At 74.6% G+C, this 88,023-nt stretch carries 83 protein-coding genes and 2 pseudogenes; 42 read left to right on the top strand and 43 right to left on the bottom strand.

Going from position 1 to position 88,023, the window contains the following annotated elements; translation table 11 throughout:
* Positions 1-484 (bottom strand): ABC transporter ATP-binding protein (locus ACZ6Y7_RS13340; RefSeq protein ID WP_465758014.1); only part of this gene is annotated, 484 nt, incomplete at its 3' end.
* A gap of 225 nt (positions 485-709) precedes the next feature.
* Positions 710-2,869 carry a restriction endonuclease gene (locus ACZ6Y7_RS13335; protein WP_465758013.1) on the bottom strand — a complete coding sequence of 720 codons (2,160 nt, stop codon included), beginning with the start codon at positions 2,867-2,869 and terminating at the stop codon, positions 710-712.
* A gap of 560 nt (positions 2,870-3,429) precedes the next feature.
* Between ACZ6Y7_RS13335 and ACZ6Y7_RS13330 the strand changes: the two genes are divergently transcribed.
* Complete coding sequence (locus tag ACZ6Y7_RS13330; RefSeq protein ID WP_465758012.1) at positions 3,430-4,368, top strand: DUF2797 domain-containing protein; 939 nt, start codon at positions 3,430-3,432, stop codon at positions 4,366-4,368.
* Between the two features lie 19 nt (positions 4,369-4,387).
* On the opposite strand, the gene ACZ6Y7_RS13325 is transcribed toward ACZ6Y7_RS13330, so the two are convergent.
* From ACZ6Y7_RS13325 to ACZ6Y7_RS13310, 4 genes are all read right to left on the bottom strand, one after another.
* The gene (locus ACZ6Y7_RS13325) at positions 4,388-4,702 is read right to left on the bottom strand and encodes a hypothetical protein (protein ID WP_465758011.1); all 315 of its coding nucleotides are present in this window, start codon (positions 4,700-4,702) and stop codon (positions 4,388-4,390) included.
* A gap of 358 nt (positions 4,703-5,060) precedes the next feature.
* Positions 5,061-5,798 (bottom strand): succinate dehydrogenase/fumarate reductase iron-sulfur subunit, encoded by a 738-nt coding sequence (locus tag ACZ6Y7_RS13320; protein ID WP_402215454.1) that lies wholly within the window; start codon positions 5,796-5,798, stop codon positions 5,061-5,063.
* Entirely contained in the window at positions 5,795-7,738 is a 1,944-nt protein-coding gene (locus tag ACZ6Y7_RS13315) for a fumarate reductase/succinate dehydrogenase flavoprotein subunit (RefSeq protein WP_465758010.1), read from the bottom strand. The genes ACZ6Y7_RS13320 and ACZ6Y7_RS13315 overlap by 4 nt, the downstream gene beginning before the upstream one ends.
* The gene (locus ACZ6Y7_RS13310; RefSeq protein WP_465758009.1) at positions 7,735-8,439 is read right to left on the bottom strand and encodes a succinate dehydrogenase cytochrome b subunit; all 705 of its coding nucleotides are present in this window, start codon (positions 8,437-8,439) and stop codon (positions 7,735-7,737) included. The genes ACZ6Y7_RS13315 and ACZ6Y7_RS13310 overlap by 4 nt, the downstream gene beginning before the upstream one ends.
* Before the next feature lie 96 nt (positions 8,440-8,535).
* Between ACZ6Y7_RS13310 and ACZ6Y7_RS13305 the strand changes: the two genes are divergently transcribed.
* Positions 8,536-9,459, top strand: coding sequence for a LysR family transcriptional regulator (locus tag ACZ6Y7_RS13305; protein ID WP_465758008.1), 924 nt, complete (start codon positions 8,536-8,538; stop codon positions 9,457-9,459).
* 259 nt (positions 9,460-9,718) lie between these two features.
* Here ACZ6Y7_RS13305 and ACZ6Y7_RS13300 read toward each other — a convergent pair whose 3' ends face one another.
* On the bottom strand, positions 9,719-10,207 hold the full coding sequence (locus ACZ6Y7_RS13300) for a glutathione peroxidase (protein WP_465758007.1): 489 nt from the start codon (positions 10,205-10,207) through the stop codon (positions 9,719-9,721).
* Positions 10,208-10,381: 174 nt separating this feature from the next.
* A complete protein-coding gene (gene gcl, locus ACZ6Y7_RS13295; RefSeq protein ID WP_465758006.1) occupies positions 10,382-12,163 on the bottom strand; it encodes a glyoxylate carboligase in 1,782 nt (593 codons plus the stop codon).
* A gap of 931 nt (positions 12,164-13,094) precedes the next feature.
* On the opposite strand from gcl, the gene ACZ6Y7_RS13290 reads away from it, so the two are divergent.
* The gene (locus tag ACZ6Y7_RS13290; protein WP_465758032.1) at positions 13,095-14,585 is read left to right on the top strand and encodes a SulP family inorganic anion transporter; all 1,491 of its coding nucleotides are present in this window, start codon (positions 13,095-13,097) and stop codon (positions 14,583-14,585) included.
* Positions 14,586-14,761: 176 nt separating this feature from the next.
* Here ACZ6Y7_RS13290 and ACZ6Y7_RS13285 read toward each other — a convergent pair whose 3' ends face one another.
* Positions 14,762-16,036: an acyltransferase family protein gene (locus ACZ6Y7_RS13285; protein WP_465758005.1), complete on the bottom strand. Its 1,275-nt coding sequence runs from the start codon at positions 16,034-16,036 to the stop codon at positions 14,762-14,764.
* Positions 16,037-16,161: 125 nt separating this feature from the next.
* Here ACZ6Y7_RS13285 and ACZ6Y7_RS13280 point away from each other — a divergent pair, with 125 nt between their 5' ends.
* Positions 16,162-16,476 carry an MTH1187 family thiamine-binding protein gene (locus ACZ6Y7_RS13280; RefSeq protein WP_465758004.1) on the top strand — a complete coding sequence of 105 codons (315 nt, stop codon included), beginning with the start codon at positions 16,162-16,164 and terminating at the stop codon, positions 16,474-16,476.
* A 30-nt stretch (positions 16,477-16,506) separates the two neighbouring features.
* Here the strand turns inward: ACZ6Y7_RS13280 and ACZ6Y7_RS13275 are convergent, their stop codons facing one another.
* Positions 16,507-16,992 (bottom strand): DoxX family protein, encoded by a 486-nt coding sequence (locus ACZ6Y7_RS13275; RefSeq protein WP_465758003.1) that lies wholly within the window; start codon positions 16,990-16,992, stop codon positions 16,507-16,509.
* Between the two features lie 169 nt (positions 16,993-17,161).
* On the opposite strand from ACZ6Y7_RS13275, the gene ACZ6Y7_RS13270 reads away from it, so the two are divergent.
* From ACZ6Y7_RS13270 to ACZ6Y7_RS13260, 3 genes are all read left to right on the top strand, one after another.
* Positions 17,162-17,743, top strand: coding sequence for a TetR/AcrR family transcriptional regulator (locus ACZ6Y7_RS13270; RefSeq protein WP_465758002.1), 582 nt, complete (start codon positions 17,162-17,164; stop codon positions 17,741-17,743).
* A gap of 101 nt (positions 17,744-17,844) precedes the next feature.
* Entirely contained in the window at positions 17,845-19,365 is a 1,521-nt protein-coding gene (locus ACZ6Y7_RS13265; RefSeq protein ID WP_465758001.1) for an MFS transporter, read from the top strand.
* A complete protein-coding gene (locus tag ACZ6Y7_RS13260; protein ID WP_465758000.1) occupies positions 19,362-20,123 on the top strand; it encodes an SDR family NAD(P)-dependent oxidoreductase in 762 nt (253 codons plus the stop codon). The genes ACZ6Y7_RS13265 and ACZ6Y7_RS13260 overlap by 4 nt, the downstream gene beginning before the upstream one ends.
* Before the next feature lie 154 nt (positions 20,124-20,277).
* Here ACZ6Y7_RS13260 and ACZ6Y7_RS13255 read toward each other — a convergent pair whose 3' ends face one another.
* On the bottom strand, positions 20,278-20,964 hold the full coding sequence (locus ACZ6Y7_RS13255) for an SMI1/KNR4 family protein (RefSeq protein WP_465757999.1): 687 nt from the start codon (positions 20,962-20,964) through the stop codon (positions 20,278-20,280).
* A gap of 205 nt (positions 20,965-21,169) precedes the next feature.
* Between ACZ6Y7_RS13255 and ACZ6Y7_RS13250 the strand changes: the two genes are divergently transcribed.
* The 3 genes from ACZ6Y7_RS13250 to ACZ6Y7_RS13240 all read left to right on the top strand — a co-directional run bounded on the left by ACZ6Y7_RS13250 (position 21,170) and on the right by ACZ6Y7_RS13240 (position 24,467).
* Positions 21,170-22,090 (top strand): carbohydrate ABC transporter permease, encoded by a 921-nt coding sequence (locus ACZ6Y7_RS13250; protein WP_465757998.1) that lies wholly within the window; start codon positions 21,170-21,172, stop codon positions 22,088-22,090.
* On the top strand, positions 22,087-22,989 hold the full coding sequence (locus tag ACZ6Y7_RS13245) for a carbohydrate ABC transporter permease (protein ID WP_465757997.1): 903 nt from the start codon (positions 22,087-22,089) through the stop codon (positions 22,987-22,989). Before ACZ6Y7_RS13250 ends, ACZ6Y7_RS13245 begins: the two co-directional genes overlap by 4 nt.
* Positions 22,990-23,069: 80 nt before the next feature.
* Positions 23,070-24,467, top strand: coding sequence for an ABC transporter substrate-binding protein (locus ACZ6Y7_RS13240; RefSeq protein ID WP_465757996.1), 1,398 nt, complete (start codon positions 23,070-23,072; stop codon positions 24,465-24,467).
* A gap of 89 nt (positions 24,468-24,556) precedes the next feature.
* On the opposite strand, the gene ACZ6Y7_RS13235 is transcribed toward ACZ6Y7_RS13240, so the two are convergent.
* Both ACZ6Y7_RS13235 and ACZ6Y7_RS13230 read right to left on the bottom strand, forming a co-directional pair.
* On the bottom strand, positions 24,557-24,835 hold the full coding sequence (locus ACZ6Y7_RS13235; protein ID WP_465757995.1) for a helix-turn-helix domain-containing protein: 279 nt from the start codon (positions 24,833-24,835) through the stop codon (positions 24,557-24,559).
* A gap of 50 nt (positions 24,836-24,885) precedes the next feature.
* Positions 24,886-25,389, bottom strand: a complete 504-nt coding sequence (locus ACZ6Y7_RS13230) for an LppU/SCO3897 family protein (protein ID WP_465757994.1) — start codon at positions 25,387-25,389, stop codon at positions 24,886-24,888.
* 228 nt (positions 25,390-25,617) lie between these two features.
* Here ACZ6Y7_RS13230 and map point away from each other — a divergent pair, with 228 nt between their 5' ends.
* From map to ACZ6Y7_RS13205, 5 genes are all read left to right on the top strand, one after another.
* Positions 25,618-26,385: a type I methionyl aminopeptidase gene (gene map / locus ACZ6Y7_RS13225; protein WP_465757993.1), complete on the top strand. Its 768-nt coding sequence runs from the start codon at positions 25,618-25,620 to the stop codon at positions 26,383-26,385.
* 150 nt (positions 26,386-26,535) lie between these two features.
* Positions 26,536-27,231: an HAD-IA family hydrolase gene (locus ACZ6Y7_RS13220; protein ID WP_465757992.1), complete on the top strand. Its 696-nt coding sequence runs from the start codon at positions 26,536-26,538 to the stop codon at positions 27,229-27,231.
* A 60-nt stretch (positions 27,232-27,291) separates the two neighbouring features.
* Positions 27,292-27,717, top strand: a complete 426-nt coding sequence (locus tag ACZ6Y7_RS13215) for an acyl-CoA thioesterase (RefSeq protein WP_465757991.1) — start codon at positions 27,292-27,294, stop codon at positions 27,715-27,717.
* Between the two features lie 286 nt (positions 27,718-28,003).
* Entirely contained in the window at positions 28,004-29,524 is a 1,521-nt protein-coding gene (locus ACZ6Y7_RS13210; RefSeq protein ID WP_465757990.1) for an alpha/beta hydrolase, read from the top strand.
* 179 nt (positions 29,525-29,703) lie between these two features.
* The gene (locus tag ACZ6Y7_RS13205; RefSeq protein ID WP_465757989.1) at positions 29,704-32,019 is read left to right on the top strand and encodes a transglycosylase domain-containing protein; all 2,316 of its coding nucleotides are present in this window, start codon (positions 29,704-29,706) and stop codon (positions 32,017-32,019) included.
* A 106-nt stretch (positions 32,020-32,125) separates the two neighbouring features.
* Here ACZ6Y7_RS13205 and ACZ6Y7_RS13200 read toward each other — a convergent pair whose 3' ends face one another.
* Together ACZ6Y7_RS13200 and ACZ6Y7_RS13195 are read right to left on the bottom strand one after the other, a co-directional pair.
* Positions 32,126-32,725 (bottom strand): hypothetical protein, encoded by a 600-nt coding sequence (locus ACZ6Y7_RS13200; RefSeq protein WP_465757988.1) that lies wholly within the window; start codon positions 32,723-32,725, stop codon positions 32,126-32,128.
* Between the two features lie 18 nt (positions 32,726-32,743).
* Complete coding sequence (locus tag ACZ6Y7_RS13195) at positions 32,744-33,292, bottom strand: RBBP9/YdeN family alpha/beta hydrolase (protein WP_465757987.1); 549 nt, start codon at positions 33,290-33,292, stop codon at positions 32,744-32,746.
* 257 nt (positions 33,293-33,549) lie between these two features.
* Here ACZ6Y7_RS13195 and ACZ6Y7_RS13190 point away from each other — a divergent pair, with 257 nt between their 5' ends.
* From ACZ6Y7_RS13190 to ACZ6Y7_RS13180, 3 genes are all read left to right on the top strand, one after another.
* The gene (locus tag ACZ6Y7_RS13190; protein WP_465757986.1) at positions 33,550-34,116 is read left to right on the top strand and encodes a DJ-1/PfpI family protein; all 567 of its coding nucleotides are present in this window, start codon (positions 33,550-33,552) and stop codon (positions 34,114-34,116) included.
* A 230-nt stretch (positions 34,117-34,346) separates the two neighbouring features.
* On the top strand, positions 34,347-35,699 hold the full coding sequence (locus tag ACZ6Y7_RS13185) for a serine hydrolase domain-containing protein (RefSeq protein ID WP_465757985.1): 1,353 nt from the start codon (positions 34,347-34,349) through the stop codon (positions 35,697-35,699).
* Positions 35,700-35,748: 49 nt separating this feature from the next.
* Entirely contained in the window at positions 35,749-36,285 is a 537-nt protein-coding gene (locus tag ACZ6Y7_RS13180; RefSeq protein ID WP_465757984.1) for a gamma carbonic anhydrase family protein, read from the top strand.
* Here the strand turns inward: ACZ6Y7_RS13180 and ACZ6Y7_RS13175 are convergent.
* On the bottom strand, positions 36,282-37,562 hold the full coding sequence (locus ACZ6Y7_RS13175) for an MFS transporter (protein ID WP_465757983.1): 1,281 nt from the start codon (positions 37,560-37,562) through the stop codon (positions 36,282-36,284). The two genes, ACZ6Y7_RS13180 and ACZ6Y7_RS13175, sit on opposite strands and share 4 nt — an antisense overlap.
* A gap of 154 nt (positions 37,563-37,716) precedes the next feature.
* Here ACZ6Y7_RS13175 and ACZ6Y7_RS13170 point away from each other — a divergent pair, with 154 nt between their 5' ends.
* The 4 genes from ACZ6Y7_RS13170 to ACZ6Y7_RS13155 all read left to right on the top strand — a co-directional run bounded on the left by ACZ6Y7_RS13170 (position 37,717) and on the right by ACZ6Y7_RS13155 (position 39,622).
* A complete protein-coding gene (locus ACZ6Y7_RS13170) occupies positions 37,717-37,953 on the top strand; it encodes a DUF2277 domain-containing protein (protein WP_465757982.1) in 237 nt (78 codons plus the stop codon).
* 124 nt (positions 37,954-38,077) lie between these two features.
* Entirely contained in the window at positions 38,078-38,317 is a 240-nt protein-coding gene (locus ACZ6Y7_RS13165) for a DUF6296 family protein (RefSeq protein WP_465757981.1), read from the top strand.
* Between the two features lie 37 nt (positions 38,318-38,354).
* Positions 38,355-38,693, top strand: a complete 339-nt coding sequence (locus ACZ6Y7_RS13160) for a DUF427 domain-containing protein (protein WP_465757980.1) — start codon at positions 38,355-38,357, stop codon at positions 38,691-38,693.
* A 29-nt stretch (positions 38,694-38,722) separates the two neighbouring features.
* On the top strand, positions 38,723-39,622 hold the full coding sequence (locus ACZ6Y7_RS13155) for a hypothetical protein (RefSeq protein ID WP_465757979.1): 900 nt from the start codon (positions 38,723-38,725) through the stop codon (positions 39,620-39,622).
* A gap of 65 nt (positions 39,623-39,687) precedes the next feature.
* On the opposite strand, the gene ACZ6Y7_RS13150 is transcribed toward ACZ6Y7_RS13155, so the two are convergent.
* The 5 genes from ACZ6Y7_RS13150 to ACZ6Y7_RS13130 form a co-directional block, all read right to left on the bottom strand.
* Positions 39,688-40,026: a hypothetical protein gene (locus tag ACZ6Y7_RS13150; protein WP_465757978.1), complete on the bottom strand. Its 339-nt coding sequence runs from the start codon at positions 40,024-40,026 to the stop codon at positions 39,688-39,690.
* Positions 40,027-40,131: 105 nt separating this feature from the next.
* A complete protein-coding gene (locus ACZ6Y7_RS13145) occupies positions 40,132-40,296 on the bottom strand; it encodes a hypothetical protein (RefSeq protein ID WP_465757977.1) in 165 nt (54 codons plus the stop codon).
* Between the two features lie 237 nt (positions 40,297-40,533).
* On the bottom strand, positions 40,534-41,748 hold the full coding sequence (locus tag ACZ6Y7_RS13140) for a cytochrome P450 (protein ID WP_465757976.1): 1,215 nt from the start codon (positions 41,746-41,748) through the stop codon (positions 40,534-40,536).
* A 183-nt stretch (positions 41,749-41,931) separates the two neighbouring features.
* Complete coding sequence (locus tag ACZ6Y7_RS13135) at positions 41,932-42,168, bottom strand: ferredoxin (protein ID WP_465757975.1); 237 nt, start codon at positions 42,166-42,168, stop codon at positions 41,932-41,934.
* Positions 42,169-42,391: 223 nt separating this feature from the next.
* The gene (locus tag ACZ6Y7_RS13130) at positions 42,392-43,942 is read right to left on the bottom strand and encodes an ATP-dependent DNA ligase (RefSeq protein ID WP_465757974.1); all 1,551 of its coding nucleotides are present in this window, start codon (positions 43,940-43,942) and stop codon (positions 42,392-42,394) included.
* Positions 43,943-44,721: 779 nt separating this feature from the next.
* Between ACZ6Y7_RS13130 and ACZ6Y7_RS13125 the strand changes: the two genes are divergently transcribed.
* The 3 genes from ACZ6Y7_RS13125 to ACZ6Y7_RS13115 all read left to right on the top strand — a co-directional run bounded on the left by ACZ6Y7_RS13125 (position 44,722) and on the right by ACZ6Y7_RS13115 (position 48,154).
* On the top strand, positions 44,722-45,210 hold the full coding sequence (locus ACZ6Y7_RS13125) for a GNAT family N-acetyltransferase (RefSeq protein WP_465757973.1): 489 nt from the start codon (positions 44,722-44,724) through the stop codon (positions 45,208-45,210).
* 107 nt (positions 45,211-45,317) lie between these two features.
* Positions 45,318-46,295, top strand: a complete 978-nt coding sequence (locus tag ACZ6Y7_RS13120; RefSeq protein ID WP_465757972.1) for a CAP domain-containing protein — start codon at positions 45,318-45,320, stop codon at positions 46,293-46,295.
* Between the two features lie 236 nt (positions 46,296-46,531).
* Positions 46,532-48,154, top strand: a complete 1,623-nt coding sequence (locus tag ACZ6Y7_RS13115; protein WP_465757971.1) for a sigma-70 family RNA polymerase sigma factor — start codon at positions 46,532-46,534, stop codon at positions 48,152-48,154.
* 74 nt (positions 48,155-48,228) lie between these two features.
* On the opposite strand, the gene ACZ6Y7_RS13110 is transcribed toward ACZ6Y7_RS13115, so the two are convergent.
* The 3 genes from ACZ6Y7_RS13110 to ACZ6Y7_RS13100 form a co-directional block, all read right to left on the bottom strand.
* Entirely contained in the window at positions 48,229-48,465 is a 237-nt protein-coding gene (locus tag ACZ6Y7_RS13110) for a hypothetical protein (protein WP_465757970.1), read from the bottom strand.
* A 180-nt stretch (positions 48,466-48,645) separates the two neighbouring features.
* The gene (locus tag ACZ6Y7_RS13105; protein WP_465757969.1) at positions 48,646-49,077 is read right to left on the bottom strand and encodes a nuclear transport factor 2 family protein; all 432 of its coding nucleotides are present in this window, start codon (positions 49,075-49,077) and stop codon (positions 48,646-48,648) included.
* A gap of 234 nt (positions 49,078-49,311) precedes the next feature.
* A complete protein-coding gene (locus tag ACZ6Y7_RS13100) occupies positions 49,312-50,715 on the bottom strand; it encodes a M1 family metallopeptidase (protein WP_465757968.1) in 1,404 nt (467 codons plus the stop codon).
* 534 nt (positions 50,716-51,249) lie between these two features.
* On the opposite strand from ACZ6Y7_RS13100, the gene ACZ6Y7_RS13095 reads away from it, so the two are divergent.
* The gene (locus tag ACZ6Y7_RS13095; RefSeq protein ID WP_465757967.1) at positions 51,250-52,197 is read left to right on the top strand and encodes a carbohydrate kinase family protein; all 948 of its coding nucleotides are present in this window, start codon (positions 51,250-51,252) and stop codon (positions 52,195-52,197) included.
* 301 nt (positions 52,198-52,498) lie between these two features.
* Here the strand turns inward: ACZ6Y7_RS13095 and ACZ6Y7_RS13090 are convergent, their stop codons facing one another.
* Positions 52,499-53,038, bottom strand: coding sequence for a GNAT family N-acetyltransferase (locus tag ACZ6Y7_RS13090; protein ID WP_465757966.1), 540 nt, complete (start codon positions 53,036-53,038; stop codon positions 52,499-52,501).
* A 157-nt stretch (positions 53,039-53,195) separates the two neighbouring features.
* On the opposite strand from ACZ6Y7_RS13090, the gene ACZ6Y7_RS13085 reads away from it, so the two are divergent.
* Entirely contained in the window at positions 53,196-53,570 is a 375-nt protein-coding gene (locus ACZ6Y7_RS13085; protein WP_465757965.1) for a hypothetical protein, read from the top strand.
* A 96-nt stretch (positions 53,571-53,666) separates the two neighbouring features.
* Entirely contained in the window at positions 53,667-54,695 is a 1,029-nt protein-coding gene (locus tag ACZ6Y7_RS13080) for a polysaccharide deacetylase family protein (RefSeq protein ID WP_465757964.1), read from the top strand.
* Positions 54,696-54,733: 38 nt separating this feature from the next.
* On the opposite strand, the gene ACZ6Y7_RS13075 is transcribed toward ACZ6Y7_RS13080, so the two are convergent.
* Together ACZ6Y7_RS13075 and ACZ6Y7_RS13070 are read right to left on the bottom strand one after the other, a co-directional pair.
* The gene (locus ACZ6Y7_RS13075) at positions 54,734-55,165 is read right to left on the bottom strand and encodes a YchJ family protein (protein WP_465757963.1); all 432 of its coding nucleotides are present in this window, start codon (positions 55,163-55,165) and stop codon (positions 54,734-54,736) included.
* A 127-nt stretch (positions 55,166-55,292) separates the two neighbouring features.
* The gene (locus tag ACZ6Y7_RS13070) at positions 55,293-55,949 is read right to left on the bottom strand and encodes an NADPH-dependent F420 reductase (RefSeq protein WP_465757962.1); all 657 of its coding nucleotides are present in this window, start codon (positions 55,947-55,949) and stop codon (positions 55,293-55,295) included.
* A 346-nt stretch (positions 55,950-56,295) separates the two neighbouring features.
* Between ACZ6Y7_RS13070 and ACZ6Y7_RS13065 the strand changes: the two genes are divergently transcribed.
* Positions 56,296-56,721, top strand: coding sequence for a hypothetical protein (locus ACZ6Y7_RS13065; RefSeq protein WP_465757961.1), 426 nt, complete (start codon positions 56,296-56,298; stop codon positions 56,719-56,721).
* Between the two features lie 86 nt (positions 56,722-56,807).
* On the opposite strand, the gene qcrB is transcribed toward ACZ6Y7_RS13065, so the two are convergent.
* Positions 56,808-58,430: a cytochrome bc1 complex cytochrome b subunit gene (gene qcrB / locus ACZ6Y7_RS13060; protein WP_465758031.1), complete on the bottom strand. Its 1,623-nt coding sequence runs from the start codon at positions 58,428-58,430 to the stop codon at positions 56,808-56,810.
* 408 nt (positions 58,431-58,838) lie between these two features.
* Between qcrB and ACZ6Y7_RS13055 the strand changes: the two genes are divergently transcribed.
* Together ACZ6Y7_RS13055 and ACZ6Y7_RS13050 are read left to right on the top strand one after the other, a co-directional pair.
* Positions 58,839-59,159, top strand: a complete 321-nt coding sequence (locus tag ACZ6Y7_RS13055) for a hypothetical protein (RefSeq protein ID WP_465757960.1) — start codon at positions 58,839-58,841, stop codon at positions 59,157-59,159.
* A gap of 275 nt (positions 59,160-59,434) precedes the next feature.
* A pseudogene (locus ACZ6Y7_RS13050) lies at positions 59,435-59,587 on the top strand (FTR1 family protein); the annotation flags it as partial.
* A 108-nt stretch (positions 59,588-59,695) separates the two neighbouring features.
* Here ACZ6Y7_RS13050 and ACZ6Y7_RS13045 read toward each other — a convergent pair.
* Entirely contained in the window at positions 59,696-61,102 is a 1,407-nt protein-coding gene (locus ACZ6Y7_RS13045; RefSeq protein ID WP_465757959.1) for a HAMP domain-containing sensor histidine kinase, read from the bottom strand.
* A complete protein-coding gene (locus tag ACZ6Y7_RS13040) occupies positions 61,099-61,779 on the bottom strand; it encodes a response regulator transcription factor (RefSeq protein ID WP_465757958.1) in 681 nt (226 codons plus the stop codon). The genes ACZ6Y7_RS13045 and ACZ6Y7_RS13040 overlap by 4 nt, the downstream gene beginning before the upstream one ends.
* Before the next feature lie 230 nt (positions 61,780-62,009).
* Here ACZ6Y7_RS13040 and ACZ6Y7_RS13035 point away from each other — a divergent pair, with 230 nt between their 5' ends.
* Positions 62,010-63,512, top strand: coding sequence for a glutamate synthase subunit beta (locus ACZ6Y7_RS13035; RefSeq protein WP_465757957.1), 1,503 nt, complete (start codon positions 62,010-62,012; stop codon positions 63,510-63,512).
* A 59-nt stretch (positions 63,513-63,571) separates the two neighbouring features.
* Here the strand turns inward: ACZ6Y7_RS13035 and ACZ6Y7_RS13030 are convergent, their stop codons facing one another.
* Both ACZ6Y7_RS13030 and ACZ6Y7_RS13025 read right to left on the bottom strand, forming a co-directional pair.
* Positions 63,572-65,029 (bottom strand): TolB family protein, encoded by a 1,458-nt coding sequence (locus tag ACZ6Y7_RS13030; RefSeq protein ID WP_465757956.1) that lies wholly within the window; start codon positions 65,027-65,029, stop codon positions 63,572-63,574.
* A gap of 134 nt (positions 65,030-65,163) precedes the next feature.
* A complete protein-coding gene (locus ACZ6Y7_RS13025; RefSeq protein WP_465757955.1) occupies positions 65,164-66,498 on the bottom strand; it encodes an MFS transporter in 1,335 nt (444 codons plus the stop codon).
* Between the two features lie 122 nt (positions 66,499-66,620).
* Here ACZ6Y7_RS13025 and ACZ6Y7_RS13020 point away from each other — a divergent pair, with 122 nt between their 5' ends.
* The 4 genes from ACZ6Y7_RS13020 (at position 66,621) to ACZ6Y7_RS13005 (ending at position 69,735) form a co-directional block, all read left to right on the top strand.
* Positions 66,621-67,355: a TetR/AcrR family transcriptional regulator C-terminal domain-containing protein gene (locus ACZ6Y7_RS13020; RefSeq protein ID WP_465757954.1), complete on the top strand. Its 735-nt coding sequence runs from the start codon at positions 66,621-66,623 to the stop codon at positions 67,353-67,355.
* Positions 67,342-67,854, top strand: a complete 513-nt coding sequence (locus ACZ6Y7_RS13015; RefSeq protein ID WP_465757953.1) for an isochorismatase family protein — start codon at positions 67,342-67,344, stop codon at positions 67,852-67,854. Before ACZ6Y7_RS13020 ends, ACZ6Y7_RS13015 begins: the two co-directional genes overlap by 14 nt.
* A 237-nt stretch (positions 67,855-68,091) precedes the next feature.
* The gene (locus tag ACZ6Y7_RS13010; protein ID WP_465758030.1) at positions 68,092-68,727 is read left to right on the top strand and encodes a HEAT repeat domain-containing protein; all 636 of its coding nucleotides are present in this window, start codon (positions 68,092-68,094) and stop codon (positions 68,725-68,727) included.
* Between the two features lie 3 nt (positions 68,728-68,730).
* Positions 68,731-69,735, top strand: a complete 1,005-nt coding sequence (locus ACZ6Y7_RS13005; RefSeq protein WP_465757952.1) for a HEAT repeat domain-containing protein — start codon at positions 68,731-68,733, stop codon at positions 69,733-69,735.
* A 62-nt stretch (positions 69,736-69,797) separates the two neighbouring features.
* On the opposite strand, the gene murQ is transcribed toward ACZ6Y7_RS13005, so the two are convergent.
* Positions 69,798-70,775 (bottom strand): N-acetylmuramic acid 6-phosphate etherase, encoded by a 978-nt coding sequence (gene murQ / locus ACZ6Y7_RS13000; protein WP_465757951.1) that lies wholly within the window; start codon positions 70,773-70,775, stop codon positions 69,798-69,800.
* Between the two features lie 74 nt (positions 70,776-70,849).
* Here murQ and ACZ6Y7_RS12995 point away from each other — a divergent pair, with 74 nt between their 5' ends.
* The gene (locus ACZ6Y7_RS12995) at positions 70,850-71,473 is read left to right on the top strand and encodes an endonuclease (protein ID WP_465757950.1); all 624 of its coding nucleotides are present in this window, start codon (positions 70,850-70,852) and stop codon (positions 71,471-71,473) included.
* A gap of 232 nt (positions 71,474-71,705) precedes the next feature.
* On the opposite strand, the gene ACZ6Y7_RS12990 is transcribed toward ACZ6Y7_RS12995, so the two are convergent.
* Complete coding sequence (locus ACZ6Y7_RS12990) at positions 71,706-73,490, bottom strand: amidase (protein WP_465757949.1); 1,785 nt, start codon at positions 73,488-73,490, stop codon at positions 71,706-71,708.
* Positions 73,491-73,627: 137 nt separating this feature from the next.
* Positions 73,628-75,124 carry an APC family permease gene (locus ACZ6Y7_RS12985; RefSeq protein WP_465757948.1) on the bottom strand — a complete coding sequence of 499 codons (1,497 nt, stop codon included), beginning with the start codon at positions 75,122-75,124 and terminating at the stop codon, positions 73,628-73,630.
* A 118-nt stretch (positions 75,125-75,242) separates the two neighbouring features.
* Between ACZ6Y7_RS12985 and ACZ6Y7_RS12980 the strand changes: the two genes are divergently transcribed.
* Together ACZ6Y7_RS12980 and ACZ6Y7_RS12975 are read left to right on the top strand one after the other, a co-directional pair.
* On the top strand, positions 75,243-75,875 hold the full coding sequence (locus ACZ6Y7_RS12980; protein ID WP_465757947.1) for a TetR/AcrR family transcriptional regulator: 633 nt from the start codon (positions 75,243-75,245) through the stop codon (positions 75,873-75,875).
* Positions 75,876-76,107: 232 nt separating this feature from the next.
* The gene (locus ACZ6Y7_RS12975) at positions 76,108-76,332 is read left to right on the top strand and encodes a hypothetical protein (protein ID WP_465757946.1); all 225 of its coding nucleotides are present in this window, start codon (positions 76,108-76,110) and stop codon (positions 76,330-76,332) included.
* 219 nt (positions 76,333-76,551) lie between these two features.
* Here ACZ6Y7_RS12975 and ACZ6Y7_RS12970 read toward each other — a convergent pair whose 3' ends face one another.
* Positions 76,552-77,232: a DUF6445 family protein gene (locus ACZ6Y7_RS12970; protein WP_465757945.1), complete on the bottom strand. Its 681-nt coding sequence runs from the start codon at positions 77,230-77,232 to the stop codon at positions 76,552-76,554.
* Positions 77,233-77,380: 148 nt separating this feature from the next.
* On the bottom strand, positions 77,381-78,040 hold the full coding sequence (locus ACZ6Y7_RS12965; RefSeq protein WP_465757944.1) for a TetR/AcrR family transcriptional regulator: 660 nt from the start codon (positions 78,038-78,040) through the stop codon (positions 77,381-77,383).
* A gap of 164 nt (positions 78,041-78,204) precedes the next feature.
* On the opposite strand from ACZ6Y7_RS12965, the gene ACZ6Y7_RS12960 reads away from it, so the two are divergent.
* Both ACZ6Y7_RS12960 and mca read left to right on the top strand, forming a co-directional pair.
* Positions 78,205-79,653, top strand: coding sequence for an MDR family MFS transporter (locus ACZ6Y7_RS12960; protein ID WP_465757943.1), 1,449 nt, complete (start codon positions 78,205-78,207; stop codon positions 79,651-79,653).
* 171 nt (positions 79,654-79,824) lie between these two features.
* A complete protein-coding gene (gene mca, locus ACZ6Y7_RS12955; protein WP_465757942.1) occupies positions 79,825-80,748 on the top strand; it encodes a mycothiol conjugate amidase Mca in 924 nt (307 codons plus the stop codon).
* Between the two features lie 116 nt (positions 80,749-80,864).
* On the opposite strand, the pseudogene ACZ6Y7_RS12950 reads toward mca, so the two are convergent.
* Positions 80,865-82,242 (bottom strand): annotated as a pseudogene (locus ACZ6Y7_RS12950) (extracellular catalytic domain type 1 short-chain-length polyhydroxyalkanoate depolymerase).
* Positions 82,243-82,654: 412 nt separating this feature from the next.
* On the opposite strand from ACZ6Y7_RS12950, the gene ACZ6Y7_RS12945 reads away from it, so the two are divergent.
* A complete protein-coding gene (locus tag ACZ6Y7_RS12945; RefSeq protein ID WP_465757941.1) occupies positions 82,655-83,203 on the top strand; it encodes a PaaI family thioesterase in 549 nt (182 codons plus the stop codon).
* A 169-nt stretch (positions 83,204-83,372) separates the two neighbouring features.
* Here ACZ6Y7_RS12945 and ACZ6Y7_RS12940 read toward each other — a convergent pair whose 3' ends face one another.
* From ACZ6Y7_RS12940 to ACZ6Y7_RS12920, 5 genes are all read right to left on the bottom strand, one after another.
* Positions 83,373-84,371, bottom strand: a complete 999-nt coding sequence (locus tag ACZ6Y7_RS12940; RefSeq protein WP_465757940.1) for a YdcF family protein — start codon at positions 84,369-84,371, stop codon at positions 83,373-83,375.
* A gap of 130 nt (positions 84,372-84,501) precedes the next feature.
* Positions 84,502-85,455 carry a prolyl aminopeptidase gene (gene pip / locus ACZ6Y7_RS12935; protein WP_465757939.1) on the bottom strand — a complete coding sequence of 318 codons (954 nt, stop codon included), beginning with the start codon at positions 85,453-85,455 and terminating at the stop codon, positions 84,502-84,504.
* 88 nt (positions 85,456-85,543) lie between these two features.
* Positions 85,544-85,969: a hypothetical protein gene (locus tag ACZ6Y7_RS12930; protein WP_465757938.1), complete on the bottom strand. Its 426-nt coding sequence runs from the start codon at positions 85,967-85,969 to the stop codon at positions 85,544-85,546.
* A gap of 294 nt (positions 85,970-86,263) precedes the next feature.
* The gene (locus tag ACZ6Y7_RS12925) at positions 86,264-87,079 is read right to left on the bottom strand and encodes a lysophospholipid acyltransferase family protein (protein WP_465757937.1); all 816 of its coding nucleotides are present in this window, start codon (positions 87,077-87,079) and stop codon (positions 86,264-86,266) included.
* On the bottom strand, positions 87,076-87,933 hold the full coding sequence (locus ACZ6Y7_RS12920) for a GNAT family N-acetyltransferase (RefSeq protein WP_465757936.1): 858 nt from the start codon (positions 87,931-87,933) through the stop codon (positions 87,076-87,078). The genes ACZ6Y7_RS12925 and ACZ6Y7_RS12920 overlap by 4 nt, the downstream gene beginning before the upstream one ends.
* Positions 87,934-88,023: the final 90 nt, after the last annotated feature.

Genomic DNA, 88,023 nt, shown 5'->3' with positions numbered 1-88,023 from the left:
CGACGCGCTGCTGCTGGCCGCCGGAGAGCTGGGAGGGGCGGTGGTTGAGGCGGCCGGAGAGGCCGACGGTGTCGACGACGCGGTCGAGCCAGGCCCGGTCGACCTTGCGGCCGGCGATGTCCATCGGGAGCGTGATGTTCTCCAGGGCGGTCAGGGTGGGGAGGAGGTTGAAGGCCTGGAAGACGAAGCCGATGTGGTCGCGGCGCAGCTGGGTGAGCTGCTTGTCCTTGAGGCCGACGAGTTCGGTGTCGCCGATGGTGGAGGAGCCGGAGGTGACGGTGTCGAGGCCGGCCATGCAGTGCATGAGGGTGGACTTGCCGGAGCCGGAGGGGCCCATGATCGCGGTGAACTCGCCCTGCGGGAAGGCCACGCTGACGTCGTCGAGGGCGACGACGCGGGTCTCGCCCTCCCCGTAGACCTTGTTCAGGCCGGTGGCGCGGGCGGCCGTCCGGCCGGTGCGGACGGCGGTGGCGGGGAACGTCACGTGGACTCCTGGGGACGGAATAAACGGAAAATCTGACTCCAGTCCATCCTCCCAAGGCGTTCCTCCGCGATGTGTATGCCGAGCGGACGGTCGGCCCCCGCCGACCCGGCGGTGCGGCGGGGAGCCTCTCCTCCTCAGGTATGACCCCGACCCCTGAGGGATCACGGTCCGAGGGCCACGGCGTGTCCGACGGTTCGCGCGCCCGGCGGGAACCGTCAGCACGCCTCACTCCACCGCGACGCCGAAGGCGGCCGCCAAACCGGCCAGACCGTTCGTCACCACCCGGCCGGAGGGGCTGAACTCCCAGGCCCCGCCCGCCCGCCGGAAGGCGCCCAGCAGCATCGCGCTGTCCGGCACCCCGCCCGTGCCGCCCGCCCAGTCGGCCGGACCGGACGCGCCCGGCCCGTACGCGGCGGTGACCGCCAGTCCGTGCACGTAGCCGAGCGGCAGGGCCGGGTGCTCCTCCTCCTCGGTCGAGACCGCGAGCACCACCTCCTCGACCGTGGCCGGCACCCGGTGCAGGTCCAAGGTCAGCCGGGCCGCCCGGACCGGCTCGCCCGGCACCGAACGGGTGGGGTGCAGCCGCACCGCGCCGTCCGGGTCCTGCGGGCTGTTGAAGAACACGAAGTGCTCGTCGCTCAGCACCCGGCCGCCGGCGCACAGGAAGGCGGTGACGTCCAGCTCCACCGCGTCCCCGCCGGCCGTCCGGCTCTGCCAGCTCACCGTGACGGCGGTCTCCCGGCCGGCCCTCCCGGCCTCCCCCTCGGCGGGGGCGGCGCGACCCGCGGCAGCCGGACCGCCGCCGTCGCCGAGCCGACCGCGCAGGCCCTGCTCGGCCAGCAGCTCGACCAGCTCCGGGCCGCTCACCAGGGTCAGCGGCTTGCCCTCGATGTAGCTGTACGAGCCGCGGCCGAAGCCCGCGGTGGTCACCAGGATGCCCTTGATCGCGCCGTGGTGGCGGACGGTGGACTCCAGGTCGCGCACGGCCGTCGGCGGGACGGTCTTCTTGTAGCGCTTCGCCTGGATCACGATCTTGCCGCCGGTCACCGGGTCCAGGTCCTCGGCGATCACGTCCACCCCGACGTCGCCGCTGCGGGCCGTGGTCATCACCCGGAAGCCGCGCAGCCGGAACAGCTCGGCGATCAGGTCCTCGAAGTCCAGCGGATCCATCGCGAAGAGGTCCGGCTCGTCCTCGCCGCCGTGCCCGGCCAGGCTCCCGCCCACCGTCTCCGGCCGCCGGTCCGGCCGCACCTCGTCCAGCCGCTCCGGGCGCGCCGACATGCGGCCGCCCAGGCCCTGGAAGCACTCCACCGGGTCCACCCGGTCCAGCGCCAGCCCGGCGAAACCGGCCCGGGTCGCCGTCAGCGTGGACACGAAGCGCTCGGCCTCCCGGCCGGTCGCCGGGTCGATGCCCAGCACGAAGCCGTTGAGCACCACCGAGTCCAGCAGCCCGTCCCGGTCCGCCCGGTACACCTCCGCCACCACCCGCAGCGCCGACTGCGCCAGGATCCGCCGGTACAGCGCCTTGCGCTCCGTCGCCGGGCGGGCCACCTCGGCCTCCCGGTCGTCCGACTTCACGTACCGCACCCGGGCGGCCGCCGGCACCACGTCCGGCCCCGGCAGCTCCCAGTTCACCACCAGCTGCCGGCCGGCCGCGTCGAAGGCCGCCGCCAGCCGGTGCGGGAAGCCCTCCGGCCAGCCCGCCGAGGCGTACAGGCCCGCCGTGAAGTACTCCTGCACCGCCTCCGGCTCACCCGCCCGCAGCCGCCGCAGCAACTCCTCCGTCCGGGCGCCGCGCTCCTCGTCCTGCCGGCGGCACCCCTCCGCCCAGGCCAGGTACTCCCGGTGGTACGCGGCCAGCCGCTGCTGCCGGTCCGCCTCCCGGGCCTGCGCGGCGTACCAGTCCTGCTCGAACCGGGCCCGGGCCTGCGCCAGGTACTGCTCGTACTGGCGCCGCACACCCGGGTTGCGGGCCTGCACCGGATCCGGCGGCGGCACGAAGTAGGCGCTGGAGGCCTGGTCCGGCATCTCCACCGGCACGCCCAGCGGCCCCGGATCGAACGGCGGCACCGCGCTCGGCGCCAGCAGCGCCTGCGGACCGAACGCCGGAGCGGCCAGCCCGGCGGCCAGCAGCGACGTCAACTCCTCCACGCGGGCGTCCAGTTCGGCCGTCCGCCGGGCCGCCTCCGCCTCCCGCGACTGCTGGTACGCGCGCTGCGCGTCCCGCTCGTTCCGGGCGGCCGCCCGCTGCGCCTCGCGCTGCTCCCGCTCCCGCCGGCGCGCCTCCGCCGCCTCGGCGCGCCACCGGGCCTCCTCCCGGCGCTGCTGCTGCCGCTGCGCCTCCGCCCAGACCGCCAGCACCCCGCTGTTCCGCCGCCCCGACACCGTCCGTCCACCCCATTCACCTCGTGCGGACCCTCGGCCCGTCCTCGAACTCCCGCCCGCGGGCGACGCTTCCCGGCCTCCGGCGGGCAGGCACCCCCGGGGGCGCGCACCTCGTCGCGTCCTCGCCGACGGGCCGGGTCGCGCGTCGTCGCCTCCGGGCCACGCCGCCGACCGCGCCCGCCACAATAGAACGTGGACACCCGGCCCGGCCAAGCCCCCACGACCTGCGGGGCTTCCCGGCGCGGGACGGACGCCGCGCGGGCGCGCTGACGGCGCGTCGGCATCCCGGGCGGCCGTGCCGGGACACCGACGCGCCGCGCCGGGCCGTTCCTCCGGGCCGGGGGCCGCCACGCCGTTCGCGCCGGCCAGGGCCCGCCCGCTCGCGGCGCCGTCGAAGGTGCCGCTCCCGACCCACGCGGTGCCGCCGTCCGGGGCGGCCGCAGGCCGGGGTGCACCGTGCGCCCCCGCAGCCTTCGAGGAGGGGCGCCGGCCGCCGGACGACCGCTGTCGGTGGTGCCGGGTAGCCTCGACTGGTCGCGTAGCCACAGGGAGGGATGCCCGTGACGATCCCCGCACCGCAGCGGCCGGACCGGCCCGGCGGCTGGGTCTCCACCGGTCTGAGCTGGCAGGACGGCCGCGCCGTGCTCGGTGCCGTCCGCGGCGCCCGGGTGCACGAGCGCGTCGTGGAGCCCGGCGCGGAGGTCGGCTGGCTGATCGGCGGGCCGCGGCGCTGCACCGGGGCCTGGCTGGTCGGGGCGGCGGAACGCACGCCCTGCCCGCACCACGCGGTGATCGATCCGGACGGGGGCGCGACGCAGTGCCCGGCCTGCCAGAGCGTGGACCGGGGCCTCGCCCTCGCGCGCGACCAGATCCTCGACGACGGCCGCACCTACCTGCTCTACCTCGCCTGGTTCGGCGAGGGCCTGCTGAAGGTCGGCCTGACCGCCGAGCAGCGCGGTGACAGCCGGCTCCTCGAACAGGGCGCGCCGGCCTACGCGTTCACCGCCCGCGGCGGACTGCCCGCGGTGCGCCGCGCCGAACTCACCGTCGCCGCCTCCGGCCTGGCCCGCGAGCGGTACACCTCCCGGCTGAAGGCCGAGCAGTGGTGGTCGCAGGGCGACGCCCCGTACCGCCGCGCGGTCCTCGGCGAGGCGCGGGCCCGGGCGCACCGGCTACTGGACGGCCACGCCGTGGAGCTGCTCGCCGACCGCCCGGTGGTGGACCACGTCGAGCGCTACGGCCTGGCCGGCGGCGCCCCGGAGTCCTACCGGGAGATCATCGGGCTGGCCGACGGCGCGGTGATCGCGGGCCGGTTGCGGCCGCCGATCGGCAAGCACCTGTTCCTCGACCAGGCGGACGGCTCCGGCCCGCTGCTGCTGGACACCCGCCGGCTCACCGGCTGGACGCTGGCCCCCGTCGCGGGCCGCCCGTCCGAGGGGCTGTCCCTGCAGGAGCGGGTCCGCCCGCCGGAGCCGGACACCCAGGAGGCGCTGTTCTGAGGCCGGGCGGGCCCGCCGGTCAGCCCAGCTTGCTGCGCACCCCGCCGGGGCCCGAGCGGGCGCGGCGGGACAGCGGGGGCCGGGACGGGCGGACGTCGGAGCGGGCGCCCCACTCGGCGGCGTCGGCCGTGTCGGCGGCGCGCCGGGCGAGCGCGGCCCGGGCGGCGGCCAGGGCGACGCGGGCGAGCTGCGGGTCCTCCCGGACCCCGGCCGCGTGCTGGGCGCTCTGGCAGCCGGCGCACCAGACCGGCGAGGCCGGCCCGTCCGGGTACCGCATGCTCTCCGGCGGCAGGTAGTGCCCGCCGCACTCGACGCACTCGAAGACCAACCTCATCCGACGATCACCGTCCCGGATCCGTGGCACCGACCACAGGGCGACCAGAACTCGTGGATCCTGGGCACCATGCTTCCTTCCTCGTCCAGTTCGACCGTTGCCTCGGTCTTCTGGGTCCCCCCGGACCCGCCGCAGCCGGAACAGGACTGAACCTCGGGCATATGCCGTCCCTCCCTCGCGGAGCACCACCGTAGCGCGATTTCCCGTGCGGGAGCACCGGTCATGACGATCCACCACCCGTACGGGGAGCGCGAAACGCCCCCGCACGCCCCGGGGGACGACGGCGGCCCCTCGCGTGAGCACCACGGCGAGGGGCCGACGGTCGGGGACCCGACCGGATCGAGGGGGAGGCGGAGCGTCAGCCGCGGGCGGCCCGCAGGAACTCCCGGTTCATCGCGGCGATGCTGGGCAGCGGGATGCCCTTGGGACAGGCGGTGGCGCACTCACCGGTGTTGGTGCAGCCGCCGAAGCCCTCGGCGTCCATCGCCGCGACCATGTTCCGCACCCGGGAGGCCCGTTCCGGCGCGCCCTGCGGCAGCACGTTGAGGTGGACGACCTTGGCGGAGGTGAAGAGCATCGCCGAGCCGTTCGGGCAGGCCGCCACGCAGGCGCCGCAGCCGATGCACTCGGCGTGCTCGAAGGCGGTGTCGGCGGCGTCCTTGGGGACGGGCGTGGCGTGCGCGTCGGGGGCGCTGCCGGTGGGGGCGGTGATGTAGCCACCGGAGCCGATGATCCGGTCGAAGGCCGAGCGGTCCACCACCAGGTCCTTGACCACCGGGAAGGCGGCCGCCCGCCAGGGCTCGACGTCGATGGTGTCGCCGTCGCGGAAGTGCCGCATGTGCAGCTGGCAGGTGGTGGTCCGCTCGGGGCCGTGCGCCTGGCCGTTGATGACCATGCCGCAGGCGCCGCAGATCCCCTCGCGGCAGTCGTGGTCGAAGGCGACGGGCTGGTCGCCGCGGGTGATCAGCTCCTCGTTGAGGGTGTCCAGCATCTCCAGGAAGGACATGTCCGGGCTGATGCCGCTGACCTGGTAGGTGGTCATCGACCCGGGTGCGTCCGGGCCCGCCTGGCGCCAGATGCGCAGGGTGAGGTTCATGCGTAGCTCCGCTGGGTGGGGTGGACGTACTCGAAGTCGAGCACCTCGCGGTGCAGGACGGGTGCCGCGCCGGTGCCGGTGAACTCCCAGGCGGCGGCGTAGGCGTACTCCTCGTCGTGCCGGGCGGCCTCGCCCTCGGGGGTCTGGCTCTCGGTGCGGAAGTGGCCGCCGCAGGACTCGGCGCGGTGCAGCGCGTCCAGGCACATCAGCTCGGCCAGCTCGAAGTAGTCGACGAGCCGGTTGGCCTTCTCCAGCGACTGGTTGAGCTCCTGCCCGGTGCCGGGTACCTTGATCCGGCGCCAGAACTCCTCGCGCAGTTCGGGGATCCGCCGCAGGGCCCGCTTCAGGCCGGCCTCGTCGCGGGCCATGCCGCACTCGTCCCAGAGCAGTTCGCCGAGTTCGCGGTGGAAGGAGTCCGGGGTGCGGTCGCCGTCCACGGCGAGGATCAGGTGGAGCCGGTCCTCGACCTCGGCCTCGGTCTCGGTGAGCACCGGGTGGTCGGCGGGGACGGCGGGCAGCGGGTTGCGGGCCAGGTAGTCGTTGAGGGTGGGCGGCAGCACGAAGTAGCCGTCGGCGAGGCCCTGCATCAGCGCGCTGGCGCCGAGCCGGTTGGCGCCGTGGTCGGAGAAGTTGGCCTCCCCGATCGCGAACAGGCCGGGCACGGTGGTCTGCAGGTCGTAGTCGACCCACAGTCCGCCCATGGTGTAGTGGATCGCCGGGTAGATCCGCATCGGCACCCGGTACGGGTCCTCGGCGGTGATCCGCTCGTACATCTCGAAGAGGTTGCCGTACTTGGCCTCGACGGCGTCCCGGCCCAGCCGGCGGATCGCGTCGGCGAAGTCCAGGTACACGCCCTGGCCGCCGGGGCCGACGCCGCGGCCCTCGTCGCAGACGTTCTTGGCGGCTCGGGACGCGATGTCGCGCGGCACCAGGTTCCCGAAGGACGGGTAGATCCGCTCCAGGTAGTAGTCCCGTTCGTCCTCGGGGATCTCGGCCGGCGGCCGGGTGTCGCCCTGGGCCTTGGGCACCCAGATCCGGCCGTCGTTGCGCAGTGACTCGCTCATCAGGGTGAGCTTGGACTGGTGGTCGCCCGAGCGCGGGATGCAGGTCGGGTGGATCTGGGTGAAGCACGGGTTGGCGAAGTACGCGCCGCGCCGGTGCGCCCGCCAGATCGCGGTGGCGTTGGAGTTCTTGGCGTTGGTGGAGAGGTAGAAGACGTTGCCGTAGCCGCCGCTGGCGAGGACGACGGCGTCCGCGGTGTACGAGCGGATCTCGCCGGTGACCAGGTCGCGGGCGACGATGCCGCGGGCCCGGCCGTCGACCACCAGGAGGTCCAGCATCTCGGTGCGCGGGTGCAGCTCCACGTTCCCGGCGGCGATCTGCCGGGAGAGCGCCTGGTAGGCGCCGAGCAGCAGCTGCTGGCCGGTCTGGCCGCGGGCGTAGAAGGTGCGGGAGACCTGTACGCCGCCGAAGGAGCGGGTGTCCAGCAGGCCGCCGTACTCCCGGGCGAACGGGACGCCCTGGGCCACGCACTGGTCGATGATCTCCACCGACACCTGGGCGAGCCGGTGGACGTTGGACTCGCGGGCGCGGAAGTCGCCGCCCTTGACGGTGTCGTAGAACAGCCGGCGCACGGAGTCGCCGTCGTTGCGGTAGTTCTTGGCCGCGTTGATGCCGCCCTGGGCGGCGATCGAGTGGGCGCGCCGGGGGGAGTCCTGGAAGCAGAACTGGACCACGTGGTAGCCCTGTTCGGCCAGGGTGGCGCCGGCCGCGCCGCCGGCCAGGCCGGTGCCGACCACGATCACGGTGTGCTTGCGCCGGTTCGCCGGGTTGACCAGCTTGGCGTCGAACCGCCGCTGGTCCCAGCGCTGTTCGATCGGCCCGGCGGGGGCCTTGGTGTCGGCGATCGGCGCGCCGAGGGTGTAGTCGAGGTAGCTCACTTCACGACTCCGGTCATCACGGCCACGGGGACGGACAGGAAGCCCACGGTCAGCAGCAGGGCCAGGCCGTCGGCGGTCAGCTTGAGCGCCTTGTCGCGGCGGGCGTTGTTGGCACCGAGGGTCTGGGCGGCGCTCCAGAAGCCGTGCCGGATGTGGAAGCCGAGGGCCACCACCGCGAGGATGTAGAACACGTCGCTGTACCAGCGGCCGAAGGTGCCCACGACGTTCTGGTAGACGTGGCCGTGCTCGGCGACCGGGTTCACGGTCAGCGTGGTCAGGTCGAGGATGTGCCAGACGATGAACAGACCGAGGATCACCCCGCCCCAGCGCATGGTCCGGGTCGCGTAGCTCGCCCGGCGGCGCTTGTGCGCGTACTTACTGGGGCGGGCGGCGAGGTCGCGGCGGCTGAGCTGGTACGCCGAGACGCCGTGCAGCACGACGGCCGCCACCAGACCGACCCTGGCGATCCACAGGAACCACTCGTGGCCGAGGAACGGCTGCCCGATGGTGCGCAGCCAGGCCGCGTAGCCGTTGATGTCGTCCGGGCCGAAGAACACCTTGAGGTTGCCCAGCATGTGCGCGACCAGGTACAGCAGCATGACCAGTCCGGTGACGGCCATGACCGCCTTCTTGCCGACGGTCGACCGCCACAGTGTCGCCAGGGTGGACGGATGCCGGCCCGTCCGAGTCGCGGTTGTCATGACGGCAACGGTAGGGACGGCTCCCAGGGTACGTCCAAGACATGATGCGCCTCGTGGCGATAGGCGCCGGCTATCGAAGCGGCCTATCCTGGGCGGGTGCAGCTCCAGCAACTCCGCTACTTCCTGGCCGTCGCCGAGACCCGCCACTTCACCCGGGCGGCCGAGGCCGCGCACGTGGCACAGCCGTCCCTCTCGCAACAGATCAGGGCACTGGAGCGGGAGTTGGGGGCCGAGCTGTTCCACCGCACCCGGGGCAACATCGCCCTGACCGACGCCGGGGACGCCCTGCTGCCGCTGGCCCGGCGCATCCTGGCGGACACCGAGAGCGCCCGGCTGGCCGTCCAGGAGACGGTGCAGCTGCGCCGCGGCCGGGTCCGGCTGGGGGCCCCGCCGAGCCTGTGCACCAGCCTGGTGCCGGACGTCCTGCGGGTGTTCCGGGACCGCTACCCGGGGGTGGCGCTGGTGGTCCGCGAGGGGGGCTCGCGCGACCTGGTCCGCTCGCTGGCCGCCGGGGAGCTGGACCTCGCGCTGATCATCACCCCGCCGAGCGGGGAGCAGGCGCCCGCCCTCGCCGTCACCGAGCTGCTGCACGAGGAGCTGGTGCTGGTCTCCGCGGAGCGGCGGGCCCGGCGCAGGGCCCGGGTGACGGAGCTCAGGGGGCGCCCGCTGGTGATGTTCCGGGAGGGCTACGACGTGCGCGAGGCGACCCTGGCGGCCTGCCGGGCGGCCGGCTTCGAGCCGGAGTTCGCGGTGGAGGGCGGCGAGATGGACGCGGTGCTGGGCTTCGTCCGGGCGGGCATCGGCCCGGCCGTCGTCCCCGGCATGGTCGCGGCCCGCTCCGGCCTCGCCGTCACCCCGTTCGCCGGTCCGGGCCTGGGCCGCACCATCGCCGTCGCCCACGGCCGCGAGGTGCCCCTCACCCGCGCTGCCGAGGCCCTGCGCGGCACCCTGCTGGCCCATCTGGACGACGCCGCCGGCGCGGGCGAACTCCCGCCCGGCACCCGGCTGTTGCTCTCCTGACCGAGAAGGACCGGCCACGCCGCCCGGCCCCGCTCCGGGGTGCCGCTCCGGGCCCCGCGCCGGCCCCGCTCCGGGGTGCCGCCCGCCGTGAGATGAAGGCCGCGGGCCGGACCTCGCCGGGAGAGCACGAAGGCCCGGAGCGCGGGCTGCGCTCCGGGCCATCCCTGGCCCGTCCTGCCCCGTCCGGGCCAGTTCCGGGCCGCTTCCGGGCGTCCTCCGGGTCCCTTCGCGGTCTCCGGGGCAGCGTGCGGCGTCGGCGTCAGGCCGGGAGGATCGCCTCCAGGGCGGCGACCAGCTCCTCCGACTCCGGCTCCACGCGCGGGCGGATGCGGGCGGCCACGGTGCCGTCCGGGGAGATCAGGAACTTCTCGAAGTTCCAGGAGACGTCCCCGGCCTGGCCCTCGGCGTCGGCGACCCGGGTCAGCTGCTGGTACAGCGGGTGCCGGTCCTCGCCGTTGACGTCGATCTTCTCGAACAGGGGGAAGGAGACGCCGTAGGTGGTGGAGCAGAAGGTCTGGATCTCCTCGGCGCTGCCCGGCTCCTGCCCGGCGAACTGGTTGCACGGGAAGCCCAGCACGGTGAAGCCGCGCTCGGCGTAGCGCTCCTGCAGGCGCTCCAGGCCGGCGTACTGCGGCGTCAGGCCGCACTTGGAGGCGACGTTGACGATCAGCAGCGCCTTGCCCTTGTGGTCGGCCAGCGAGGTGGGCTCGCCGGCGAGGGTGCGCAGCGGGATGTCGTACAGGCTCACGGGTGGTGGTCCTTTCGGCAGGTCGGCAGCGGGTTTCTGCCCGGGCACACGGTAGCGGCCCCGGAGGGGTCAACCGCGCGGGCGCCGCCGGTGTTCCGGGCGCGGGGGGGCGTACGGAGCGGCTCGTACGCCCCCTCGCGCCGGGGCCGGGGTGCTACCGGTGGCGCGCCGTCGTCAGAGCGCGAGCGGCTTGACGGCCGTCGGCGCGTGCTCGGGCAGGGTGGCGAGCTCCTCGAACTCGTTGACCTTGTCGATGTCGTTGCCGCTCATCGAGATGTTGGTGACCCGCTCCAGGATCGCCTCGACCACGACCGGGACGCGGAACTCGGCGGCCAGCTTCTTGGCCTCCTCGAACGCCGGCAGCAGGTCCTCGGGCCGGGTGACCCGGATCGCCTTGCAGCCCAGGCCTTCGGCGACCTTGACGTGGTCCACGCCGTAGACGCCCAGCTCCGGCGAGTTGAGGTTCTCGAACTCCAGCTTGACCTGGAAGTCGATGTCGAAGTTGCGCTGCGCCTGGCGGATCAGGCCCAGGTAGGAGTTGTTGACCAGCACGTGGACGTACGGGATGCGGTGCTGCGCGCCGACCGCCAGCTCCTCGATCATGAACTGGAAGTCGTAGTCGCCGGAGAGCGCGACGACCTGGCCCTCGGGGTCGGCGGTGGCGACGCCCAGCGCGGCCGGGATGGTCCAGCCGAGCGGGCCCGCCTGGCCGCAGTTGATCCAGTGCCGGGGCTTGTAGACGTGCAGCATCTGCGCCCCGGCGATCTGGGAGAGGCCGATGGTGGTGACGTAGCGGGTCTCCGGCCCGAACGCCCGGTTCATCTCCTCGTAGACGCGCTGCGGCTTGAGCGGCACGTTGTCGAAGTGGGTGCGGCGCTGCAGCGTGGCCTTGCGCTCCTGGGTGGAGGCGGCCCACGCGCTGCGGTCCTTGAGCTGCCCGGCGGCCTTGAGCTCCCCGGCGACCTGGACGAAGAGCTCCAGCGCGGCCTTGGCGTCGGAGGCGATGCCGAGGTCCGGGGCGAAGATCTTGCCGATCTGGGTCGGCTCGACGTCGACGTGGACGAACTTCCGGCCGGCGGTGTAGACGTCCAGGCCGCCGGTGTGGCGGTTGGCCCAGCGGTTGCCGATGCCGAGGACGAAGTCGGAGGCGAGGAAGTTCTCGTTGCCGTAGCGGTGGGAGGTCTGCAGGCCGACCATGCCGGCGTTCAGCTCGTGGTCGTCCGGGACGATGCCCCAGCCCATCAGGGTCGGGATCACCGGGACGCCGGTGAGCTCGGCGAACTCCAGCAGCAGCGCGGACGCGTCGGCGTTGATGACGCCGCCGCCGGCCACGATCAGCGGGCGCTCCGACTCCTGGAGCAGCGCGATGGCCTTCTCGATCTGGATCCGGTTGGCGGCCGGCTTGTAGACCGGGAGCGGCTGGTAGGCCTCCGGGTCGAAGTCGATCTCGGTCAGCTGGACGTCGATCGGCAGGTCGATCAGGACCGGGCCCGGACGGCCGGAGCGCATCAGGTGGAAGGCCTGCTGGAACACGCCGGGGACCTGCGCGGCCTCCAGGACGGTGGTCGCGGCCTTGGTGACCGGCTTGGCGATCGAGGCGATGTCGACGGCCTGGAAGTCCTCCTTGTGCAGCCGGGCGACGGGCGCCTGACCGGTGATGCACAGGATCGGGATGGAGTCGGCGATCGCCGAGTACAGGCCGGTGATCATGTCGGTGCCGGCCGGACCGGAGGTGCCGATGCAGACCCCGATGTTGCCGGCCTTGGCGCGGGTGTAGCCCTCGGCCATGTGCGAGGCGCCCTCGACGTGCCGGGCCAGTGTGTGCTTGATCCCGCCGGAGGCCTTGAGGGCGGCGTAGAACGGGTTGATCGCCGCGCCCGGCACGCCGAACGCGACCTCAACGCCTTCGAGCTTGAGGATCTCCACGGCCGCGCGGGCGGCTGTCATACGAGGCATCGGGTTTCTCCTGCGTCGGCCCGCAGTGGCTCGGAGGGCTCATCTCCTGAATTCCACCATACGGAAGAACGGTTTCTGTATGTGGAAACAAGGTAGGGCGGGCCTCCTCGGGGCGTCAAGGGGGGCTTCAACAGAATGTGTCAGTCCGCGCCTTAGTGGAATTGGCAGGTCAGCCAGGGGGATCCCGTACGAACGAGCGATGCTCGTGCGGGTGTACGGGAGGAGGCCGTCGTTCCGCGCCGGAAAGCGCGGCCCGTGTGCAGCCCGGGTGAAGGGACGGTGCCCGAGGGGGGCCCGCTCCGCCGCCCTGGGTACCGTCGGTGGCACGCCGGGCCCGCGCCGTCCGACCGAGGCCGCGGCAGGGGGTTCGACAGGGGGGTCGGCAGGGGGTTCGGGAGCGCCGGACGGCAGTGGGGGACTCCGCCGGCGGGCCCGTCCAGGACCGGCGCGCCCGGCGAGTCGCACCCGAGCCGGGACGCACCCCTGACCGCACCGCACCGCACCGCACCGACACCCGCCGCCGTCCGCCGCCGTCCGCCGGTCCGCCCGGACGCGGCCGCACCGCCGTCGCCGCCGCTGCCCCGGGCTTCCCGCTCCGCTCGTCCCGTCCCCTTCTCCCGCCCCTCCGCCCCCGCTTGGCTCCTCTGCCCGGTTTCCCTCCCGCGCCCCTGCCCGGTTGCCCTCCCGGCCCCTCTGCCCGGCTTTCCGCCCCGGTCCGGCCGTCGCCCCGTACGGCCCCCACCGCTCACGGCCCCTCCCGTCCTGCAACGGCGCGCCCGCAGCGGCGGGCGCGCGGAAGGAACGTACCCATGCGCTGCTGCACCCCTGCCCGACCCCCGGCGGTGACCGGGTGAGCCGCCCGCCGCACCGGAGCGCGAGCCCGCCGGGCCGCCCCCGGAAGGACTCCCCGCCGGGCCGCCCCCGGCCCCCGATCGCGGCGCTGCGCGCCGTGCCCTGGCGGCGGGACGTGCCCGCCTCGCTGGTGGTGTTCCTGGTCGCCCTGCCGCTCTGCGTCGGGGTGGCCGTGGCCTCCGGCGTCCCGGCCGAACTCGGACTGGTCACCGGCATCGTCGGAGGCCTGGTGGTCGGCGCCCTGCCCGGCAGCAGCCTCCAGGTCAGCGGTCCGGCCGCCGGGCTCACCGTCCTGGTGGCCGACGCGGTGCGGGAGTTCGGCGTCGGCGCGCTCGGCCTGCTGGTGCTGGCCACCGGTCTGCTCCAGCTGGCGATGGGCGCGCTGAAGCTCGGCCGCTGGTTCCGCGCCATGTCCGCCTCGGTGGTGCACGGCATGCTGGCCGGCATCGGACTGACCCTGGTCCTTGGCCAGCTGTACGCGCTCGCCGACCGCCGCGCCCCCGCCACCGGGCCGGAGAAGATCGCCGGACTGCCCGCCCTGCTGGGGGACGCCTTGAGCGCCGCGGCCAACCCGAGCGCGGTCGCCCTCGGCCTCGGCACGCTGCTCGTCCTGGTCGGCTGGACGTACCTGCCGGAACGGGCCGCCCGCGCCGTGCCCGCGCCGCTGGCCGCCGTCGGACTGGCCGCCGCCGTCACCGCCGCCGCCGACCTGCCGGTGGCCCGGATCCGGGTCGAGGGCCTGCTGGACGTGGTCCGGCTGCCCGGCCGCGACGCGCTCGGCGCACTGGCCGGCACCGCCGGGATCGGCACGGTCGTCGCCTTCACCCTGATCGCCTCCGCCGAGACGCTGTTCAGCGCCGCCGCCGTCGACCGGATGCACCACGGCCCGCGCACCGACTACGACCGCGAACTCACCGCCCAGGGCGTCGGCAACACCGTCTGCGGGCTGCTCGGCGCCCTGCCGATGACCGCGGTGATCGTCCGCAGCGCCACCAACGTGCAGGCCGGTGCCCGCACCAAGGCCTCCCGGGTCCTGCACGGCGGCTGGCTGCTGCTGTTCACCGCGCTGCTGCCCGGCGCGCTCGGACTCGTCCCGCTCACCGCGCTGGCCGCCGTCCTGGTGCACGCCGGCGCCAAGCTGGTGCCGCTGCGCCGGATCGCCGCCCTCTGCCGCGCCCACCGGGGCGAGGCGGTGGTCCTGGTGGTGACGGCGGTCGCGATCATCGCCACCGACCTGTTCGAGGGGGTGCTGATCGGCGTCGGCCTGGCGGTGGTCAAGTCCGCCTGGCAGACCTCGCACCTGCAGATCGCGGTGGAGGAACGGGTGCTGCCCACCGGCCAGGCGCTGCACCGGGTCCGGCTGAGCGGCAACGCCACCTTCCTGCGGCTGCCCCGGCTGCTGGACGCCCTGGAACGGCTGCCGGACGACCGGCCGGTCGAGCTGGACTGGTCCGGGCTGCGCCACCTGGACCACGCCTGCACCGTCGCCCTCGCCTCCTGGGCCGCCCAGCACCGCGCCCGCTCCACCGCCCCGCTGGCCGTCGAACCGCCGCTGCCTTCGGTGGCCTGACGGTCTGGTTAGCCTGGTCGCGGCCCGGCCCGGGCCGCGACCAGGAGCAGGGGCGTGGACGCGGCGGCCATCACACCCCGCAGTGGTCGCAACCTGAGCTGCGGGGCCCGGGGCACCCGCCCCGGGCGGATCGCCCCCCTGCTCGCGTTATCGGAGCGCCCACTACCGGCACACCGCTATCCGGCCACCGGCTGCGTGCTCGCGCTGGCCTGCGGTTCCGTCTGCGGTTCCGTCTGCCGCTGCCTGGGGAGGACGATCGCGTCGGCTACCGGCGCGGGACGCCTGCGGCGCAGCGGGATCCTGATGTCCTTCACCTTCAGCGCCGGGCGTTCGACCAGGTGCCAGGAGAGCCCGGCCAGCGCCGCACTCAGCGCGAGGGCCAGTACGACGTAGCCGACCCGGCCGTATTTCGTGGCGCCCATCACCAACAGGAGCTGCTCGATCGGAAAGCCGTAGATGTAGAGCCCGTAGGAGATGTCGTTCCTGGCCCCGACCTTCCGGAGGGGCTTCGGCAGGCGGATCGCCAGCCACAGCAGCAGGTAGGCGAAGGCCGGCAGCCCGATCATGAAGAACCAACCCTGGAAGAGCGTGGTGACGAAGACGGTCCCCGCCAGCACTCCCCAGACGTCGTTGATCCGGATCCGGTCCTTGTAGAGCTCGATCAGGGCACCGAGGCCGAAGGCGATGATCAGCGGGATCAGAAGGCTCGGGCTGACCCCTCCCATGTGCGGGATCCGGATCACCGTCCGCACGACGGTCGCCGGGTTGAGGTAGCGGCTTTCGAGGGCGTCGCCGAGCTGGATCAGGCCGAACCACACGGTGATCACCAGGACCACCCGGCGCGCCCGGCGCAGCGCGCCCGACCAGGCGAGCAGGGCCACGCCCGCGTAGCAGAGCATCTCGTACCGCAGCGACCAGAGCGAGCCGTTGAACTCCGGTACCAGGATTCGGCCGACCCGGGCTCCGCCCGTCATCACGCCGCCGACCTCGGACTGGTACTGGCCGGCCAGCAGGTTGTGCCGGAGGAATCCGAGCGGTGTCGCCCGGTGCTCCCAGAAGCCGCTCAGCCCGCCGTGCAGCCGGTGGTACATCAGCGGCGCGATCACGAAACCGGTCACCAGCAGGCAGACCCACAGGCCCGGCAGTAGCCGGAGGGCGCGGTGCCAGAGGAAACGGCCGACGCCGAGCCGGGCGCCGCTCCGCGTGACGAGGATGCCCGAGAGTACGAAGAAGCCGTACACCGCGAGGTTGCCGAGGTTCGTCTGCCCGTGGAACGCGGCGTTGAACAGGCTCTCCTTGCCGAAGGCGATGGGACCGGCGTGGGACACGATCACGGAGGACGCCATCACCAAGCGGATGAACCCCAGGCTGTTGTTCCGCCCGGAGAAAAGCTCGGCGACGGTGCCGCGTGATCTCCACACGCGTGCGGTCGCGGATATTCGGTTCGGCATCGGGTTCCCTGGCTCGTGATTGACGAGCGTGAACGATACCGGCTGGCCGCACCACCGCCGTCCGTGGCCCTGTCTAGGCTGTGGACCGGATGACCGGTGCCGTCGACACGAGGAGAGGTGGGAACGTGATCGCAGCATTTTCGGTGACCCCGCTGGGGATCGGCGAGGACGTGGGGGAGGCGGTGGCCGCCGCCGTCCGGGTGGTCCGCAGGAGCGGGTTGCCGAACCGTACGGACGCCATGTTCACCAGCATCGAGGGGGAGTGGGACGAGGTGATGCCGGTGATCAAGGAGGCGATCGAGGCGGTGAAGGCCCACAGCAACCGGGTGAGCACGGTCATCAAGATCGACGACCGGGCCGGGGTCACCGACGGCCTCACCGCCAAGGTCGCCTCGGTCGAGCGGCACCTGGCCGAGGACGGGGGCCCGGCGCGGGACTGACGGGGCCGGGCGCGTGACCGGGGACGGGCCTCAGACGGTGGACGACGGCCGGCCCGCGGGCTCGGCCCCCGCCCCCGCCGCCGGCCCGCGGGCGAGCAGCCGGTCCAGCGCGTACGGCCCGGAGCCGAGCACCGCGATGGCCAGGAACGCCCAGCAGAACATCACCGAGGCCTCGCCCCCGTTCTGCAGCGGCAGCAGCGCGTGCTCCTGGTGGACGGTGAAGTAGGCGTAGGCCATCGAGCCGGAGCAGAGCAGGGCGGCCGTCCTGGTGCCGGCGCCGACCAGGACCAGGACGCCGCCGACCAGCTGGATCAGTGCGGCGTACCAGCCCGGCCACTGGCCGAGCGGGATGGTGCCGCCGCCCTTGGCGCCGCCGAGGACGCCGAACAGCGAGGCGGCGCCGTGGCAGGCGAAGAGCAGGGCGACGACGATCCGAAAGGCTGTCAGGACCAGGGGGCGGGCCGCGTCGGCGGCCTTGACGGCCTGACGCCGCTCATGGGGGAAGGGTGTGGACATGCCGGAACGCCTCCTGTGCGTGGGGGGAAGGACGTGCGGGGCGGTAAGGCTAGGCTTGGTTTTGTTGAATTGTCAATGCACCGTCATAATGCTGGCCCAAGTCGTCAAGTTCTTCGATCCAGCCCCTTTTTCTTGACCGATCGATCTCGAAAGGGCTAGGGTTCTGGGCATGGCGCGAACGAAGGAATTCGACCCGGACGCGGTGCTGCAGGCGGCCCTGGAGCTGTTCTGGCGGCGCGGCTACGAGGCCACCTCGATGGCCGACCTGGTCGAAGGGCTCGGCATCGCCCGGGCCAGCATCTACGCGACCTTCGGCAGCAAGCACGAGCTCTACCTCCGCGCGCTGGAACGCTACGCCGAGCAGACCGACCCGGTGCTGCTCGCCGAACTCTCCCAGCCCGGACCGGTGCTGCCGGCCGTCCGCGCTCTGGTGCGCCGGTACGCGGAGGAGTCGGCCGAGGATCCGCTCAAGCGCGGCTGCTTCGTCGTCAACACCGTGGTCGAGCTGGTCCCGCACGACGCGGCGGCGGCCCGCCGGGTGGGGGCCAGCCTCGGTCACCTGGAGACGGTGCTGACCGCCGCCCTGGTCCGCGCCGGGGCGCAGGGCGAACTGCCCGCCGGGCGGGAGCCCCGGGCCCTCGCGCGGATGCTGATGGTGCTGATGCAGGGCATGCGGGTGATGGGCAGGACCGCCGACGGCGCGGCCCGGGTTCGGGACGCGGCCGAGCAGGCGCTGGCGCTGCTGGACTGACGTCCGGTTCGGGAGCCCGGTGCTCGTTGGCGGGGTGGTCGGGCGCCCTGTTGTGCCGTCATTGTGGATCGAACGGTCTTTATAGGGGAGGGGGGTTTCCCATGGGTACAGCCAGGTCCGCGCGCTCCGGCTTCGCCCTGCTCGGCGCGGTGCAGGCGGTGCTGGTCTTCACGATCATGATCCTCACCGTGCCGCTGCCGCTGGTGGCCCGGGAATTCGGGCTCGGCCCGTCCGGAGAGCTGCTGCTGAGCGCCTCCTACGGGCTCGCGTTCAGCTCGCTGTTGCTCCTCGGCGGGCGGCTGACCGACCGCCACGGCGGACGCCGGGTGCTCCGTTGGGGCCTGGCGCTGCTCGGCGCGGCCTCGGTCCTCTGCGCCCTCGCACCGGGCTACGCCGTCCTGGTGGCGAGCCGCTTCGTCCAGGGCGCGGGGGCGGCCCTCACCGCGCCGGCGGCGGTCGCGGTGGTCCGGGTGCTTTATCCCCGACCGGCCGACTACCGGCGGGCGATGGCCACCTGGGGCGGTCTCTCGGTACTCGGTGCGACCGTCGGCAGCGTGGTGTCGGGCGCCGTCGCCGCCGCGGTCTCCTGGCGCTGGCTGTTCGCGGTGCCCGTCCTGGTCGCCTTGGCCGGCCTCGCCCGCTCCGGCGCGCTGCCCACCGCCGACGGACCCGCCGGGCCCACCGCCGACGGACCCGCCGGGCCCACCGCATCGACCGCGTCCACCGCATCGACCGCGTCCACCGCACCCGCCGGGGGCCGCCCCGGGCTCGACCTGCGTGGCGCGGTGCTCTCCACCGCCGGTGTCTGCGCCCTGAGCCACGCGCTCGTCGGCTCCGCCGAACGCGGCTGGTCCAGCCCCGAGGTGTACGGTCCGCTGCTCGCCGGGACGGCTCTGCTGGTCGCCTTCGCGGCCGTCGAACGCCGCGCCGCCGACCCGCTGCTGCCGCCCGGCTTCCTGGCCGACCGGCGCCGTGGCACCGCCCTCGCCGCCGTCATGGCCACCGCCGCCGGCACCGCGCTGACCTTCGTCCTGCTCTCGCTCTACCTCCAGCAGCTGCGCGGCTGGAGCGCCGCCGCCACCTCCGCCGCCTTCCTCCCGTACGCGGCCGTGCTGATCCTGGCCGGTCGGGCGGCCGGAGCGCTGACCTCCCGGTACGGGCCGGTGCCGGTCACCGCGGGCGGCCTCGCCGTGGCGGGCGCCGGGCTCGGCCTGCTCGCCGGGCTCGCCCCCGACAGCGGGTACGCGACCGGGCTGCTGCCCGGACTGCTCCTGCTGCCCGCCGGAGCCGCCGCCGCCTTCGCCGGTGCGGCCGTCCTCGCCACCGGCGGGGTGGCGCCCGAGCGCACCGGTCTGGCCGCCGGAGTGTTCAACACGGCCATGGAACTCGGCCCCACCGCCGGACTGGCCGCCCTGATGGCGCTCGCCGCCACCCGTCCGACCGTCGTCGGCGGCTACGCGGCGGCCTTCGCGGCGGCCGCCGCCGGGCTGGCGCTCACCGCCGTCGCGGTCGCCACCCTGCCCCGGGCCGGCGGTCCGCCGGCACCCATGACCACCGCCGCACCCCTCCCGAGTACCACCGCAGCAGAACCCACCAACCCGATCGAGGAGTTCACACCATGACCACGCGTTTCGCCGACAAGTCCGTCCTGGTCACCGGCGGCGGCAGCGGCATCGGGCGGGCCATCGCGCTCGCCTTCGCCCGGGAGGGCGCCCGGGTCGCCGTCGCGGGCCGGACCGCCGCCCCGCTCACCGAGACCGTCGAGCTGATCGAGCGGGCCGGCGGGAAGGCGATCGCGCTGACCGGCGACGTGGCGCGCGCGGACGACGCCGCCCGGCTGGTCCGCGAGACGGTCGAGCGGTTCGGCGGGCTGGACGTCGCCGTCAACAACGCCGGGGTGCTCGGCGCGCTCGGCCCGGTCGCCGACATCGACGAGGCCGAGTGGCGGCGGCTGTTCGACATCAACGTCACCGGCACCCTGCTCGCCATGAAGCACCAGATCGGCCACATGCGGGCCCACGGCGGCGGCGCGATCGTCAACGTGTCCTCCAACGTCGGCGTCCACAAGCGGGTCCCGAACCTCGGGGCCTACGCCGCCAGCAAGGCCGCCGTGACCGCGGTCACCCGGGCCGCCGCCCTCGACCACATCGCCGACGGGGTGCGGATCAACACCGTCAGCCCGGGCGCGGTGGACACCCCGATGTCCGGCCGGCCGGGCGAGAGCGCCGAGGCCAAGGCGGAGCGGATGCGGTCCGACGTCCCGGTCGGCCGGGCCGGCGCGGTGACGGAGATCGCCGCCGCGGTGCTGTACCTGGCCTCGGACGAGGCGGGCTACGCCGTCGGCAGCGACCTCGTGCTGGACGGCGGCTCCACCGCGTGACTCAGCCCCCCGCCTGACCCTCCACCAGCCGGCCCCGGCCCACCCGCCGGCCTCGGCCCACCCGCCGACCCCGGCCCACCGGCCGGCCTCGGCCCACCCGCCGGCCTCGGCCCACCCGCCGACCCCGGCCCACCGGCCGACCCGGTTCGGGCCGCTACTCTCCCGACCAGTCCCCGGGCACCGCCTCGTAGAGCGCCTCCAGCGCCTGCGGGGTGCGTGCCCGGGCCGTCATCCAGGCTCCGTCGACCACCGAGACCAGCACGTCCGGTCCCCGGTACCAGCGGCAGCCGCGACCCAGCGCGGGCAACTCCTCGAAGCCGTCCGGCAGCACGTCCTCGGACGCGACGAAGTCGGTCAGCTCGTGGTCCTCCAGCAGCTTCTCCGTCATCGCCATCACCGCGGCCGCCGTCGAGAAGCGCTCCTCCCAGGGCTCCCAGCGCTCCTGCGCCTTGTCCGCGAGGTCCAGCCGCACGACCGTCGGCGGGTCCTCCTCCTCCAGCCCGCCGAGCGGCACGCCCCAGTGCGCGCAGCCCTGGTTCTCCGCGCGGTACACCAGCGCGCCGTCCAGCACGAACAGTTCGTCCGGCGTCAGCAGCACGTCGTGGTTGCTCGTCAGGTCCGCCCGGCGGCCGAACAGTCGGTACGCCTCGCGCAGCGCCGCCGGCAGCGGCAGGCCCAGACGCCGCTCGGCGGTGGCGAGTTCGGCCTCGGGGAAGCCGTCGTCCGGCCCCAGCGGCTCGCCCCAGTACGCGGCGAAGCCTTCGACGAGTGCCCAGGAGCCCGCGCGGTCACGCTCACTTTCGGCCATTGCGGCCCGTACGTCGAATTCCGTTTCGTCCACCCGCGCACCGTACGGCACCCCTCCGACAACGCCCCGGAGTGCCCGACGGCCGGGCCGGGAGCCCGTCCGGCCACGACCGGCCGAATCTGACGCGAACGCGTAATCCCCGGGACACCGGTTGATCACTGCGGGGTTCCCGCCGCGTCGTGTGGGCAGGACACGGTTTCGGCCGGAACCGACATCACGAAAGGCGGACGCGCACCGCATGCCGACCGCACCGCACACCGCGCCCCGGGCGGGCCGCCGAAGCCGCTGGGGCGAACACGGGCTCGCCTGGGCCTTCCTGTTGCCCTCCCTGGTGGTCTTCGTCCTCTTCATCGGCTACCCGCTGGGCCGGACCCTCTACCTGAGCGGGCATGCCAACGACCTCTTCGGCGCGCCCTCCCGCTACGTCGGGTTCAAGCACTACACCGACCTGCTGACCTCGCCGGACTTCCGCCGCACCCTCGTCACCACCGCGCTGTTCACGCTGCTCACCGTGGTGCCCGGGGTGCTCGGCGCGCTGGCGCTGGTGCTGCTCCTGGAGAACCGGATCCGGGGCGTGCGGCTGCTGCGCTCCGCCTTCGCGCTGCCCTTCGCCTTCTCGGTGGCCAGCGCCTCGGTGGTCTTCGCGGTGTTCTTCAACCCCGCCAGCGGCGTGCTCAACGGCCTGCTCTCGCACGTCGGCCTCGGCCCGATCGGCTGGCTGACCGACTCCCGCTACGCGCTGGTCTCGGTGGCCGCCACCACGGTCTGGATGAACCTCGGCTACAACGTCCTGGTGCTCTCGGCCGGCATCGGCTCGATCCCGGGCGAGGTCGTCGAGGCGGCCCGGATCGACGGCGCCTCCGGCCTGCGGCTGGCCCGCTCGATCACCGTCCCGATGCTCGGCCCGCACCTGTTCTTCCTGACCGTCGTCTCCACCGTCCACGCGCTGCAGAGCTTCGGCCAGATCCACATCCTCACCAAGGGCGGGCCGGACGGCTCCACCCGGACCCTCGTCTACTCCGTCTACGAGAAGGCCTTCGCCTACGGTTCCAGCGACTTCGGCACCGCGAGTGCCCAGGCCGTGGTGCTGCTCGTGGTCGTCCTCGCCTGTACGGCCGTCCAGTTCGGCGTCCTGGAGCGGAAGGTGCACTACGCATGACCGGCATCGCCACCGAAGCCGCCGCGCCCGAGGCGTCGAAGGCGCCCCGCCCGCGCACCGGCGTCCTCGCCGGGCGCTCCGCGCGCGACCTGCTCGGCCGCGCCGCCGTCCACCTGCTGCTCGCCGCCGCGGTCGTCACCGTGGCCTTCCCGGTGTACTACGCCGTCGCCGGTGCCTTCATGGGCCCGTCCGAACTGTCCTCCTACCCGCCCGCGCTGGTGCCGCACTCGGTCACCGGGCGGAACTTCTCCGGCGCGGTGGACGCGATCCCGCTGGCCCGCCAGTACGCCAACTCGGCGATCGTGGCGACCGCCATCACCCTCGCCCAGCTGTTCACCTCGGTCCTCGCCGCGTACGCCTTCGTCTTCCTGCCGCTGAAGGCGCGGGCGGCGGTGTTCGGGGTGTTCCTGGCGACGCTGATGGTCCCCTGGGAGGCCATCATCATCCCCAACTACCTGACGCTGTCGGGCTGGGGACTCGGCAACACCTACTTCGGCCTGGTGCTGCCCTTCCTCGCCTCCGGGTTCGGCACCTTCATGCTGCGCCAGGCCTTCCGCCAGCTGCCCGGCGAACTGCGCGACGCCGCCCGGATCGACGGCGCCGGCCATTGGCGCTTCCTGTGGCGGATCGTCGTCCCGCTCAACAAGCCCGCCCTGGCGGCCCTGTCGATCTACGTCTTCCTGTCCGCCTGGAACCAGTACTTCTGGCCGCTGATCATCACCCGCACGGCGAACATGCAGACCCTGCAGATCGGTCTCACCTCGCTGCGCGACGCCGAAATGGCCGATCCCGGGCTGATCCTGGCCGGCGTCGTGCTCTCCCTGCTGCCCACCCTCGCCCTGGTGGTCTTCGGCCAGCGGTTCATCGTCCGCGGCCTCACCGCGGGCGCGGTGCGCTGACCGCCCGTACCGTCCACGTCCGTCCAGTTCCGTCCATATCCGTCCATGTCCGTCCCCTTCCGACCAGAGAGAGAACCCCCGTGAAGAAGAGTGCACGCGCGCTCGCGGCCCTGCTGGTGGCCGGCCTGTCCCTGACCGCCTGCAGCTCCTCCGGTGACTCCGGCGCCGGTTCCGGCGGGTCCGGTGACGCCGCCGCGCCGGGCGCCCAGGCGCTCGACCAGGCCTCCGGCGTCACCGGCGTCGAGTTCTGGCACTCGATGACCGGCAAGAACGCCGAGGTGCTCACCGGGCTGGTCGACCAGTTCAATGCCGCGCACCAGGGCAAGATCCAGGTCAAGGCGCAGTTCCAGGGCAAGTACGACGAGCTGGTCACCAAGTACAAGGCCGCGGTGCAGCAGAAGGGCACCCCCGCCCTGGTGCAGGTCTACGACATCGGCACCCGGTTCATGATCGACTCCAAGCAGACCGTCCCCGCCCAGGCCTTCGCCGACAAGGACGGCTACGCGCTGGACGACCTGGACGCCAACATCCGCAACTACTACTCGGTCGGCGGCAAGCTGCAGTCGATGCCGTTCAACTCCTCGATGCCGCTGCTCTACCTGAACACCGACGCCTTCAAGGAGGCGGGCCTCGACCCGGCGCAGGCGCCCAAGGACCTCGACGAGCTGGGCGAGCTGGCGAAGAAGCTGACCAAGAAGGACGCCGACGGCAAGACCGTCCGCTACGGCTTCGGGGCCGCCATCTACGGCTGGTTCGTCGAACAGCTGCTGGCCGAGTCCGGCGCCATGTACTGCGACCACGACAACGGCCGCAGCGGCAAGGCCGGCAAGGTCGTGTTCGACTCCGCGCAGGGCGCGCGGATCGTCCAGTGGTGGGCCGACCTGGTCAAGGGCGGCTACGCGGCCAACACCGGGCGCACCACCGACGACGCCCAGGCGGCCTTCAAGGCCGGTACGGTCGCGATGCACCTGGAGTCCACGGGTGTGCTGCGCGGCTACACCGAGGCGGCGAAGTTCGGCGTCGGTACGGCGGCCTTCCCCAAGGTCACCGCCGCCGACCAGGGCGGCCCGGTGATCGGCGGCGCCTCGCTGTGGATCAGCGGCCCCGGCCACTCGGACGCCGAGAAGCGCGCCGCCTGGGAGTTCGAGAAGTTCGTGACGGCCCCCGAGCAGCAGGCCGCCTGGCACACCGGCACCGGCTACTTCCCGGTCAACACGAAGTCCCTGGACGATCCCAAGGACAAGGAGTGGGTGGCCAAGTACCCGCAGTTCCAGACCGCGATCGACCAGCTGAAGGCGACCAAGCCCACCGCGGCCACCGCTGGCTGCCTGCTCGGCGTGATGCCGCAGGCCCGCAAGGGCGTGGAGACCGCGATCGAGCAGACCGTCTCCGGCAGCAAGTCGGCGCAGCAGGCGCTCGCCGACGCGGCCAAGGAGCTCCAGCCGGCGATCGAGAGCTACAACAGCTCGGTCGGCTGAGCCTGCCCGCCCCCGCAGGAGCGAGGACGGCCCGCCCGGTGCGGCAGGCACCGGGCGGGCCGTCGCGCGTCAGACCGTGCCCGGCCGCGTCAGGCCGAGAGCGCCTCGGCCCGCTCGCCGCCCTCGGCCGGCGCGCAGGCGGCGGCCAGCTCGTCCAGCGAGAGGTCCAGCGCGAAGGCCAGTGCGGCGATGGTGAAGAAGGACGGCGTGGGCGCCCGTCCGGTCTCGATCTTGCGCAGCGTCTCCGCCGAGACTCCGGCCACCGCCGCCACCTCGACCATGCTGCGCTCGCCACGCGCCTCCCGCAGCAGCGCCCCGAAGCGCTCGCCGCGCTCGCGCTCCCACGGGGTCAGCGGAGTCCTCACCATGCCGCAGAGTCTACGGCCCCGCTGCGGCGGTGCCACGGCCGCGCTGCGGCCTACTGCTCGGGCCAGCTGGGGAGGGCGGCCGGGCCGCCGGGCCGCTGCTGGTTCAGGGCCAGGCAGAGGATGACGATGCTGCTCCGGCGCTCCTCGCTGTACGAGCCGAAGACCTCCTCCGGCTCCGTGTCGCAGGCGTGCTTGGCGTCGCCGCCGTGGACGACCTTGGTGACCTTGAAGTCGGCGTCGGGCTTGGCGCAGTCCACGAGTTCCATCTTCGGCTTGGAGCCGTGGCCGAGGTCGTGCACGCAGTTACCCGCCTCGGCGGCCGCCGGCTCGGACTTGCTCGCCTGCCCGGCGATGACCAGACCGCCGGTGATCAGCGCGACCAGGAGGAGCGGTCCTGCGACGCGGCGGGCGATCCTGCGGGACCGCGAGGGCTCGGTCGGGACGGGCTGCCCGGCGCCCCAGGCGTCCTGGGCGAGCGGTTCTGCGGGGTGCTCGGCCGGGTGCTCGGCGGGGTCCGGGGTCGCGTCGACGGGAGCGGTCGGCGGGGTTGTCACGTGTGTTCCTCATGGTCAGATCATCTGAGTGCGCCGCGAACACTAGCGGATCGCGGGACCGCCGAGCGCCACATATTCCCTGGTGAGCGGTCCGCGACGGGCGAACCGCCGCCGGCATGGCCCCCTTCGCGTGCGACCGGATGGTGTCCGATCCGCCAGCGACCGTGATACAAATACCGGTATAAGAATTGGATTCATGGGGAGTGGTCCCCGGGGGAGTGGTGCACCGTGGTCGAACTCAAGTCGGACGCCGCCCTCGACGCGATGCGCGAGGCCGGGCGGGTGGTGGCGGACGCACTCGCCGCCGTCCGGGAAGCAGCGGCGGTCGGCGTCCGCCTGACCGAGCTGGACGAGGTGGCGCGGGGCGTCCTGGACGCCGCCGGCGCGCGCTCGCCCTTCCTCGGCTACCGGCCGTCCTTCGCACCCGTCCCCTTCCCGGCCGTCATCTGCGCCTCCGTCAACGACGCCGTCGTGCACGGCATCCCGAACGGCTACCGGCTGCGCGACGGCGACCTGGTGAGCATCGACTGCGGCGCCGTGCTGGACGGTTGGGCCGGGGACGCCGCCGTGAGCTTCACCGTCGGCACCGCCCGGCCCGAGGACACCGCCCTGATCGACGCCACCCAGCGCGCCCTGGACGCCGGCATCGCCGCCGCCCTGACCGGCAACCGGACCGGCGACATCTCCCACGCCATCGGCCGGGTCGTCCGCTCCGCGCGGTACGGCACGCCGGAAGGCTTCGGCGGACACGGCATCGGCCGCCGGATGCACGAGGACCCGCACGTCTCCAACACCGGCCGCCCGGGCCGGGGTTACCCGCTGCGCCCGGGCCTGGTGCTGGCCATCGAGCCGATGCTCACCGCCGGCGGCCGGGACGACTACACCACCGACCCGGACGGTTGGACCCTGCGCACCGTCGACGGCACCCGCGCCGCCCACATCGAGCACACCGTCGCCATCACCGAGGACGGCCCGCGCGTCCTCACCTTGCGCTGAGCGCGACTGCGCCGGGTGCCGCCGCGCTGCGCGGCATCCGCGCCGCGCGGCATCCGCGCCGAGTGCCGCTGCGTCGCGCGGCCGCCGCGCCGAATGCCCGCCGCCGAGTGCCGCTCCACCGGGGGCGAACGCACGGCTAGGCTCGCTGCCATGACCAAGGGCGTGATGTTCGACTTCTCCGGCACCCTCTTCCGGGTGGTCTCCACCGCCGAGTGGCTGGCCTCCTTCGCCGCCGGTGCCGACCTCGGCCTGTCCAGCCGGGAGCAGGACGAACTGGTGGGCCGGCTGGAGGAGTTCGGCGCGCTGCCCGGCGGCGTGCCGCCGCGCCGGATCCCGGCCGCCGTCCAGCAGGCCTGGGACACCCGGGACTTGACCCCCCAGCTGCACCGCACCGCGTACACCGCGCTGGCCCGGGCCGCCGCCCCGCCCGCCGCCCTCGACGTGGACGCCCTCTACGACACCCACACGACGCCCGGGAGTTGGCGCCCCTACCCGGACGCCGCCCCCGTGCTGCGCGAGCTGCGCCGCCGGGGCGTCCCGGTGGCCGTGGTGAGCAACATCGGCTGGGACCTGCGGCCGGTCTTCCGCGCCCACGGCCTGGACGAGCTGGTCGACAGCTACGTCCTCTCCTTCGAGGTCGGCGCCCAGAAGCCGGACCCGGCGATCTTCGAGACCGCCTGCGCCCGGCTCGGCCTGGCCCCGGCCGACGTCCTGATGGTCGGTGACGACCGGACCTGCGACGGCGGCGCGACGGCGCTCGGCTGCCGTTTCCACCTCGTGGAGCACCTGCCCGTCGACGAGCGCCCGGACGCCCTGACGCCGCTGCTGGCGGTGCTCCCGGGTTGACGTGTCCGGGGTGACGCAGGACACGAGGTGGCGCCCCGCCGCCAGGAGTAGCGTGCGGGCATGACCGATCAGGACTTCACCACCCGCATCACCGTCCGCGGGTACGAGACCGACAGCCAGGGCCACCTCAACCAGTCGGTGTACCTCCAGTACGCCGAGCACGCTCGCTGGGAGTACCTGCACGCGGCCGGGATCCGCCAGGCCGACCTGGTGGCCAAGGGCGTGGGCCCGGTCGTCCTGGAGACCACCGTCAAGTACCTGCGGGAGCTGCGCGCGGGGGACTCGGTGGACGTCAGCTGCTCGTTCAGCTGGCGGGACGGCAAGACCTTCCAGGTGGTGCAGCGGCTGATCCGCGAGGACGGCGTGCTCGCCGCCGAGGTCACCGGCGTCGGCGGCATCCTCGACCTGGCCGAGCGCCGGCTGGTCCCCGATCCGCGCGAGCCGCTGCGCGCCCTCGCCGCCGATCCGGGCCTGCTCGGACTCTGACACCGCGCCGCGGTACCGGGCACGCCACAGCCGCCGTGCCCGGTACGGCCCGTGCGCCGTACCCGGCACCACCGTTGACACCCCGACCGCCGGAGGCCGCACCCGGCTGCGGCCTCCATCCGGTCACGACCCCCGCCCGGCTACGACCTCCGCCCGGCGACGACCTGCGCCCGGCTACGACCCCCGCCCGCCGCGGCCTCCATCCGGCGGCCGGGGGATTTCCCCACCCCGGACCGGCCCGCTGTCCGGATGGGATCAACTTCCCCCGCGCAGCAGACTCTTGGGCATGCCGAAGACCACGACCTCCCGCACCGCCGCCGTCACCGCGGCCGCCGCCCTCGCCGTCACCGCCCTGACCGCCCTGCCCGCCGTCGCCGATGCCGACGCCGCCGGTGCCCCGAACCCGGGCCGGGACCGCCTCACCTGGTCGGCCTGTCAGGGGCAGGCGGACCCGCGCCAGCAGTGCGCCACCGTCACCGTCCCCCTGGACTACCGGGCCCCTCGGGGCGAGCAGATCACCCTCGCGATCTCCCGCATCCCCGCCGCCCAGCCGAGTCGGCGCCACGGCGTCCTGCTGACCATCCCCGGCGGCCCGGGCGGGTCCGGTCTGGACGTTCCCAGCAGCGCGGCCAAGCGCCTCCCGCAGTCCGTCCTGGACCGCTTCGACCTGGTCGGCTTCGACCCGCGCGGCGTCGGCCGCTCCACCCCGGTCAGCTGCGGGCTGGACCGCTCCGACCTGGCGATGGTCAAGCTGCGTCCCTGGCCCGCCGCCGACGGCTCGATCGACGCGAACGTCGCCTACGAGCGGCGGGTCGCCGAGACCTGCGCCCGCAACGGCGGCCCGGTGCTGCGCAGCATCTCCACCGCGAACGAGGCGCGCGACATCGACAGCATCCGCCGGGCCCTGGGCGAGCGCCGGCTCTCCGCCTGGGGCACCTCGTACGGCACGTACGCGGGCGCCGTGTACGCCACCCTGTTCCCGCAGCGGACCGACCGGATCGTGCTGGACAGCAACGACGACCCGGACCCGACCCGGGTCGAGCGCGGCTGGCTGGCCGCCTTCGGCCGGGGCGCCGAGGACCGCTTCCCGGACTTCGCGGCCTGGGCCGCGTCGCCCGGCAATCCGGACCGGGTCGCGGACACTCCCGAGGAGGTCCGGCCGCTCTTCCTCGACCTCGCCGCCCGCCTGGACCGGTCGCCGCTGCCCTGGCCTGGCGCCGACCCGGCGGAGCTGAACGGGAACGTGCTGCGCGAGACGATGCTGCAGAGCCTGTACGCGGACGCCCGCTTCCCGGACCTGGCCCGGCTGATGCTGGCGGGCCTCGGCCGCCGTCCGCTGCCCGCCCCGGCGGTGCTGCCCGAGCAGGCCGTGCCGTCCGTGCAGAACACCGTCGCCGTCTCGGTCGGCACCCTGTGCAACGACGTCGGGTGGCCCACCGATCCGGCCGGGTACGCCAAGGATGTGGCCGCCGAGCGCGCCGCGCACCCGCTCACCGCGGGCATGCCGGTGAACGTGATGCCGTGCGCCTTCTGGCCGTTCGCGCCCGCCGAGCCCCCGGTGCGGGTGACCGGCCGGGGCCCGGCGAACGTCCTGCTGGCCCAGAACCTGCGCGACCCCGCCACCCCGTACGCGGGCGCGCTCAAGCTGCGCGCGGCGTTCGGCGACCGGGCCCGGATGGTGACGGTGGACTCCGGCGGTCACGATGTGTACGTCGCCCACGGGAACGCCTGCGGCGACGCGGCGGTGACGGACTTCCTGCTGACGGGCCGGCGCCCCGCCGAGGACGTGTACTGCCCCGCCCCGTGACCGCAGGTCCGGGGCGGTGAGCCGGCACGCGGGGCCAACCGGCCGTGGGCGAACGGCCCTTGTCCCTGCGTGCACGTCCGTTCGGCCCTCGCGAATGAGTCGAATCCGTCGCGATTTTGTGACAATCCTTCGCCGACACGCTGCCCGTCAGGGCCGTGCACGGCCTTAATGTTCGATCTATGTCACCGAAGAGTCGCCGCCGCATACCCGCCCCGGACCCGGGCGACACGTGGGTGCCGCGCCCGAGGCGCCGCGAGACCCCGCTCGGAATCCTGGGCCACGCGGCCACGTTCGTCGGAGCCAGCGTCCTCGGCGGGGTGCTGCTGGCGGGCCTGATCCTCCCGGCGGCCGGTGCGGTGGGGCTCGGGGCGAAGGGCGGCGCCGAGGGCTTCGAGAACATCCCCGACGACTTCAAGGCCCCGCCGCTGACCCAGGCCACCCAGATCTTCGACGCCAAGGGCGGGTTGATCGCCAAGGTCTACGAGCGCGACCGCACCGTCCTGACCGCCGACCAGATGTCCCCGCTGATGCGCCAGGCCCAGGTGGACATCGAGGACGCCCGCTTCTACGAGCACGGCGCGGTGGACCTCAAGGGCGTCCTGCGGGCCGTCACCAAGAACGCCGAGAGCGGCGCCACCGTCCAGGGCGCCTCCACCCTGACCCAGCAGTACGTGAAGAACGTCAACGTGGAGAAGGCCGGTGACGACCCGGAGGCGGTCCGCGAGGCGCAGCGCAAGACCCTCGGCCGCAAGATCCAGGAACTCCGGTACGCCATCAAGCTGGAGGAGGACCTGACCAAGGAGCAGATCCTCACCAACTACCTGAACATCACCTTCTACGGCCACCAGGCGTACGGCGTCCAGGCCGCCGCGCAGCGCTACTTCAGCAAGGACGCCAAGGACCTGACCCTGCCCGAGTCGGCGATGCTGGCCGGCCTGGTGCAGAACCCGTCCCAGTACGACCCGAAGCTGCACCCGGTGGCCGCCCAGAAGCGCCGGGACACCGTCATCGACAAGATGGTGGAGAACAAGCACATCACCGCCGACCAGGCCAGGGAGGCGAAGGCCGCCCCGCTGGGCCTCGTCTACAAGGACCCGCAGAACGGCTGCATCACCGCCAAGGCCGGCATGGGCTTCTTCTGCGACTACGTGCGCCACGTCGTCAAGCAGGACCCGGCGTTCGGCAAGAGCGCCGCCGATCGCAAGAAGCTGTGGGACACCGGCGGTCTGAACATCTCCACCACGCTGGACCCGGACAAGCAGGCCGCCGCCCAGAACGCCGTCTCCACCAAGGTGTTCGTCACCGACCCGGTCTCGGCCGCGATGACGATGGTCGAGCCGGGCACCGGCAAGATCCTGGCGATGGCGCAGACCCGCCCGTACGGCCTGGACAAGGAGAAGAACGAGACCGTCGTCAACTACAACGTCGACGCGGCGATGGGCGGGGGCATCGGCTTCCAGCCCGGCTCCAACTTCAAGCCGATCGTGGCCGCCGCCGCCCTGGAGGCCGGCCTGTCGTCGACCCAGCGGTACGACTCGCCGAACCGGATGGACTGGCCGACGATGAAGACCTGCGACGGCACCTGGAAGAACCTCAGCAAGGGCAAGAAGGAGGGGACGATCCCCAACGAGTCCGAGTCCGAGAAGGGGCCGTACGAGCTCAAGCAGGCCATGGCGCTCTCGGTCAACACCTACTTCGTGCAGATGGAGCAGGAGATCGGGCTCTGCGCCGTCAAGCAGATGGCGAACAAGCTGGGCGTGGCCGGCAAGGCGGACGGCTCGCCGCTGCAGGAGGTGCCGGCGCTCGGCCTCGGCACCCAGGAGGTCAGCCCGCTGACCATGGCCAACGTGTACGCGACCTTCGCCGCCCGCGGCGACTACTGCGCGCCGCTGGCGATCAACCGGATCACCACGGTGGACGGCAAGGACGTGCCGGTGCCGCAGGCGCAGTGCAGCCGGGCGATGTCCGAGGACACCGCCGACGTGATCAACAGCGTGCTGCTCGGGGTGACCGAGAAGGGCGGCACCGCGCGGGACCTCGGCCTGGACGACGGCCGGCAGATCGCGGGCAAGACCGGCACCACGGACGAGAAGAAGTCGGCCTGGTTCACCGGCTACACCGGCAACCTGGCCGGCTCGGTCTGGTTGGGCAGCCCCGGCACCAAGGTACCGATGCGCAACATCCGGATCGGCGGCAAGTACCAGGCCGAGGTGTTCGGCGCGACCGGCCCCGGGCCGATCTGGCAGAAGGCGATGAGCGACGCGGTCCGGGACATGCCGGAGCAGGACTTCACCACCGTCTACATCCCCGACCCGCCCAAGCGCGACGCCACCTGCACCACCTCCAACGGCTCGCCGAACTCGGCCACCTGCACCGGAGCCCCCGCCACCGGCGGCCAGGGCAGCCCCGGGAAGCCGCGCGGCACCGACCAGGGCCGCTCCGCGCCGTCCGCGCCGTCAGCCCAGTCCAGCCCGGCCGACCCCGAGGACCGTTAGCCGGATCCCGGCCCCGCCCGCGGCCCCGCCCGAGCGCCCGTCCTCGGGCGGGGCCGCGGCGGGTCGGCGGACGACGGCGCCCGCCCGTGAACCGGCCGTCCGGCCGCTACCGTGCCTCGACCGGCTCGCCGCTGTCCTGGTCGAGGTTGAACACCCGCCGGTAGGAGTCGGTCACCACGGTGATCTGGGACCGGCCGGTCCAACTCGCCTCCACCAGCCGGGCTCCGCCTGGGCCCCCGCCGATGTCGGCCAGCGACCAGCGGCGCGCCTCCCAGCCCTCGCCGGCTTCCAGGAACACCTGCCAGCGCTCGTCCGGTGCCGGCCCGTCGGCGTACGAGCGGTGCACCACCACCAGCGAGCGCTCCGCCCCGGCCGGGGCGTTCTCCCGGCTGCGGGTCTCGGCCGCCGAGACCTTGTGCGCGGCCAGCACGCCGAGCAGGAACACCACCCCGGCGGCCACCGTGACCGTCCGGGTCGCCGTCCGCAGGGCGGCGGCGCGCAGGTCGCCCAGCCAGGCGGCCGCGATCAGCGCGGCCAGCGCCGCGCCGAGCAGCAGCTCGGGCCGGTTGAGCAGGTCGGCGACCAGCATCCGGCCGCCCGAGCGGCTCTCCCACTGCCCCTCGGTGTACAGCAGTACGGCGGCCAGGGCGCAGACCGCCAGCAACCGGACCAGGGTGCGCCTGGTCCGGGACGTGCGCTTGTCCATCGTCCCCCCTTGACGGTGTCAGAGCTCGGCGAGCAGCTTCCGGCCCTCCGGCCAGTCCCCGAGCCCGGACTCGGAGTTGAGGTGCCCGTACGCGCCCGGCTCGACGTACCGGGCGCCCCAGGCCGCGGCGAAGGCGCGGGCCCGCTCGGGGGAGACCCACGGGTCGTCGGTGGAGGAGACCACCACGGTCGGGAACGGGAACGGCTCCAGCGCCACCGGGCGGAAGCCCGTCAGCTCCGGCACCTCGGCGGTGTCCACGTCGGCCGGGGCGACCAGCAGCGCGCCGCGGACGGCGGCGGTCCGCGCGGGGGAGGCGCCGGCCACCCAGCGGGCCGCGGTGACGCACCCGAGGCTGTGGGCGACCAGCACCACCGGGCCGTCGGCCGCGGCCTCGGCCACCGCCGCGTCCACCCGGGCCACCCAGTCCGCCCGGTCCGGGTGGTCCCAGTCCGCCTGCAGGACCCGGCGGAAGGACTCCGGCTCCGCGGCCTCCCAACGGCTCTGCCAGTGCTCGGGGCCCGAGTTCTGGTAACCGGGCAGGACGAGGTAGGTGGTGCGGTCCGGCATGGGCTCCTCCGAGAGCGGGTCGGTCGTGGGCAGCAGGAGTCTAGGCCGCGGGCCGCCCGGCACCGCAGCCGGGCGGCCCACCCGGCGCGCACCCCTCGCAACCGGCGCGCGTACCTCCGTAGGCGCCGCCGTGCGCCCGGTGCGCCCTGTTGCCAAGGGCGCGACGGGTACGGGAGGTTGGACCGGGCCCGGGTCGGACGCCACCACGCGCCGTCCGTCAGCGGCCTGACGTCCGATCACGTGGAGGGATGCCGTCGATGGCACCGAAGATCCTGCTCGTCACCGGGGACGCCGCCGAGTCGCTGGAGGTGTTCTACCCCTACCAGCGCCTGCGCGAGGAGGGCTACCAGGTCGACATCGCCGCCCCGACCAAGAAGCGCCTGCAGTTCGTGGTGCACGACTTCGTCGAGGGCTACGACACCTACACCGAGAAGCCCGGCTACACCTGGCCCGCCGACGTCGCGCTCGCCGACGTCGACCCGGCCGACTACGTGGCCTTGGTCATCCCCGGCGGACGCGCCCCCGAGTACCTGCGCAACGACCCGGACGTGCGGCGGATCGCGCAGCACTTCTTCACCACCGACAAGCCCGTCGCCCAGATCTGCCACGGCCCGCTGATCGCCGCCGCCGCCGGGGTCCTGGACGGCCGCCGCACCTCCGCCTACCCGGCGCTGGCCCCGGACATCGAGGCGGCGGGCGCCGAGTTCGTCGAAGGTGAGGCCGTGGTGGACGGCCTGGTCGTCTCGGCCCGTGCCTGGCCCGACCACCCCGCCTGGCTGCGCGCCTTCGTCGAGGTCCTGCGCAAGCACGCCCCTGTCACCTGACGCACCGCCACCGCCGCCGCGGTCGGTGGGGCCGGGCGGTACCCCGCGTGCTCTCGGGGCACCGCCCGGGGTGCGCCTCGGGGTAGGGCTCCGGGTAGGTCTCCGGGTTCGTTCCGGGTCGCCCTCCGTCCCGGGTGCGACGACGGTCGGCCCGGAGCCCGACAGAGTGTCAGGAGTCCGGTTTCCCAGACCGGTTGACTGCTCCGCGACCCCGACCAGGGAGGCCGGCCATGACCGCCGCCCCGACCGCTGACCCGACTGCCGGCCTGCCCTCCGCCACGAGCGCCCCGACGACCGGGCGCCACCGCCCGGCCCTGCGCACCGCCGTGGTCGCGGCCGTCGGCGCGGTCCTGCTCGCCGCCCTGGCCCCGGCCGCCGTCGCCGGGCCCGCCGTCCGCCCGGCCGCGGTCGGCTGCGGCGGCCGGCACGCCGCGCCGACCCGCCCGGGCGTGCTGGAGACCCCCGAGCGCCGCGCCGACTGGGCGGCCGCCGACGCGGCCCTGGCCGGGATGACCGACACCCGCTACGCCACCTCCTACGCCACCTCGGCCCTGGCCGCCGTCCGCCAGGACGGCCGGCTGGTCTGGCGCAACGCCGCCGGCGCCGCCGAACTCACCACCGGCGAACCCGCCGACCCCCGCGGCGCCTTCCGGATCGGCGGCGTCACCGAGACCTTCGTCGCCACCACGCTGCTGCAACTCGTCGGCGAGCACCGGCTGGACCTCGACGACCGGCTGGAGTGCCTGCTGCCGGGCATCGTCCCGAACAGCACCACGATCACCGTCCGCCGACTGCTCGACCACACCAGCGGTGTCGCCGACTACGCCCGGGACCAGGCCTTCGACCACCGCCGCCCCGAGTGGCTCGACGGCGGCCGCTTCCGGCACTACACCCTGCGGGACCTGGTGGACATCGCCGACCGCTACCCGCCGGCCTTCCCGCCCGGCGCGGACCGGCGGTACTCCCGGACCGACGACGTGCTGATCGGCATGGTCATCGAGAAGCTCACCGGCCACAGCTGGACCGACGAGGTGACCCGCAGGATCATCCGCCCGCTCGGCCTCACCGGCACCCGGATGCCCGGCGACTCGCCCGTCATCCCCGGACCGCACGCCCACGGCTACGACCGGTCCGACGCGGGCCCGGCCGACCTCACCCTGCTCAACCCCTCGATGGCCGGCCCGGCCGGCGCCGGCATCTCCACCACCGCCGACCTGACCGCCTTCCTCGCGGCCCTGCTCGACGGCCGCCTGCTGCACCCGGCCGAACTCGCCGCGATGCGGCAGACCACCGCCGACGGCGCGGGCCGGTCCTACGGTCTCGGTCTGCAGCGGGTGGACACCCCCTGCGGCACCTTCTGGGGCCGTGCCGGCGGCATCCCCGGCTACGTCACGCTGATGCTCGGCTCGTCCGACGGCAAGCGCCAGTTCGCCGCGAGCGCCACCCGCGACGGCCTCCCGGACCAGGACGCCGCCGACGCCGCCTGGGCCCGGGTGTCCACGACGGCCCTGTGCGGCGCCCAGTCCACCGGCGCCCCCACCGGAGCCGTCGCGCCCGAGCGCCCGACCGACCCCCTACGCTGACCGGCGGGTCGTACGACCGTACGGCCGACCGTCACCAGGAGGACGAGACATGGCAGAGCCGCTGATCGCCGCAGTCGGGGGCAAGGTGCCCGCCGTCGACCCGAGCGCCTTCGTCGCGCCGAACGCCGTCGTGATCGGGGACGTGACCGTCGGCGCGGGCGCGAGCCTCTGGTACGGGGCGGTGCTGCGCGGCGACGCCGAGTCCATCAGCGTCGGCGCGGGCAGCAACATCCAGGACAACTGCACCCTGCACGCCGACCCGGGCTTCCCGCTGGTGGTCGGCGAGCGGATCTCGGTCGGCCACAACGCGGTGCTGCACGGCTGCACCGTCGAGGACGACGTCCTGGTGGGGATGAACGCCACCGTGCTGAACGGCGCCAGGATCGGTGCCGGCTCGCTGGTCGCGGCCGGCGCGGTCGTCCCGCAGGGCATGGTCGTCCCGCCCGGCTCCCTGGTCGCGGGCGTCCCGGCCAAGGTCCGCCGGGAGCTCAGCGAGGAGGAGCGGACGGGCATCAAGGCCAACGGCGAGGGCTACCAGCTCCTCGCCGGCGCCCACCGCGACATCGAACCCCTCCCGGGCGCCTAGCCGGCGGGCGCCTGTGCAGCGGGTGCCTGGGCGCCGCTCACCTGGGCACCGCTCACCTCGGCACCGCTCACCTGGGCTCCGGTCATCACCACACCGGCGGCGGCCGGCTCCGTGACCGCGACCGCGGGCGCGGACCGCCGCCGGTCACCCGCCCAGGCGAGCACCGCGATCAGCGCGCCGCAGGCCGCCAGGCCCGCGCCCACCAGCGTCGGCGAGGTCCAGCCGAACCCGGCGTCCAGCGCCAGCCCGCCGAGGTAGGCGCCCTGGGCGTTGGCCAGGTTGAAGGCGCCCTGCACCGTCGCCGAGGCCAGCGTCGGAGCACTGCGCGCCTCGCGCATCACCAGCGTCTGGACCGCCGGCACGATCGCGAACCCGAACAGCCCGATCAGCACCACCGTCACGGCCGCCGACCAGCGGGCGTGCGCGGTCAGCGCGAACAGGGCCAGAACCGCGGCCAGGAGGAGGAAGGCCGCGCAGACGGTCGGCCGCAGCGCCCGGTCGGCGGCGTGACCGCCGAGCACGTTGCCGATCGTCATCCCCACCCCGAACAGCGCCAGCACCAGGGTCACCGAGCCGGTGGCGTACCCGGAGACCCCGGTGAGCAGTGGCGCGATGTAGCTGTAACAGGCGAAGAAGCCGCCGCAGCCGAACACCACGGTGCCCAGCGCCAGCCACAGCTGTCCGTTGCGGAAGGCCCGCAGCTCGTGCCGGAGCCCGGACTGCGCGGGGGAGGGCAGCGCGGGCACCAACCCGGCGATGGCGAGCGTGCCGGCGGCCGCGATCAGCACGACCACCAGCATGGTCGCCCGCCAGCCCAGGTGCTGGCCGAGCAGGGTGGCGGCCGGGACGCCGACGATGTTGGCGACGGTCAGCCCGGAGAACATCACGGCCACCGCCCGGGCCCGCCGGTCCGGCGCGACCAGTTCGGCCGCGGCCACCGCGCCCGCCCCGAAGAACGCCCCGTGCGGAAGCCCGGTGACCAGGCGCGCGGCGGCCAGGGTCCAGAAGTCCGGCGCCAGCGCGCACAGCAGGTTGCCGAGGGCGAACAGCGCGGCCAGCGCCACCAGCACCGGCTTGCGCGGCCGTCCGGCGGCCGCCGCGGTGAGCAGCGGTGCGCCGATCACCACCCCCAGCGCGTACGCGGAGATCAGCCAGCCGGCCTGCGGGATGGACACGTGGAGGTCGCCGGCGACCTGGGGGAGCAGCCCCATGGCGGCGAACTCGGTGGTGCCGATGGCGAACGCGGTGACGGCCAGCGCGAGCAGCGCGAGAGGCAAGGGATGACTCCGGGGTGATGCCGACGAATCCCGGGGAACGCGCGGCGGACGAATTCGTTCGTCCGGCATCCTAATCCGGCCGTATGACGCCCTGATGAGGCGCGTGTGACGAAAGGGGGTCGCCAGTCCGGCCCGTGCGCGCGAGACTGGGGGCATGTGCCGCAACATCAAGACGCTGCGACCCCCGGTGACGCCCGACGCCGACGAGGACGACTTCCGCGCCGCGGCGCTGCAGTACGTCCGCAAGGTCTCCGGCTTCCGTGCCCCGGCGGCGCACAACCGGGAGGCCTTCGACCGGGCCGTGGAGGCGGTCGCCGAGGCCACCGCCCGGCTGCTCGGAGAGCTGGAGGTCCGCGGCTCGCACGCCCGGGCCGCCGAGGCCGCCGGGTAGCTCCGCTGTCCACCGGCGGCCTTCCGGCGGTGCCTCCCGGCGGTGCCCTTCGGTGGTGTCCGCCCACGGGCGGCTGCCGACGGCGAGGACACGACAGCGACGACACGGAGTAGGAGCAGAACCGGTGACGAACCCCGCCAAGCGTTATGCCCTCACCTTCCCCGGCACCCCGGGCACCCAGGCCCCGCAGGACGTCGTCGTGGTCACCCGTACCAGCGCGAGCGGCCCGGGCGGCCACCCGGTGTACGAGGACGAGAGCGGCATCGTCCGGGCCGAGATCAGCGACACCGGCGAGGTCCGGATGCTCGCCAGCGGCGGCCATCAGACCCCGAACCTCCCGGTCCACGCCCACCCACTGCCCTGACGCCCGGACCTCCCGGCCGGTGAGGCACAATCGCCGCATGACCACAGCGAGTTGGCAGGGTGTCGTGATCGCCGAGAGCGCGGACACCGTCGTCGTCGAAGGCAACCACTACTTCCCGGCCGAGTCGGTCCGCACCGAGTACCTGCGGCCGTCCGGGACCACCACGGTGTGCGGCTGGAAGGGCACCGCCGGCTACTACAGCCTGGAGGTGGACGGCCGGACCAACCCCGACGCCGCCTGGTTCTACCCCGACCCGGAGCCCGCCGCCGAGCACGTGCGCGGCCGGGTGGCGTTCTGGCGCGGCGTGGAGATCGCCGAGTCGGCGGAGGCCGCCGGGCCGACGGAGGTCACCGAATCGGCGGCGGGCACCGCGTAGCCCCCGGGCCGTGGGGGTACCTGCTCCCCATGGCAGTCTTCCGCAGACCCAAGCGCCCCGCCCCGCCCGCCGAGCCGTCCCTGGGCGAACAGCTCGCCGAACTGGTCGAGGAGGCCGAGCAGCCCGCGGACGAGGCGCCGGTCGCCGAACACGCGGCGAAAGAGCGCGGCCGCGGCCGGGCCATCGTGGCGCGGACCGCCCGCGTGCTCGGCAACGGCGGACTGGCCGCCGCCCGGGGAGCGGCGCGCGGCGCCGCGTTCGGCGGCAAGGCCCTCACCGAGCAGCTGGTGCGGGCCGCGCCGCGGATCCCGGTCCGCGACCTCGCCGCCCTGCGGGCCCAGCACCCGGGCGCGGCGTTCCCGGAGGAGCTGGCCGACCGGCTGGTGACGGGCGCCGTCCGGGCCTCCGGCGCGCTCGGCGCGGGCGTCGGCGCGGCGGCGATGATGCCGGTGCCGCCCGCGATGCCGGCGGAGATCGCGGCCGAGACGCTCGCGGTCGCGGCCGTGGAGATCAAGCTGATCGCCGAGCTGCACGAGGTCTACGGCGTCCCGGCGCAGGGCACCGTCACCCAGCGGGCCGGCGCCTACCTCGCGGCCTGGGCCAACCGCCGCGGCATCGACGCGACGCTGCTGGTCCGCCCGGCCGGCTTCGCCGCGCTGGCGATCGGCGCGGAGGTGCGCCAGCAGGTCCGCCGCCGGCTTACCCGCAGCACGCTGCGCCATCTGCCCACGATGATCCCGCTGCTGGTCGGCGCGGGCATCGGCGCCACCATGAACCGCCGCGACACCCGCCGGCTCGCCGACGAGGTCCGCACGGACCTGCGCTCCCGCCGGCCGGCGGACCGCGCCTACTGGGCCGCGGCCGCGCCGGCGGTCGAGGGAGAGGCGGTGGCGAAGGGCGGGACACCGCCGGAGGACGGCGGGGCGTAGGGCGTGTCCGACGATTCGCGTCGCGCGCCCGACGGGAATCGTCGGACACGCCTCGGTCAGCCCGGCTACACCGACGGCGCCGGCGGGGCGCCCGCGCCCCGGCCCGCCTTGACGGCGTTCACCATCGCCTGGTGGATCGCCCGTGCGGTGATCTCGTCGGCCGCCGGCACCGGACTGCCGGAGACGGTGTACCAGTCCAGCGCGCCGGTGTACTGGACGGTCAGGCGGGCCTCGCCGTCCACCCAGGTGGTGTGGACGGTGAGGTCGCCGGAGATCGGTCCCACCTCCGCGGTGGTCACCCCGCCGGGGCCGCTGATGATCGACTGGGTGGTCCAGGTCGCCCACGACGCGCGCGGGTCCGCGGCCGGCCGGGCCTGCCGATTGCCTTGGTCGTGTTCGGTCATGCGCCTATCCTCCCCTGCCGGTGGGCCGCCACCCGGGCAGCGACACCTGCGGTCGCGGCGACCGCCCGGCCGGTACCGGGCGGTCGAGTTCGGTCCGGCGGACGGTCAGCCGAGCCGGCCGGGTTCGTCCAGCATCGGGTCGCCCTCCGCCTGGGAAGTGTCCTGCGCGTGCAGGTTCTGCATCGAGGTGATGCCCTCCTCGGGGTCGGCGGCGCGGACGTCCTCGTCGCGGTCGGTGCTCGCCTCGAACCGTTCGCTCATGTCGGTCATGGCTGGCTCCGTCTCCTCGACCGGCTCGGGGGCGCCGGGCGCGCGGCCGGGCCGGGTGGCTCCTTCGCCCTACAAGCCTGCCTCCGCCCCCGCGCCGAAGCCAGCCGAGCGACCGGTGAACCGCGTTCCCGGGCAGGAGCAGGACCGTTCGCTCCGGCTCCGGACCGGTCACGTCCGGATCCTGACCGTTCGCGCCCGGGTCCTGACCCGTCGGGCCGGGATCCGTGCCGGGCAGGGTCACCAGGTCACGGGCAGCGACCGCATGCCGTAGATGAAGGAGTCCGTCCGGAACGCCAGCTCCTCGCGCGGGACTGCCGGCCGCAGGCCGGGCAGCCGCCGGAACAGGGTGGCCAGGGCGATCTGCAGCTCGGCGCGGGCCAGCGGCTGGCCCAGGCACTGGTGCACGCCGAAGCCGAAGGCCACGTGCCGCCGGGCGTCGCGGTCCAGGTCCAGCTCGTCGGTGGGCAGCCGGCCCGCGCCGCCGAAGACCGCTTCGTCCCGGTTGGCGGTGGAGAGCATCGCGATCACGCCCTCCCCGGCCCTGACCGTGGTGCCGCCCAGCTCGACGTCCTCCAGGGCCACCCGGGGCACCCCGGTGTGGACGATGGTGAGGAGGCGCAGCAGCTCCTCCACCGCGCCGGGGAGTGCGGCCGGATCGGCCAGCCTGGCGGCCTGGTCGGGCCGGTCCAGCAGCAGCGCGGTGGACAGCGCGATCATGTTCGCCGTGGTTTCGTGCCCGGCGACCAGCAGCAGGAGGCCGGTGGCGGCGACGTCTTCCGGGGTCAGGTCGTCGCGCGCGGCGAGCCGGCTGAGGATGTCGTCCTCCGGCTGCTCCCGCTTGCGGTCCGCCAGGTTCCGCAGGTAGTCCCGCAGCTCGTCCTGGGCCTCGGTCAGCTTCGCCACGCTGCTGGCGCTGCTGAGCAGCGTCCGGCTGACGCGCTGGAAGAACGCGCGGTCCTCGTACGGGACGCCGAGCAGCAGGCAGATCACCAGGGAGGGGACGGGCAGCGCGAAGTCGGCCACCACGTCCGCCTCGGTCCGGCCGGCGGTCATCCCGTCCAGGGTCTCGTCGACGATCCGCTGGACGGCCGGGCGCATCGCCTCGACCCGCTTGACCAGGAAGTCCCCGGTGACCATCCGGCGCAGCCGGGCGTGCTCGGGGTCGTCCATCCGCAGGAAGGCCGGTTTGTCGGTGACGAGCTTCCGGGCACCGGCGATCAGGAACGGGAAGTTCGGGTGGCGCACGTCCGCGCTGAACCGGCGGTCGGACAGCACGGTGCGGACCTCGTGGTAGCCGGTGGCCAGCCAGCAGGACTCACCGCCGGGCAGGTCGGCGCGGGAGAGGACGGCGGTGGCGGCGGCCTCGGTGTACGCGGGCGGCGGGGCGAACGGGCAGCCGGCCGAGTGCGGGGCGGGCAGCCGGAGGGCGGGGGCGGTGGGCGGCTTCGTCAAGGCGGGGTCTCCTCGCGCGGCGGTGTGCTCCGGTGGGGGTGGGGTGACTGGCGTGCCGTCACGGTGGTTCGGGGCGGTTCAGGTCGCCTCAGGTCGCTTCGCTTCAGGGCGCTTCGGGGACGGCTCGGGCCGCTTCGGGAACGGCTCAGGCCGGTCCGGGGCGGCCCGCGCGGCGCCGGGGCGTCAGCCGGTGGGCTCGCCCGCCCCGGCGGTCCCGGTGGCGCCGTCCTCGGTGACGGTGATGGCGCCGCCCGGGCAGAGCTGGGCCGCCAGGCGCAGCTCGCCGAACTCCTCGGGCCGGAAGGTGGTCCGCCGGAGTCTCACCAGACTGTCCTGGTCGTCCTGGTCGAACACCTCGGGAACGTTCGTGACGCACATCCCGGAGCTGCAGCAGCGGTCCCGGTCGACGCTCACCCTCATGGTCGGGCACCTCTCGCCAGTGCGCCGCCGGCGGCCCGGCGGCGGCCTCTCGTTGTCATGGTCAACCTAACCCGCCGCTAATCCGCCCACGGAGGGTGCGGTGAGGGGAACGTCGAGATTGGCCGATTCGACCCCTGTCGCATCATTCCCATGCGACAATAGGTTTGAATTCCCGTCAGATCGTCAGGTCGTCAGGCCGTGGTGCTCGGGCCGACGGGCGAGCTCAGAGCGACAACCCCTCGGTGGCGGCGATCTCCCGTACGGTCGCGACGGTGTCGGCCTCGGCGGCGCTCTTGTCCGGGCGGTAGCGCAGCACCCGGGCGAAGCGCAGGGCGAGGCCGGCCGGGTAGCGGGGGCTGCGCTGCAGACCGTCGAAGGCGATCTCGACCACGAGTTCGGGCCGCACCCGTACCGTCCAGGCGTCCCGGTCGGTCTCCCGGGCGAGCAGTTCGGCGGTCTGCCAGGCCAGCGTCTCGTCGGTGAGGCCCTTGAAGGTCTTGCCGAGCATCACCCACGGGCCGAGCCCCGGTTCGCCCGCCGCCCGGGCGCCCAGGTGCAGGTTGCTCAGGTACCCCTGGCGCCGCCCGCTGCCCCACTCGGCGGCCAGCACGACCAGGTCGAGGGTGTGCCGGGGCTTCACCTTGATCCAGCCGATGCCCCGCCGGCCCGCCGCGTACGCGGCCGCCGGGTCCTTGACCAGCACGCCCTCGTGGCCGAGCGCCAGGGTGTCGCGGAAGAAGGCCAGCGCCCGCTCGCGGTCCCCGGTCTCGGTGCGCGCCACCCGGAGGTCCTGCGGGGCGGCCTCGGCCAGCGCCGACCAGCGGTCCCGGCCGGGGCGGTCCACCAGGTCCTCGCCGTCCCGGTGCAGCAGGTCGAAGAAGTAGACGCTGAGCGGGACTTCGGCGCGCAGCCGCTCCGGATCGCGCCGCGCCGCGGTGCGCGCGGCGGTCTCCTGGAAGGGGCGCGGCCGCCCGTCCGGACCGAGCGCGATCGCCTCGCCGTCCAGCACCGCCGCACGCAACGGCAGCGCGAGCGCGGCCTCCACCACCTCGGGCACGCGCGCGGTGATGTCGTCCAGACTGCGGGTGAACACCGCGACCTGGTCGCCCTCCCGGTGCACCTGCACCCGGATCCCGTCCAGCTTCCACTCCAGCGCCGCCGGGCCGGTGCGCTCCAGCGCCGAGGCGACGTCCGGCGCGGAGGCGGCCAGCATCGGGCGCACCGCCCGTCCCACCTCCAGCCGGAAGGCCGCGAGGGCGGCGGCACCGCCGGTCAGCGCGGCCTGCGCCACCGCGCGGGCCGACCCACGGAACATCAGCGCCCGCCGCACCGCCGTCGCCGGCACCCCCGCCGCCTGCGCCACGGCGTCCCCGACCACCGCGTCCAGCGCCCCCTGCCGCAGGTCCCCGACCAGCACCGCCCGCAGGAACCCCTGCTCGACGGCCGTCGCCCGAGCGAACAACCCGTGCAGCAACCGCCGCCGCTCGGCCTGCGCCCCGGCCCCGTGCACCGCGGCGATCCGCTCCAGCTCGTGCTCGACCTCCCGCACCCCGAGCTCGGCCTCGCCGACCGGCCCCGGCAGGCCCCGCAGCGCCGCCGGCCCGACCCCGGTCCGCAGCCGCTGGGACTCCCCGGACAGCAGCGCCACCGCCGACGGCGCCTCCAGCGGCCCCAGCTCCCGCAGGCACCCGGCGAGCAAGTCGGTCTTCGCCCGCCGCCCGGGCTCCCCCGCCACCGCCCGCGACACCGTCGCCAACCGCTCCAATCCGGCCACCGCGCCACCTCCTCCACCCAGCATCGGTGCCCGCGGGCCGCCACGCCCCCCGGGGCCTCCGCGTTCCGGGGCATCGGGGTGCCGGGGGCGGGCGTTCCGGGGGTGCGCGTTCCGGAGGTGCGTGCCGGGTGCGCGACTCGGGAGCGCTGCGGGAGCCACGCTCCACCCGGGTCGCGGGCCTGGCCCTGGTCCGTACCCGCGCGAGCCGCCCGGACGCGGAGCGCTGCGCCCGGCGCGGCAGCCACGCACAGAGCCGTCCGGGGCGGAACCACGACCGGTGACGGGTGGCACGGCTGCGCAGAACGTGGCGCGCCGAGGCTGACCCTCTTCTTCCTTCTTCCCCGACCGGGCCGGGGCGGCCGGGGGCTCGATGACCCCCGAGGGCCCGTACCGCGGCTCCTCGGCGTCGCGGTCGGCAGCGTCAGCGCCGCCTCGTCCGGGGTCGCCGACCGGATCGGCGCGCCGTTCGGCCAGGTCGGTCGGACCTGCTCGTCCACGGGGAGGGACGGGCCCGAACCGGAACGCCAAGCGCGTGTCAGACATCCCGCCCGGTCCGCGACGCTCCTCCGGCCTCCGGCCGGGAGGTGCCCCGGCCTCCGCCGGACGAGGCACGCGCCCTGGTGCTGACGCCGCGGCCTGATCCGACGCGCATCGCCGGAGACGCCGACGTGCCGGAGTGGAGCGCGGGGCCGGTGATCTTGGCCGGGGTGGTGATCGGTGGCGCGGCCGACGGAGCGTCATGCTGGGGCCCCCGACGCCGTGACCCCGAGGAGACCGAGATGAGCGAGACCCCCGCCGCGCGCTGGAGCGTGGGCGCCCCCGAGGCCGGCGAGTACGAGGCCTGGCGTGAACTCTTCCGCGGGTACTGCGCGTTCTACCGGGTGCCGTGCCCCGAGGAGAAGGCCGAACTGGTGTGGTCCTGGATCCTGGACCCGGCGCACGAGCTGGACGGTCTGCTGGTCCGGGACGCCGGGTCGCGGCCGGTCGGCCTCGCCCACTACCGGCCGTTCAGCCGGCCGCTGCACGGGGCCGTCGGCGGATTCCTGGACGACCTCTTCGTCGCGCCGGAGGTGCGCGGCGGCGGGGCGGTGGACCTGCTGCTGGCCCGGCTGAGGGAGATCGCCGCCGAGCGGGGCTGGAACACCGTCCGCTGGATCACCGCCGAGACCAACTACCGGGCCCGCGGCTTGTACGACCGCGTCGCCGTCCGGACCCCGTTCCTCACCTACGACATGGCTCCGGCCGCTCCGGACACCCCGGCAGGGTGAGGCCGTGACCGGGCCGCCGGACATTCGTTCGGACTTTCTGTTATCGGCGCGCCGCCGACAGGTCTCCCAGGTGTCGGCACCCGACGAGCCGACCCGGAGCAGAAAGCGTGACCAGGGTGAACAGCGACGACAGGACGACCATCCTCCCGGCGACCGGTGGCGAGGGCGCGGGCGGCCGGCCCGGTGGCCGGGCCGCGCGGCGGGCCGCCGACCGGCACGCCGGCCGAGGCCGCCGGGGTCGCCGGCGCGGCGGGCTGGTTCCGGTCACCGCGGTCGTCGCCGCCGTGGCCGGGACGGGGCTGATCGCCGCGCTGGCCGGGGCCGGCTACGCGGCGTACGGCGGCAAGCAGACCGACCGGGACACCATGGGCCAGGCGATGGCGGCCGACGCGCTGATCGCCGCCGAGATCGGCACCCACGAGGGCATCCAGGTGCCCGGAACCGGGGGAGCCATCCCGGCCCCCGGCGTGCCCTCGACCGGCCCGGGTACGACCGACCCGGCGGCCACCCCGAGCGCCCCGGCCACGCCGAGCGCCACCGCCCCCGCCTCCCCGTCGGCCACGGCCACCCCGACCCCGACACCCACCCCGACCGCCTCCGCTGCCAGGGCGACCGCGAGCGCGAGCCGGACCAGCACCACTGCCGCGGCGACCAGCGCCCGGCGGACCGCCCCGGCCACCCCGGTCGGCGGCGGCGCGGCCCCCTCGGACGCCCAGGCGGTCGTCGACCTGGTCAACGCCGAGCGCGCCAAGGCCGGCTGCGGCCCGGTCACCTCCGAACCCCGGCTGGCCACCGCGGCCCAGTCGCACAGCGACGACATGGCCGACCGCAACTACTTCGACCACGCCAGTCCCGAGGGCTACCACGCCGACCACCGGATCGAGGCCACCGGCTACCGCTGGAGCACCTGGGGCGAGAACATCGCCCGCGGCCAGAAGGACCCGGCCGCCGTCATGGACGCCTGGATGAACAGCCCCGGCCACCGCGCCAACATCCTCAACTGCGCCTTCAAGCAGCTCGGCGTCGGCGTGCGGACCGGCTCCGGCGGTCCGTGGTGGACCCAGGTGTTCGCCGCCCCGGCCTGACCCGAGCCCGGCTCCGAGCCTGGCCGCGAGTCGACCGGACACCCGCCGCTGCCCGATCCGACCGCTACGCCGACCGCTGCTTCGACTGCTGACCCGATCGCCGACCCGATCGCCGACCCGATCTCCGATCCGGGCCGATTTTCCGATTCCGCGCACATTGTTGTTATCTGATCACTCCCCACAGGTCTCCGAGGAGGCAGCGGCGGACGGAAACACGGCAAGACGGAGTGCGGACCATGAACGCTGATGTGCAGAACAGGACCGGGAGCACCCTGGTGCTCGCGGCGCAGGCCGGCGACCGACAGGCCCAGGAGGCGCTGGTCGCCACCTGGCTGCCGCTCGTCTACAACGTGGCCGGCCGCGCCCTCGGCGGCCACGCCGACGTGGACGACGTCGCCCAGGAGACCATGATCCGCGCCCTGGACGGCCTGGACGGGCTCCGTGATCCGGAGTCCTTCCGCTCCTGGCTGGTCGCCATCACGATGAACCAGGTCCGCCGCCGCTGCGCGGCCGGCCAGCAGCAGGCGGTCGGCGGGCTGGACGAGACCTGGGAGGTCGCCGACCCCAGGGCCGACTTCACCGACCTCACCATCCTGCGGCTCGGCCTGTCCGGCCAGCGCCGCGAGGTCGCCGAGGCGACCCGGTGGCTCGACCCGGACGACCGCGAACTGCTCGCGCTGTGGTGGCTGGAGGCGGCGGGCGACCTCACCCGGGCCGAACTGGCCGAGGCCCTCGACCTCAGCCCTCAGCACACCGCCGTCCGCGTCCAGCGGATGAAGAAGCAGCTGGAAGCCGGCCGGGTCGTCGTCCGCGCCCTCAGCGCCTACCCGCGCTGCCCCGACCTGACCGAGCTCACCGCCGGCTTCGACGGCACCCCGAACTCGGTCTGGCGCAAGCGCATCGCCCGCCACATCCGCGGCTGCGCCGACTGCGACGGCCTCGGCCGCGACCTGTTCCCGGCCGAAGGGCTGCTGGCCGGGCTCGCCCTGGTGCCGATCCCGCTCGGCTCGCCCGTCCTGCTGCACTTCCAGCACACCGCGGCCGCCGTCGCCGCCCAGACCGCCGCTGCCGGTGCCGACGCGGGCACCGGCCTGGGCACGGGGACGGGTTCGGGAGCCGGATCCGGGGCCGGAGGCGGCTCGGGCGCCGGAGCGCACGCCGGTGCCGGAGGACACGGCGGCTGGGCCGGCACCGCGGCCCGCAAGGCCGTCCTGGTGAGCGGCGCGGCCGCGGCGGTGGCCGTGACCACCCTGGCGCTGGTCTGGCCCCAGCAGAGCGAGCCCCCGCAGGTGTCCGCCCCGGAGCCGACCGCCCCGGCCGCGGCCCTGGACACCCCGACCGTGGCCGCCACGCCCGTGGCGGTCGTCCCGACACCGGTGCCGACCCCGACGCCGACCGAGACCCCCACTCCGACACCCACACCCACGCCGACCCCCACCCCGACCCGGGTGGTCACCGCCACGCCGACGCCCACCCAGGAGCGCCAGCTGGTGGACCTGGTCAACGCCGAGCGCGCGAAAGCCGGTTGCGCCCCGCTGCGGATCGACCCCCGGCTGCACACCGCGGCCCAGAAGCACGCGGACGACATGGCCACCCGGGGCTTCTTCGACCACGTCAACCCCGACGGCGTCCGCACCGACGCCCGGATCACCGCCGTCGGCTACCGCTGGTCCCAGTGGGGGGAGAACCTCGACCGGGGCACCACCGCCCCGGCGATGGTCTTCGCCCACTGGATGGACGGCGGCATCCACCAGTCGAACATGCTCGACTGCGGCTTCAAGGACATCGGCGTCGGCATCGCGACCAGCCAGGCCGGCACCACCTACTGGACCCAGGACCTCGGAGCGCCGATGTCCTGACCGTACGACTGCTCCGGGGCGGCCTGAGACCTCCGTCAGGCCGCCCCCGGGGGGCGTGCGGCGCGGGGGCGGAGCTACGCGGGGGTGATCCCGACCAGACCGTCCGCCGACCCGGTGACGAATCCCGTGGCATGCCCGACGACGCCACCCGCGTCGCCGACCTGGCCGGGCACCACGTCGGGCGCGCTGTTCAGCGGCCCGGGCAGCCCCTCCTGTCCGCCCACGGTGCTGGCGTGCGCACTCGGCGCGGTCAGGGAGGCCACGACACCCACGGCGAGCGAGGCGACGGCGAGCATGCTGCGCTTCTTCATGGCCGGTCCAACGACACTGCGCCGGAAGGGTTACGGGCGCGGCCCTGCCCCACCGCCCCGGAACCCGGCCGTACGCTGTCGTACGCCCCGCCGTGCGTCCCGCCGGTGCCCCGCCGTGCGTCCCGCCGTTGCCCTGCCGGGCCCTGCCGGGCAGGGCCGCCCGACCCGGTCGGCCGTGCGTCAGGCCCGGTAGAACGTCCGCCCGGCGGACCCGGAGGACACCGACCACACCTCGGTTATCAGCCCGTCCTCGATCCGCAGGGTGTCCGTCCCGCTGCGCGCCACCACGCCGCCCTCGCCGTCCGAGAAGCTCGCCAGGTACGGCCGGGACACCAGTCCCGACACCACGCCGTCGACCGCCTCCACGTCCACCACCGCGACCCCCTCGGCCTCGAAGCGCAGCTCCGACCGCTTGGCACGCCACTGCCGGACCACCTCGGCCAGCCCGGCCGGCGTCCGCACCTCGTCGAACACCTCCGACCCGGCCTGCGTGTACCGCAGGGTGAAGTCGGGCGCCATGATCTCCTCGGCCAGCCCCAACTCGCCGTTCCACAGCGCCGTCCAACGGTCGTAGACCTCGACGCCGAACTGCCGCAGCTCGACCACACCCATGGAAAGGACCCCCGTTCGTTCCCGACCGTCCATCGATCGTGCGGGAACGCTAGCAGCGGCCACTGACAAATCCGGTCGGAGCAGGGGTACGGGGGAAGGGGCCGGGCAGCGGGCGCGGGCCCGGACGCGGAGGGCGCCCGCGCGAAAACCTGGACGGCCCGCGAGCCGACCGGGACTCAGGCCGGGCGGCGGGCGGGCCGTGGGCACCACCATGGCGTCCCCCGCCCCCGCCGGTCAGCAGCGCGCGGGCGGTGACCGGACGTACGACGGCGCGCCGGGCTTGCGGCACCTGCCTCCTGTCGCGCCGTCAGAGCGTTCCGGAACCGCGCGCCCCGCCCGCCCCGCCCGCCACCCGGACTCCGTCCTGCGGCGCCGCCGCCCCGGCCGGCCGTACCGTCCAGTCCGGGTGCCCCGGCATCGGCGGCGTGCGCAGCCCGTACAGCCATGTGCCGAGGAACCCGGAGAGGTCCTGCCCGGACACCTCGGAGGCGGTGCGCACGTAGTCCTCGGTGCTCGCGTTCCCGTCCGGTGCCGGTCCAGGAAGATGCGCTCGATCCGCTCGAAGGTGTCCGCGCCCGCCTTCTCGCGCAGCGCGAACAGCACCAGCGCACCGCCCGTGTACCGCTGGGAGTCGAAGAGGCTCGCGGCGTTCGGGGCGGCGACCGGCCCGGAGTCGTGGCGGAACCGGTCGCCGAGGCCGTAGAGGTAGCGCATCCGGTCGGCGAGGGTGCGGCTGCCCCGGGTGTCCGGCCAGTCGCGGTCGTAGCGGCACAGCAGGCCGTAGTAGTCGGCGTGGCCCTCGTTCAGCCAGAGGTCGGACCACCGGGCCGGGGAGACGCTGTCGCCGAACCAGGAGTGGACCAGCTCGTGCATCATGTGTGGGCCGGTCTCGGGCTCCGGCCGGCGCAGGAAGCCCGGCTTGTAGAGGGTCAGCGTCTGGGTCTCCAGGCCGGTGAAGGCGAAGGCGTCCGGGTCGTCGCTGTTCGCCGGCAGCAGGCCGCACGCCTCGAACGGGAACGGCCCCAGGTGCGCCTCGGCCCAGGTGAGTTGGTCCTCGGTGCGGGCCGGCGCGGGCTCCAGCCCGGCTGCGCGGGAACTCGGGACGACGTCGCGCAGCGGCAGTCCGTGCGGGCCGGTGCGCTCGCGGACGGTGTAGTCGCCCACCGAGACCTGGACCAGCTCGGTGGCCATCGGCAGGCGGGAGGCGTACCGGCGGGTGGTGCGGCCGTCGCCGTGCCGCTCGGTGCGCGTCAACTCCCCGTTGGCCACGCCCAGCAGGCCGTCCGGCGCGGTCACCGCGATGGTGGACAGGGCCTTGTCGCTCGGGTGGTCGTTGTTCGGGAACACGGTGTGCGCGCTCTGCGGCTGGCCGGCCACCGCGAAGCCGTCCGGGGTCGGGACCCACCCCGTGTACGGCAGCTTCGCCCGGGGATCGGCCGTGTACTCGACCGTCAACTCCGCTGCGGCTCCGGGCCGGAGCGCCTCGGCCGGGCTGATCGACAGTTTCTCGTCGTGGGTCGTGAAGGCCGCCGGGCGGCCGTCGACCCGCACGGCGCGCACGGCCGGTCCGAGCGCGTCCAGCTCCAGCCGGGCGAGCCTGCGGTCGGGCCGGACGGTGATCACGGTGGTGCCGTCCACGGTACGGCTGTCGGGCCCGGTAGTCGAAGGCCAGGTCGTAGGCGAGCGCCCGGTACCCGGTGTTCCCGAGCGAGGGGACCACCGGATCGCCCAGCCCGTCCACGGCACCGGCCGGCGGAACGCTCGCGGACAGCAGCACCGCACTGAGCCCCAGCGACAGGACGAGACCGGCACGGGGCCTGAACAGATCGATCACCGCATTCACGAGCGGGAGCGGGTGCGGGGGCCGCCCGGGGCACGAGGACCGCGCACGGATGCCAGCCGACCGCCGGGCGGCCGACGGCGGGATCCGGGGGATCCGATGACACACCGCCGTCCCCCGGACGGCCCACGGTGATGGCGCGGCCCCCGGAGCCGGTCTAACGTCAGGAGTGCTTCGTCCCCTGACGGACGGGGCCACGGCCGTCGGAGAACCTGGCCAGGTCCGGCGGCCGTACTTTCATGCCCGGTGCCGATCCGGCGCTCCCCGGGCGCGGACGCACCCCGTAGGCTGGCAGCCGAGACGACGCCCCCGTACGGATGCCAGGAGCCGCCGTGACCAGCCCAGCTTCGCACGTCCTGGTGATCGGCGAGTGCGTCGCGGACATCGTCCAGACCGACGGCGCCCCGGACCGGGTGCACCCCGGCGGCAGCCCCGCCAACGTCGCCTACGGTCTGGCCCGGCTGGGCCGTCCGGCCACACTGCTCACCGAGCTGGGCCAGGACGCCAACGGCCGGCTGATCCGGGCGCACCTGGAGTCGGCGGGTGTCCGGGTGCGGGCCGCCGAGGTGGCGCGGACGCCCTCGGCCGTGGTGCGGCTCGATCCGCAAGGCCGGGCCCGCTACACCTTCGACATCACTTGGACGCTGCCCTCGACCGCGTCGGCGCAGGAGGAGTTCGCGCAGGCGCCCGCCGCGATCCACCTCGGCTCGATCGGCGCCGTCACCGAGCCCGGCGCCGCCACCGTGTCGGCGCTGGTGGAGCGGTGGCGCGGGCGGGCACCGATCAGCTACGACCCCAATGTGCGCCCGGCGCTGATGGGCGAGCGGCCCGAGGCCGTCCGCCGGGTGGAGCACTGCGTGGCCCTGAGCGACCTGGTCAAGGCGAGCGACGAGGACCTGGCGTGGCTCTATCCGGGGGAGCGGCCCGATGCCGTCGCCGAGCGCTGGCTCGCCCTCGGCCCCTCGGTGGTCGCGGTGACCCTCGGCGGCGAGGGCGCGTTCGCCCGCACCACCGGGGGCGAGCGCGTCGAGGCGGCGGCCGTGCCGGTGGCGGTCGCGGACACGGTGGGTGCCGGGGACTCCTTCATGGCCGCGTTCCTGCACACCCGCGTGACCGGCGCCGACCTCCCGACCTGCCTGACCCACGCGGTGACGGCCGCCGCGCTGACCGTCTCCCGGCCGGGCGCCGCCCCGCCCTCGGCCGCCGAGCTCGCGGCCGCCCTCGAAGACGGCCGGGAGGACGACCGGGAGCCCTCGACCGACGCCGCCGACGCGGTGTAGGCCCGGATCGTCCCGGCGACCGCCTCCGCCCCGCCCGGGCCGACGAGTTCGAGCCGGACGAGCCCTCCGGCGCCTCGACGCGGACCACCCCGGCCGGCGGCCTCCGCCGGCCAGGTGTGCCGCGGCAGCCGCGGCGGGTGCTGCCCGGTGATCCCGTCCACGAAGCAGCCGCCGAGGCCGCCCCGGTGGGCCCGGACCCGAAGGAGACCCCGCTCCAGGAGTGGCCGGCGAGGGGCGCGCGAACGCCCCTGCCGCCGCGCAGGCCGGGGCGGAGCCGACGCCGGGCGGTCCTCGCCGCGGCTCAGCGGCCCTGCGGTGCGGGGGTGGTGAGCTCCTTGCCGTACCAGATCTGCGCGTACGGGCCGCTGCTGTAGGCCGGGATCTCCCGGTAGCCGTTCCGCAGGTAGAGAGCGCGGGCCTCGACCAGGTCGAGCCGGGTGTCGAGGACGATCCGTTCGGCACCGAGGGAGCGGGCGGCCTCGTCGACGGAGGCGAGCAGCGCGGCGCCGCCGCCGGTGCCGCGCAGCGAGGGGCGGACGTAGACGCGGGTCAGCTCGACGGTCGTGGCGTCCAGCCGGCGCAGGCCCGCGCAGGAGTGGGCGGCGCCGTCGTGGCGGCCGAGCAGGAACACGCCGTGCGGGGCCGCGAGGTCGTCGCTGGGGGAGTCGGCCAGCCCGGTCTCCAGCTCCTCCGGGGTGCCCTCCCGCCCGAGGTGGAGGCGGTAGTAGCGGTTGGCCACGTCGTAGTAGTACTCGCGCAGCAGCGCCAGGGCCTCGGGTGCGGTCACATCGGCCGGGGTGACGGCCCAGCGGTCGGAGCGGCGGGGCGCGGTGTTCGTCATGCGCCGCATGATCCGTTCCACGGCCGCGCCCCGGCAACCGGTTTTCGGAGGACCCGGCGTGCGCCGTCCGGGAACCGGGGCTCAGGACGCCCGCAGCCGGGCGGCCCGGCTGGACCGGCCGGACCGCAGGATCAGGCCGCGGCATCGTCGCAGCCCCGTGGCGGCGCGGCGCGAGGCCCTGGTGCTGGCCGGGGCGCTGGTGCCGGAGGGCTTCGACGACGTCCTGTCCCCGCTGGAACTCCGGCTCGCGGACCCCCGGTTCGTCGACCTGGCCAGGCGCGGCCAGGAGGCGGAGAGCTGGGAGCCGGACGACCCGAGGATCGAGGAACCCGCGACCGCCGTGGCCGACCACTGCCTCGCCGGCCCCGCGCTGCCGGGCGGCCCGACCAGTCGGCGGGCCTGGTCCAGGGCCTCCACCCAGGACCGGCTGATCGACAACCACCGCGGGGACCGGGCCCCGGTCTCGGCCCGTCTGACCGCGCTCACCGAGGCCGGACTCCGCGCCGCGGGCGTCCCCGTGCCGCGCTCGTGACGGGAGCCCGCCCGGGGCGCGGCGTCCGGCGTGCCGTTGCCCCGTGCGGGTGATGGGGGGATTGGCGGGGGTGCGCGGCGGGGGAGCAGTGCAGCTATGGATAGACCATCAGATTGTCTGAATAATGGGGGTCTGAGGGGGAGTCAGACGCGTCGGAACGGCGTACGGACCGGCCTGCTGGCCGGCGTCTGCCTCTCCGCCGCCCTCGCCGGCTGTGCCGGCCCGGCCGGACCCGCCACCCCGAAGGCCGCCCCGGCCAAGGCGGGCGCGGCGCCCGCCGCCGAGGCCGTCGGGGCACCGGAGGCCGCCGACCGCGGTGCGGGCCGCCCGCCGGCTGCTCCGCCGCTGCTGCCCGGCCTGGCCCGGCAGGAGGAGGAGACCAGCAGCGAGGCCGTCGCCCGGCAGGAGGCGGCCGTCCGGACCGCGCTGGAGACGGCGCAGCGCTGGGGCCTGGAGCGCCCGCCGCTGAAGGCCCCGCCGCGCCCGGCGACCCGGTCCCACCTCACCCCGGTCCAGGGCGTCAAGCTCGCCGACGGCCGCCCGCCGGTGGTCTACCGGGTGCCGACCGACGACAAGGTGGTCTTCCTGACCGTCGACGACGGGGCGGAGAAGGACCCCGAGTTCACCAGGATGGCCTCGGAACTCGGGATCCCGTACAGCGCCTTCGTGTCCGACTACCTGGTGCGCGAGAACTACGGCTACTTCCGGGACATGCACGCCCAGGGCGTGGAGATCAACAACCACACGATCAACCACCGCAACCTGAAGGTCCTGGACTACGAGACCCAGCGCCGGGAGATCTGCGACCAGCAGGACCAGCTGGAGCAGCAGATCGGCGTCCGCCCCCGGCTGTTCCGGCCGCCGTACGGCGAGTACAACGACACCACGCTGCGCGCGGCCGCCTCCTGCGGGGTGCAGGCGGTGCCGCTGTGGAACGAGGAGGCCTTCCCGGACCACATGGAGTGGCGCTACGACGACCGGCAGCTGCACCCGGGCGACATCATCCTCACCCACTTCCGGGGCACCGATATCTGGAAGGCCTCGATGCCGGACCTGCTGCGCAAGGTGGTCAACGACGTCACCGCGGCCGGCTTCTCCCTGGCGCGCCTCGACGACTACCTGTAGCGCGGGCCGCGCCGGCGTGGCCCGCGCCGGGGAGCGGCTCAGCCGAGCGAGAGGGCGTCCAGGTACACCCAGGCGCCCTCGTGCCGCACGAAGCGGCTGTGCTCGGTGAGCACGCCCTCCTGGCCGTCCTCGGTCCAGTGCGCCCGGAAGGCGACCGTGCCCGCGGCGTGGAACGCGCCGCCCTCGCTGGTGGAGACCACCTCCAGCCGGGTCCAGCGCAGGGCCGGGTCGAAGTCGACCTCGGCGGGCCGGGTGTCCGGGTGCCAGGTGCGCAGCAGGTACGCCTCGTCCTGGGCGACGAAGGCGCTGAACCGGGAGCGCATCAGGGACTCGGCGGTGGTGGCGGCCGCCTGGCCGCGGTGCAGCCGGCCGCAGCAGTCGCCGTAGGCGGCGGACAGGCCGCACGGGCACGGCGAGGAGGGCAGCAGCCGCGGAGCGGCGGTGCGGGGCGCGGGACGACGTCGGGACATGCCGTCCATTCTCCCCCACCCGGCACCGGCCCCCGTCGCCCGGTCCCCGGAGAACACGGGCCCGCCCCTTCGGCGCACCGAAGGGGCGGGCCCGGGGCCGTACCGGTCGGGTGCGGGCCCGGATGCGCTACGCGGGGCGCCGGAACGCATAGTTGAACCGGGCGTCGCCGAAGTGCCGCATCATCCGGAGCCAGAACGGCATCATCATCTCCATCGCCCGGGCGCCCGAGATGTCCCCGAGGTCGATAATCCACTCGGCCGGCCAGCCGAAGGTGCCGAGCAGCGCGACCGCCTCGGCCTTGGCCGCCGCGTCGTCGCCGGCCACAAAGAGGTTGTGCTCGCCGGACAGCAGGCCGGGCTCCACCATCACCTCGCAGTTGACGGTGTTGAGCGTCTTGACCACCCGGGCCTCGGGGAACGCGCGCTGGATCCGCTCCCCGACGCTGTCGGTGTTCACCGGGTCGAGGGTGAGCTGCCCCTCGGGCCCGAAGACCAGCGGGTTGGAGACGTCGATCAGCAGCTTCCCCGCGAGGTGCTCCGCGCCGGCCGCCTGCAGGGCGGCCAGGGCGACCGTCCCGCCGGTGGCGTTCAGCACCACCTCGCCGAAGGCGGCCGCGTCGGCGAACGTCCCGGCGTGGGCGTCGGGGCCGGCCTGCGCGGCCCAGGCCGGCCCCTTCTCGTTGTCCTTGCTGCGGGAGCCCAGCGTCACCTGGTGGCCGAGCGAGACCAGCTTGTCGCCCAGCGTCTGCCCGACCACACCCGTGCCGATGATTCCGATGCGCACCGTTTCCCCGTTTCGTCGGCGGTCGATCCGCCCCCGGTGGAGCGGGTCGCGACGACCATAGTTGACGGTGCGTCGGTCCGGTCGGACTTTCCGGATCACGTCCCGGTCTCGATGGCGACCACCGCGACCGCGGCGGCGGTCGGGCCACCGCGGGAGGAGCGTGACGGCCACCCGTCGCGTCGGCCGCGCCGACGTGGCGACGTGGCCGTGTTGCGCGCGGGCCCGGCGAGTCGCCCCGCACCCCTCGTTCGTCACTGATAGTAGTTGCCTGGTTGCGGAGCGATGCGCCGCAGAGCCAACTCCCGCACGGCCTACCAGGCCGGACGACTCGACACCAGGAGCGGTCATGGGTGGCAGACAGCGCCCGCCGAGAGCGCGGAACCCCCGCCAGGGCGGACCCGCCGGCAGCGCCTCCCGGGAGGACTCCCGCGAGGGCGCGCGGATGGACTCCCGGGTGGAATTCGCCCGGATCGAGGGCTTCCTGGCCTGGGAGGCGGAGGTCGCGGCGGCCGAGCGCGACGCCCGGGCCTTCGCCGCGCGGTTCCCCTGGCTGCCGACCGCCGAGCGGGAGGCCCTCGAACAGGCCTACACCGCGGACCGGCTGCGCTACGCCGAGGGGGTCGTGGACCGCGCGGTGGAGCGCTGCCGCCGCCTGGCCGCCCGCTACCGCGCCGAGTGCCGTCGGATCTGCACCCGCTGGGCGGCGCTCTGCCTCTGCGTCACCGTGGCGGCGGCACTGTTCGCCGTCGTCCCCGCCGCCCTCCGGGGCTGACCCGGGGGCCGTGCGGCCGGTACGGACGACGGGGGCCCGCTGTGCCGTTGCCGGCGCAGCGGGCCCTCGTGGTGCCCGAGGTCGGGTCAGTGGTGGCCGTGGCCGCTGGTGACCTCCGCGTGCTCCTCGGCCGTGGGCTTGGCGATCTGGCTGCCCTGGCCGTAGAAGCCGCGGGACAGCTTCACCCGGGTGCGGGTCCACAGCCCGGCCTTGCGGACCACGCCGTTCTCGTCCACCTCTGCCGGCAGGACCGTCGGCTGGGGCTGCTCGTGCGAGGTGAGGGTGTAGAGCCGGCCCTGCGGCAGCGGTTCGTGGATCTCGATGAACTCGCCGTGCTGGAGCCGCTTGATGACGCCGGTCTCCCGGCCGTGCAGCACCTTCTCCTTGTCCCGCCGCTGCAGGCCGAGGCACCACCGCTTGGTGATCACGAAGAGCACCACCGGCAGCGCGAAGAAGCCGGCCCGCACCGCGTAGGTGATCGCGTTGATCGACAGGTGGAAGTGCGTGGCCAGCAGGTCGTTGCCGCCGCCTGCCAGCAGGATCAGGTAGAGGCCCATCCAGGCCACGCCGAAGGCCGTCCGGACCGGGGCGTTGCGCGGGCGGTCGGCGATGTGGTGCTCGCCGCGGTCCCCGGTGACCCAGGCCTCCAGGAACGGCCAGAACCAGATGGCCATCAGCACGGTCGGGAAGACCACCAGCGGGATGAACACCCCGAGGTTCAGGGTGTGGCCGCCCCAGACGCTGATCTCCCAGCCCGGCATGACGCGGATCAGGCCCTCGGAGAAGCCCATGTACCAGTCCGGCTGGGCGTCCGTGGACACCTGGTCCGGACGGTACGGGCCGTACGCCCAGATCGGGTTGATCGTGGCGATCGCCGACATGAACGCGACCACGCCGAAGACCAGGAAGAAGAAGCCGCCGGCCTTGGCCGTGTAGACCGGCAGCAGGGGCATGCCGACCACGTTGTCGTTGGTCCGGCCTGGCCCGGCGAACTGGGTGTGCTTGTGGTAGAAGACCAGGATCAGGTGCGCCGCGAGCAGGCCCACCATGACGCCCGGGATCAGCAGGATGTGGACGGTGAACAGCCGCGGGATGATGTCGTGGCCGGGGAACTCGCCGCCGAAGATGAAGAACTGCAGGTAGGTGCCGACGATCGGGACGGCCAGGATGGCGCCCTCCATGAAGCGGATGCCCGTACCCGAGAGCAGGTCGTCCGGGAGCGAGTAGCCCATGAAGCCGTCGAACATGCCGAGGAACAGCAGCAGCGCCCCGAAGATCCAGTTGATCTCGCGCGGCTTGCGGAACGCGCCGGTGAAGAAGACGCGCAGCATGTGCGTCAGCATCGAGGCGATGAAGACGACGGCCGCCCAGTGGTGGATCTGGCGCATCAGCAGGCCGCCGCGGACCTCGAAGCTGATGTTGATCGTGGAGGCGTAGGCCTCCGACATCGGGATGCCCTTGAGCGGGACGTAGGAGCCGTCGTAGACGACCTCGCCCATGCTCGGGTTGAAGAAGAGGGTCAGCCAGACGCCGGTCAGGATGATGATGACGAAGGTGTAGAGCGCGACCTCGCCCAGCATGAAGGACCAGTGGTCCGGGAAGATCTTGCGCAGGTTGGCCTTGGCCAGGGAGTAGATGCCGAGCCGTCCGTCGGTCCAGTCGGCGAGGGCCTCGGCCTTGTTCGCGGGCTTGGCGCGCGTGCTGGTCACCGGTCCCGGCTGCGACTGCTGGTCGGTTCTCACGACGGGCTCCCCGGCGTCCTCGGCGTGCCGTGCTGGGGCCCCGTCGGCGGGAACGCCGGCCGGCGAAGTGTTGTGATCATGGGACCTCTCGATACGGGTCCGCCGGTCGGACCGGCGCGCGGACCGGGCCGGCCCGCAGGACTCGTTGCTCAGGGTGATGGAGCGCTTACTCTGTCATGCTGTCGGCAGGGGGCCGACTGTGCACGTCCATCGGCCCGTCCGGCCGCGCGTGTCGGGCCGGACGGGGGTCGCTGACGCCCGATCGGCTGGCCCCCGCTCGGCCCAACCGGGTCGATGCTGCGCTCGGGTGCCGCTGGGCCGTGTCGGCGCGCGCCGCACCCGGAGGTCGCGCGGTCCACGGCCTACGCTGCGCCAATGGTGGATCACCGTGAACTCCTCGAGAACGTCACCCGGGCCCTGGCCCGCGCCGGGTTCGACACCGCGCCCGGTCCCTCACCGCTGTGGATCGGCCATCACCCCGAGGGTGTGGTGGTCGGCTGGACGACGGACGGAGACCCGGACGCTCGGCCCACTCCGGAGGCGCGCGCGGCGATGAGCGGCGCGGCCGCCCTCGTGCTGCGCGAGTGCGGCTACCTGGTCGCCGAGTCGGAGACGGGCGACCTGCTGGTGCGCTGCGCCGAACGGGTGGTCGTCCCGGCCGGGCCGGACCCGGTGCCCGAGCAGTGGTGGGGGTGACCCGCCGCACCCGCTGAGGCCGGTCCGGCCCGGTGGGGCCTCCGGACCGGGCCCCGGGTTTCCCTACCGAACCCTTACCGGAAGCGGGGGGCGGTTGACCGGCGCGGCCTAAGGTTTGCCTAAGCCAAGCCTGAGCGCCCTGGACCACGAGGTCCGGGGCGCTCGGCTGTGCCGCTCCGCCGCCACCGCGCCGGGGCGGGGCGGGGACAGGTGACGGGCCGGGGCGACCCGGGGGAGGAGCCCGCTGCACATGGGACGAGGCGTTTCCCAGCTTCCTGATCGGGCTGCGCGAGGGCCTGGAAGCCGGACTGATCGTGTCGATCCTGGTCGCCGCGCTCGTCCGGGCCGAGCGGAGGGAGCGGTTGCCGCGGCTCTGGACCGGCGTCGCGGCGGCCCTCGCGCTCAGCCTGAGCTTCGGCGCGGTGCTGCCGGGAGTGAAGGACGACGCGGACCGGCTGGGGCGGGGGCTGCCGGCGTCGGTGTGAGCGTGGAGCCCGAGCCCCGACGGCTGCCCGCACCGGCCGCAGACCGTGGTCTCAGCCGCCGGGGGCGGGGCCGGGGAGGCCGAGGGTGAAGCCGATCACCGCGCCGCCGCCCTCGCGGTTGCCGGCGAAGGCGGTGCCGCCGTGGGAGCGGGCCACCTCGTGCACGATCGCCAGGCCCAGCCCCGAACCGGGCAGGCTGCGGGCGGCGGTGGCCCGGTAGAAGCGGTCGAAGACCCGGTCGAGGTCGGCCGCGTCGATGCCCGGCCCGCGGTCGCGCACCTCCACCCGTGGCCCGCGCACCACCACCTCGATCGGGCCCGCTCCGGCCGGGTCGAACTTGGCGGCGTTGTCCAGCAGGTTGCCGACCGCCCGGGCCAGCGCGTCCGGACGGGCGGTGACCACGGTGTCGTCCGCGTCCACCAGGATCTCCCGGTCGCTGCGCCGCCGGGCCTGGGCGGCGGCCCCGCGGACCACCTCGGCCAGCGCCACCTCGGTCCGCTGCTCGTCCGCCCTGCGGTCCGCGGCGAGTGCCACCAGCTCCTCCACCAGCTGGGTCAACTCCCGGGCCTCGTCGGTCAGATCGGTCATCAGCGCGGCGCGCTCGGCGGGCGGCAGTCGGTCCGCGGCGGGGAGCACGGCGAGGTTGGTGCGCAGGCTGGTCAGCGGGGTGCGCAGCTCGTGCCCCGCGTCCTGGACGAGGCGGCGCTGGTTCTCCTTGGCGGTCGCCAGTCTGACCAGCATCCGCTCGAAGGCCCGGCCGAGCCGGCCCACCTCGTCCGTCCCGGCGGCGGGCACCGGCACGTCCAACCGGCCGCTCGCGGCCACCAGTTCGGCCGCGGCGGTGAGGCGGACCAGTCGGCGCGAGATCCACCGGGCGAGCAGCCAGCCGGCGCCTCCCGCGACCACGCCGACGATCGCCACCAGCACCGCGGTGCGCAGCCGCAGGGCGGCCAGCAGCTTCTCGGTGGGGCCGACCTGCTGGACGATCTGGACCGCGCCGCGGCGGCCGCCGAGCGAGACCACGCCGACCCGGAGGGTGTCGCCGTGCTGCCGGCGGAGCCCCGTCGCGGTGCGGCCGGGCTCCTCGGACCTGGCCAGCTCGCGGTCGGCGGGGGTCGTCGCCAGATCGAGCCGGGCGGTGCCGGGGAGCACCCGGGCGTCCGGGTCGAGCGCCTGGGAGGTCACCCGGATCGGGCGCAGCAGGTCGTCGCTCAGTCCGCTGGGGCCGGCGAAGTCGCCCGGGTAGAGGGTCTCCAGCGCGACCTGGCGGTGGACGGACTCGACGGCCGCGGTGAAGTCGGCGGTCTCGTCGTCGCGGATCAGCCGGGCGGCGGCGTGGTAGCCCAGGGCGCCGATCAGCACGGCGACCAGTGCGGCGATCGCGGCGAAGGCGAGCGAGAGGGTGGCGTGCAGGCCCGGGCGCGGCAGCCGCCGGCGGCGGCGCACCGGGCCGGTCACGACTCGCGCAGCGTGTAGCCGACGCCGCGGACGGTGTGGATCAGCGGGACCAGCCCGGGGCGGTCGACCTTGCGGCGCAGGTAGCCGATGAAGACGGCGAGGTTCTTCGAGCCCGGGCCGAAGTCGTAGCCCCAGATCTGCTCGTACAGGGTCGCCTGGTCGAGGACGGCGCCGGCGTGCCGGGCCAGCAGCTCCAGCAGGTCGAACTCGGTGCGGGACAGCTCCAGCTCCCGGCCGGCCCGCCAGACCCGGCGGGCGGGCGGCTCGATCCGCAGGTCGGCGACGTTCAGGACCTCGGTGGCGGGGGCGGGCCCGTTGCGGCGCAGCAGGGCGCGCAGGCGGGCGAACAGCTCGTCCACGTCGAAGGGCTTGACCAGGTAGTCGTCGGCCCCGGCGTCCAAGCCGGCGATCCGGTCCGGGACCTCGACCCGGGCGGTGAGCATCAGCACCGGGGTGCGGTCGCCCGCGGCGCGCAGTCGGCGGCAGACCTCCAGGCCGTCCGGCTCGGGCATCATCACGTCGAGCAGCAGGACGTCCGGGCGCTGCTCGGCGAGGACGGCCAGGGTCTGGGTGCCGTTGGCGGCGATCCGCACCCGGTAGCCGGCGAGCATCAGGGCGCGGGTGAGGGAGTCCCGGATGGCCCGGTCGTCCTCGGCGATCAGCACGGTGTGCGTCATGGCGGAGATTCTTCCTGTCGTGCTCACAGCGGGTTCGGGCGGGGTGGGAGGGAAGCGGGGGATGGCGAGGGCCGGGGTCGGCCGGGGGACGGCGGGGGAAGGTGGTCGGCCGGGGGATGTGCGGCTGCGGCTTTCGCGTGCTGCGCCGCGGGCGTACCGTGGCCACACGGTGGCGTGCCCGCCGGGGTGGGCCGCCGGGTCCGTGTCGGCACGCCCTGCCGGAGGCCGCGATGGCAGACCGGATGGCCTTCTTCACCACCCCGCGCGCGGAGCGGGCGCGGCGGGACGCGCGCGAGCGGGTGGCGGACTGGCGGGAGGTCTACCGGCCGGGGCCGCTGCTGCCGGTGGTGGGCGGGCAGGCGGAGCGGTGCATGGACTGCGGACTGCCGTTCTGCCACAGCGCCTGCCCGTTGGGGAACCTGGTGCCGGAGTGGAACCGGCTGGTGGCGGAGGCCGACTGGCGGGCAGCGGCGGCCCGGTTGCTGGCCACCGACAACTTCCCGGAGTTCACCGGCCGGCTCTGCCCGGCGCCCTGCGAGAGCGCCTGCGTGCTGGCGATCGACGGCGCCGCGGTGACCATCAGGAACGTCGAGCTGGCGATCGCCGACCGGGCCCGGGACGAGGGGTGGGACGGGCCGCGGCCGCCTCGGCCCGAAGGCGCGGCTGATCGGGGCGACGGCCCCGGTGGCCGCGGGCGGCGGGTCGCGGTGATCGGATCCGGCCCGGCCGGGCTGGCCGCCGCCCAGCAGCTGACCCGGGCCGGGCACGCCACGACCGTCTACGAGCGGGCCGACCGCGCCGGCGGACTGCTGCGCTACGGCATCCCGCCGTTCCGGCTGGAGAAGCACCGGCTGGAGCACCGGCTCGACCAGCTGCGGGCCGAGGGCACCGCGTTCCGCACCGGGGTGTGGGTCGGCCGGGACGTGCCGGGGGAGGACCTGCGGGCCGGGTACGACGCGCTGGTGGTCGCGGTGGGGGCCACCGCCCGCCGGGAGCTGCCGGTGCCCGGGCGTGAACTGCCCGGCGTGCACCAGGCGATGGAGTTCCTGACCTGGGCGAACCGGGTGGACGAGGGCGACTGCCAGGCCTCGCCGGTCTCCGCCGAGGGCCGCCACGTGGTGATCGTCGGCGGCGGGGACACCGCGGCCGACTGCCTGGGCACGGCGCTGCGCCAGCGCGCCGCCTCCGTCACCCAACTGGACATCAACCCCCGTCCGCCGCAGGGCCGGGCGCCCGGTCAGCCCTGGCCCGTCCATCCCAAGGTCTACCGGGAGACCACCTCGCACGAGGCGTCCGCCGCCGCGGCGGCCGGACCGCGGGTGTTCGCGGCGGCCACCGTGGGCTTCGAGCCCGGGCCGGACGGCCGGCTCGGCTCCGTCCGGTTCGCGGAGGCCGACCCCGCCGACCGCAGCCCGCGGGCGGGCACCGAACGGCGCCTGCCCGCGCAGCTGGCGCTGATCGCGCTGGGCTTCACCGGGCCCGAGCCGGACCAGCCGCTGTACGCCCAACTCGGGCTCGCCACCGGGCCGGAGGGCACCCTGGCCAGGAACGACGGCTTCGCCGGCGGGGCGGAGGGTGTGTTCGTCGCGGGCGACGCCGGGCGCGGACAGTCGCTCATCGTCTGGGCGATCGCCGAGGGGCGGGCGGCCGCCGCGGCGGTGGACCGGTACCTGCGCGGGTGGACCGAACTCCCGGCGCCGATCGACGCGTCGGCGCGGGCGCTCACCCTGTGAGGACCGCCCGCCCGGGGTGGGCCGGGGCGGGAGGCCGGTCCGAGTCGTCGGGCGGTACGTCAGAACGGCCGCAGGTGCCGGACGAAGATGTCCGGGGCGTTGTTGGTGTCGCCGGGGACGAGGGCGCCGTCGGACGAGGTGAAGACCACCGTGGTGCCGAAGGCGTCGACGAACGGCGCCTCCGAACCGGCGCCCTGGGAGCCGTCGTTCGCCAGGTCGACCCGCTCGGTGCGGCCCGTCCACCGGTTGTGGCGGAAGATGTCCGGGGCGTTGTCGGTGTCGCCGGGGACGATGTTGTCCGCCGTGGAGGAGAAGTACACCCAGCGGTCGTCCGCCGTCATCCGGCCGGCGTAGGAGCTCCCGGTGGTCGTCGTGCCGGGCAGGCCGGTGCTGATCAGGGTCTCGGTGCCCATCTTCAGGTCGCGGGCGTAGACCTCGAAGTGGCGGTCCCACTGGCTGTCGCCGTGCAGCACCCACGCGGAGTAGACGGCGAAGCGGCCGTCCGGGCTGATCGAGGGGTCGGCCACGCCGCGGTAGCCGCCGGCGCCGTCCGGGCTGGCCAGGCTGGTCCGCCCGGCGGTCAGGTCGCGCACGTACAGGGGGTAGAGGCGGGGCTTGGTGATGCCGGGGGCGGCGGACCTCGGCCGGGTGGCGGGCCGGAGCGAGTCGGCGGTGAACTCCGCGTCCGAGCCGGCGGCGAGTTCGGCGACGGCGCTCGGCGAGAGGGCGCCCGGCTGGTCGGGGGCGAGGAGGTTGGTCGCCTTGGAGACGAAGACGACCGTCCTGCCGTCGGCGCTGATCTCCGGCTCGGCGGAGGAGCTGTCCGCCTCCTTGCCGTCGGCGCCGATGCTGACCAGGGTCGTCCCACCGGAGCGCAGGTCGGAGACGTAGATGTTGCCGCCGAACCAGGTGACCGTGCCGGGGGCGAGGTCACTGCGGTTGGACTGGTAGGCGACGGTACGGCCGTCCCAGCTGATCGACGGGTGGCCGGACACCTTCTGGCTCTGCGGTGCGCCCGGGGCCTTGCCGGTGGAGACCAGCCTGGTCTCGCCGGTCCAGCGGTCGTGGACGTAGACGTCCTCGGAGCCGAGGTTGGCGCCGGGCACGAGGTTGGTGGCGGAGGAACTGAACGCCACGTAGCGGCCGTTGCCGCTGATCGTGGCCTCGAAGGAGTCGCCGTCGGCCTGCGCGTGGTCCGGGCCGGTGTCGACCCGCTCGGTGCGGCCCGTCCACAGGTCGCGGACGAAGACGTCGGACTTGCCGTTGGTGTCACCGGGCACCAGGTTGGTGGCGTCCGAGGTGAAGACGGCGAAGCGGCCGTCGGCGCTCAGCCCGCCGGCCGCCGAGGCACCGTCGGGCTGAGCCTGGCCGAGACCGACCGACACCCGCTCGGTACGGGCGGTCGGGCCCTGCGGTGGGGGTGCTGCCTGGGCGGGTGCGGCGGCGGCGACGGCGGCGGTCAGCGCGGCGGCCGCGAGGATGCAGGCCGCGCGCAGCGGGCGGCGGATTCGGATCATTCGGTCCCTCCCCTGGGATCGACCGTGCCGCGTCGGCGGTGGCGCCGAACTCCCCGGCGGCAGGCTCGGAGCGAGCCAACCGCCGGGTGGGGCGGGCGGTCAATGGTCGTGCAACGGGAAACGCCGGATTCACGTCAGGGGGCGGGCTCCTCGGCGGGATCGACCGGGTGCGCGGGGCGGTGCGCGGGGCGGTGCGCGGGGCGGTGCGTGCCGGTGCGGGTGCCGGAGTGCGCGCGCTGGTCGTAGCGCCAGAGCGCCGGTATCGCGGCGGCAAGGACGGTGGCACTGCCGAAGCAGAGCAGGCCGCCGGTGCGCAGTGCGGCGCGGATGCCCTGTCGGGCGGCCAGGCCGCCCGCGCGCAGATCGCCCAGGGCGGGCCCGGCGGAGCCGATCAACAGCTCCAACCCGGCCGCCCGGCCCCGGAGTTCGTCCGGAATGGACTGGTTCCAGATCGCACTGCGGAAGGTGTCGCCGAGCCAGTGCGCGCCGCCGGCCACGATCAGGCAGAGCAGGACGGCCCCGAGGCCCGGGGCGAACGCGGCCCCGGCCGTCGCCGCACCGACCAGGGCGGCCGAGAGCAGCACCAGGCGGCCGTGCCGGTACACCCGGTCCGTCCAGCCGCTGGTGGTCGCGGCGATCAAGCTGCCGACCGCGCCGGCCGAGTAGAGCAGGCCGAGCGCCCACGTCGCGTCCAGCTCCGCGGCGAGGAAGGGGAACAGCGCGGTGAGCAGGGCAAAGACGGTGGCGGCGAGGTCGGCCAGGTAGGTGCCGATCAGATCGGGCCGCCGCGCGGCGTACCGCAGACCGTCCACGAACTCGCCCAGCTGCGGCTTCTCGGCGTTCCGCGCCGAGGGGACCGGCCGGACCCGGGCGAGCAGCGCGATCGACAGCAGGAAGGTGGCGAGGTCGACGAGGAAGGCGGCGGGCACACCGGCCGTCGCGATCAGCAGCCCGGCGGCGGCCGGGCCCACCACCCCGCCGACGCTCCACCGCAACGCGAGCAGCCCACCCGCCGCGACCAGCTGGTCGGGCGGCACCAGCCGCGGGACCATCGCCTCGATCGAGGGCTGCTGGATGCCCTGCAGGGCCGCCGCCAGCCCGGCGGCGACGTAGAGCGGCCAGACGGCCGGGGCGCCGAGCAGGGCGTTGGCCAGCAGCAGCGCGCTGAGCACGGCCAGCGCGACCTCGCTGAGCAGGGCCACCGCCCGGCGGTCGGCGCGGTCGGCCAGGACGCCGCCGTACAGGCCGAACACGACGGCGGGTACGAGCTCGACCGCGCCGACCGCGCCCACCGCCCAGGGCGAGCCGGTGAGCTCGGCGATCTGCAGGGGGACTGCCGTCATGGTGAAGATCGAACCGAGCAGGGTGACCGCGCCGGAGGACCAGACCAGGCGGAAGTCCCGGGAAGACCGCCAGGGCGTGGTGTCGGGGAGCAGCCGGGACCGGGAGCGGTCGGGGGCGGAGGTCATACGCGGGTGGTCCCTTCATGGCCGCCGCCACGGCGGCCGTCCTTATCGCCGATAAATTCCGGCTCGGAACTTATCGGCGATAAGGTGGGCCCGGCAAGCGAATAACCCGGAAGGGCGAACGGATGGCGCTGCAACGCGACGAGGTGGTGCGCACCGCGCTGCGCCTGCTCGACGAGGAGGGCATCGAAGGGCTGACCACCCGGCGGCTCGCCCGCGAACTCGGGGTCCAGTCACCGGCGTTGTACTGGCACTTCAAGAACAAGCGGGAACTGCTCGACCTGATGGCCGAGGCGATGCTCGCCGAGGCCCTCCCGCCCGACCGCGAGCCGGACCCGGAGCACTGGCCCGAATGGATCGCCGCCGACGCCCGGGCCAAGCGCCGCGCCCTGCTCGCCTACCGCGACGGCGCCCGGGTGCACGCGGGGACCCTCCCCACCGAGGAGGAACTCCCGGCCGTCGAGGCCCAGTTGAGCGCTCTCTGCGGGGCCGGACTGCGCCCGCGCACGGCGCTGCGGCTGCTGCTGACCGTCGACCGGTACATCATGGGCTGGGTCACCGAGGAGCAGGCCTGGCGGCAGGACGCCGCCGACCGCGAGCGGCCGCCGTTCCCGGAGGAGGCGCTGAGCGGGCTGCCGCTGCTGCGCGAGGCGGCCGACGTGCTGCGGATGACCGACCACGACGCCGACTTCGAGTACGGACTGCGGGTGCTGATCGAGGGGTTCCGGGCCGAGATCGACCGCGAGGCGGGGGAGACGGGTGAGCCGGGAAAGTCGGGGAGGTCGGGCGAGCCGGCGGGAGCGGCGCGGGCGGAGGGGGCGGAGGGGGATGGGCTAGTTTGGCGCCATGACCACCCTTGATCCCCGCAGCACGGCCCTGGTCCTGATCGACCTGATGGGCCGGATCGTGGCCAACCCGCTCGCGCCGCACAGCGGTTCGGAGGTGCTGGCGACCTCGCTGGAGCTCGCCCGCGCGTTCCGCGCCGCCGGTGCCCCCGTGGTCGCCGTCAAGGTCGAGCGGCCGAACGTCGCCGAGCAGCCGCCCGGAAGCGAACTGCTCGCCGAGGTGGAGGAACTGGCCGACGAGATCGTGGTGAAGCGCACCATCGGCGCCTTCCAGGCCACCGGCCTGCACGACCTGCTCCGGTCCCGGGGCGTGGAGACCCTGGTGTTCGCCGGCATCGCCACCAACCTCGGGGTGGAGTCGAGTGCCCGCGCGGCCGCCGACCACGGCTACGAGCTGGTGTTCGTCGAGGACGCGATGACCGCGCTCACGGCCGAGGAGCACCGGGCGTCGGTGGAACTGGACTTCCCGCGGCTCGGCGAGGTCGTGGCGGCGGCGGACCTGCGGCTGGGATAGCCCGCCCTCCCGGTCCGCGGCCGCCCGGCCGTCCCTCCGTCCGGGACGCCTGGTTCCCGCCGCGCTTGACCTTGACACGGTGACAAGGACTTCACTGTGGCCGAGGAGGTGGTCCTGATGACCGGGTCGGCGGAGGAGTCGACGGGGAGCACGAACGCGATGCCGGGCACGAAGGCGGCGCCGGGCACGGACGCGGCGGGTGGTCCGAACGCGGCAGGGCGCCCGAACACGGCGGGGATGCTCCGGGGGCTGGCGCACGGCGACTCGTCGGTACGGCTGCAGGCGGCGCTGGCCGTCGGCACGACACCGGACCCGGGGGCCGTCGGCACGCTCGTCGAACGCTGCGCGGTCGAGCCCGAGTTCTTCGTGCGCGAGATGCTCACCTGGGCACTCACCCGCCACCCGGCGGCGCTGACCGTCCCGCTGCTGCTCGACGAGCTCCGCTCGGAGCGCGCGCAGGCGCGGAGCCAGGCCCTGCACACGCTGTCCAAGATCGGGGACCGGCGGGCCTGGCCGGCGATCACGCCGGCGCTGCTGGCCGACCCCGAGGAGGAGGTGGCCCGGAGCGCCTGGCGGGCCGCGGTCGTGCTCGTGCCCGAGGGGGAGGAGCCCGAGCTGGCCGTAGGGTTGGCGACACAACTCGGGCGCGGCGGACGGGAGACGCAGCTGAGCCTCAGCCGGGCATTGATCGCGCTCGGCGAGGTGATGCTGCCGGTCCTGGCCGCCGTGACGGCGGAACGCGACCGGCGGGTGCGCACCCATGCGATCGCCACGGAACGGCTGTGGCGCGACCCGGAGGCGGGATTCGAGTCCGCGATCGAGGAGGCGAAGCGCGTCGCGGTCCTCGGCGGGGACTCCCAGGAGGGACGGTAGGCAGTGCTGATCGGTGATGTCGCGCGGCGGTCCGGGGTCAGCGCCCGCATGTTGCGGCACTACGAGTCACTCGGTCTGGTGCGGCCCTCGGGTCGTACCGACTCCGGGTACCGGGAGTACTCCGAGGAGAACATCCGGCGGATCTTCCACATCGAGAGCCTGCGGTCGCTGGGCCTGTCACTGCAGGACGTCGGGCGCGCGCTCGACGATCCCGGCTTCGCGCCCTCGGAGCTCGTCGACGAGCTGATCGGCCGGACGCTGGAACGCATCGCGGCGGAGAACGAGTTGCTCACCCGACTGCGCCGGATCGGAGCCGCGGGCCCGGCCGACTGGGAGGAGGTCCTCCAGACCGTCTCGCTCCTCCAGGGCCTGGAGTCGAAGAGTCCGGGGGCGCGCCAGCGCGCGGCCCTGTCCGCGTCCGAGGACGGCCCCGTCCCGGTGGAAGCCCTGACCGCGGCCGTGCTGAGCGAGGCGGACCCGGTCGTCGCCGGGGCCCTGCGCTGGGCTCTGGTGCAGGCGGGGGAGGAGGCGACGGCCCTGCTGGCGGAGGGCCTCGGATCACCCGCGGCGGAGGTGCGGGACCGTGCCGTCCGCTCCATCGCGGAGATCCCGACCGCCGAGGCGACCGCCCTGCTGCGGCACGCCCTGACCGCCCCGGACCCCGCCGTCCGCGAGTGCGCGGCGCTGGCGCTCGGGGCGCGGGGCGTGGACGACGCCGTCCCCGTGCTCATCGAGATGATCGTCGAGGAGCGGAAGGACGCCGACGCGGCCGACGCCCTGGCCACGCTGGCGGGCGATCCCGGGCTCGCCGAGCGGATCGCCGCCGGACTGATCCACTGCCTCGGCCACGCCGCCACCGGACCGGCCGCCCGTCGGCGCCTCACCCAGGCGCTCGCGGACATCCCGGGGGCCACGGCGGCGCACGCCCTCGCGGAGCTGGCGCAGGACCAGGACCGGGTCGTCGCGCTCACCGCCGCCTACGTCCTCACCCTGCGTGAGGACCGGTAGGGGCGGTAGCGGGACGCGGGGTGCGTGCGGAGGGCCCTGCCGGGTCCTGACCGGGGCTCGGATCAGCTCCGTCCGGTCGTACGGGGGGCTGCCCGCAGGGCTTCGCGCAGGCGGCCGTGCGCGGCGTCGAGGAGGCGGGCGGCGGTGGGGGCGTCCACGTCGGCGAGCAGGACCAGGATCGCGTCCTTCGACCGTCCGTCCGTCGCGGCGAGGGCGCGGTGGACGGACTTCTCGTCGGCGCCGGTGGCCTCGGCGACGATCCGCCGGGCGCGCTCGCGCAGCTTGGCGTTGGTGGCGCGGAGGTCGACCATCAGGTTCCCGTACGTCCGGCCGAGGCGGATCATCACGGCCGTCGACAGCATGTTGAGGACCAGCTTCTGCGCGGTGCCCGCCTTGAGCCGGGTCGAGCCGGCCAGGACCTCGGGGCCGACCTCCACCTCGACGGCCAGGTCGGCGGCGGCCGCCAGCGCCGAGCCGCGGTTGCACGCCAGTGCGACGGTCAGGGCGCCCGCGGCCCGCGCGGCCCGTACGGCCGCCACGGTGTACGGGGTACGGCCGGAGGCGGAGATGCCCACCAGGGTGTCCGCAGGGGTGAGGGCGAGGGCGGTGACGTCGGCGTCGGCGAGGTCGGGGCGGTCCTCGGCGCCCTCGGCGGCCGCCGTCACGGCCGGGCGTCCGCCCGCGATCAGGCCCACCACCAGGGCCGGATCGGTGCCGAAGGTGGGCGGGCACTCGGCGGCGTCCAGCACCCCGAGGCGGCCGGGCGTCCCGGCTCCGGCGTAGACCAGCCGGCCGCCCCGGGCCATCCGGGCCGCTACCGCGTCCACCACGTCGGCGATGCGGTCCAGCTGCCCGGCGACGGCGGTGGGGACGGTGCGGTCCTCGGCGTTCAGCAGGCCGAGCAGGGCGGGGGTGGGCAGTTCGTCGATCGCGGCCCAGTCGGGGCGGACGGTCTCGGTCGGGGGCGCGGCCGAGGACGTGGGGCGTGCGGTGGGTTGCTGGGGGCGGTGCGGCACGGGGCTCGTGGGCTCGGCGGTCATACGCCGATCGTCCCCTGGTGCGCCGCGCGCGAATCCGGGCAAGCGCGGGGGAGGAGGAGGTGATGGCCATGGCCATGGCTACCGCATCGACCGTTTCCGACCTGCTGAAACGGTTCGGCCGCACCTATGCGGAGGACGCCGGGATCACCCTGCGCGACAAGCCCTCGCCGCTCTACCGCCTGCTCGTCCTGACCGTGCTGTGCTCCGTGCGGATCAGTGCCGACACCGCCACGGCGGCCGCCCGCGAGCTGTCGGCCGCCGGGCTGCGGACCCCGCGCGCGATGGCCGACGCCCGGCGCGGCACCCTGATCGCCGCACTCGGCCGCGCCCACTACGTGCGGTACGACGAGAGCACCGCCACCGCGCTCGGCGAGGGCGCCGGGCTGCTCCTCGACCGCTGGCACGGTGACCTGCGGCGACTGCGGGACGAGGCCGGGGGCGAATCGGAGCCGATCGGCGAGTTGCTGCAGGAGTTCCCCAGGATCGGGCCGGTCGGGGCCGGGATCTTCCGGCGCGAGGTCCAGGAGGTCTGGCCTTCGCTGCGGCCGTACTTCGACGAGCGGGTGCTGGCGGAGGCCCGGGCGCTGGGGCTGCCGGGAAGCCCGGCGGGCCTGGCCGAGGTGGTCGCGGCGAAGGACCTGGCCCGGCTGGCGGCGGCGCTGACCCGGGCGAGCCTGGCGCACGTCGAGGCCGCCTGAGCCGCCCCGGGCGAGGACGGTGCGTCGGCGTCGGCCGGGCGGACGGACCGGGCGTCGGCCTCGGCCTGGTGTGCGGCCGGTGCCGTCGGGGCGGACGGCCCCGCCGGCGCCGCGGAGGTCCGGCACCCGTACGCGGAGGTCCGGCACCCGTGCGGGCACCGGACCTCCTCCGCGCGTGGAACCGCCGGGCCTGACTCCGCTCGCCCCGGCGTACCGTCAGGCGGCCGTACCGTCAGGCGGCCGGGAGGCGCGGGGTGCGCGGCGGCTCGGTGCGGCGGTGCCCGGTGGCGTGGAAGGCGGCGGCGAGCCGGAGGAGCGCGGTGTCGTCGTAGGCGCGGCCGGCGAAGGTCAGCCCCACGGGCATGCCGGTGTCGGTCATGGTGCCCATCGGCACGGTGACCGTCGGGATGCCGAGGTGGCGCGGTACGAGGTTGCCGTTCGCGACCCACACGCCGTTGCGCCAGCCGAGTTCGGCGGAGGCCTCGTTCACGTCCATGTCGGCCGGAGCGACGTCGGCGACGGCGGGGAACACCACGGCGTCCAGGCGCAGCTCGTCCATCCACGTCTCCAGGTCGGTCCTCCGGGTCTCCTCCAGGCCGCGCAGCCCCTCCGCCAACCCCGGGATCCCGGTGAACGACGGGTACGGGTGCTCGCGCACCTGCCGCGGGTAATCGGCGATCACGTCGTCGAAGCCCGTGTAGCGGTCCGGGAGTTCGCCGGGGTGCTTGGGCCAGATCCGGGCGCCGTCGACGCCGGCCAGCGTCGGGAGCGCCGGGTCCCCGTTGGCGCGCAGGAAGTCGTCCCAGGCCCAGGCGGACAGGTCGAGGACCTCGCGGGCGAGGAACTCGCGACTGACGAGGCCCCGGGTGAGGAGGGACGGCGCGCCGGGCCGGTCGGACTCGTAGTTGGTCACCACGGGGAAGTCGACCTCGACGACCTCGGCGCCCGCGGCCTCCAGGTCACGGCGCGCGGCCTGCCACAGGGCGATCACCGAGGCGCGTGTCTCGATCCGCCGCCCGGTCGCGCCGCCGATGCCGCCGTCGGGGTTGGTGCCCGCCTCGGGGTCGGCGTTGATGTACATCCGGGGGACGCCGACGCGCCGGCCGGCGAGCGCGGCGCGGGCCGCCGCCGCGTCCGCGGGGGCCAGCGCCGGGTACGAGGCCGGCCGCACCCGGGACGCCGCGGGGATCGGCACCCACGGCTGGGACCGCCAGAGGTCGCCGCGGGTCTCCGGGTCGTCGGCGACGATGACGTCGAGCAGTTCCAGCAGGTCGGCCATCGTGCGGGTGTGCGGGACGACGACGTCCATGGTCGGCACCAGCGGCCAGTTGCCGCGCACCGAGATCACGCCGCGGCTCGGGGTGTACGCGCACAGCGCGTTGTTCGAGGCGGGCGCCCGACCCGAGGACCAGGTCTCCTCGCCGAGTCCGAACGCGCCGAAGGAGGCGGCGGTGGCGGTGCCCGAGCCGTTGGACGAGCCGGAGCCGTAGGCACTCGTCAGCCAGTCCGCGCTGTACGGGCTATCGGCGCGGCCGTACACCCCGCGCTGCATGCCGCCGTTCGCCATCGGGGGCATGTTGGTCAGGCCGATCAGCACGGCCCCGGCGGCGCGCAGGCGCTCGATGGTGAAGGCGTCGCGCTGGGCGACGAGGTGCTCGAACGCCGGCGAACCGGCGGCTGCGGTCAGGCCCTTGGCGAGGTAGCTGTCCTTGGCGGTGTACGGGATGCCGTCGAGCGGGCCGAGGGTCTCGCCGCGGGCGCGGCGGGCGTCGGAGGCCTCGGCGTCGGCGCGGGCGTCCGGGTTCATCACGACGAGCGAGTTGAGCGCGGTGGCCGTGCCGGGCCGGTCGTAGGCCTCGATCCGGGCGAGGTAGGCGTCGAGCAGGGCGACGGCGGTGGTCGCGCCGGTCTCCAGGGCCGTGCGCAGCTCGGCGATGCCCGCCTCGACCACGTCGATGGTGCGGGGGAGGGTGCCGGTGCCGGCGGTGGGGGCGGAGGTGTCGGTCGTGCGGGTCATGCGGGGGTCTCCAGGGGTGGTGCGGAGGAAGCGGTCCCGGGCGCTCCGCGGGGGTCGGGATCGAAGGGGCGAAGGGGCGGAGGGGCGGAGGGGCGGAGGGCGGAGCCGGGTGGTCGGGGGCCCGACGGGGGCGCCGGTTACAGGACGGCGGGCGCGAGCTCGTCGCCCAGCGGGCGGTCCTGGTCGGTGTCGTCCATGCGCCGGTCGGGGCGGCGGACGAGCAGGTAGGCGAGGCCGGCCAGGGTGACGGTGGCGACGCCCAGCGGGGCCGCCCAGATCTGGTACCAGGGCGCGCCGGCCGGGGCGAGGACGGCGCGCGGCCAGCAGATGTTGACCAGCTCGAAGCCGGTCCAGAGCACCGCGAGCAGGTTGACGGGGGTGCCGAGGCGCCCGTAGCCGACCGCGCCGGCGGGCGTCCAGGAGCCGCGCAGGCGGGCGATCAGGGCGACGAGGCAGATCAGGAAGAACGGGGCGAAGATCGCCGCGCTGCCGAAGGTCATCAGGCTGCCGATGGCCGAGGTGCTCAGGCCCAGCGGCAGGGCGGCGCAGCTGATCAGCGTGGCCGCGACCAGGCCGCCGATCGGTGCGCGGTGCCTGTTGACCTTGCGCACCTGGCGGGAGAACGGGAAGACGTCGTCGCGGGCGAGGGAGTAGAGCCCGCGCGCGGCCCCGCCCTGGGAGGCCATCAGGCACGCGGTGAAGCTGATCAGGACGACGAGGACGAAGGGCTTGTCGGCCCAGCCGCCGAACGCGTGCGTGACGGCGGTGGTCACCGGGTCGAGATCGGTGCCGGCGACGACGTCGGCGGGGTTCGGGTGGGCCAGCTCGACCGAGACCGCGTTGAGGATGACGACCAGCCCGACGCTGAGCAGGGACCACCACATCGCCCGGGGCACCTGCCGGGCCGCGTCCTTGGTCTCCTCGGCCGTCGACACACAGGCGTCGAATCCGACGAACGCCCATCCCGCGATGGCCAGGGCGGCGAGCAGCGCGCCGGTGTCGCCGATGCCGAGCCCGCTGGGCGCGTCCAGGAAGTCGGTCAGCAGCGAGAAGCCGTGCTGCCGGAAGACCAGCAGCAGGGTGAAGCCCACGAGGACGGAGGCGACCGCCTCGGCGGCGATGCCGAGGCTGACGAACCAGCGCAGCAGGTTGATGCCGTAGGCGTTGACCAGGGTGCAGAAGAGCACGAACCCGACCGACACGAGCACCTGCTCGGCGGGCGTCGGAACGCCGCCGAAGAGCGCGAATAGCCAGGGCGAGGCGAGGTAGGCGACGGTGGTGTTGCCGAACATCACCGCGAACTGCCACATCCAGCCGGTCAGCCAGGCGAACGCCGGGTTCGCCAGGCGCCGGCCCCATTGGTAGGCGCCGCCGGCCAGCGGCCACTGCGAGGCGAGCTCGGCGTAGACGGCCACGACCAGGCACTGCGCGAGCAGGCACAGCGGCAGCGCCCAGACCCAGGCACCGCCGGCCACGCTGATGCCGACCTGCACGGCGGCGTACAGCCCGACCACGGGGCTGACCACGGCGAAGCCCATGGAGATGTTGCCGAGGACGCTCAGACTGCGTCTGAGCTCCTGGCGGTAGCCGAGCGCGGCCAGCGTTTCGTCATCGGATGGGGTGTTCTCGGCCATGCGCTGTGCCCTCCTGGTAAAACTAACTTTGTTAGCAACCGCTGCTGGTCTGGCACGATAGCCGCAGGACACGGGGAGCGGAAGAGGGGAATTTCCAGTGGGCCGACCGAGCAGGGCATTGCTGACCCGCGAACGGATCGCACGTGCGGCGCTCCAGGTGGTGGACGAGGAGGGCCCCGACGGCCTGACCATGCGAGCGCTCGCGGATCGGCTCGGGGTCAAGGCGGCGTCGCTCTACAACCACATCCAGAGCAAGGACGCGCTGGTCGACGCGGTCTCCGAGCTGGTCAACGACGAGATCGACCACGCGCCGCTCGCCGACCCCGACTGGCGCACCGGCCTCGCCGCGTACGCCCGCGGCTACCGCGCGGTCTTCCTGCGACACCCCAACACCATCGCCCTGCTGGCCCGCCGCCGCGTCGAGGCCGACCGGGCGCTGCGCGGCTACGACACCCTGCTCGCCACGCTCGGCCGGGCCGGCCTGGGCCCGGCGGACGCGGCGGAGACCGCCGCCGCACTCGACTACCTGGTGCTGGGCTCCGCCCTGGAGACCTTCACCGCCGGTTTCACCCGCACTCCGGACGCCTACCGCCCGGACTACCCCGCGCTGGCGGACGCCCTGGAGGGCTCCTTCGCCCGCAACGGCGCGTCGGACCTGGACGACCGCGGCTTCGAGCTCGGACTCCGCCTGCTGCTCGACGGCGTCGCCCACCGCGGCCACGCCGGACCCGTCGGTGCGCGGGCGGTGTGACCGGCGAGGGGGCGGCGACAGGGGGCCTCCCGGGACGTCAGGGAGGCTCGGGGAAGCTCGGGGAAGCTCAGCTCGGGAGGCTCGGGGAAGCTCAGCTCGGGAGGCCGGCGGACCTCGTGATGACGGGTGTGCGCGGGGCGCCGACCGTGGTCGAATGTGCACGTGCCGGGGTTGGGCGCGGCGCCGCGCGGGCAGATACCGACTGTTCGAACACGTACCCGAGGGGGTGGCCGTGGCCACGCTGATCGCCTTGATCGTCGGCCTGGTCGTCATCGCGACCGGCCTCGCGGCCTACCTGCACCGGCGCTCCGGCAGCCGGACCGAGACCGTCGAAGGACTGCGGGCCGAGCAGGAGCACCGGGTCCGACTGCAGGCCGCCCGCGCCTCCTACAGCTCGATCGCCATGCACAACACCCACGGCCTGACCGTCGACGACCTGGAGCGGTACCGCAAGTAGGGCCCGGCACCAGGCGTCGTACGGCCTGCCGCCGCCCGTGGACGGACCGGCGGTCGCCCTGCGGGCGCGCCGTCAAGGGGCCGCCGGGAGGGGGGGTTCCGGCGCCCGGGTGCTCTCATGCCCCGACATGCCCGACCGGGCCCGAAGGGCCTGGCGCGGGTGCGGTGGCGACGGCGGGGCGGCCGGGGTTCGCGGCGGTCAGGCCCTCCGGAGGAACCGTCAGGCCATCCAGAAGAACACCGCCGTCATCCGACGCTCCGCCAGCTCGTTGCCGTAGTAGGCGGTGGCGCTGTGGATCAGGTTGGCGTGGTACAGCAGCAGTTGGTTGTAGCGGTTGGGGACGCGGACGTCCTCGACGAAGTGGTCGGCGGGTACGCGGCGGGTGCCGAGCGCCTCGACCAGGTTGTTGTGCGGGGCTTCGACCACGTTGCCGCCGAGACGGCCACCGGGGAACTGCTGGCGGTAGAAGCTGGTGCCGGCGTCCTTGGGCGCGCCGGGGCTGAGGTAGAGCACGGCGGCGTAGCGGCAGAGCGCGCGGGAGTCGGTGTGGGGGCGGGACTCCGACTCCCCGGCGCCGACGACCTGGACGCAGTTGTGGTTGAGCGTGCCGCCGCCCGGGGTGCTCTGCACCCAGAGGCGGGAGGCACCGGTGGCCTTGCGGACCAGGGCCTCGACCCGGGCCAGCTCCTCGGGCTCCAGGCCCGGCATGGTGCGCAGACCGGGCCAGGTCTCGGGGCGGTACGGGTAGCCCTCGGTCCACTCGTCGCGGGCCAGGCAGCGTTCGCGGACGGCGTCCGGGTCGGAGAGGACGTCGTTCAGGACCCAGAAGTCCCGGCCCCGGGTGGGCTTGCGGTACGGCAGGACCGGCAGCGTGGTGGGCCTGATGGGCTGTGAGGGCATGCGCCGACGATAGAGGCGGCGATCGCCAAGCTTCTGCCGTGAGCAGGTCAACCTTTGCCCAAGGCGCACCGCGGAGCGGGTCGTGGCGAACGGGCCGGCGCCGCACCACTGCCGCCCGATGGGCAGGGGGCGGGGGTCCGGGGGATCGTCAGGACTCCCGGACGGCGAAGCCGCCGAGTGCCCCCGCCAGGCGGTCGTAGGCCTGGAGGGCGGACGGGCGGACGGCGGCGGCGATCGTGGCGTGGTCCTCGCCGGCCAGGGTGCGGCGGAGCACCTCGGCGAGGACCGCCCGGTCGACGGCCGCGAGCAGGGCGGCCGCGACCCGGCTCTCGAAGCCGACGGGTCTCTCGTGCACGGCCTCGGCGAGGGCCTCGGCCAGGGCGGCCTCGGCCTGCTCCTGCAACTCCCGCAGCCGGGCGACCAGCGCCGGGCTGTCGACGACGGTGCGGGCGAAGTCCCGGCCGGAGAAGCCGAGCCGGGGGTCGTGCCGGTCGATCCGGGCCAGGCAGTCGCGGCGCAGCGCGGCCAGGGCGGACTCTCCCGGCGCGCGTGCGGCGACGGCCCGGGCGAGCCGACCGACGAGCTCCTCGTGCAGGTCGAAGAAGAGGTCCTCCTTGCGCGGGAAGTGGTTGGTGACGGTCATCTTGGCGACGCCCGCGGCCGCGGCGACCTCGGCGATGGTCGTCCGGTCGAAGCCCTGCGCGATGAAGAGCCTGGTCGCGGCGTGCGAGATCGCCTCGCGGGTGCGGCGCTTGTTGAGTTCGCGGAGGGTGGGGGCGGGGCTGGGGGTGGTGCCGGTCTCGGTCATGGCGGGAGCCTAACGCAGTTCACTGGGTCGGGTACAGGAATTAGGCTTGACCCAATCAGTGGGTCCGTCCTAAGTTCTTCTCGGGGCGGTCGGACGGCTGCCCCGGGTGAGGGCGGCCGCGTGAGGCCGACGCTCACCCGAGGAGCGACTCAGGGGAGGGGCGCATGACCGCATCCGCCACGGCGACGGGTCGACGAGGGGGCGTGGAGGAGGGGGAGGCGGAGCCGATCCCGGCGGGCCTGTGGAAGATGGGCGCGGTGCTGGCGCTGGGTCCGATGCTCGCCTTGCTGGACGCCACGATCGTCAATGTCGGGATCGACGCGGTGGGCCGTGACCTGCACGGCTCGATCGCGGCGGTGCAGTGGGTGGCCACCGGGTACCTGCTGGCGGTCTCGCTGACCATGCCGCTCTCGGGGTGGGCGGCCGGCCGCTTCGGGGCCCGGCGGGCGTGGCTCGCCTCGGTCGTCCTGTTCGTGCTCGGATCGGCGTTGTGCGGCCTGGCCTGGTCGACGGGCAGTCTGGTCGCCTTCCGGGTGCTGCAGGGGATCGGCGGCGGGATGATTCAACCGCTTGGCCAAGCGATCATCATACAAGCGGCCGGGCCGTCCAGGATCGGGCGGGTGATGGGCACCCTGATGCTCCCGATCAGCCTCGCACCGGTCCTCGGGCCGATCCTCGGCGGCGTGGTGCTGGAGCACCTCGACTGGCGCTGGATGTTCCTGCTGAACGTGCCGGTCGGGCTGCTGACGCTGCTGCTGGCCGCCCACTGGCTGCCGGTCGAGCAGGACTCGGACGCGCCGAGGCCCGAGCTGGACGTGACCGGCCTGCTGCTGCTCTCGCCCGGTCTCACCGGGCTGGTCTACGGACTCTCGACGATCGGCGCCGGCGGTGCGGTCGGCTGGGTCGCGCTGGTCGCGGGCGTGGTGCTGGTGGCGCTCTACGGAGTCCACGCGCTGCGAGTGGCGCGCGGTGGGGTCCGGCCGCCGCTGATCGACCTGCGGCTGTTCGCCCGGCGCGGCTTCAGCGTGGCGACGGCCAACAGCTTCCTGCAGGGGGCCGCGCTCTACAGTTCGATGTTCCTGGTGCCGCTCTACTACCAGCAGGTGCAGCACGTCGGCGCGGTGGAGGCCGGTCTGCTGCTGGCGCCGCAGGCGCTCGGCACGGCCGTCACCGCGATGCTGGCCGCCCGGATCACCGACCGCGTCGCACCCCGTCCGCTGATCCTGATCGGCATCGCCTGCTCCCTGGTCGGCACACTCGCGTTCACCCGGCTGGGCAGCGGGTCCGACCCGGCGCACTGGCTGATCGCCGGCTCGCTGGCGCTGCGCGGCGCGGGCATGGGGATCATCTCGATCCCCGGCCTCGCGGCGGTGTACGGGAGCGTCGAGAAGGCCCAGGTCCCGGCGGCCGCCGGAGCGGTCAACGTGCTGAACCGGGTCGGCGGGGCGCTCGGCACGGCGGTGCTGACGTTGGCCCTCCAGCAGGCGCAGCACGGTCACCCGGAGCGGCCGGGCGCGGCCTTCGGGGACACCTTCTGGTGGGTGCTGGCCCTGTCCGCCCTGGCGATCGGACCGGCCTGGCTGTACCCGAACACCCGTAAGGACGCCGGCTGAGCGGCCGTCAGGCCCCGGGCGGACGGCCCTCGACCGGCGGCCGTACCCGGTCGACATCGACAGCCGTACGACCGGCGGCGTACGGGACCGAGAGCCGTACGACCGGCCGCCGTACGGGATGGACACCCGTAGGACCGGCAGCCACCCACCACCGACGATCCGGAGGGACCCATGGTCACCCAGCACCCCGGCGGCTTGCGCCTGCTCGCCGTGCACGCCCACCCCGACGACGAGTCCAGCAAGGGCGCGGCGACCCTCGCCCGGTACGCGGCCGAGGGCGTGGACGTCCTGGTCGCGACCTGCACCGGCGGCGAGCGCGGTTCGGTGCTCAACCCCGCGATGGACCGCCCCGAGGTGCGGGCCGAAATCGCCCGGATCCGACGCGAGGAGATGGCGGCCGCCCGCGAGATCCTCGGCGTGCGCCAGGAGTTCCTCGGCTTCGTGGACTCCGGCATGCCGGGGCCGGACGAGCCGCTGCCGGAAGGCTGCTTCGCCGCCCTGCCGGTGGAGGTCGCGGCGGCCCCGCTGGTCGCGCTGATCCGGGAGTTCCGACCGCACGTGGTGATCACCTACGACGAGACCGGAGGGTATCCGCACCCGGACCACGTGATGACCCACCGGGTCACCGTGGCGGCCTTCGAGGCCGCCTCCGACCCGGAACACCGGCCAGAGGCCGGCGAGCCCTGGCAGGCGGCCAAGCTCTACTATCACCTGGCGCTCTCCCGGGCCTGGTTCCAGACCCTGCACGACGCCATGACGGAGCGCGGCCTCCCCTCGCCGATGGGCGGACTGCTCGCCGAGTGGCCCGACACCCCGCCCGCCCTGGCGACCACCACCCGGATAGCGTGCGCCGAGCAGTTCGCCGTCCGGGACGCGGCGCTGCTGGCGCACGCCACCCAGGTCGCGCCGGGCGTCGCGTTCATGGCCCACCCCCGGGACGTCGAGCGCGAGGTGTGGCCGACCGAGGACTACCACCTGGCTCGGAGCCTGGTGCCCGGGGCCGGCGGCGCCCTCGGCGAGGGCGGGACGTCCGGCGAGGGCGGGGTCGAGACCGACCTGTTCGCCGGGATCAGGACGGGAGAGGGGGCGGGGTGAGGGTCAGGGTGTGGGACCTGGCCGCCCCGGCCGGTGCCCTGTCGGTCGGTTCCGTGTCGGCTGGTTCCGTGTCGGCTGGTTCCGTGCCGGTCGGTGCCGTGCCGGCCGGTGGCCGTTCAGCACTGGCCGTCGGCGAGCACGAAGTAGCCGGGGCCGGTCTGCTGCAGGGTGTGGACGACGAAGGTGTTCCACAGCCCCATGGTCTGGCCGGAGCCGAGCGCGTACGTCAGACCGCCGCTCTGGGTGGCGCGGCCGGCCCGGACGTGGTCGTAGTTGCTGGTGGTGAAGCACGGGGGAGCGCCACCGGCGGTGGTCACGGTGACCGTCGCCGACCGGCTGCCCGGCGTGCCGCTCGCGTCGACCGCCGCCACGGCGTAGCCGTACGTCGTGCCGGCGGCGAGGCCCGTGTCGGTGAACGAGGGGCCGGTGGTGCTGCCGACCTGGCTGCCGTCGCGGTAGACCCGGTACGAGGCGGCGCCGTTGACGGCCTGCCAGCCGAGCGTGACCGAGCCGGCCCCGGCCGGGGAGGCGGTCAGCCCGACCGGGGCGGGCAGGCCGGGCGAGGTGGGGCCGGTACCGCCGTCCAGGCCCCAGAACTGCGCGGTGTAGTAGCCGGAGCAGACCGTGTCCAGGAAGTAGGCGCCGGTCGCCCCGCACTGGTCGGCTCCGGTACCCGGGTGGACGGCCAGTCCGTGGCCCGCTGATCGTGAACAGTGCCACGGCGGGGCGTCCGGCCGCGTCGGCGTATAGCTCCTCGCTGGTGCCGCCCGGGAGGTCGCGGGTGCTGGTCGGCCGAGGGGCGATGCCCTGGACGTCGGTCCACTGGTCGCGCAGCTCGGTCGCGTTCACCGGCCTGACCACGGTGTCGGCGCTGCCCTGCCAGACGGCCACCCGGGGCCACGGTCCGGTGTAGGCCGGGTGCGCGGCCCGCACCTTGTCGCCCCACTGCGCCGGGGTGAGCCCCTGGTCGGTGTCCTGGCACCCGGAGGCGGCGCTCTGGGTGGTGGCACAGTGGGCGGGCAGGCCGGAGTCGATCGCCCCGCCGGCGAAGACGTCCGGGTAGTCGGCCAGCAGGTCGGCGGCCATCCCGCCCCCGGCCGAGAGCCCGGTGACGAACACCCGGTGGGCGTCTGAGCCGTACAGGGCTTCGGCCTTGGCGACCATCTCGACCACCGACTCGGCCTCGCCGCCGCCCCGGGCGTCCTTGCTCGCGTCGAACCAGCGGAAGCAGGAGAGGCTGTTGTTGGTGCTGCCGGTCTGCGGGAACACGACCGCGAAGCCGTACTGGTCGGCGAACTTGGTCCAGCCGGAGGCACGGTAGTAGTCGGTGGCGCTCTGCAGGCAGCCGTGCAGGGCGACGACCAGGGGTGCGCCGCCGGGCAGTCCGGCGGGGGTGTAGCTGTACATGGCGAGGTTGCCGGGGTTGGAGCCGAAGCCGGCGACCTGCTGGAAGGTGCCGCCTGCGGGGTCGGCGGCGGGGGTGGCCGCGGACACGGTGGCGGCAGCGACGGAGACGGGCGCGGCAGGAGCGGGAGCGGCAGGAACGGGTGGGACGGGAACGAGCGCGACGGGAACGAGCGCGACGGGAACGGGCTCGACAGGGACGGGCGCGGCGGAGGCGGACGCGGTGCCGGCGGCGAGCGCGAGGGTGAGGGCCGTCAACAGCGCGGCGGCGGGGCGCAGAGACACGGGGACTCCTGGGTGGGGGAGGAGTGGGGGTGGATCCCGTGCAGCGTGGCGCGCCCCGCACCCCGGGGCCATGTGGTGGTCAGCCGAGGTCCGCCACCCTGGCATGGCGCGGACCGCCATGCCCCGTCGAACCGGCCGCGGGCCTCCCCGGCACGGGCCCACCGCCCTGCGGTGGAAGGGACGTGAGGCAGGGGTTCGGACCGGGCAGGTTGGTCCCATGACGACTGATGAGATCGACTCCGACGAACGGCGACGCCCGGCCGGCCCCGAACAGCGCACCCGCACGCACACCTGGACGGCCGGTCCGCCGATCGCCGAGTACGCCCACCTGACCGGAGAGGAGATCCTGCTGGAGTGGATCGCCGGGCGGATTCCGGAGCCCGCGATCTGCAGCACGATGGGCTTCCACCTCACCGAGGTCAAGCCGGGCACCGCGGTGTTCGAGGGCCGCGTCGGCGACCACCTCCACAACCCGATGAACACCGTGCACGGCGGCTACCTGGCCACCCTGCTCGACTCCGCCCTCGGCTGCGCCGTGCTGAGCCGGTTGCCGGCCGGAGTCGGGTACACCACCACGCAGTTGAACGTCCACATGCTGCGCCCGCTGTTCGCCGACTCGGCGCCGGTGCGCTGCGAGGCCGAGGTGCTGCATCTGGGCCGGACGATGGCGACCGCCGAGGCCAGGGTGATCGGCACCGAGAACGGGAAGCTGTACGCGCACGCCACCACCACCTGTGCGGTCCTGACGCCCCGTCCGGAGGTCTGACGGGCCGACCGGCTCTGACGGGTACGAGCGGGAACGGCCCGGGCCCCGGCCGCCTCCGCGACCGGGGCCCGATCCCGCCGACCCGGCAGGCCCGGTGATCCCGCCGATCTCGCCGACCCGGCAGGCCCGGCGATCCCGCCGATCTCGCCGACCCGGCAGGCCCGGCGACTCAGAGCGCGGCGAGCACCCCGCAGAGGGCGAGCAGACCGCAGATGCCGAAGTTGACCAGTTTGTGCGAGAGGAACACCGCGGCGAACTCGCGGATGGTGGCGCTCGGCCAGTAGTACCTGGCCGTGGGCGAGCCGAGGACGTGGCCGTTCACGCCGGTCTGGCGGGCGAGGAGCGCAGCCCGGAAGGCGTGGAAGTCGTTGGTGACCACCACGCAGCGGTAGTCGGGCTTGGCCCGCTCCATGATGGCCTTGCTGAAGAGCAGGTTCTCCTCGGTGGTGCGCGAGCGGTCCTCCCGCTCGATGCGCTCGGCCGGGAAGCCGGCGGCGACCAGGTAGTCGGCCATCGCGTGGGCCTCCGGCAGCTTCTCGTCCGGCCCCTGACCGCCCGAGGTGATCAGGACCGGCGGGTTGCCGCGGGCGGCCTGCCTCTCGTACGCCTCGCGGCCCCGGTTCAGCCGGCTGGCGAGCAGCGGCGGGACGCGTTCGCCGCCGATCAGTCCGGAGCCGAGCACGACCACGAAGTCCACGTTCCGGCGCGGCCGGTGGCGGCTGTACAGGAAGGCGTAACCGACGAAGCAGACGAACAGGAAGGAGACGTAGAGGACCACCAGGACAGCGGTGCCGGCCAGGACGGCCAGGGTCCGGGAGCCGGTGGCGACGGCGGCGCCCAGCAGGGCGACGACGGCGACGACGCCCAGCCCGGCGAGCAGCGACAGCAGGTTGGCCGGCCGTCTGCCCTCCTTGCGGATCATGGTCAGGCCGTTGGAGATCAGGAACCAGACCAGGGCCACCGTGCCGACGGCCGGCAGCAGGACGATCGCCGCCGCGACGACCTCCACCACCACCGTCGGTGCCTTGCGCAGTTCGGCGAGCAGGGCGAGGGAGAGGAGTGAGACGGCGATGCCCAGGTAGACGGCGTTGCTGAACCGGCGGCGGTCGCGGAGTACCCCGATCCCGAACAGCAGGAAGAACAGGGCGGCTGGGGCATAGGCGATCATGCGTCGTATCGTAGGGGTTCCCAGGAATGGCCCAGTTGTGCGAACGGTCCCGCCGTCGGGGCGTCCCCGGGCCCCCGCCGGCTCCCGGCCCCTCGGCCCGCCGGCCCCGGCCCCCGCCGGCCCCGGGCGATCAGGCGAAGCGCTCGACGGCGGCCAGGACGGCCTCGCGCATCCGCGGGCTCCCGGTGTGTCCGGCCTCGTCGATGACGGTCAGTCGGGCGTCCGGCCACGCCGCGGCCAGTTGCCAGGCGGTGTAGAGGGGTCCGCCGAGGTCCAGCCGGCCGTGGATCAGTTCCCCCGGGATCCCGGCCAGCCGACCGGCGTCGCGCAGCAGTTGGCCGTCCTCCAGGAACGCGCCGTGCGAGAAGTAGTGCGCGGTGATCCGGGTGAAGGCCATCAGGGCGTCGGAGGGGCGGTCGGAGTACGCGTTCGGCTTGCCCAGCGTCTCGTGCGAGATGACCGCGTCCTCCCAGGTGGCCCAGGCGTTGGCGGCGGCCCGACGGACCTCCTCGTCCGGGCTGTTGAGCAGTCGGCTGTACGCGGAGACCAGGTCGCCGTCCCGGTCGGCGGGCGGCAGGAAGTCCCGGAACTCCGCCCAGGGGCCCGGCAGGAAGCGGCCGACGCCCCGGTAGAGCCAGTCGGTCTCCTCGGGGCGGGTCATGGTGACGCCGCAGAGCACGATCGCGGAGACCCGCTCGGGGTGGGCCTGGGCGTACGCGAGGATCAGCGTGGAACCCCACGAACCGCCGTACAGCAGCCAGGTGTCGATGCCGAGGTGCTCGCGGAGGCGCTCCATGTCGGCGATCAGGTGCGCGGTGGTGTTGTGCTCCAGCCCGGTCGAGGCGTCGGAGGCGTGCGGCCGGCTCCGGCCGCAGCCGCGCTGGTCGAACTGGACGACGTGGTAGCGCTCCGGGTCGAAGTACCGCCGGGAGCCGGGCCCGTGACCGGATCCCGGCCCGCCGTGCACCACCGCGGCCGGTGTGCCGGACGGGTTCCCGGAGGCGTTCCAGTACAGTTCCTGCCCGTCGCCGACGTCCAACCAGCCCTGCGCGTACGGCTCGTAGAGGGGGTACAGCTCGCTCATCGGTCGCTCCTCCGAGGTCGTTCCGGGCGTTCCGGGCGGTCCGGGCGGTCCGGGCGGTCCGGGCGGTCCGGGCGAGCCTATCCCGCCGTCAGAGCCCGAGGTTCAGCCCGAAGGCGGCGTCGAAGGAGGCGTATCCGACGCACAGGACCAGCCAGAAGCCGAGCGCGCCGGTGACGGCGGCGGTGATCCGCCCGATCCCGCTGCGCTCCTCCGGGGGCCTGCGCCGGTGCCGGATGCCGTGGGCGAGCCCGAGCAGGCCGAGGGCGGCGAGCGCGTAGGCGCCTGCCGGGCTGGCCCGGTGGACGGCCTGGGCGAGGAGGAAGGCCCCCGCCAGTGAGGCCGTGGTGAGGGCCAGCAGGACGATCCCGCCGACGGACTCGATGACCAGCTCGCCGAGGCAGCCTCCCGACGCCCGGGCTGCGCCCGTCAGTAGGCCGACCTGCCCGCCCGGCACGGGTGTCGGGTCGCCGGGCTGATGGCCGGTCGGCTCCTCGGGGTTCCGTTCCTCCGTCATGCCCCTGCCTTCCCCCTGACCCGCCTTGACCTGTGGTGATCGTACCGGGCGAGGGGCGAGGGGCGAGGGGCAAGGGCGAGGAGGCGGTGGCCGGCACCGCCGTGGTCCGCCCGGCCGCACCGGCCGGCGGGCCCGCCGGTGCCGGGGAGCGCCGCGCCGCCACCGCACCCGGCCGAGCGCGCCGGAACGGGCCGCGCCAGACCGGACGGCCCGAGCACGACGAGGCCCGAGACCGGCGCCCCTGGCCCGGGCTCGGCCGGGCCGGGTCCCACCGGCCGCCGTGGGGGCGGCCGGTCAGCGGATCCCTTCGACCGCCGCCTGGGCCGCGCGGGCCAGCTCGCGCCGGGCGCCGGCGCGGGTGGCCTGCGGGGCGGGCGGCGGGATCGGCGGCAGGAAGGTCACCTCGGCGACCAGCCCGCGCGCCGCGACCACCCGGGCGAGCGAGGTGAGCAGCCCGTCGTCCCCGACGAACGCGGGGACGCTGGTCGGCCGCCCGTCCGCCAGCCGGTAGCGGATCGTCACCGGCTGGACGAAGGCCCCCGCCTCCACCGCGGCCTGGAACAGCGCCGGCCGGAACCTGCCGCTCTCCCGCCCGCACCAGGTCGAGCCCTCCGGGAAGACGATCACCGGGTGCCCGGAGCGCAGCACCCCGGCCACCGCCGCGACGGTGTCCGGCAGCGTCCGCAGCCGGTCGCGGTCGAGGAAGACGGCGCCGCCCCAGGCGACCAGCGGGCCGAGCACCGGCCACCGGCGGACCTCGGTCTTGGCCAGTGACCGGCCCGGCCGGCCGACCGCGAGCAGCGGGACGTCCAGCCAGGACACGTGGTTGGCGACCACCAGGACCCCGCCCGCGCCCGGGCCGCCGCCCGGTCCGGCGAGGTGGACGGTCACCCCGAGGGCGCGCAGCACGACGCGCGCCCAGAGGCGGGTCAGCCGGTCCCGGCCGCCGGACGGGAGCAGCTTGGCCGGCAGGCTGAGCACGACGCCGGCCAGGACCGCCAGCAGGCAGGCCGTCAGCCGCAGGACGCGCCGGGGGTGGGAGACCTCCGGCGCCGCGTCGGCCAGGCAGGTCTCCGGCCGGCAGGTCGCCGTGGGCAGCCAGACGCTCATGACGCGGGGCTCAGGGCGGGCAGTCCGGAGAGGAAGTGCCGCAGGTAGCGCGGGTCGGTGCGCTCCAGCGAGAGCAGCACGTACAGGTCGGCGCAGTCGAAGTCCGGGTCGTAAGCGGGCTCGCCGCAGACCCAGGCGCCGAGCCGCAGGTAGCCGCGGAGCAGCGGCGGCAGGGCGCCGCGCTCGGCGCGCGGCACGCCGGTGGCGTCCCAGCGGCGGTGCGGGGAGACCCGGTACTCGGCGGGGGCCAGGTACCGGGTGCTGACGGTGTCCCAGACCCGGGCCGCGGTGGCGCCGCCGTCCTCCAGGCCGATCGAGCAGCACCCGCCCACCCAGGTGTTGCCGGTGTCGGCGAGGTAGCGGGCGATGCCGCCCCACATCAGGTTGATGACGGCGCCGTTGCCGCGGTGGTCCGGGTGGATGCAGGAGCGTCCGAGTTCGACCAGGCCGGGACGGACCGGCGCCAGGGCGGACAGGTCGAACTCGCCCTCGGAGTAGAGCCGTCCGGCCCGGCGGGCCGCCTCGGGCCGCAGCAGCCGGTAGGTGCCGACGACGGTGCCGTGCTCGCCCTCGCGGACCAGCAGGTGGTCGCAGTACGCGTCGAACGGGTCGATGTCGAGGCCGGCGACGGGGCTGTGCAGGAGGGCGCCGAGCTCGGCGGCGAACACCTGGTGGCGCAGCTGCTGGGCGGCGCGCACGTCCTCCTCGTCGCGGGCGAGGGAGACGGTGTACGCGGGCGCGGACGCGGGCGAGGGGGCCGCGGCCGGTGCGGGCCGGTGGCGCGGGGCGGGGACCGCCGGGGTGTCGTGGGTGGGGGCGACTGCGGACGGAGCGTACGTGGGGACGGTGGTCATGGCGGACCCTCCAGGGCAGCACGATCGGCGGTGCCGTGGATCGCCAGGGCACCGTCCCGGTCCGCAGGTGGTGGTGGGGCGTGGACGCGA

It is taken from the genome of Kitasatospora sp. NPDC053308 (assembly GCF_055585785.1).
The sequence above is the reverse complement of the archived record's forward strand: the minus strand, read 5'-3'. Positions and strand labels throughout refer to the sequence as shown.

Excerpts from the sequence above, each read along its gene's own strand:
- ACZ6Y7_RS13325 (WP_465758011.1), bottom strand. The coding sequence starts at position 4,702 with ATGAGGTTGGTCTTCGAGTGCGTCGAGTGCGGCGGGCACTACCTGCCG.
- ACZ6Y7_RS13320 (WP_402215454.1), bottom strand. The coding sequence starts at position 5,798 with ATGAACCTCACCCTGCGCATCTGGCGCCAGGCGGGCCCGGACGCACCC.
- ACZ6Y7_RS13310 (WP_465758009.1), bottom strand. The coding sequence starts at position 8,439 with ATGACAACCGCGACTCGGACGGGCCGGCATCCGTCCACCCTGGCGACA.
- gcl (WP_465758006.1), bottom strand. The coding sequence starts at position 12,163 with ATGCCTCGTATGACAGCCGCCCGCGCGGCCGTGGAGATCCTCAAGCTC.
- ACZ6Y7_RS13285 (WP_465758005.1), bottom strand. The coding sequence starts at position 16,036 with ATGCCGAACCGAATATCCGCGACCGCACGCGTGTGGAGATCACGCGGC.
- ACZ6Y7_RS13275 (WP_465758003.1), bottom strand. The coding sequence starts at position 16,992 with ATGTCCACACCCTTCCCCCATGAGCGGCGTCAGGCCGTCAAGGCCGCC.
- ACZ6Y7_RS13270 (WP_465758002.1), top strand. The coding sequence starts at position 17,162 with ATGGCGCGAACGAAGGAATTCGACCCGGACGCGGTGCTGCAGGCGGCC.
- ACZ6Y7_RS13265 (WP_465758001.1), top strand. The coding sequence starts at position 17,845 with ATGGGTACAGCCAGGTCCGCGCGCTCCGGCTTCGCCCTGCTCGGCGCG.
- ACZ6Y7_RS13260 (WP_465758000.1), top strand. The coding sequence starts at position 19,362 with ATGACCACGCGTTTCGCCGACAAGTCCGTCCTGGTCACCGGCGGCGGC.
- ACZ6Y7_RS13250 (WP_465757998.1), top strand. The coding sequence starts at position 21,170 with ATGCCGACCGCACCGCACACCGCGCCCCGGGCGGGCCGCCGAAGCCGC.
- ACZ6Y7_RS13245 (WP_465757997.1), top strand. The coding sequence starts at position 22,087 with ATGACCGGCATCGCCACCGAAGCCGCCGCGCCCGAGGCGTCGAAGGCG.
- ACZ6Y7_RS13235 (WP_465757995.1), bottom strand. The coding sequence starts at position 24,835 with ATGGTGAGGACTCCGCTGACCCCGTGGGAGCGCGAGCGCGGCGAGCGC.
- ACZ6Y7_RS13220 (WP_465757992.1), top strand. The coding sequence starts at position 26,536 with ATGACCAAGGGCGTGATGTTCGACTTCTCCGGCACCCTCTTCCGGGTG.
- ACZ6Y7_RS13215 (WP_465757991.1), top strand. The coding sequence starts at position 27,292 with ATGACCGATCAGGACTTCACCACCCGCATCACCGTCCGCGGGTACGAG.
- ACZ6Y7_RS13210 (WP_465757990.1), top strand. The coding sequence starts at position 28,004 with ATGCCGAAGACCACGACCTCCCGCACCGCCGCCGTCACCGCGGCCGCC.
- ACZ6Y7_RS13205 (WP_465757989.1), top strand. The coding sequence starts at position 29,704 with ATGTCACCGAAGAGTCGCCGCCGCATACCCGCCCCGGACCCGGGCGAC.
- ACZ6Y7_RS13200 (WP_465757988.1), bottom strand. The coding sequence starts at position 32,725 with ATGGACAAGCGCACGTCCCGGACCAGGCGCACCCTGGTCCGGTTGCTG.
- ACZ6Y7_RS13195 (WP_465757987.1), bottom strand. The coding sequence starts at position 33,292 with ATGCCGGACCGCACCACCTACCTCGTCCTGCCCGGTTACCAGAACTCG.
- ACZ6Y7_RS13190 (WP_465757986.1), top strand. The coding sequence starts at position 33,550 with ATGGCACCGAAGATCCTGCTCGTCACCGGGGACGCCGCCGAGTCGCTG.
- ACZ6Y7_RS13185 (WP_465757985.1), top strand. The coding sequence starts at position 34,347 with ATGACCGCCGCCCCGACCGCTGACCCGACTGCCGGCCTGCCCTCCGCC.
- ACZ6Y7_RS13180 (WP_465757984.1), top strand. The coding sequence starts at position 35,749 with ATGGCAGAGCCGCTGATCGCCGCAGTCGGGGGCAAGGTGCCCGCCGTC.
- ACZ6Y7_RS13170 (WP_465757982.1), top strand. The coding sequence starts at position 37,717 with ATGTGCCGCAACATCAAGACGCTGCGACCCCCGGTGACGCCCGACGCC.
- ACZ6Y7_RS13160 (WP_465757980.1), top strand. The coding sequence starts at position 38,355 with ATGACCACAGCGAGTTGGCAGGGTGTCGTGATCGCCGAGAGCGCGGAC.
- ACZ6Y7_RS13155 (WP_465757979.1), top strand. The coding sequence starts at position 38,723 with ATGGCAGTCTTCCGCAGACCCAAGCGCCCCGCCCCGCCCGCCGAGCCG.
- ACZ6Y7_RS13150 (WP_465757978.1), bottom strand. The coding sequence starts at position 40,026 with ATGACCGAACACGACCAAGGCAATCGGCAGGCCCGGCCGGCCGCGGAC.
- ACZ6Y7_RS13145 (WP_465757977.1), bottom strand. The coding sequence starts at position 40,296 with ATGACCGACATGAGCGAACGGTTCGAGGCGAGCACCGACCGCGACGAG.
- ACZ6Y7_RS13135 (WP_465757975.1), bottom strand. The coding sequence starts at position 42,168 with ATGAGGGTGAGCGTCGACCGGGACCGCTGCTGCAGCTCCGGGATGTGC.
- ACZ6Y7_RS13125 (WP_465757973.1), top strand. The coding sequence starts at position 44,722 with ATGAGCGAGACCCCCGCCGCGCGCTGGAGCGTGGGCGCCCCCGAGGCC.
- ACZ6Y7_RS13115 (WP_465757971.1), top strand. The coding sequence starts at position 46,532 with ATGAACGCTGATGTGCAGAACAGGACCGGGAGCACCCTGGTGCTCGCG.
- ACZ6Y7_RS13110 (WP_465757970.1), bottom strand. The coding sequence starts at position 48,465 with ATGAAGAAGCGCAGCATGCTCGCCGTCGCCTCGCTCGCCGTGGGTGTC.
- ACZ6Y7_RS13105 (WP_465757969.1), bottom strand. The coding sequence starts at position 49,077 with ATGGGTGTGGTCGAGCTGCGGCAGTTCGGCGTCGAGGTCTACGACCGT.
- ACZ6Y7_RS13090 (WP_465757966.1), bottom strand. The coding sequence starts at position 53,038 with ATGACGAACACCGCGCCCCGCCGCTCCGACCGCTGGGCCGTCACCCCG.
- ACZ6Y7_RS13080 (WP_465757964.1), top strand. The coding sequence starts at position 53,667 with ATGGATAGACCATCAGATTGTCTGAATAATGGGGGTCTGAGGGGGAGT.
- ACZ6Y7_RS13075 (WP_465757963.1), bottom strand. The coding sequence starts at position 55,165 with ATGTCCCGACGTCGTCCCGCGCCCCGCACCGCCGCTCCGCGGCTGCTG.
- ACZ6Y7_RS13065 (WP_465757961.1), top strand. The coding sequence starts at position 56,296 with ATGGGTGGCAGACAGCGCCCGCCGAGAGCGCGGAACCCCCGCCAGGGC.
- ACZ6Y7_RS13055 (WP_465757960.1), top strand. The coding sequence starts at position 58,839 with ATGGTGGATCACCGTGAACTCCTCGAGAACGTCACCCGGGCCCTGGCC.
- ACZ6Y7_RS13040 (WP_465757958.1), bottom strand. The coding sequence starts at position 61,779 with ATGACGCACACCGTGCTGATCGCCGAGGACGACCGGGCCATCCGGGAC.
- ACZ6Y7_RS13035 (WP_465757957.1), top strand. The coding sequence starts at position 62,010 with ATGGCAGACCGGATGGCCTTCTTCACCACCCCGCGCGCGGAGCGGGCG.
- ACZ6Y7_RS13030 (WP_465757956.1), bottom strand. The coding sequence starts at position 65,029 with ATGATCCGAATCCGCCGCCCGCTGCGCGCGGCCTGCATCCTCGCGGCC.
- ACZ6Y7_RS13025 (WP_465757955.1), bottom strand. The coding sequence starts at position 66,498 with ATGACCTCCGCCCCCGACCGCTCCCGGTCCCGGCTGCTCCCCGACACC.
- ACZ6Y7_RS13020 (WP_465757954.1), top strand. The coding sequence starts at position 66,621 with ATGGCGCTGCAACGCGACGAGGTGGTGCGCACCGCGCTGCGCCTGCTC.
- ACZ6Y7_RS13015 (WP_465757953.1), top strand. The coding sequence starts at position 67,342 with ATGACCACCCTTGATCCCCGCAGCACGGCCCTGGTCCTGATCGACCTG.
- ACZ6Y7_RS13010 (WP_465758030.1), top strand. The coding sequence starts at position 68,092 with ATGCTCCGGGGGCTGGCGCACGGCGACTCGTCGGTACGGCTGCAGGCG.
- murQ (WP_465757951.1), bottom strand. The coding sequence starts at position 70,775 with ATGACCGCCGAGCCCACGAGCCCCGTGCCGCACCGCCCCCAGCAACCC.
- ACZ6Y7_RS12995 (WP_465757950.1), top strand. The coding sequence starts at position 70,850 with ATGGCTACCGCATCGACCGTTTCCGACCTGCTGAAACGGTTCGGCCGC.
- ACZ6Y7_RS12990 (WP_465757949.1), bottom strand. The coding sequence starts at position 73,490 with ATGACCCGCACGACCGACACCTCCGCCCCCACCGCCGGCACCGGCACC.
- ACZ6Y7_RS12985 (WP_465757948.1), bottom strand. The coding sequence starts at position 75,124 with ATGGCCGAGAACACCCCATCCGATGACGAAACGCTGGCCGCGCTCGGC.
- ACZ6Y7_RS12970 (WP_465757945.1), bottom strand. The coding sequence starts at position 77,232 with ATGCCCTCACAGCCCATCAGGCCCACCACGCTGCCGGTCCTGCCGTAC.
- ACZ6Y7_RS12965 (WP_465757944.1), bottom strand. The coding sequence starts at position 78,040 with ATGACCGAGACCGGCACCACCCCCAGCCCCGCCCCCACCCTCCGCGAA.
- ACZ6Y7_RS12960 (WP_465757943.1), top strand. The coding sequence starts at position 78,205 with ATGACCGCATCCGCCACGGCGACGGGTCGACGAGGGGGCGTGGAGGAG.
- mca (WP_465757942.1), top strand. The coding sequence starts at position 79,825 with ATGGTCACCCAGCACCCCGGCGGCTTGCGCCTGCTCGCCGTGCACGCC.
- ACZ6Y7_RS12945 (WP_465757941.1), top strand. The coding sequence starts at position 82,655 with ATGACGACTGATGAGATCGACTCCGACGAACGGCGACGCCCGGCCGGC.
- ACZ6Y7_RS12940 (WP_465757940.1), bottom strand. The coding sequence starts at position 84,371 with ATGATCGCCTATGCCCCAGCCGCCCTGTTCTTCCTGCTGTTCGGGATC.
- pip (WP_465757939.1), bottom strand. The coding sequence starts at position 85,455 with ATGAGCGAGCTGTACCCCCTCTACGAGCCGTACGCGCAGGGCTGGTTG.
- ACZ6Y7_RS12930 (WP_465757938.1), bottom strand. The coding sequence starts at position 85,969 with ATGACGGAGGAACGGAACCCCGAGGAGCCGACCGGCCATCAGCCCGGC.
- ACZ6Y7_RS12925 (WP_465757937.1), bottom strand. The coding sequence starts at position 87,079 with ATGAGCGTCTGGCTGCCCACGGCGACCTGCCGGCCGGAGACCTGCCTG.
- ACZ6Y7_RS12920 (WP_465757936.1), bottom strand. The coding sequence starts at position 87,933 with ATGACCACCGTCCCCACGTACGCTCCGTCCGCAGTCGCCCCCACCCAC.